Here is a 115,343-nt window from a genome sequence, read left to right on the forward strand (position 1 = left end):
CGGAGGCGCTGCGAGGCCAGGGCCGCGAGGTGGTGGTGACCCGGGAGCCGGGCGCGACCGGACTGGGCACGAAGATCCGCCGGCTGGTGTTGGACAACGACGCCGAGAGTCCGTCGGCGCGGGCCGAGGCGTTGCTCTACGCGGCCGACCGGGCCCACCATGTCGCGACCCTGATCCGTCCGGCGCTGGCCCGGGGCGCGGTCGTGGTCAGCGACCGCTACATCGACTCGTCGTTGGCCTACCAGGGAGCGGGCCGGACCCTGCCGGTCGAGGAGATCTCCTGGCTGTCGGCCTGGGCGACCGGCGGGCTCAAGCCTGATCTCGTGGTCCTGCTCGACGTCGAACCGCAGGTCGGGTTGCGGCGGGCTCAGGGCCGAGGCGGTACGGCGGACCGGCTGGAGAGCGAATCGGTCGCTTTCCACGAGCGGGTCCGCTACGCCTTTCTCGACCTGGCGGCCGCCGACCCCAAGCGTTACCTGGTCCTGGACGCGACCCGACCGGTCGACGAGTTGCGGGCCGCCGTACTCACCCGGGTCGAGGGCCTGACCCGCAAACTGGATTCCCCCACCGCCGCGCCGGATTCCGCTCCAGAAGATCCGGATTCCGCTCCAGAAGCCGACTCCGCGCGGGATGACTCCGCGCGGGATGACTCCGCGCGGGATGACTCCGCGCGGGACGACTCCGCGCGGGACGGCGAGCGTCCGGCGGCGGACGGCATCGAGCTGGGACGGCGCTAGTGGGCACCGCGCTAGTGGGCGCCGCGCTCGGCCAGGACGTCTTCACCGAACTGGTGGGTCAGGACGAGGCGGCCGAGACGCTCCGACGGGCCGTAGCGGCCGCCGCCGCACTGCTCGCTGACGGCGGGCCTGCCCCTGCGGGCGGTGGCGGGTCTCCTGCTGACGGCGAGATCGTCGCCGACACCGGTACGGCTGCCGACGACGGCCCGCCAGCCGCGACCGGGGCGATGACCCACGCCTGGATCTTCACCGGCCCGCCGGGTTCCGGCCGCTCGGTCGCGGCCCGCGCGTTCGCCGCGGCACTGCAGTGCCATCATGGGTTCGGCTGCGGCCAGTGCCCCGGCTGCCACACCACCCGGGCCGGCACCCACGCCGACGTCCGGTTCGTCGTACCGGACGGGCTCTCCATCGGGGTGGGCGAAATGCGGGCCCTGGTGCTGCGCGCGGCCAGCACCCCGTCCGCCGGCCGCTGGCAGGTGCTGGTCATCGAAGACGCCGATCGGCTCACCGAAGCAGCCGGCAACGCACTGCTCAAGGCGATCGAGGAACCACCACCCAGGACTGTCTTCCTGCTCTGCACCCCGTCCACCCATCCGGACGACATCTCGGTCACCATCCGGTCCCGATGCCGGCTCGTCAGCCTGCGGCAACCTCCGGCGGAGGCGGTCGCCCGGGTGCTGACCCAACGGGACGGCGTACCGGAGAAGACCGCCACCTGGGCGGCGGCCGCAGCCCAAGGGCATGTCGGCCGGGCCCGCCGCCTTGCCCAGGACTCCGACGCCCGCAAACGCCGGGACGCGGTACTCGCGGTGCCCCGCCAGCTGACCGGCGTCGGTGCCTGCTTCGACGCGGCGTCCGCCCTGATCGCGGCGGCGGAGGCGGAAGCCGAGGCGGCGGTCGCCGACATCGACGCCGCCGAGCGGGCCGCCTTGCAGACCGCCCTCGGCGCCGGCGGGACCGGCCGGGGCGCGGCCGGTGCCGCTCGTGGCTCGGCCGGCCAGCTGAAGGAACTGGAACGACGGCAGAAGTCCCGGGCGACGCGGGCGCAGCGCGACGCCCTGGACCGGGCGCTGGTCGACCTGGCCGGCTTCTACCGTGACGTGCTGGTCTCGGCGTTGCGGGCCCCGGTGGCGCCGGTGCACACCGACGTCGCGGCGCTCGCCGAGGCCGCCGCCCAGAAGTGGTCGGCGGAGGCGACGCTGCGCCGGCTGGAAGCCGTGCTGACCTGCCGGGAAGCGATCGACAACAACGTCAAGCCCCGGATCGCCGTCGAAGCGATGATGCTCACTCTCTGGCGCGGCTAGCGCCCGCTGGCTTGTGGACCGTTCGTACCCTGGCGGCGTTGCGCAGACGACGGTGGCGCTGTCCAGACGACGGTGAGGAGCCCGGTGGTACGCGAGATCGACGAAGCGTGGATCGAGGAAGCGGTCGAGCGATACCGCCAGATCGAATCCCGTCAGGCCGAGTTCGACAGAGCGGTACAGGCCGTCGAGGTGACCGTCCGGTCCCCGGACGGCGTCGTGGAGATCGTGGTCAACGCCGCCGGCACCGTCACCGACGTCCGGATCCTCGGGGCACCGTACGCCCGCTCCAACGCCGATCTCGCCCGGTCGGTGCGGGCCGCCGTGACCGCTGCGGCCGACGCCGCGCGGTGGGCGCGAGAGAAGCTGTGGTCGGAGACGTTCGGTGCCCGCCAACCTTTCGCGGGGGTCTGAGTGAACGGCATGCGTGCGCAGGCCGACGAACTGGCCCGCTCGGCGGAGCGGTTGACCGGTACGGCGCGGGAACTGGCCGAGCTGCCGTCGTCCGACCTGCTGCCAGCCGAGCAGACCCCGGGTCGGCTCGGGGCGCTCGGTGCCGCGTTGCGCCGCCAGTGGCAGATCGCCGTCGTCGACCGGGCGACCGAAGCAGCCGACGCCGGTGCGCGTCTCGCCGACCTGGCCACCGGGTTGCGGGCGGCGAGTGGTGCGTATCAGGACACCGACGACGCGGTCCGTGATCACCACCCGGACGGTGTCTGATGGACGCCCTCGATCGGGTCGCCGGACCCGCCCTCGACCTGTTGACCAAAGTGGACGATGCGCTGGCCCACTGGGGTGCTCCGCCCCACCACCGGGTCTGGCCGCTGATGCGCCAGGTACGGGCCCTGCCGGGCGAGGCGGTGGCCGCGTTCGTCGAGACGCGGCCCGACCCGACCGGTGCCGCCGCGTCCGCGCTGCGGGCGCGGCTTCCCGGGTACGCCGACGCGGCCGAGGCGCTGACGGCCCGGCCCGACTGGACCGGTGCCGCCGCTGCGGCCTACGACGCGAAGCGGCTCGCGCTCGGCGCCGACCTGGTCGGCACCGACCGGTCCGCTGCCGGTGGTGCGGCCGTCGGCTGGTCGGGGTCTGGCGTCGGCTGGTCGGGGTCTGGCGTCGGCTGGTCGGGGTCTGGCGTCGGCTGGACGGCTGACGGTGGTGTGGGCGGCGGCGCCGATCCGCACAGCATCGCGGGCCGGCTTGCCGCCACCGCCGACTTCGGTGCGCAGATCGCCCGGTGGGTCGAGCTGAGCCGGGCCGCCCTGGCGACCACCCTCGCCGACGCGCTGGCCTCGCCGGAGGCTGTCACGTTGGTCACCGCGACCTCGTCGGCCGGTCCGACCAGTGTCGAGGTGCCCGGCGTCGACGGTGCCGGGTCGGGACCGACGTCGACCTCGGCCGGATCGACCTCGGCCGGACCGACCCCGGTCGCGGCCGCGACGATCGCGGCGTCGGTGCTCACCGTACTGCTGGAGATCGTCGAGCACGGCGAGGACCTGCTGTCGAGCTGGCAGCAGCGGCAGACGTCGCCGCCACGGCACGTCGTCGACCCGGACCCGGTCCGATTCGACGGAGTGACCCGACTGCGGTACTGAGACATGCCAACGGCGCCGCGCACGTGAGCCAGGCTTTTCGCCTATTGCTCCGGCCGCGACGCCGTGGCTTCCTGCACCCCCCGCAGGCTCTGGATACCGCTCTCAACGCGAACTGCGGTCACCCGTCGCGGCCCCGACGTCATCTTTCGTCCGTTCGGTCGACCTCGGCTGGCGTACCGGCTGCTGCCGGGTACCTACTCGGCGGGCGACGGGCGACGTAGGGTAGGTGCCATGGGCATGCTCTGCGCGGTCAGCTTCAACCGGTACGGGCGCCTGTTCTACCTCGACCCCGGTGATCTGCGACCGGCCGTCGGCGACAAGGTGCTGGTGCCGACTGACGACGGCACCGAGGTCGCCGAGTGCGTCTGGGCCGCTCAGTGGGTCGACGAGGACACCGACGGCTTTCCCCGGCTGGCCGGCCTCGCCACCGAGGACGACCTGCGACGCGACGACGTGCAGCGCAAACGCAAAGCCGAGGCCAAGGTCGCCGCCAAGCGGCTGATCCGCGAGCACGGCCTGCCGATGAAGGTCGTCGCCGTCGATCATGTGCTGGAACCCGGTACCCTCACCAGCTCCCGCGCCACCATCTACTTCACCGCCCCGCACCGGGTCGACTTCCGCTCGCTGGTCCGTGACCTGGGTGCCACCCTGCACTGTCGGGTGGAGCTGCGGCAGCTTTCCGCCCGAGATTCCGCGCGGGTCCAGGGCGGCATCGGGTCCTGCGGGCGGGACCTGTGCTGCGCCACCTTCCTCACCGACTTCGAGCCGGTCACCATCCGGATGGCCAAGGACCAGGACCTGCCGCTCAACCCGTTGCGGATCTCCGGTGCCTGTGGGCGGCTGATGTGCTGCCTGAAGTACGAACACCCGCTCTACCAGCAGTTCCAGGCGTCGGCACCGCCGGTCGGCAGCCGGGTCACCACCCCGCAGGGAGACGGCCGAGTGGTGGGGCACAGCGTCCCGCGCGACTCGGTCGTGGTCCGACTCGACGCCGACGGGTCGCGGTGCAGCTGCAGCCGGGCCTCGGTCTGCGGACCCCGCAAGGCACACGACGAGGCGTACGGCTAGGCAACTGCGGTTTCACCGGACGGTGATCGGCTCCTCGGCCAGTCTGGCGGTCAACGGCTGCTCCGGGACGATCCACGAACTGTCCGGCCGGCCGGCCGGATCCGTCCGCCAGCGCCGGCAGATCCGGTCGACCGCGATCGGGTGGATGGTCAGGGCGCCGTCGGCGTCGATCCGCATCCGCAGGAAACCCTTGGCGTCCTCGATGCCCTGCCCGGCGAAGAGCTCGTTGAGGTTGACGTCGAACGCGCCGGCCAGAACCAGGTAGCCGGCGGTGAGTTGGGTGGCCACCAGGCCGGCCAGCGGGCCGTAGACCACGGCGGCGGCGACCACCGGCAGCGGCCACGGCCAGTCGACGAACGGCAACTGCAGCCAGACCAGCGCGCCGACCCAGGCCAGCCCGATGTGCGCGACGCCGTGCCCGAGCCCGAGCAACCAGTGCCGGGAATGTCGGACACCACTGGCGCTCGGTGGCTTGGCGAAGACCACCGACGCGGCCAGGGTGAGCACCACCATGGCGACCAGCGGAATGCTGAACAGCCGCTGTCCGTCGGTGTCCGACCACGAGACGATCACCCCGGCGACGGCGAGCATGAGCAGCGTCTGCAGTGTGCCGAGCAGGGCGGCGAAGCCGGGGTTGCGGCGCGGCAGCCGGTGGAAGATGCCCCAGCTGTAGCGACGGGAACGGTCGGCCTGCGGGTAGCGTCCGGCCAGCACGTACTCGCGGCTCGGGCTGGCCTTGCGGGCGATCGTGTCGGCCGGCGGTACGGTGATCCGCTCCGGCAGCTTGTGGGTGGCCGACAGGTATGCGCCGCCCCCGCCGCAGGTGATCAACTGCCGGTCCGGGTGCGCGTAACGGGCATAGTGGTGCAGGTCGCCGGAGATCATCACCGGCACCCGGGCACCGGTCGGCTTGATCACCGTACGCAGGAAGTAATCCACCGCGTCGTAGGCCTGATGGTCGACCTCGGCCTTGACCCAGGTCGGCTCCGGCACCGCCAGGATCACCCGGTCGGCGGGTCCGAGCTGCGCGGCGGCCTGCTCGAAGTACATCAACTGCGGGTCGTCGAGGTAGGCGCCGAACTGCTCGTCGATGGCGAACAGCCACCAGTTGTGGGGCAGTCGGACGGCGAAGTACGAGCGTTTCTGCTCGGTGCGCCAGCCGCCGATGGAGGCGTCCCGGCGGCGGGCGAACAGCCGCAGGAACGCGGTCAGCCCGTCGTACCAGTCGTGGTTGCCGGGGATGGCGTAAAGCGTCGGCTGCGGCCGTCCGGTCGGCGCCTTCGGCGACGCCGCCTGGTACGGACCCTTGCACCGGTCCTCGTACGCCTCGCCGCTGGCGCTCGGATACACCTGGTCGCCGCCCATCACCAGCAGGTCGCCGCGCGGCAGCCGGACGGCGCCGTCGATAGCGAGGTCCGGCTGCGCCAGCAGGTACGCCAACGAGTAGGTGGCCGGGAACCCGTCACCGAGGTCGGCGACGTAGTCGATCCACAGCTCGCCGTCGACGGAGTCGTGGGAGTGCACGTCGTCCGGCAGCGCGCTCTGCAGCTCCCGTTTGTCGAGGTACGCACCGAACAGCGCGGCCAGCAGGGTCCGCAGCCCGGTGCTGAGCAGCAGCAGCGGGGCCAGCCAGGGCACCGGCGGACGAGGAGTGAAACCGAGTTCCTTGGGATCCAGGGACCGGGGCCGTGGCCGGGCCGGCCGGGTGTCGTCGTCGGAGCTGGCGGGCCGGCGGTCGGGAGGGTCGCCCGCGCTGGCCGACGCCGAGGGATCGCGGGCGGAAGGGCGCTCGGTCTGGTCGTCCGTCACACGTTCGGAGCCTACTGTCGGTCATCGACGGCTGTCACGTCTGCCGCCGGGGTCCGCCTACACCCACGTCACGTCGAGACGAGGCCGCCGTCGGAGCCGCCGTCGGAGCCGGGCGGCAGGCGGCGCTGTCCTCAGGTGCCGTACACTGGCTCATCGTTGCCGCCTTAGCTCAGTCGGCAGAGCGACGCACTCGTAATGCGTAGGTCGACGGTTCGATTCCGTCAGGCGGCTCAGTGAGCGGCCCTGACCAGCAGATCTGCTGGTCAGGGCCTTATGTTCATCGATGTGGTTTTGAACCGCCCCCCGATAACACGTGCGGACGATTCGGTTCGACATGTCGCAAGTCGTGGGCGCTCGCCGCCGGCGGCGCCGCCAGGGTGGCCCGATCCTTCATGATCGTTTGCGTTTCGGGCTACTCGAATCGGGCCTGGCACCACGCTGTCTGGTCCGTCGCAACTCTCCGGGCAGGGCTCTGGCGGCAGGGTGGGCGGCGGCGACCACGCCAGCTAGCAGCTAGTGCGTTGTCCATGAACGTTCACCGGGTCTGATCGGTCAGGCGGCCTTGGTCCGGGACGGCCCCAGCGTTGCTGGCGTTCGCTGCGGACACGAGCGCGTTCGCGGCGTTGCGTGGCCAGGACGTCGGGATGGCGGGCGTTGGCGTTGCGCCAACGCAGGTATTTCTGCAGCTTGCGGGCCAGGACGGTGTGGTTGGGATGGTTCGAGTTGGCCATGGTGAACATCCGCAGCGGCCCGAACTGCGCCTCGATCGGGTTGGCCCAGGACGCGTTGGTCGGCGTGAGGCACAGCTCGACCCCGTTGCGGGCAGCCCAGGCCCGGATCGCCGGGGTCTTGTTCGCCGACAGGTTGTCCAGGACCACGTAGATCGGTGCGCCGTCCGGCCGCGCCCTGCGGATCGACTTCAGCGCGGACAGGGTGTGATCCGCGCCCTTGCGGCGGCGGTTGACGCCCCAGAGCTGGTCGTCGCCGAGGCTGTAGCAGCCGTGGAAGTACCGGACGCCGTGCGTGCGACGGTAGGTCGCCGGCAGCCGGCCGGGATGCGACCGCGGGGCCCAGCCGCGCCCGTGGTGCGGACGGATCGACAGCGGCCCGAACTGGTCGAACGCGAAACACCGGTTCGGGAACCTGCTCGTCACCTCCTCGATCCGGTCGAGTTTGGCGTCGAAGTCCGGGTCGTTGGATTCCTTCCAGGTGCGGGTCCGCTGCCAGCTGACCTCGTTGCGGCGCAGGATCTGCCGCAGCCGTTCCCGGCCCACGTCCACCGTCCGGGCGGCGTCGGTGGCCAGGTAGTCGGCGAGTTTGCGCAGGCTCCAGCAGGTGAAAGGCCGCCCGAGCGTGCTCGGGCGGGCCTTGGCCGTCGCGACGATCAACGCCTCGTCGTCGTCACTGATCCGGCGGGGACGGCCTCCCGCCCACTGAGGGTCCAGCGCGCGGAGACCGATCTCGTTGAACGCGTGGATCACGTCGCAGGCGGTGTCCTCGTGACCCGCGGTCAGCCGGGCGATCGCCGGTGCCGGTGTCCCGGACGCCGACGCCATGATGATCAGCGCCCGCCGTACCCGGACCGAATCGTGCTTGCCTCTACGGACGAGTTGTTGCAGCTTCCGGCCTTCTTCTTGCGTCAACCGCCGTGCCCGTACCGGCTCGGCCACCCCACCACCCACCTCTCGACAGCCAATGTCACCGCCGTCGAGAGTGAGCGGTGACCAGCGACGACCAGCGGACGCCCCCCGGCGTGTCGCCGACCCCGTGAACGTTCATGGACAACGCACTAGGCCACGCCTGAGGCGCCGGCCGAATCCAGTAGATTGAAGCGCAGTGGAGCGTTGCGGTGCAGGTGCTCCAGGGCAGGGCGCCATGTCCGTGGGCTCACCATGGCAATGGCTGGTGCTCGTGGAAGAGGCCGCCAGTGGGCCCGTCATCGGGCAGCGTGGCCAGCCACACGGGGGTGTCGGCGGCAGCGTCCGCACGGGGTCAGAACGGCCCGCTTCGCGCCTGGTTGGCTCCGACGAGCACGGCCTGGTTCCAGCCCGTGCGGACGCAGCGGTCGATCATGTCCGCACAGGGTGTGCTGGTGGCAGTCGGGTCGATGCCATAACCGGATTGCCAGGCATCGACCGTGGCGGCAAGCGTTGCTGGGTTGGTCACCGCGGCGCTACGTCGCTCCGGTAGAGCCGCCGCCTGTGTCGCGATCAACGCCGGTGCCGCTTGCCCGCTGTGCTGGCTCATCGCGATGCCGATCGCTTCCCGCTGCCGTGCGTCCTCGACGAGCCAGCTGCCGGTGACAACGACACGGCCTGCTCCGGGAACGACCGAGCCTCCCCGGAACCGGGCCCCCACACGCTTGCCTACTTCGGCGAGTGGGCCTCGCTCGTGCAGCAGGATCTTGGCGGCGAGCTGTGCTGCCTCGGCTTTTCCCGGGGTGCCCGGGTGGAGTGGGATGCCGACGTATACGCGAGTGTCAGAGCCGGACAAGTCCGATCGAGGGGTGGTGGGTTCATCTGCGGGTGCGGTCGTAGTCGGATCGGGTGCGAAGCTGGGTGCCCTGAGGGCGTCCGCCACGGGCAGCCACTCTTCCGCCGGACGGGAACCGACGATCACCAGCCGCTCGGGGTAGGTCGCTTCGCGCCGGGCTGCGTGCGCTCGCAGATCCTTCGCTGTTATGGCGGAGCTACCGCCGATGCGGCACTCGTCGAACCGGGCCAGTTGGTGTCGCTGGGTTGCTAGTGCGGCGAGCTTGTGCCCGGTGACGAGCAGCGGGTTACCGAACCACTCGGACAGTTCGACATCGATTGCTCGGCACTCGCGTAGCCGGACGTCGTCATCGATTCTTCCTGCGGCGAGCAGCTGGGAGGCGGTAGTCAGCGCCGTGACCAGATCTGAGCTGGCCTCTGTCAGTACGGTGGCCGAGACCTTCATCGTGTCCGCATGGGTTTGGGCGTGCGCCACGATGGGCGCGGTCATGACCGAGCGCAGGGTCGCCAGGTACAGGTGTTCGTGCAGGTGGGCCACTCCTGGCGTGTCTGCGGGGTCGTGGCCGAAGCCGCGCGCGTAGGTGGCGACTAGGGAGGTAGTCGAGGATTCCGGTCGATGCGCCACGATCACCGCACCGGCCGGCCCTGGCAGCTGGAGGATCTCACCATCCATGAACGGCCTCGCGTAGCTGCGTCAGGGTGGATTCAGGCAGGTGGCCTACCACGGCGACGGCTGGAACGCCGCGGTCGGCGAGCACGACGGAATCGCCGGGCAGCGGCGGGAGCGGATCGGGTGAGGAATGGATCGCTGCGTGCAGCGCGACACTCTGCCGCAGGTAGGGCAACTGTGCCTCGGGGATCCCCGCATCATGGATGCCACGTATCACGTGTCGTACGGTGTCGACGAGCGCCACCACGTTTGCGGCCACCGTGCTGAGGCCGATGCTGAGACAGGCGACGCCGTGCTCCTGAAGAGGCATCGCCGCAGCGGCGTAGTACGGAATCTGACGCCCTGCGAGCGTCTGGACCAGAACGCCAGGCGTGCCGACTCTACCCAGATACGCGGCGGCGAGCGGGGCGGAGTCTGCGCCGTCTCGTCCGTCGGGCCAGGGGATTTGTACCCCTATGGCGAGTCGATGCTGGTTGCGGGCGCCGTAGTACAGCCCTCCGCGCCAGGGCAGCGGATCCGGGTGGCTGTTTTGACCTGCGTCGGTGCGGAGGAAGCCCATGACGTCGCGGGCGCAGTCGATGATCTGCTGGTCGGTGATCGCGGTCGCCGCGGCGGCGGTCGGAAGCGCAGCCACGCAGGCTTCGCCCCAGGCCGCTAGGTGAAGTGCCCGTTGGAGCAGTCGGCCGCGGTCACTCATCTGTTGGGCCCGCTGCGTGACGAGCGCCCGCCGGAGAGTGTCGAGGCGAGCGCTGCTCAGCCGCTGGTCGAGCAGGCGGGGGGTGGTGCCTGTCGGCAGGCTGACCGCAGTGCTGCGATGGCCGACCCGGTATGCGTCCCTCCCGAAGAGGGCGGCGCAGGTCAGGGCGGTCAGGCCGGGCGCGTCCGGCGGCTCGGTGGCTGTCCCCCACGGGATCCGCCGCACCGTACGGGGGGAGGGTGGCACGCCAGCCACTCGGCCCAGGGATACGAAGCTAGTCATCGCTGCCGTTCGGGGCTGGGGCTGTGCCGGGGCAGCAACAGTAACGTGGTGATCACCAGGTTCGCGGCTCCGGCGACGAGCAGGATCAGAGCAGGGCGGGCGGTTAGGTCTCCGACGAAGGGGATGGCCACGTATGACACGGTCATCAGGAGGTTCAGCACCGCGCGGCGGAACGCGAAGACACGGCCGATGACGTCGTTGGACGTCAATGACTGGTAGACCACGGTCGCTGCGCCGGCGATCATCACGTTGCCGGCGCCGCCGAGAAGGCCCACCACGACAACCGCGGCCCAGCTCCAGGATTGGCCGCTGAGGACGAGTGCGGCGGCTGCCACGGCGGACACCGCCGCCCCCGCCCACAGTACGAGTGGTTGGCGTGTGGATCGACGCACGATCAACGAGGAGGCGGCGATCCAGCCGATGCCGGCCAACGTCTGGTACACGGCGGCCGCCGCGATGCCGACCGATTGCTCGAACACCGCCAGGGCGATGACTACCTCCGAGCCGAGGAATAGGAAGTACGCCGCCTCGGCGAGCGCGACCCGGCGTAGTTTCGGGTCGATAGCCCTCCATCGCACGGGCTCCAGCCGTGTCGCCGGCCGGTCACCCGTGGGCGCCGCCGTGCGACGCGCGGTCTCGGTCGGTGACGGACGCAGCAAGGTCGCCAGGAGTCCCGCCACGACGAACGAGGCGAGGTTGACCCACAACGCTGCTCCGATGCCGACCCCGGCGGAGAGCGCGGCGCCGATCAGCGGGCCGAGGCTCATGGTCGCGCCGAAGACGACCTCGAACAAGGCGATCACCGGTCGGACGTCGTCGCCGGCCAACCGCTCCTTGAGCATTGCTTGCACGGCGGGAATGGATGCGCTGCCCACCGCCTTGAGGAGCGCCACGACGATGTAGACGACGGTGAGGTTCTCGGCGCGTACCGCCCAGATGAGGACCAATACCAGAAGCGCGCAGAGCAACTCGCAGGTGATGAAGACCAGCCGCCGGTTGAACCGGTCGACGATCCGGCCGGCGAGGGGCGCACAGACGACCACCGGCAGGGTGCCGACGGCGAAGGTGATGCCGGCTGCTGTGTATGACCCGGTCACTGCCAGCACCCACAGCGGAAGGGCGAGGTTTTGGACGTAGTTGCCGATCAGGGAGCATGCGTTCGCGAGCAGCAGGAGGCGCCATGCCTGCCATGGTCCGGGCGTGTGCGCGGGGGCTTCGGTAGTGACTGGGGGGCTGTCAGTTGTCACGTGACCCGCTCCATCCGAGGCTGGCAGCGGCGAGCTGCGGCTTCGTCGTCTGCGCGGGCGGACGACCGAAGTGAGCAGAGAACTTGTCGGCCACGCCGTCCAGCACGTCCAGGTCGATGCGGCTCGCCTGGTTCACCTCGACTTCCACGACCGCGAAGGTGTTCACGAGCTTTGATGTGGCGTCCCGCAGTTCGACGGCATCGCAGCTGAGGGCGAGCGTCGTCAGCTGATCGGTGAGCAGAGCGGCCTTGGTGCGCCGCTGGGCTAGGTATCCGAACACTCGGATGTCACTGAGGGTGTGGACCCTTCGCGACAGGTGCTGCCCCGGCCGTCCGGCGAGCACGTCGGCGCTGGACAGGGTCCTCATGTCCGCTACGTACTCGGTCATCTCCAGCACGTCGCGGCGACCGTCGACCCATTGGATGGTTTCCTTCGCCACCAGCCAGGAGGGGCCTTGGCCCCGGTTCACCAGCGCGGTGAGGGAGCAGTTGGCTGCCGACAGCGACCACTGCGCGTCGTCGAGGCACAGGGTGTGCTGCAGGATCGTTGTCTGGTCCGCCAGCCGCAGCCCGGAGAACTGGATCAGTCGGTGACGCAGTTCGTCGCGCGAGGCGGCGTCGGCCAGCGACGTCGCGGGCATCACCCACCGGTATTCGTGCTCTACACCGACCCGCGGGATTTGCAGGATGCGCTCCGGTGCCGTCATGAGCTCACTCCTGCGAGTCGATGAGTCGAGCCGGCGTATTCCTGGTCGGAGAGTCCACCTACGGTGAAGACGTCGACCCGGTCAGTCGTGATCGCGAACAATTGGGCACATGTCTCCCGCACTACGGCGCCCGTCGACGGTGGTGGCCGGAAGTGGCCGGACTTGGTGTTCGCCACCACCGCATGCACCCGTGGACCTCCGATCAGCACGATCTCGCCGGCTGTGCGAACGCGCAGCCGGTCGGGCACCAGCATGGGGTGGGCCACGGGAACACCCTCGACCTGCGACTTCGCTCGACCGAAGATGAGTTCACGGAAGCTGAACTTGCGTCGCCAGATGAGCAGCTCTCCTCGGTCGTCGATCACGAACATGTGCGGTGCGCCGCTGGCGAAGCCGTCCGGAACCTCGGCGGAGCGGACTCGCCAGGTCTGCTCGACTGCGGTGCGGGCTGCGACGGCATAGCGGTCTTCGAACACGGCGCGGTCGAACTCGATGACCCGTGGCTCTCGGTTCACCACCCGGGTGGGATGGTCATGGCGAACGGTCAGTTCCCGCGCGTAGGCGGCGCGGATGTCTTCCGCAGCCCGGGCCAGGCGGTCGCACAGTGGGGGAGTGGGGCCGGTGTGCGCGTGCGCGTGCCACAGCCGGATTAGTTCCTCGTACTTGAGGAAGACGACCGCCTGCGACGAGGGACCATATTTGACTGCAGCCTGTTCGGCCGCTGCGCGTAGCTTGGCGGCCTCGGCGAGGTAGTGGTCAGCGACCATTGTTTGAGCGCTCCCTTGACGGCAGAGGGGCGCCCGGCCCTGTGAAGGGCCGGGCGCCAAGGTAGGAACCTGATCGGTTACCGATCAGGCCCAGGTCTCGCCCGCCTGCACGGACGCCAGGGCGTCCAGCCCGTCCTCGGTCTCCTCGAGGGTCTCGATGACCTCGATGATCTCCGCAACCTGCTCCATTGTGGGTTCCTCCTTCCCGTTATCGTCGTGGCGTGCGCGTTCCCGGGTCTGACCGGTCAGACCCAGGTCTCTCCGGCCTGCACGGACGCCAGGGCGTCCAAGCCCTCGTCGGTCTCTTCGAGGGTCTCGATGACCTCGATGATCTCCGCGACCTGCTCCATGCTGGCTCTCCCTTCAGTTGCGCCGGTGATGAGCGGATCACGACCCCCGTACCCTGCGTACTGATCCCTTCGCTCCGGCTGCGATCAGCTTCCACGGAGCTTGCATCGCACCGTCATCCAACTTTCATCCACCGCCGTTGAGCTGGGGAAACAACGTTTATCCAGGAGGCAGCAACTGCGTCGGAGTCGCCCAGGTGCGAGATTCACGCCGTCTGAGGGCTGTCGGCCAGGTCGCCGATCAGTCGCGCCATGTCTGCCTCGCCTGTGGCGTCGTTGTTCTGGCGGTAGACCTTCTGCGCCTGCCGGAACCACGCGACAGCGTCGGTGCGGTTGCCGGAGCCCAGGACCGCATGACCAATACGGACTAGGGTGTCCGCCTCGGCGGTACGGAAGCCGGATCGCCGCATCAGGGCGAGTCCCTCATGCAGGTACTCCAACGCTTCGGCATAGGCGCGCTTGCGAACGAACAGCGCGCCGATGCTGCTCAGAATCGCGGCCTCGTGGTGCCGCAGGCCGCCTTGCCCAGCAAGCTCGCGCCCGGTCTTCAATCGCTCGAGCCCGGCGTCGATGTCGTCTAGGGCGACCAGCGCGTCGGCGGAGTTGTTGAGGGAGTGCACGACGAGAGTCGTGTTCTGCGCAGCCTGGGCAAGTTGCAGTGCCCGCTCGTACTCGGTCAGCGCGTCGCGGTATCGACCTTGTGTCTCGTAGACGAAGCCGAGGCCGAGCAGGGAGCCGGCCGCGCCGCCCGGGTGTCCTTCCCGCTCGTAGAACTCGGTGGCCAGACGCAGGTGCCCGGCCGCGGCGTCGAGGTCATGAGTGACGGCGAGCGCGCCGCCAAGGGCATGGTAGAGGTGGGCGCGCACGAGCGGCCGGTCGATTCGGTGGGCGTCGGCCCCACACCGCATCCAAGCGTCCACGTCGGCGGTTGAGAAGCCTGACCGCACGAAGTAGCTGTGCAGGTGGTAGATCAGCTCTACCGCCCGGTCGATGTCGTGGCGGACCGCGACAGTGGTGATCGGCGCCAGGTTCTCGCTCTCCTCCTCGAGGAAGCTGATGGCGTCGACGTCCTCGGCGAACGGCTCGATGAACGTCTCCACCCGCGCGGTCGAGTCGGCGAAGGCGTCACGGTCTGGCCGCAGCGTGCCGTTGGCCATAGCAGCCACGGACAGGTACCAGCCCAAGAGACGATCTACAGCCTGGTCCGGCCGGTCATCGCCGGCGCGCGCCTCGAGACACTCCGCGGCGAAGGACCGGACCAGGTCATGCATAGTCAGGTAACGATTGCCGGTCTCGGTGACCAGGTGCAGCGCGATCATGTTGTCGAGGCTTCGCTGCACGACAGACAGCGGGAGCGCCGCGAGCGCCGCTACCAGCTCCGGCCGCATCCGCCGGCCGGGGTGGACCGCGAGCAGGCGAAAGAGCCGGGCGTCGTCGGCTGACAGGGTCGCGTAGGCGTTCGCCAGCACTGAGCGGACACTGCGCGCGTCGCCGTCGATCGCGAACCCGTCGAGCGACGCACCTCCCCGGGAGAGATCGGCAGCCAGGCCCTCGACCGTCAGGGACGTCTCCGCCACCAACCGCGCGGCGAGGATCCGCAAGGCCAGCGGCATCCCACCGCACAGATCGAGCAGGCGTTCCAATGCCCGAACGGCGGCCGCCGACGCCGGCTCGGTGGCGCCGAGGAGAACCGACCGGCTCTCTTCGCGGCTCAGTCCTTCCAACGCGAGGCCCTTGACGGCCAAATGGGTGTGCAGTGCCGCCATGTTGTTACGGCTGGTCACGACCAGTTGCGAGCCGCCGCCGGGCGGGACGGCCGGCAACACCTGATCGATGGTGCCAGCGTTGTCGAGGACGATGAGTGCCTTCTTGTCGGCGATGGCCGAGCGGTACAGGGCGATCCGTCTCTCCAGCGTGGCGGGTATCTTCTGCGGCGGCAGGTTCAGGCTCTCCAGGATGTGCGCGAGCACGCCGCCCGGCGATCGGCTGGCATCCGTGCTGTGCCCGCGGAGGTCGAGGAATATGTGACCGTCCGGGAAGCGCTCCTGGGCCTGGTGGGCCCACCGCGCGACGAGTGAAGTCTTGCCCATGCCCGCCGCGCCGGCCACCACGAGCACCTGCGCCTGCCCGCAGTGCTGCTCGAGCAGTGTCAGCGCGTCGTGCCGGCCTGTGAAGGAGCCGTCTGGTGGAGGAATCTGCCTCGGTACCGGCGGCATGGCGGCGGAGAGGACCGGCGGCGGAACGGCCGCCACCGTCTCGTACGCCGCGGGGCCCAACAAGGCCGGGTCGTTCTGCAGAATGCGTCTGTGTAGTTCCTGCAGCTCTGGGCCAGGGTCGATGCCCAGCTCGTCATTCAGCAGGGTGCGCACTTTCTGGTAGGCATGCAGCGCGTCCGTCTGCCGGCCTGTGCGGTACAGCGCTGCCATGAACAGCCCGGTGAGCTGCTCGCGGAACGGGAACTCGGCGACGAGCGCGGCAAGCTCCGTCACCACCCGACCGTGTAGGCCGGCCTGCAGCTCCAAGCGCATGCAGTGTTCCCAGGCTGCGGGCCGCTCCTCGTTGATGAGCAGCGCGTTCCCCTGGATGACCCGGCTGTCGATGCCGGCGAAGGCAGGAGCACGCCACAGTCCCAGCGCTTGCCGTAATCTCGCGACGGCCGTTTGCAGATCACTGGCCTCGGCGAGCGCGCTGGCTTGGGCGACCATGTCGCGGAAGAGGTACAGGTCGATCTGGTCCAGGTCCACGTCGAGGGAGTAGCCGGCCCGGGCGGTACGAAGGACCTCTTTAGCCGCGGCCACCCCGGCGCCCAGCCACGCCTGCCGCAACTGTGACGCTGTGTTCTGCACCTGTCGTTCTGCGGAGGCGGGCGGTTCGCCGTCCCAGAGTGCCTCGGTAAGCGCACCGATCGACACGAGGGTGTTCGGGCTCAGCAGTAAGCGCGCAAGGAAACGCTCCTGCCGGGGCGGGAGCGCGGGGAGCCGGCGCGCGGACGCCCATACCTCCAGGTTGCCGAGCACTTTGAAGTTCATCTACCACGCCCCCGACAGATACAGTCCTACGCCCGCCGCGCGGAGGATCTGTCGAACGGTCCCCGTTCGTTCCCTTGCCGGCTACCCCCGCGTCGCCTCCGCCTTTGAAGCTCTCCAGCGTCTACCAGCCGCGCGACCGCCATTCGGGGAGCGACGGCCGCTCAGCGCCGAGCGTGGTGTCTGCACCGTGTCCCGGATAAACCCAGGTGTCGTCCGGCAACTTGTCGAAGATCTTGCCCTCGACGTCCTGGAACAGGGTGGTGAAGGCGTCGGGATCACCGAAGGTGTTTCCCACCCCGCCGGGGAACAGCGAGTCACCGGTGAACAGATGGGGATGGCCGTCCGGGTCGTCAAACAGCAATGCGACGCCGCCAGGAGTGTGACCGGTCAGCCGGATCACCCGCAACTCGAACGCGCCGCAGGTGATGACGTCGCCGTCATGCAGCAGAACGTCTGTGGGGACAGCGATAGCCGGTGCGTCGGGCTCTCCGGTGTAGGTCGTAGCGCCAGTGGCATCGACCACTGCGGCAAGCGCGTGCTCCCAGTGATCCCAATGTTGGTGCGTGGTTACGACTGCGTCGAGGCGACGGTCGCAGAAGTCGAGCAGAACTTCCGGCTCGTTGGCCGCGTCGATCATGAGCTGCTTGCCGGTCGATCGACAGCGCAGCAGGTAGCAGTTGTTGTCACCAGGCCCCACGGAGATCTTGCTGATGGTCAATGCGGAAAGCTCGCGAAACCCTGGAGCCGCACCGGAGTATCCCGTCATGTCCTAAGAGTACCGATGCCGATCTAGGTGAGCGCCCGTGGTCAACGATCTGCATCGATGACAGTGTGCCCTGGTTCGGCACCCGCAGTCAGACCCTCGCCTGCCGAAAGGCCCGCCCTGCTCTGGACGCGAGTACCTGCGGTGGTCATGATCCAGTTTTGTCGGATGTCTTTACGTGCGGCGGCGCGTCACCGCCCTGGGGAGGTAGGCGGACCATTGCCTGCGTACAGGTGCAGCAGGCCTGCTAACGGCGCAAAACGGCTACAGTCTCCGGATGACCGCTGGAATTATCGTCCCAGGACGCGGTTACGGCCCGCAGGCGCCGTTGCTCCACCTCGCAGGCGAAGCGCTCACCGATCTCGGCGCCACCATCGAGACCATCACGTGGACCGTGCCAGACGGGCTGCTGGACATCGGGCCTGAGCCTTTCGTCAGAGTGCACGTCTCGGCGGCACTGCACCGGCTCGCCGATGCGGAGCCCGGCATGCGACCTGTGATCATCGGCAAGTCGCTCGGAACATACGCCGCCGGTTTGGCGGCTGAGCGGCAACTGCCGGCGATCTGGCTGACGCCACTTCTGTACGACGATGCAGTGACCAAGGCGATCGCCCGTAACCCGGCGCCAGCCTTGCTCGTCGGAGGTACCCGAGATCGGACCTGGGTTTCTGACGCTGCGGCGCGGACGGGCAAGACGGTCCTGTCCATCGAAGGCGCCGACCATGACTTGCGGCCGCTTGGACCGCTGCGGGCTTACACCGAGGCCCTGGGCGCTGTCGGCACGGAAATGGAAAAGTTCCTGTCCCAACTGACCTGACCGCGCGGGCCAGGTCGCGGATGACGGCCAGATCAGGGCAGAGACCGCACAGACGCTCGAGTTCTGCTTGGTGTTCGTCGGTGAGCTTGTCCATCGGCGCATGATCCAGGCCGGTGATGTCCCGGGTCGACGGCGGCGCCGGTGGCACGGGCGCGCTGGCGTGTCGCGACCCCGGACGCTGATCAGCCAGCGGCGCAGTGTCCGCTCTGCACCCTTGTAGCCGCGATCCCGGATCTCGGCCAAGAGTTGGTTCGTGCCGACCGCACCTTCGGCGATGCGTTGGTGCAGGTAGGGCTTGAACGGGTCGAGGATGCTGTCCCGGGCGGTGCCGTTCGGACCGAGCAGGTCCTCGGGGCGGCGTCGGCGTAGCGGCGCACGGTCTTGGGGTCCAGGCCGAGCCTGCGGGCGATCGTGTAGACACCGACGCCCTGCTCGCGCAGGGCGTGGACGTCGGCGTGCCGGGTCCGGGTGCGTTGCTGGCTAGCCATTCCGGCGCCGGCTGGGTCGCCGGTGTCGGGTCGGCCGGGGCTGGCGGTTCGAGCGGCGGCTGCAGGCAGCGGCGGTGATGGCCGACCGCCTTGTTCACCGCATCGGACAGGTTGTGCAACAAGTGCCACCTGTCTGCGACCTGGACGGCGGCGGGTGCGCTGCGGGCGGCGCCTTCGGCGTAGCAGCCAGCCCGGTCCCGACAGATCACCCTCCACACCGGGATGCGCGTCGAGCCAGGCGGCCAGGATGCCGGCGGACCGGTCATCGAGCACCTTGATCACCCGGCGGCTGACCATGTCGACCAGCGCGGTCCCGTAGGTGTGGCCGCGCCGCCAGGCGAAGTCATCCACGCCCAACACTGTTAGCGCGGGAACAGGTGGCTCGGGCAGGGCGCGGACAAGCCGCAGCAACGTCATCCGGCCCACGTAGGGCCCGAGCCGGTCGGTCAGTCGGGCGCCGGCCTGCCCGCCCAATGCCAAAGCGACCGCCTCCATCCCTTGCCGCGCCAACGGGCTGAACCGGCCATGGCGCACGGTCACCCCGTCGATCTGCTCGGCGAAGATCCGGCGTGCGCAGTCGACCAGGGTGCAGAAGAACCGCCGCACCCGCAGGTGCAGTGCGGTCTCACGCCCGGCGACCGGAGCTCGAGCAGCCGTCGCTCGTACCGGCTGTGCACCCGCCGTGACACCGTCGAACAGTCCGGGCACCTCGCCGCGACGCGGCTGGCCCCGGCGTGCACCCGCACCGTCGGTCCTTTGGCCCGCAGCCCGGACAGGTGCGGGAACAGGACGCCGAGAAGCTCCACTATGGCACAAAGCATGGTCTACCATCGACCGCCCACGATCATCGAGACCGTGCCAGAGCCAGTATTCACTGGCCGCCGACACGTCGGTCGACGGTTCGATTCCGTCAGGCGGCTCAGTGAGCGGCCCTGACCAGCAGGTCTGCTGGTCAGGGCCTGATATTTGTCGATGTAGTTTGAATCCCCCGAAAAGCCGCACAAACGTGTGCCGGCTGCGCGCACCTTCGCGAGCCGCCCGGTGCGTACCCGTCGGACCTTGCGGGGGTGACTGCGGCCCACCCACGCTTGACATGGCGTCGACGCACCGGTTTTCTAGACGAGATCGATAGAAATCGATAACTGGTTGGTGTCAGTGGAGGGACAGCCGTGCGTACCCCATCTCACTGGCGCGGCGCCGCCGCGCTGACCAGCACCGCACTCATCGCCGTCACCGCGCTCGGCGCGTCCCCCGTCGCCGCACGGTACGGCGGACCGACTGGCCCAATGACCCCGACCGCGCTCTGGGCCAGCACCAACGGCACCGCGATCAGCCTGACCTGGCAGCAACCGCCCACCGGGCCACGGGTCCACTCCTTCCGGGTGTACGAGGGCGGAGACGTGGTCGCCCGCACCAGCACCACGTCGACGATGATGAACGTGCCCTTCGGCTCGTCGCACGCGTACACCGTCACCGCCGTCGACCGGCACGGGCGGGAGTCGGCGCCGACCGACCCGGTGACCGGCCGCTCCTGGCTCTCCGGGGTCAACCCGGAGTGCCTGCCGACCACGACCCTGCCGATCACCGTCACCGCCGTCACCGCGTCGGCGGTCTCGCTCTCCTGGCCCCGGCACCCGCTCGGCGGCGAACTGGAACTGCGGGTCGACGGCGTCAGTCTGGGCTGGACGTCCCTGACCAGCGCCCGGGTCGGCGGTCTGGCGCCCGCAACCGATCACCAGATCGGGCTCCACCGGTTCAACCAATGCGGTCCCGGATCTACCGAACCGGTCGGCTCGACCATCGCCACGACCGCCGCCGGCGATTCCGCGCGGCCCGCCCCGCCTGCCGGCCTCACTGTCACCGGCCGCACCGACACCACGATCAGTCTGGCCTGGACCGCGCCGGCCGGACCGCCGCCGGACCGGTACGCGGTTTACGACGGCGGCACCCGGGTCGCCGTCAGCGTCGGCACCACGGCCACCGTCCAGCGGCTCTTCCACGCCACCTGGCACCGCTTCACCATCGCCGCGCTCGATTCCGCCGGCAACGAGTCGACGCACAGCCCGGCGGTGTCGGCGGGGACCGAGACCTGCCTGAGCAGCCCGCCCCAGCCGGTCGGGCTGACGGCGACCGTGCTCTCCCCGTCGTCGGTGCGGCTCGGCTGGACCTTCGACGCCACCGCCACCTCGTACACCGTCTGGGACGGTGAGACGGCTGTCGCCACCTCGCGCTACCCGGATACGGTCGTCTCCGGGCTGCGGTCCGCGTCCCGGCATGTCTACCGGGTCAGCGCGACCCTCCCCCAGTCCTGCGGCGAGACCCCACGCTCCGCCCCGGTGCCGGTCACCACCGCACCCGGTCCCACCGCCCGGCCGGCGGCACCGGCGTCGCTCGAGGTGACCGGTAACGCCCCCGGCAACTGGCCCACCGACGCTCGGCTCACCCTGACGTGGTCCGCCTCCACCGGAGGCGAGCCTGCCATCGGCTACCGGGTGTACGAGGGCGCGACCGTTGTCGGCGCGACCGACGGGACCCAGCTGACGCTGGGGGTGGGCGGGGCGACCTGGCACACGTACACGGTGGTCGCTGTCGACGCCGCCGGCAACGAGTCGGCGGCCAGTCCGCCAGTGACCGCCCAAGGCATGTTCTTCCCACCGCCGTAGGGCATTGCCGACGTTCAAGGGGTTCCGGCCGCGCCGTCGTCAGCGCCGAGCCGGCACGACCGTAACGCTGACATCGTCGGCTGGTTGAGGAGATCCAGTCGCTGATGCCGGCCATGCGGTTTCTCGGCCGGATCGGCCGCGTTTGCCGAGGTGGTCTGCGGGTACGCGGCGGGATGCTGCCCAAGTGACCGGGTGGGTCGACCGTCCCGCCCGGCGCGGACCGTACGGGAGGTGCCCCGATGAGCCAACCTCGCGACCAGATGCAGGACCGTGGCTGGGATCCGATCGGTAACCTGCAGTCGCTGTGGTCGGAGCTGAGCCGGACCTTCGGCGGTGACGGAGGCCAGACCGACGTCGAGGTGGAGGACACCGACGACGGCTGGCGGGTGATCGCCCGGCTGCCCGGCGTGGCCCCCGAGGAGGTCGCGGTCGAGGTCGACGGGGCGGACCTGTGCATCCGGGCCCGATCCGAGCAGGAAGTCAACACCGATCACGGGATGCCGGATTCCGGATCGACCGAGCGGGGCTTCGAATACCGGTTGCGGCTGCCCAGCGGGGTGGACGTCCAGCGGATGGACGCGGTCATGGACCATGGGCTGCTCACCGTCGACATGCCGCGAGCCGAACCGGGTGGCCGCCGGTCGATCACCGTCGGCCGGCCGCAGTACCACCAGCCGGCGGCGGGTTCCGCCGCCGCTCGCCCGGACAGCGCCCGGCGTGCCCAGGTCACGACCGACGGGGCCGGGATCGGCGCCGAGGAGATCGACCCGGCGGTCGACCGGGAGCTGCACCATCCGTACGTCACCGAGGCCGACATACAGCGGCAGCAGGCCAGTACGGCGCGATGAGCCCGTACCGGCTCGACACCCAGGACGGCACCGAGAACGGCACCGGCAAGGCGGGTGAAGACCGGGTGCCCGACGTACGGCGGATCGCGGTGTTGCGTGCCAACGCCCTCGGCGACTTCATTTTCGCCCTGCCCGCCCTGACCGCGTTGCGGGCCGCGTACCCGCAGGCGGAGCTGGTGCTGCTCGGCGCGCCCTGGCATGCCCGCTGGCTGGCCGGACGGGCGGTCGCCGACCGACCGGGTTTGGTGGACCGGGTCTTGGTGGTGCCGGCCGCCGACGGGATCCGGGCCCCGGAAGCCGACGAGGCCGACGAGGCCGACGAAGCTGGCGCAGCCGATGATCGGAACGACGGTGGTTCGGCGATGACCAGCTTCCTGGCGGCGGCCCGGCGCGAGGAGTTCGACCTGGCGCTGCAACTGCACGGCGGTGGCCGCAACAGCAATCCGCTGGTCGCGGCGCTCGGTGCCCGGGTGACCGCCGGCCTGCGAGCGGTCGACGCGCCACCGCTGGACCGCTGGATCCGGTACGTCTTCTACCAGCCCGAAGTGTTCCGCTACCTGGAGGTCGCGGCGCTGGTCGGTGCCGATCCGGTGACGGTGATGCCGTCGGTGCCGGTCACCAACGCCGACCGTGCCGAAGCCGACCGGGTGCTCGGACCCGCCGACCGGCCCCGGGTGGTGCTGCATCCGGGAGCCAGCGATCCCCGGCGACGCTGGCCGGCCGACCGGTTCGCGGCCGTCGCCGACGTGTTGACCAGTCAGGGATTCGAGGTGCTGGTCACCGGGATCGGCGCGGAACGGGACGTGGTCGAACAGGTCAGCCGGGCGGCGGCGGGACCGGTGCGTACGGTGGTCGATCAGCTCAGCCTCGGCGGCCTGGCCGGACTGCTCGCCGGCTGCGCCGCCGTGGTGTCGAACGACACCGGCCCGCTGCACCTGGCGGCGGCGGTCGGGACCCCGACGGTCGGCATCTACTGGATCGGCAACCTGCTCAACGGTGCCCCGCCGCTACGTGGCCGGCACCGGCCGCTGGCCGCGTTCACCGTGTACTGCCCGGTGTGTGGGCTGGACTGCAGTCGGGTCGGGTTCCCGGCTCGCGGCGGCGGCACCGGTTGCGGGCACCGGGAGTCGTTCGTCACCGACGTACCGGTGGCCGAGGTGCTGGAGGCGGTCGCGGAGCTAACCGGTTCCGACGGCGCGCAACCGGACCGGCTGCGGAAACAGTTCGCGTACGTCGTCGCCGAGCGGTAGCTGCACCCGGTAGAGCACCCCGGCCGGGACGAGTCCGGTGATCCGCTCCAGGGTGGCGACGACATCGCGGCGCACCGTCTCGGCGTCCAACTCGTGCAGGCCGGTCCGCCGACGTACCTCGTGGATCAGCCGGGTCGCGCCGAGCGTCGACGATGTCGAGGTATCCGTCGTGGCGTCGGGGTCCGGGTTGATGGTCCGGTCGCGGGTCGCGTCCGGATCCGGTCGTACGGCCATGGTCAGCAGTGGCGGCAGTGCGTCGACCAGCAGCGCGGCCTCACCGGCCGGCAGGTGCTCCACCACCGTACGCAGCACCGCGACGTCGAGTTGCCAGGTGGTCGCTTGCCGTTGCAGCCATACCGTCGTCACGGTCTCATCTCCTTCTGCGGCAGCCGCAGTGGTAGCCGCCAGTCAAGGTGGCTGTCGTCCGCTGCGCAACCGGTCGCTCCGGCGTCGGTCGCTTCTTCGTCCGCTCCGGCGTCGGTCGCTGCTGCGGCGTCCTGCTCGTCGAGGAGCAGCTGCCAGCATTCGACCCGCCGGTGGGTGACGGTGGTCGGTGACTCCAGGTGGTAGGCGCCGCTGGGCACGATGCCGGCGCCGCCGTAGCGGCGGATCACCGCCAGCTGGGCGGCGACATCCTCGCCCTGATGGTCCGGCGGCATCCGCGGCCAGAAGTCGAATCCGCCGGCGGCGCTCAGCTTGGCCCGGTCGAACAGCACGCAGCCACCGATCCAGGAGATGCGGTACGCCCGCCATTCGCCGGCCGCGAGGCCGAGTCGGTCGGTGACGTGCAGCAGGTTGGCGGCGGAATGGACTCGGGCCCGCTGCCACTGTGTGGTGCCCGGCCGGATCTCCTCCGGTACCGGTCGGCCGGTCCACTCGACGTAGGCGGCCTGGTCGTCCGGCCGTACGTCGTCTAGATAGGACAACCCGTGTACGGCGTTGCCGACGAACCCGCAGCGCAACTCGTCGAGGGCGGTAACCAGCCGCTGGATCGTTCCCGGCTCCAGCCAGACGTCGTCGTCGAGCAGCAGCACCAGCCGCGCGGTGGAGAGGCTGAGCAGGTACGACCGGTGTTCGGCCAGACCGCGCCGGGGCAGCCGTCGGGTGAGCAGCACCGGGTGACCATGGTGGCGCAGCGCCCGGACCATGGTGGCGGCGGCCGGTTCGGCCCAGGCCGGTCCGGCGTCGGACTGGTCGCTGACGACGACGCCGAACCCGGCGGGTCCCGGCTGCGCGGCCAGCCCGGACAGGGTGGTGGCCAGCTCGGCCGGGCGGTTGCGGGTGGGGATGAGGACGTCGAGCAGACGGTGTTGGCGGAACTCGTCCGGGTCACCCGGCGACAAGGGTCGGCTCATCAAATGCCTTCCGTGGATCCTCAACCCGTGAGGGTCGAATTTCGCTGCTTCAGCAGGGGAGATGTCAAATGCTCCGCCGGGCGTAACGCGGGGTGGTTCGCACCGGCTGGGCCACCCCCGCCGGCTGGGCCACCTCCGCCGGATGGGCCACCTCCGCCGGCTCGGCAATCGGACCGGCCAGTTCGGAGCGGATCCGGTCGATGATCGCCGAGGTGGACCGGTCCGCCACGTACCCGAGGGTGCGGACTTCGCCACCGAGCCGGCGTACCAGCGGCGCCTCGGGCACCATGTCCGGCGGGTAGTCGCCGCCTTTGACGTACACGTCCGGGCGGATCCGCTCGATCAGCCGCGCCGGCGAGTTCTCCTCGAAGACCACGACGTGGTCGACGCAGGAGAGCGCGGCGAGTACGGCGACCCGGTCCTCGACCGGGTTGACCGGCCGGTCCGGGCCCTTCAGCCGCCGTACGCTGTCGTCGGAGTTGACCGCGACGATCAGCAGGTCGCCGAGGGCGGCGGCCTCCGCGAGATAGCCGACGTGGCCCCGGTGCAGCACGTCGAAGCAGCCGTTGGTGAACACGACCCGGGCTCCGGCGGCCCGCCGCCGACGGACCTGCTCGACCAGGTCGGTCTGGTCGATGCCGCCGGTCTGGTCGATGCCGCCGGTCTGGTCGATGCCGCCGGTCTGGTCGATACCGCCGGTCTGGCCGATACCGTCGGACGGGTCGGGGAGCGCGCTGAGCAGCGTTTCCCGGTGGCACACGCAGGTGCCGGTGCCGGTGACGGTCAGCGCGGCGGCGAGTTGCGCGGTGTCGGCGGCGACCGCGAGGTCGCCGCCGGCGACCACGGCCAGGGTGAGCGCGGCCAGGTAGGCGTCGCCGGCACCGACCGCGTGGCTGGCCGGGACCGGCTCGGTACGGCTGTGGTGGATGGTTCCGCTGTCGTCGCCGAGCAGGCTGCCGTCCACGTCGAGGGTCACCGCCACGAGCCGGGCATCGATGGCGGCACGGAGTAGGGGCATGATCCGCCGGGCGCTGGCGGTCCGCGCTCCGCCGCTGTCCGCCGCGCCGGACTGTTCTTCGTCGCTCGGATCACCCTGGCCTGGATCAGTACGGACCGGACCAGGATCGAGCTCACCGACGGCGTCGAGCGCCTCGGCGATGCTCGGTGTGATCAGCGTGGGCCGGAGTCCGATCCATCTGCGCAGGTCATGAGCGTCCAGCGCGACCGTGCCGTAGCGGTCGCGATGCACGATCAACCAGTCGCGGACCGGGTCCGGCAGCCCGCCCAGGCCGTAGTCGCAGATGACCAGCATCGGACGGCGATCCGGTGCTCGAACACCGCCGGCCTGTTCGATCTCGTCGGTGGCGGTGACGATCGCGGCCACGAGCCGCCGCGCCTGTTCCGGGTCGACCGGCCCGGTCGGTCCGCCTTCGTCTTCGCGTACCAGGATCTGCTGGGCCGCCAGTAGACGGCGCTTGACCGGGGTGCGGCCGCCGGGCTGGGCGACCATCCGGTCCTGTACGCCGGCGCGGTGCAGGCACCGGGCCATCTGGTCGCCGGTCGGATCGGTGCCGATCGGCGCGACCAGCAGCGGGCGGGCCCCCAGCGCGGCCAGGTTGACGGCGGTGTTGGCGGCGCCTCCGGCGGCGAGTTGCCGCCGGTCGAGGGCCAGCACCGGGGCGGGTGCCTCTCGGCAGAGCCGGGCCGAGGTGGCGAACCGCCACTCGTCGAGTATGGCGTCGCCGACGACGAGGGCGGGTTGTCCCGTCCACCGGTTGATGAGTCCGGCGACGTGCCGTTTGTCGATGACCGACTGCCGCATGTGCTGCGGGGTGCCCCGGCGGGCGCGGGTCAAACGTTGAGACTGCCTCGCTTTGGGTACTGGCCCGGTGACTACTCGCCCGGTCGGGCATGGTTCGCATCACACGTAATCCCGACCGGATCCCCGTCCGACCTGTTTAGAATGCTTGTAGCAAGCAAACAAATCGGTGGTACGAGTGGGAGTGACGGTGCAGCCAGCCCGGGAGCCGGACGCCGACGACGCCGAACTGATCGCGGTCGGCAAACAGTTCGGCACGTTCTACCGCTCGCTGCACCTGTTCTACCAGCGGATCCGCTTCGATCCTCCGCTGGAGCGGGCGGCGTACACCCTGCTCGTGCGGATCGCCGGCGACCGACCCGCCCGACTCAGCGTGCTCGCCGAGGACCTCGCGCTCGACATCTCCACGGTCAGCCGCCAAGTGGCCGCCCTGGAAGCCGCCGGCCTCGCCACCCGGACCCCGGATCCGACCGACCGGCGGGCCAGCGTCATCGCGCCCACCGAACTCGGTCAGCAGGTGTTCGCCCGCAACCGGGCCATCTGGTTGGCCGAGATCCGGGTGCTGATGGCCGGCTGGACGGCCGCCGAGCGGGCCGAACTCACTCGGCTCCTGACCCAGCTCAACGACTCGATCACCACCCGGTACGGGGGGACGGACCCAGCGGACCGCTGTCTGCGGGTGGAAGGGGAGACACGACAATGACGGTGACCGAGGAACGGGCCGCGCCGGCACTGAGCCGACGGCAGATCATGCTGCTGATGGCGAGCCTGATGACCGGCATGCTGCTCGCCGCGCTCGACCAGACGATCGTCGGGGTGGCGCTGCCCACGATCGTCGGCGAACTCGGCGGGATCAACCACTACTCCTGGGTGGTCACCGCGTACCTGCTGGCGTCCACCGCCTCCACCCCGCTGTACGGCAAGACCGCCGACCTGATCGGCCGCCGACCGGTGTTCCTCTTCGCCATCGGGGCGTTTCTGCTCGGCTCGCTGCTCGCCGGCATGTCGCAGAACATGACCCAGCTGATCGTCACCCGAGGTATCCAGGGCATCGGCGCCGGTGGCCTGATGACGCTGGCGTTCACCATCATCTCGGACGTCGTGTCGCCTCGCGAACGAGGCCGCTACCAGGGACTGTTCGGCGCGGTCTTCGGCTTGTCGTCGGTAACCGGGCCACTTGTCGGCGGCTACTTCGCCGAAACCAACTGGCGCTGGATCTTCTACATCAACGTCCCGCTGGCGATCGTCGCGATGGTCATCTGCTGGTACGTGATGCGGCTGATCCCGTTCCAGCGGCGCGAGCACGCCATCGACTGGCTGGGCGCGGCCCTGCTGGTGTCCGGGGTCAGCGCCATCCTGCTGGCGCTGAGCTGGGGCGGCGTCGAATACGCCTGGAGCTCGCCGGTGATCATCGGCCTCTTCGCCGGTGGTGCCGTGTTGGCCGCGCTCTTCCTGTGGCAGGAGTCGCGGGTCGCCGAGCCGATCCTGCCGTTGACGCTGTTCCGGCTGCCGACCTTCGCGCTGGCCAACGCCGCCGGGTTCGTGCTCGGCCTGGTCATGTTCGGCTCGATCATTTTTATCCCGCTCTATCTGCAGATCGTCAAGGGTGCCTCGCCGACCAGCAGTGGTCTGCTGATGTTGCCGATGATGGTCGGCATCATCGTCACCTCGGTGGTCGCCGGCCGGGCGATGACCCGCTACGGCCGCTACAAGTGGTTCCCGGTCGCCGGGGCGGTGTCCCTGGTCGTTGGCAGTCTTCTGTTCACCCAGCTGGAGGTGCGCAGTTCGCTGTGGATGGCCTTCGTCTGCATGCTGGTGATCGGCGTCGGACTCGGTCTGTCGATGCAGTCGCTGGTGCTGGCCGTACAGAACGCGGTCTCCATGCGGGACCTCGGAGCGGGCACCTCGGCGGTGACCTTCTTCCGTTCGCTCGGTGGGTCGTTCGGGGTGGCGATCCTCGGTGCCGTGCTCAACTCCCGGCTGACCGGCGAGCTGGCCGAGCGGATGCCGTCGGCGATCAGTGAACTGCCGCCGGATCAGGCCGCGCAGGTGGCGTCGGCCGGCGGGGCCGAGATCTCGATCAACGAGCCGTCGGCCATCCTCGCCCTGCCGGAGCCGGTCCGGGCGGCGATCCAGTACGCCTTCGTCGACTCGCTGCACACCGTCTTCCTGGTGTCCGGGATCGTCGCGATCGTCGCGGTCGTGATCACCCTGGTGCTTCCGGACGACGAACTGCGCGGCAATTTCGAACCGGCCGACGGCGGCCCGAAGTTGTCCGAGGAGTCCAAGGACCAGGCCGCCGCGCAGATGGAAGCCCGCTCACAGACGATGATCTGATGGTTCGGCGGGCGCCGACCAGGTAGCCGACCAGGTAGCAGGCCACCACCGGGTGGCCTGCTACGGAGGGGTCAGTCGAGCACGAGCTGGCCGCCTACTTGAGCACGAGTTGGCCGGAGTGTTCGAAGGCGGCAAGGTCGGCGAGCGTCTCCGACACCGTCGGCGCCAACGGCCGGGGCAACGCCTGCGGCGGGAAGAAACCGGCGTCGGTGGTCTCGTCGGTCACCCGCAGCAGGTCGCCGCTGAAGCCGTCGACCAGGAAGCAGGTGACGAACAGCTGGTAGGTGTCGGCGTACATGTTGGTGAAGGTGTAGTCCGGGTTGGTGTGCAGGGCGAACGGCGTGACGCCGGCCGCCCGTAGCCCGGTTTCCTCGAAGACCTCGCGGGCGGCGCAGTCGGCGATCGACTCGCCGAGTTCCATCGCGCCGGCCGGCAGCGCCCAGTGCCCGTTGTCGGAGCGCTGGATCAGCAGCACCTGGTCGGTCGCGTCGCGCAGCACGCAGCGGGCACCGACGAACATCAAGGTCCGGCTGCCGGCAAGGGACCGCAGCTGACCGAGGTAGGAATCCGCCCACGAGATGCTGGCCATGGGTCCACCTTAGGCGAACCGTATCCGGGACGGCCGCCGTCAGCGTGCCTGTGGATAAAGCTGTGGAAAACCCGTGGGCTGTGGAAAACCTGTGGAAGCTGGCGGACAACGGTTGCTTAGTTCTGCTAGTCTTTCACGTGTAAGAATAATCTGACACATGAAAGACAAGTCCTGAAGGAGAGCGATGGACCCGGCTGCGCCCTCCGGTGACGAGCTGGTCGACAAGCTGGCGGCGCTGGCCAACCCGTTGCGACTGCGGATCGTCGCCAGGCTCGCCGCCGGCCGGGACTACGTCAGTCACCTGTCCCGCGAGATCGGCATCAGCCGCCCACTGCTGCACATGCACCTGCAGCGACTGGAGGCCGCCGGCCTGATCACCGGCAGCCTGGAGCTGTCCGCCGACGGCAAGGCCATGAAGTACTACGAGGTCGTCGACTTCGACCTCCAGTTGAACCCGGCCGCGATCGCGCAGGCGACGGCCACCCTCACCGAACCGGATCCGGCCAACCCGGGTCCCGCCCGCAAGGAGAAGTCCTGATGTACGTCTTCGCCGCCGAGAGCGGCACCACCTGGCCGGACGTCGTGTTCGTCCTCGGCGTACTGGCCCTCGGCGTCTTTCTGATCGTGGTGGTCCTGGCCACCCTGCACGAGTTCCGTAAGACCAAGGTGCTGGCCAGTCAGGAGGAGGCGATGCGCCAACTCGTCCGCCGCTACGAGCAGCTCGCCGAGAACTCCCTCGATGCCCAGCAGCGGGTCGCCGCCGATCTGTCCGAGCTGCGGTCGCGGACCAACTCGATCGAGCAGATCCTGCGGACCGTCGAATGAGCGCCGATCCGATCACCCCGATCGCCCCGACCACCGGCCGGGGCGCCGCTGCCGGCACCATGCTCGCGGCGGTCCAGGACCGCTACGGCTCCGCCGACGTGCTGACCGTCCGGCCGGTGCCGCGTCCATCCATCAAGGACAAAGACCTGCTGGTACGGGTACGAGCCGCCTCGGTCAACTATGCCGACATGGTGCTGATGACCGGTCAGCCGTACGCCGCCCGACTCGCCTTCGGCCTGTCCCGCCCCAAGACCACGATCCGGGGCCGGGACGTCGCCGGCGACGTCGTCGCGGTCGGCGCGGCGGTGTCCGGGTTCGCCCCCGGTGACGAGGTCTACGCCGAGATCGAGACCGGCAGCTTCGCCGAGTACGCCGCCGTACCGGCCGCCCGCGCCTGGCACAAGCCGACCACCGTCAGCTTCACCCAGGCGGCGACCGTGCCGGTGGCCGGGGTCACCGCCTGGCAGGGGCTGCGCGACCACGGTCGGGTCCAGCCCGGCCAGCGGGTATTGATCAACGGCGCGTCCGGTGGGGTCGGCACCTTCGCGGTGCAGATCGCCAAGGCGCTCGGCGCGCAGGTGACGGCGGTCTGCAGTACCCGCAACGTCGAGTTAGTCCGCTCGCTCGGCGCCGACGACGTGATCGACTACACCCGCGCCGACTTCACCCGTACCGGCCGGCGGTGGAAACTGATCTTCGACGTGGCGGGCCGGCACCGGCTGGCCGACTGTCGGCGAGCGCTCGCCCCGCGCGGCACGCTGATGCTGTGCGGCGGCAAGGGCGGGCCGTGGCTCGGCCCGATGGGCCGGATCGCCGGGGCGACGCTCTGGTCGCCGTTCATCGGTCACCGGCTGGGTGGGTACCTGGCGAAGCCAGACCAGCGGTCGCTGCGTGAACTGACCGAGTTGATCGAGGCCGCCGTGGTCGTGCCGCAGGTCGAGCGGACCTTTCCGCTGGTCCGGGCGGCGGAGGCGATGCGGGTCTTCGTCGACGAGCATCCCCGGTCGAAGTTCGTCGTCGAGATGTGAAGCGCTATCCGGGTACTGGTGATCGACACGCGGTGACTCGGGCCGGGGCGCGGGGCAGGGCCGGCGATGGGTCAGACTTGTCGACGTGGCCGGGTCCGGCCAGGGGCGGCGGCGGCGGAGGTGGCGGCGTGCGGTGGAGTCGGGTGGCCTGGCTGCTGACGGCTGTCGCCGTGGTGGCCAGCGGTTGCGGGTCGACGCCGGAGCCGCCGGCTGAGCCGGCTGCCGCGCCGGCTGCCGAGCCGGCGCGGTCGACCGGGTCGGCGCCGTCGGTGGGTCCCGAGCGGGCTGACGTCGGCTCGGCCCAGCGGCTGCGGGTCGAGGTGCTGGACCGCTATCCGCACGACACCGGTGCCTTCACCCAGGGGCTGGAGATCGACGACGACGTGGTCTACGAGGGCACCGGCCAGTACGGCGAGTCCGAGCTGCGGATCGTGGACCTCGACACCGGGGCGGTACGCCAGCGGGTGAGCCTGCCGGACACCGTGTTCGGTGAGGGCATCACCGTGCTCGACGACCGGGTCTGGCAGATCAGCTGGCGGGACGGGATCGCCTACGAGCGGGATCCGGAGACCCTCGCTGAGCGTCGTCAGGTGCGCTACGAGGGTGAGGGATGGGGCATCTGCCACGACGACGCCGCCGACCGGCTGATCATGAGTGACGGCACCGACCAGCTCACCTTCCGGGATCCGGAGACGTTCGTGGCCACCGGTACGGTGTCGGTGACCCTCGATGGCGGGCCGCTACGTGACATCAACGAGTTGGAATGTGTCGGCGGCGCGGTCTGGGCCAACGTCTGGCGTACGGACCGGATCGTCCGGATCGATCCGTCGTCCGGGCAGGTGGCCGCGCAGGTCGACGCCGCTGGTCTGCTGACCGGTGCCGAGCGGGCCGGTACGGATGTGCTGAACGGGATCGCGGCGGTGTCCGGCACCGACGAGTTCCTGCTCACCGGCAAGTACTGGCCGACGCTGTTCCGGGTCCGTTTCGTCCCCGCTTCCTGAGGTTCCCGCCGGTCGTCGACTCGTCCTCGTGGCGCCGCTGGGTCGCCGTGGTCGCCCGGCGACAGGTCAGTGTGGTGGCCCGGCGACGGTCAGCGTGGTGGCCCGGCGACGGCGCGCAGCGCGATGTCGACGGAGGCCTGCAGTTGCTCGCGGCTGGCACCGGCCGCCGCTTGGACGGCGTGGCCCTCGCTGAGCGCCATCACGAACCGGGCCAGGGCCCGGGCGTCCACGTCCTCGGGCAGGTCGCCGTGCTCGGCCGCGCGGGACAGCCGTTCGGCGACGGCGGCTTCGGTGGCGGCCCGGCCGGCGGCCAGCATCTCGGAGATCCGGGTGTTCTCCGGCGAGCAGCTCAGGCCGCCCTGGATGGAGAAGCAGCCGGCGGGGTGGCTGTCGGCGGTGAGGCCGTCGGCGCTGGCGCGCAGGAACGCCTCTATCGCGGCGTAGGCGGTGGGCTGGTCGAGCGCGGTGTGCACGGCGGCCAGCTGGGTGTCCTGGTAGCGGGCGAGGGCGCGCTGGAACAACTGCTCCTTGCTGCCGAACGCGGCGTACAGGCTGGGTCGGTTGATGCCCATCGCGGTGGTGAGCGTGCTCAACGAGGCGCCTTCGTAGCCGTACCGCCAGAAGACCTCCGTGGCCCGGTCGAGGACGGCCTCCTCGTCGAAGGCGCGCGGTCGGCCGGCGGGGTGCGTCCCAGTGCCCATGGCTTCACTCTACCGCTCGGTACAGATCGTGACCGGGCTCACCAACCGATCGGTACAGAATATGCTACGGTTTCTCCGACCGATCGGTACAAAAGGTGGGCCGACCGGATCCGCCACCGCTGGGAGGAGACACGCATGTCAGTCGTACTGGTCACCGGTGCCAACAAGGGTCTGGGCTTCGAGACCGCCCGGCAGCTTCTCGCGTTGGGCCACACCGTCTACCTGGGTGCCCGCGACATCGAGCGCGGCGAGCGGGCCGCCGCGACGCTGGGCGCGCGGTTCGTGCGACTCGACGTCACCGACGACGCATCGGTACGCGAAGCCCTGACGGTGGTCGCCTCGGCCGAGGGCTGCCTCGACATCCTGGTGAACAACGCGGGCGTCCTCGGACTCGACGCCGCCGACGGGCCGGCGGCCCTGCGGGTGTTCGACACCAACGTGGTCGGAATCTACCGTGTCACCGAGGCGGCGTTGCCGCTGCTGCGCAAGTCCGCGAACGCCACGGTGGTCACGGTGTCGAGCAGCATGGGTTCCTTCTGGGCGGTGACCAATCCGCAGCGCCCGGAGTTCGGTATACCGGCGGCGCTGTACGCGGCGTCCAAGGCGGCGGCCACCATGCTCACCGTCCAGTACGCCAAGTCCGAGCCGGGCATCAGATTCAACGCGGTGGAACCCGGCTTCACCGCCACCGACATGACGGCCGCCATGGCCGGTGGACGGCCAGCGGCGGAGAGCGCCCGGATCATCGTTCGCTGGGCCACCCTCGACGCCGACGGTCCCACCGGGACCTTCCACGACGAGTCCGGTCCGTTGAGCTGGTAACGAGCAGGAGAGGGCTGGCGACGGGACAGGGGAGGACCGTGACTGACCGGCCGAAGGCACAGACGGCGAAGACGACTATCGGGATGCCTGGCTCCGGCACGCACATCAGAATCGTGACGAGTTGATCGTCAACCTAAGGAAAGGCATGCCGTGTGATCCAGCTCTGACCCCCGTACCCCCGCTTTGACCTGCGGATTGGTCATGCTAGCTTGCCGACATGAAAACCGTTACCGTTTCGGCTTGCCTCTCCCTGGTGCTGGCGGCCACCCTGGCCGGCTGTGCCAGCGACAGCCCCGGTGACGGGGACACCAGCAACGACGCGGCGTCACCCGGCACCGGCACCCAGATCACGAACTGCGGTGCCACCCTGACCATCACCGAGCCCCCGCAGCGCGCGCTCGCCATGGAACAGAACGCCACCGAGATCCTGCTCAGCCTCGGTCTGGCCGACCGCATGATCGGCACCAGCTATCAGACCGACCCGGTGCTGCCGGAACTCGCCGACGACTACGCTGACGTGCCGGTGCTCGCAGACCTCTACCCCAACCGTGAAGCGGTCCTCGACGCCGCACCCGACTTCGTCTACTCCACCTTCACCTCCGCGTACGGCCCGGACGCCGCCGGCGCGCGCGCCGACCTCGCCGCCCTCGACATCCCGGCCTACCTGTCCCGGTTCGCCTGCGAAGACCCGGCGACCGGCGAAGCGGAAGTCGACTTCGACGGCATCTTCGCCGAGATCACCGAAATCGCCACCATCTTCGGCGTCGCCGAACGAGGCGAGCAGCTCGTCGCCGAGCAGCGGGCCCGCCTCGACGCGGCCACCTCCTCGGCCGCCGGCCAGTCGTCGGCCGACACCGACCTGCTCTGGTACTACTCCGGCACCGCCACCCCGTACGTCGCCGGCTCCGGCGGCCTGCCCGCCGCGATCAGCGCCCGACTCGGCGTGACCAACGCCTACGGCGACGCCGACCAGACCTGGCCGGCCGGGAGCTGGGAAGATATCGCCGCCCGCAACCCCGACGTGATCGTCCTGGCCGACCTGACCAGGGGCGGTGACGGTGACAGCGCCCAATCGAAGATCGACTTCCTGCGCGGAAACCCGACCACGGCGCAACTCGACGCGGTCAAGGCGGGCCGGTTCATCACCGTCTCCGGATCGTCGATGGACCCGTCCGTTCGTAGCGTGACCGCCGTCGAGGCGGTCGCCGCCGGCCTGAAGGAGCTGACCGACTGATGACCGACCTGAAAACCGACCCCGCCGACCTCGCCGGCCTCGCCACGGACCCGGCCGACCTCGGTACGGACACGTTCACCACAGCCGACGCCCGTCGGCTGCTCGACCTGTGGGACACCCAGCAGAACGCGTACGTCGCCTACCGGGAGAACCGCTTCCAGGTGATGCTCGACGTGCTGCGGCTGCACTTCGGCGACGGCCCGATCACCGTACTCGACCTGGCCTGCGGACCCGGTGCCATCTCCGACCGGGTGCTCACCGCGCTCCCCGACGCCCGCTGCGTCGCGGTCGACTACGACCCGATCCTGCTGCGGATCGCCACCGCGGCCCTGGCCACCCACGGCGACCGGGCAGGCGTCCACGACCTCGACCTGGTCAGCGACGACTGGGCCAGCCGGCTCGGCGTCGACCACGTCGACGCGGTGCTCAGCTCCACCGCCCTGCACTGGTTCTCCCCGGCGCAACTGCTCGCCGTCTACACCGCCGCCGCCGGGCTGCTACGGCCCGGTGGCATCCTGCTCAACGCCGACCACCTGCGGTTCGGCCCGGACGCCCCGACCCGTCAGGCCGTCGCGCGGCGCCACGACGAACGGACCCAGCGGGACGGGTTCGCCGCCGGGGCGTTGCGCTACGACGCCTGGTACGCCGAAGCCGCCCGTACCTCGGCGCTCGCCGACCTCGTCGCCGAACGGCAGCGCCGCTTCGCCGACCGGCCGCAGCAGCCGGACTCCCCGCTGGAATACCACCTCGCGGCCCTGCGCACCGCCGGGTTCGCCGAGGTCGGCACCGTCTGGCAGTACCTCGACGACTACGTGGTCTTCGCCCGGCGATGACCGTCGCACCGTCGCGGCGACCAACGACACCGTTCCGGAACGGGACACGGGTGCGGGTGGCACGGGGCACCCGTACCCGGGGATCGATGTTGATCCTCGCCGTCGCGGCGCTGGCCCTCAGCGTCGCCGGCGCGACCACCATCGGCACCGCCGACCTGACCGTCGCCGACGTGTTCCGCACCCACGGCGTCCACCTCGGGCTGCCGCTGGAACCGCTGCCGCCACTGCCGGACAGCATCGTCTGGAACCTGCGTACCCCCCGGGTGTTGCTCGCCGGCCTGGTCGGCGGCGGCCTCGCGGTGTGCGGCGCGGTCCTGCAGGCGCTGACCCGAAACCCGCTCGCCGACCCCTACCTGCTGGGCATCTCCGCCGGGGCGTCGACCGGCGCGGTGTCGGTGCTGATCTTCGGCCTCGGCGCCGGTGCCGCCGCGCTGACCGGCGGGGCGTTCGTCGGCGCGGTCGCCGCGTTCGCCGCCGCGCTGGCCCTGGCCGGCCGACGCTGGACCGAACCGTCGCGGATCCTGCTCGCCGGAGTCGCCGTCGGCCAACTCTTCGCCGCGATCACCAGCCTGATCGTGGTCTCCGCCGCGTCGCCGCAGCAGACCCGGGGCGTCACCTTCTGGCTGCTGGGCTCGCTGACCATGGCGAGCTGGCCGTCGGTCGCGTTGGCCGCCGCCGTCGCCGCCGTGGCGGTGCTGATCTGCTGGGCGGCCACGCCCGCGTTGGACGCGTTCGCCTTCGGCACCGACGTCGCGCAGTCGCTCGGCTTCTCCCCGGTGCGGGTACGCGCGCTGCTGTTCACGGTGACCGCGCTGCTGGCCGCCGTGCTGGTCGCGGCGAGCGGGGCGATCGGCTTCGTCGGGCTGACCGTGCCGCACGCCGCCCGGCTGCTGGTCGGTTCCCGGCACCGGATCCTGCTGCCCGCCTGCGCGGTCATCGGCGCCACCTTCCTGATCTGGGCGGACACCGCCGCCCGGACCGTGTTCGCGCCGCAGGAAGTGCCGGTCGGGGTGGTGACCGCACTGCTCGGCGTGCCGGTGTTCGCGCTGCTCATCCGCCGTCGGCAGACGCCGGGATGAGACTGCGGGCCGACAAGATCAGCTGGGCGGTACGCGGGAAGCCGCTGCTCGCCGACGTCACCCTCGACGCGGCCCCCGGCAGCCTGGTCGGGCTGCTCGGGCCGAACGGATCCGGCAAGTCCAGCCTGCTGCGGGTGCTCGCCGGGCTGCAGCGGCCCGACTCGGGTCGGGTGCTGCTCGACGGGGTCGACGCCGTCACGATCTCGCGCCGTACGCTGGCCCGGACGTTGGCCCTGGTCACCCAGCAGTCGGCGACCGATGTGGACATGTCGGTACGGGACGTGCTGCTGCTGGCCCGGATCCCGCACCGGCCGTTGCTCGCCGGCACGTCCGCCGACGACCTGGCCCGCGCCGAGCAGGCCCTGGAGGCGGCCGGGCTGCCCGGATTCGCCGACCGCCAATGGTCGTCGCTGTCCGGCGGGGAACGGCAACGGGTCGACATCGCCCGCGCGCTGGCGCAGGAACCACGGCTGCTGCTGCTCGACGAGCCGACCAACCACCTGGACATCCGCCACCAGCTCGACCTGCTGGACCAGCTGTCCCGGTCGCCGGTCACGGTGGTGACGGCGCTGCACGACCTCAACCTGGCCGCCCGGTTCTGCACCGCGATCGTGCTGCTGCACGCCGGCCGGGTGGTGGCGGCCGGCCCCCCGGCGCAGGTGTTGACCCCGGACCGGATCGCCGAGGTCTATCAGGTGGCCGCCGAGGTCACCGCCGACCCGGACGGTTGCCCGTACGTCCATCTGCGACGCGCGGACAGCCGGCCCCAACTGGACGAACACCCGCGACCTGTGAAATAGGCAATCGCCCATATTGATTGACAGTAAAGTGTCCGCCCCGTAGCGTCACGATTCACTTGGCTCTGAGGTCTGGCACGGGGGAGGACCGGATGGCAGTGGGTCGCTGGCGTGCGCCCATTTTCACACCACGACGGACGGCGATGCTGTCCGCTACGGCGGTGCTGCTGGCTGTCGCAGCCGTCGTCACCGTCGACGATCCGCGTCGGTTCGACGCGACACTCGCCGCACCAACCACAGTAGAAGGCCGCGCGTTGCTGGCGGCCCAGGACAGCGGACGACCGGTGCGCGTCGACACCCTGACCTCCGGAACGACCGAGGTCTGGGCCCGGCCCGACGGCCAACTGGAGGCGCGAATCTCCGCCGACGTGGTCCGGGTACGCCGAGGTGCCGGCTGGGTGCCGGTCGACCTGCGACTGCAGCGGGCCGCCGACGGCTCGGTCAGCCCCGCCGCGCACCCGAACGACCTGCGGATCTCCGGTGCCCGGCCGGCCGGCACCCACGAACTGGCCGCCGTCGGGCACGGTGCCGCCCGGGTCGCGATGAGCTGGACCGGCGTGCTGCCCGAGCCGCAGCTGGACGGGCCGGTCGCCACCTACCCCGACGTGCTGCCCGATGTGGACCTGGTGGTACGGGCCACCCGGACCGGGTTCGAACAGCTGCTCACGGTGCGCAACCGGGCGGCGGCCGACCGGGTACGCGAGGTCGCCCTCGCCCTGACCGGGCCGGGTATCGCCGGCCACCGTCACGACAAGCAGGCCGGCGTCACCCTCACCGGCCCGGACGGCACCACCCTGGCCACCGTGCCCGCGCCGGCCATGTGGGACGCCCGGACCACCCCGGCCGGTTCGCCGGCCCGCACCGCCCCGATCGACACCACCGTCACCGCCCGCCCCGACGGGGTCGACCTGGTGCTGCGACCCGACGCCGGCTGGCTCGACTCACCCGACACGGTCTACCCGGTGACCCTCGACCCGACGGTCAACCCGCTGTCCACCACCTTCGACGCGTACGTGCGGGAGAGCGTCACCACCAACCAGAGCGGCACCAACGATCTGCAGATCGGCCTGCTCGCCACCACCCCGCCGACGATCGCCCGATCGTTCGTCACCTGGAACGCGGCGGTGCTGGCGGGCAAGCAGATCAACTCCGCGACGGTCTACTTCTGGAACTGGTGGTCACACACCTGCAGCCCGAAGGCGTGGGAGATCTGGAGCACCGGTGCGGCCAGCACCGCCACCCGGTGGACCAGCCAGCCGCAGTGGCTGCACCAGGAGGCGACCTCCACCATGACCAAGGGGTTCGACGCCAGCTGCGACGACGGCTGGTCCACGATCAGCGGCACCAGCTTCTTCCAGCGGGCGGCGACCGCCGGAAGCAGCCAGGCTCACATGGGGATCCGGGCCACCGACGAGACCGACACCGCCACGTTCAAGCAGTTCCGCTCCCGGGACCACACCACCACGGCCCACGTGCCGTACGCGGTGGTCACCTACAACTCGTGGCCGACGGTCACGGCCCGGTCCACCGTCCCGGCCACCGCCTGCGTCACCGGTCCCGGCCGGCCGCTGGTCGACACCCTCACCCCGCAGCTGCGAGCGAGTGTCGCCGACGGCGACGGTACCGCGATGTCGGTGGAGTTCGAGTGGTGGATGGTCGGTGCCTCGGCCCGCCTCGGCGGCCAGACCATCAGCAACGTCGCCTCCGGTACGACCGCGAGCGTCACCGTCCCCGCCGGCGCGTTCCTCGACGGCGGTCGCTACCAGTGGCGGGTACGCGCCAGCGACGGAGTCGCCGGCAGCGCCGTCTGGTCCGGCTTCTGCGAGATGACGACCTACGTGACCGCGCCGCCGGTGGAGGGCTGCGTCGGCGGGGTCGACAACGACTACGACGGCGACGGCGTACCCGACGTCGCCATCGCCGATCCGGAAGCCACCGTCGCCGGGCAGCCCAAGGCCGGCCAGGTGCACGTGCGCTCCGGCGGCACCGGCACCGTCGACACGCTGCACGAGAACAACGCGCAGGTGGCCGGCGCGGCCGAAGGCGGTGACCGGTTCGGCTTCGCGCTGGCCAGCTACGACGTCAACCACGACGGCTGCACCGACCTGGCGGTCGGCGTGCCGTACGAGGATCTCGACGGCAAGGCCGACGTCGGCGCCGTGTACGTGTTGCTCGGCTCGCCGGACGGACTGGCCCAGGGCCCGGCGTCGTTGGTCTACCACCAGGGCCAGGCGGCGTTCCCGGAGACGGCCGAAGCCGGCGACTGGTTCGGGTTCTCGCTCGCCGCCGGACACACTGCCACCGGTGAGGCGTTCCTGCTCATCGGCGCACCCGGCGAGGACATCGGCACCGCCGTCGACACCGGCGTCGCGCACTACCTGCGCGGCACCGCCAACATCCTGCTCAGCCAGGGCGGCGGCGGGATCGTCGGGGATCTGGAGAACGACGACCTGACCGGCTATGCGCTGGCCGCGTCGAGTCACCACCTCGCGATCGGCGCACCCGGCGAGGCGATCGGCAGCGAGGTCTTCGCCGGTGGCGTCAACGTCTTCAGCCACCAGTACACCTCCGGCCGCCCGACGCTGGTCGCCGTCCTCGACCAGAACCGGGCCGACGTGTGGGGCACCTCCACCGCCAACGACACGTTCGGCAAGTCACTGTCCGTGGTCGACTACCGGGCGGCTGGCGCGCCGGCCGGCGGCACCGATTCGTTCCTGGCCGTCGGCGTACCCGGCAAGGAGTACGGCACAGCCGGCATCGCCGACACCGGCGTCGTGCAGCGGTTCCACATCACCGACAGCGGCTTCACCGAGCTGCCGGTGATCGCCCAGCACATCGTCGGCATCGGCGGCGGCGACGAGGAAGGCGACTACTTCGGCGAGCGGGTGCACCTGGTGAACCTCGCCCCCGGCTCGGCGGCGACAGCGGGCAACCTGCTGCTCGCCGTCGCCGCGCCCGGTGAGGACACCGGGTCGGCCGCCGACGCCGGGGTGGTCCGGGTGTTCGGTGCGGCGGCGAGTCCGATCAGCGGGTACGCCACGGTCGAGCGCGACGCGGCGGGCCTGCCGGGCACCCCGGTCGCCCAGGAACTCGTCGGTGTCTCCATCGGCGGCAACCAGACCCACCTGCACGTCGCCAGCCCGTACCAGGACCGGGCGGTCTACGCCCTGCCGTGGTCGGCGCTGGCTGCCGGCTCGGCCACCCCGCAGCACGTGTGGCGGGCCGGCGAGGACGGCTTCCCGGCCGCGGTCGCCTTCGGCGCGGCGGTCAGCTGATGGCCAGCAACGGCAAGTGGAACGGCACCACGGGGGAGGGCAGTGACGTGATCGGCGGCAGGCGGAAGAAGACTCACTGGCAGCGCGGGCTGGGACTCAGTCTCGGGCTGGCCGGGCTGCTCGCGGCGTACGCGGTCGTGGACCGCCCGGCGATGGGCGAACCGGCGACGGACGACCCGGCTGCGGCGGCTCCTGCGGCGGCCCCGGCGCTGCTGCCGGCCGCTGGCGACGGCCCGATCCGGCAGACCGAAGCCGAGGCGGTCGCCCACGCGGTCGACATCGGTGAACGGGTGGAGATCGGCGCGTTCCGGGGCGAGACCCGCGAAACCTATGCGAACCCGGACGGCACGTTGACGTCGGTGGAGCACGCCCAACCGGTACGGGTGGTACGCGACGGCCGCTGGGTGCCGGTCGACGCGACCCTGGTCACCGCCGCCGACGGCAGCATCGGCCCCCGGGCCGCCGTGCTCGGGCTGCGGCTCTCCGGCGGCGGCGACACCCCACTCGTACGGGTGGAACGCGCCGGTCGCAGCCTGACTCTCGACTGGCCGGGCACCCTGCCCGCACCGACGATCGACGGCGACCAGGTCACCTACCCGGAGGTGCTCCCCGGAGTCGACCTGGTGGTCAACGTCGCGGTGACCGGCTTCTCCCACGTCCTCGTGGTCAAGACGCCCGAGGCGGCGCAGCAGCCGGAGCTGGCCGAGTTGGAGTTCGGCCTGGACACGGCCGGTCTGGCGGTGCAGGACAGCCCGGACGGTGGGCTGGCCGCAGTCGACGAGGCGACCGGCGCGCCGGTGCTGGAGGCCGCCGCCCCGACGATGTGGGACTCGGGCGACGAGGGCTCGGCACCGCCGGGCCGGGCCGCCACCGACGACGTCACGGACTCTGACGCCACGGGTGCCGACGCCATGGATGCCGACCCGGCCGAGTCCGCGCCGCAGGGGGCCAGCGTCGCCCCGGTCAGTTGGCGGATCGACGGCGACGCCCTCACCCTGCTGCCGGACCAGGCGATGCTCGCCGACCCGGAGACCCGGTGGCCGGTCTACATCGACCCGATCTGGCAGGACACCCGCAACAGCGCCTGGGCGATGGTCGCCAGCGGATATCCCAACCAGGAGTACTGGAAGTTCTCCGGCACCGAGGGCGTCGGCGACTGCCCGGTGAGCTCCGGGCAGTGCAACAACGTCGGGGTCAAGCGGATCTACTACGCGTTGCCGACGCCGTACTCGGGGCGGACGATCCTGAGCGCCGAGTTCCGGGTCACGATGACCCACACGTACAACTCGACCGCCAAGAACGTCTCGCTGTACCGTGCCGGGTCCGGGATCAGCTCCGGCACGAACTGGAACAACAAGCCGGCGCTGAGCGTGTTGCAGCAGACGAAGGCACCGACCGCGAAGCAGAGTTCGTGCACGTCAACGAACCAGAACGTCGGGTTCACCGCCACGGCGGCGGTGCGGGAAGCCGTGACGAGGGGCTGGTCGACGACCACGTTCGGACTCGCCGCCACCAACGAGAGCGACCAGACGGCGTTCAAACGGTTCTGCGGCAACGCCATCCTGTCGGTCAACTACAACCGGACCCCGACCCAGCCGAAACGGGCGGACCTGACGATGTCGCCGGGCGGGGTGTGCGTCACCGGCACCAACCGCCCGTACGTGGACACGCCGCCGACCCTGTTCATGGTGCTGCGCGATCCGGACCACAGCTCGGCCCACACCGAGCAGGTCCGTGGCGAGATCCTCTACTACTGGTACGACTCGGCCGGCACCCGGGTGAACCGCTACGTGACCACCGGCTGGAAGGCCAGCGGGTCCCGATTCCAGTACACCCTGCCGTCGAACATCCCGCAGAACACCCCGATCACCTGGGAGGTGCGAGCCGGCGACTCGCACGCCTGGAGCAAATGGAGCTGGGAGGCCGACGCCAACGCGAACTGCCAGTTCGTCTACGACGCGACCGCCCCGGCCGCACCGGACATCGACTCACCGGAATACCTGCCGCTTGACGCCGGGGAGAACACCAGTGCCTGCGTCGAGGACGACCAGCACCGGGGCGGGGTCGGCATCTACGGCAGCTTCACCTTCGACTCGGCCTCCACCGACGCGGTCCGTTACCTGTACGGGTTCAACACCAACCCGTCGACGAGCAACGAGTTGGTCCCCACCAGCGGCGGCGGCCCGGTGTCGCTGCGCTGGATGCCGGTCGACGACGGCCCGAACTTCGTCACGGTGCAGGCGGTCGACCAGTCCGGCCTGCGGTCGGCGATCGCCACCTGCGTCTTCTCCGTGCCGACCCGGCTGGCGGCCGGCGAATGGGGGCTCGGCGAAACAGCCGGTGCGGCGTCGGCTGAGGACGCCCGCGGCAACCATCCGGCGACCGCCGGTGCGTCGGTGACGTTCGGGGTGGCCGGGCCGGGCTGCGGTGACTCCGGCCCTCAGTGCCAGTTCGACCGGGCCATCCGGTTCACCGGCTCCGCCGCCGACAGCTACCTGGCCACCACCAGCTCGGCGCTGGTCGACACGTCGACCGGGTTCGGGGCCAGCGCCTGGGTGCGGCTCACCGACGACTCCACCGACCGGGTCGCGATCAGCCAGGACGGCAGCGGCGAGCCCGGCTTCACCCTCGGCTTCGACGCCGCCACCGGCAAGTGGGAGTTCGCGATCCCGTCGACGGACGTGCTGTCGCTGAGCGGCTGGTCGGTGACCAGCACCGCGCCGGCCGTACGCGACGAGTGGACCCACCTGGCGGCGGCGTACGACCCGGAATTGAAGACGATGACGCTGTACGTCAACGGGGACGTCCAGCCCACAGTGCAGCGCCGGTCGGCCTGGAAGTCGCGCGGCGCGGTGCAGATCGGTCGGGCGTACGCCCGCAGCGGCCACACCGCCGGCTGGGCCGGTGAGCTGGCCGACATCGCCGTCTTCGACCGGGTGCTGGTGCCCCGGGAGGTGAGCGAGCTGTCCACCCTGCGGCCGGTACGGCTGGGCTACTGGCCGCTGGACGATGTGTCCGACGACCGCAGCCCCGCCTACGACGAGAACGGGCAGGAGGTGCTGCTGGAAGGTGGCGCCCACCTGTACGCACCGGACGTCGACGCGGATCCGTTCGCTGAGCCGGCGATGGTCGGTGGCGGCCATCTGGTGCTCGACGGGGTCGACGACCGGGCCCGCACCGAAGCGCCGGTGGCGGTGACCGACGGCAGCTTCACCGTCGCTGCCCGGGTCCGGCTGCCCAGCCCGACCTGCGGCGACCGGGACCAGGCGGTGCTGTCCCAGGCCGGTGTCACGGCGAGCGGATTCGTGATCCGCTGTGGCAGTGCCGACCGGTGGGAGCTGGTGCTGCCGCACAGCGACACCAACAATCCGCAGACCACCGTGGTATTCGATGGTGAGCAGCTGCCCCGCGCCGATCAGTCCGGCCAGCACCTGGCAGTGGTCTACGACGCGTTCCGCAACGAGGTGCGGCTCTATGTCGACGGGGTGGCCACCGCCACCGGTACCGCCTCGTATTCTGCCGGCTGGCGGGCGGACGGGCCGCTGCAGATCGGTCGGGCCCTGCACGACGGCAGCTTCGGCCAGTACCTCGGCGGCGTCGTCGACGAGGTACGGGTCTACACCGGGGTCGCCGACGACCAAACGATCCAGCGGCTGGTCCTCCCTCAGCCGAACCCAAACCTGTGATGCGCCGATTTCCCGCCTGCTTCGCCTCTTTCCCTCTGGAGTGGTGATGAGTTCCCGGATTCTGGTTGCGACCCCGACCCGCCGCCGCCGGCTGACCGCCGGCGTCACCTGGGCGACGGCGGTCGTTGTCGCCGCCGGCCTGCTGCAGGGGGTGGAGAGCCCGGCCCGAGCCGAGCCTGCGTCCAAAGCGCCGGCCGTGCAGCAGCAGGACGAGCCGGCCCCGGACCGCCCGGCGGCGCCGGTGCCGCCCCGCGAGCCCAACCCGGTGGTGCAGGCGGCGCTGCGTACCGCACCGGAGGTGGCCTGGCCGGCGGCCGGGACGGTGGAGGTGCCGGTGACGCCGGTGGCCCGCCCGGCTGGTGAGGCCGGCACGGCGGGCCGAGCGGCCGGCACCGCACCGCCGAGCAAGGTGCGGGTGCAGACCCTCGACCGCGCGGTGTCGACGAAAGCGAAGGTCGACGGGCCGGTCACCCGGATCGGCCGGGCCGCTGGCGAGACCGGCACCGGCACCGTACGGCTGTCGTTGAGCTACGCCGGGATCGCCGACGCGTACGGTGGGGACTTCGGGGCCCGGCTGCGGCTGGTCCGGTTGCCGGAATGCGCGTTGACCACGCCGGACGCGTCGGCGTGTGCGCCGCGGCCGGTGCCGGCGGTCAACAACGCCGGCACCGACACCCTGACCGCGACGATCGACGTCGGTGCCGGCACCGCGTTGTTCGCCATGGTCGCTTCGGAAAGCTCCGCGCAGGGCAGCTTCGGCGCGACCGAGTTCGCGCCGTCGTCGAAGTGGAACGTGTCGCCGTCGTCGGGTGCGTTCAACTGGTCGTACCCGATGCGGGTGCCGCCGGTGCCGGGCGGGCTGGCCCCGTCGGTGGTGCTCGGCTACAACTCGCAGGCCACCGACGGACGGACCGCGACCACCAACAACCAGGGCTCCTGGCTGGGTGAGGGCTTCAGCTACGAGCCCGGGTACGTCGAGCGTCGCTACAACACCTGCCTCGACGACGGCCGCGACGGCATGGGCGACCTGTGCTGGGCGCACGACAACGCCGTCCTGATGCTCAACGGCCGGTCCAGCACCCTCGTTCGCACCGGAGACACCTGGCGGTTCGCCAACGACGACGGGTCGAAGATCGAGCGGTACAGCGGAACGGTCGACGGCGCGGTCAACGGCGACAACGACCGCGAGTTCTGGAAGGTCACCACAGTCGACGGCACCGAGCACTACTTCGGGCTCAACCGGCTGCCCGGCTGGGCGTCCGGCAACGCCGAAACCAATTCGGTGTGGACGGTGCCGGTCTTCGGCGACGACAGCGGCGAACCCTGCTACAACGCCACCCTGGCGAACGCCTGGTGCCAGCAGGCGTGGCGATGGAACCTCGACTACGTCAAGGACCGGCACGGCAACGTCACCTCGTACTTCTACGAGCGGGAAACCAACCACTACGCGCTACGGGCGCAGACCTCCGTCAACGGCACCGCGTACCACCGGGGCGGTTGGCTCAAGCGGATCGACTACGGCCAGCGGCACAACGCCGTCTACTCCACCCCGGCGGCGGCCCGGGTGGTCTTCACCGACGCGGAACGGTGCATCCCGAGCGGCAGCATCACCTGCGCACCGGGCCAGCTCAACAACGGCACCGCCAACTCCTGGCCGGACGTGCCGTGGGACCGCAACTGCGCCGCCGGCACACACTGCACGGTGAGCCAGTCGTCGCCCAGCTTCTGGACCCGCAAGCGGGTCAGCCAGATCACCACCGAGATCCGCTCCGGCAGCGGCTGGACCCCGGTCGACTCGTGGAACCTGACCCACCTGTTCACCAACAACGCCGACGGCAGCCGGTCGCTGTGGCTGCACAAGATCGACCACCAGGGCCGGTACGGCGGCGGCGACCCGCTGACCGTACCGTCGGTCGAGCTGGGCGCACTCCAACTGCCCAACCGGATCGACATCCCCGGCGACAACATCGCCCCGCTGATCCGGCCCCGGTTGACCACCGTCTACACCGACTCCGGCGGCCAGGTCGACGTCACCTACAAGGCGCCCGACTGCGCGGCCAACACGCTGCCAACCGCCGGCAACAGCACCCGCCGCTGCTATCCGGTCAAGTGGTCGCCCGGCGGCGAGCCGAACCCGATCACCGACTGGTTCCACAAGTACGTCGTCGAGTCGGTCACCGAATCGGACCGGACGAACGTCGAGCCCGGCACCGCCCTGGCCCCGGACATGGTGACCAGCTACGAATACCTCGGCGACGCCGCTTGGCGGCACGCCGACCCGGACGGCATCGGGGACACCAAGTACCTGACCTGGAACCAGTGGCGCGGCTACGAGAAGGTGCGGGTCCGGCGCGGCAGCGCCGAGACGAAGACCACCCGGACCGAGCACACCTACCTGCGGGGCATGCACGGCGACAAGCACCCGGCCGGCGGCACCCGCACGGTCACCCGTACCGATTCGGTCGGCACCTCCTACACCGACCACGACGAACTCGCCGGCTTCGAGATCGAGACCGTCGTCTACAACGGCCCAGACGTCAGCAGCAAGTCGTTGACCAGCCCGTGGCGCTACGAGACGGCCAGTTACAGCCGGCCGTGGGGCACCGAGCGGGCGTTCTTCGTCAAGCCACAGATCAGCCGGGGCTTCACCGCGTTGGCCGCCGGCGGCTGGCGGGAAACCAAGTCGATCACGACGTACGACCCGGCGACCAGCGGCTACACCGATCCGGTCGGCCGGGTGACCCAGGTCGAGGACCTCGGTGACGTCAGCACGGCCGCCGACGACCGGTGCACCCGTACGACCTACGCCGACAACCACGGCCTGCGGCTGCGCACCTTGGTCACCCGGGAGGAAACCGTCTCGGTCGCCTGCTCGGTCGCCAACCCCAACCGGGCCACGCAGCTGCTGATCGACAACCGGACCTCGTACGACGGCCAGGCGTTCGGCGCGACACCGACCAAGGGCAACGCCACCCGGATCGAGAAGCTCGGCACGCACAACGGCGTCAGCGCCAGCTACGTCACCGTCGGCGAAGCCACCTTCGACCCGTACGGCCGGCCGTTGACGGCGCAGGACGGCTCCGGCGCGGTCACCGACATCGCCTACACCGAGACCAACGGGTTGACCACCCGCAAGATGGAGACCGGGCCGCAGATCCGGGTCGGCACCGCGGACACCCGGTTCATCGCGACCACCGACTACCACCCGGCCTGGGGTGTCCCGGTCACCCAGATCGACTGGAACGGCAAGCGGACCGATGTCGAGTACGACAAGCTGGGCCGCGCTACCCGGGTCTGGCTTCCGCACCGACCGAAGCCAACCTACGCGGATCGGCCGAGTCTCCAGTACACCTACCGGAATCAGGACAACGCTCCGGTCTCGGTGAAGACCGAGCGGCGTGACAACGCCGGCGAATGGGTCACTCCTGAGTACACGATCTACGACGGCTTTCTACGCCCCCGGCAGATCCAGGTGCCCGGCCCGGACGGCGGACGACTCGTCTCGGAGACGTTCTACACCCCTACCGGGCAGGTGGCGAAGTTCAACGACAAGTTCTATGCATCGGGCGCACCGTCGGGCACGCTGTTGAAGACGGTCAACGGCGACGTCGACCTGCAGACGGTGTACGAGTACGACGGCCTCGACCGGGTCAAGCAAACCATCACCCAGGTGGCTGGCCAGGAGAAGTGGCGCACGGTCACCACGTACGGCGGCGACCGGGTCAACATCGACCCGCCGACCGGCGGCACCCCGACCACCACCGTCACCGATGCCCGTGGTCAGGTCGTCGAGTTGAAGCAGTACCACGGTGCCGGGCCGAGCGGCGGTCACGACAGCACCACCTACACGTACACCCCGGCCGGTCAGCAGGCCAGCGTCACCGACCCGGCCGGCAACGTGTGGACCTACGAGTACGACCAGCGGGGCCGCAGGATCGAGGCGGTCGACCCGGACAGCGGGACCAGCACCTTCACCTACAACGACTACGACCAGCTGACCTCGACCACGGACGGCCGTGGCGTCATGCTGAGCCACACCTACGATGTGCTCGGCCGCATGACCGGCACCTACCAGGGCTCGGTCGCGACCGGGACCAAGCTGGCCGAGTGGGGCTACGACACCATCGCCAAGGGGCAGCTCTACTTCGCCACCCGCATCGTCGACGGCGGCCACAAGTATCACACCATCTACCAGTACCGGGACGATTTCTACCGGGCGACGCGAGTCAGCTATTCGATTCCCGCTGCCGACACCCATGCCGAGCTCGGCGGGACGTACCAGTTCAACACGCAGTACAACCGGGACGGCACGGTGCAGAGCACGAGCTTCCCGGCGAGCGGCGGGCTCCCGGGCGAGGGCATCGTGTACACGTACGACGACCTGCAGCGGGTTACGAAGATCGGCAGCTCGTCGTCCACATACCTCAGTCGGGCCGAGTATGCGCAGACCGGCGAGCTGCTGCAGGCAGAGTCGAGCGCGGGCAGCCGCAAGGTCTATGGCACCTACTTCTACGAGGAGGGCACCAAGCGGCTGACCCGGTCGATGCTGAGCCGGCAGGCGTTCGCGGGCGAGAACCCGATGGTGCCGACCAGCGACGTCGATCAACATTACGAGTACGACGCCGCCGGTAACGTGCTGTCGATCGCTGATCGGCCGGGCTCCGGCGTACGGGACATCCAGTGCTTCCAGTACGACTACCTGCGGCGGATGACGCGGGCGTGGAGCACGGCGACCACCGCGAGTGACCCGTGTGCGGGTGGTCCGGGCACCAGCGGGGTGGGCGGTCCGGCGCCGTACCACCACTCCTACAGCTACGACCTGGCCGGCAACCGGCAGACCGAGACGATCCACGCCGCCGGTGGGGCCGACGAGGTGGAGCGGACGTATTCGTATCCGCAGCCGGGTCAGGCGCAGCCGCACACGTTGTCGCAGGTGGTGGAGGAGACGTCGGCGGGGGACAGGTTGTACTCGTACGAGTACGACGCCGCCGGTAACACGACGAAGCGGGTCCGGGTCGGCGAGGAACAGGACCTGGTCTGGAACGCCGAGGGCCGGCTTGAGTCGGTCACCGAGGGCGGGCAGGTCACCAGCTTCGTCTACGACGCCGATGGTGGTCGGCTGGTCCGGAAGGATCCGGATTCGATCACGGTGTATCTGCCGAACATGGAGTTGAGGCTGGACCGTTCTGACTCGGTGGTGGACGGGACGCGGTACTACCCGGTCGGTGGTCAGTTGACGGTGGTGCGGACGGTCGCTGGTGTGCAGGTGCAGGCGGCGGATCATCACGGGTCCGGGCAGGCCGCGGTGGATGGGACGACCGGGCAGATCACGCATCGACGGATGGCGCCGTTCGGGACTGAGCGGGGTGGCCAGCCGGGGGTTGGGCAGTGGCTGGGTGAGAAGGGTTTCGTCGGGGGTACGCGGGACGCGTCGACGGGGTTGACGCATTTGGGTGCGCGGGAGTACGACCCGCGGACGGGTCGGTTCATCTCGGTGGATCCGATCATCGACGTGGGTGATCCACAGCAGATGCACGGGTATGCGTATGCGAACAATTCGCCGGTGTCGTTTACGGATCCGGATGGGTTGAAGCCGCTGGCGACGGGTGGTGGCGCGGAGGAGGACGCGTACTGGAAGTCGCGTGGTGAGAAGTTGGTGCAGGATCCGTCGAGTGGCCGGTGGTCGGTGGTGCCGGATCCGCCGAGGAAGCCTCGGTTGGCGGAGCCGCCGGAGGTGACGCAGGCGCGTCGGGATGTGGAGCGGGCGAAGCAGATCGTTGTGGCGGTGGCGAAGGAGCTCGGCCAGATCCTGATGGACGAGCTGGGGATCACCGACGCGGTGGACTGCTTCATCAACGGCGACATGGGCGCTTGCGCGGCGACGGCGTTGAACGTGGTGCTGACGGCGGTGGGTGGCGCTGCCGGCAAGCTGATTGCCCGCTACGGGTTGAAGCCGTGGAAGCTGAAGGAGCTCGGAGACCGGTTGTGGAACCTGGGCGGCAAGCTCAAGGACGCTGTCGGTACCTTCTTCAGCAGCCGTAAGCGGCTCGACGATCTGGGTAGTTGTCCGGTGCCGAACAGCTTCGTGCCGGGCACGCTGGTGCTGCTCGCTGACGGTTCGACGAAGCCGATCGAGCAGCTTGACGTCGGTGACCTGGTGCTCGCCACTGATCCGGAAACGGGTGAGACCGCTGTCAAGATGGTCGTCGCTACTATCACCGGTGACGGTACCAAAGACCTTGTCGAGATCACGGTCGACACCGACGGCAACCAAGGCAACGCCGAGGGGGTGCTAGTCGCGACCGACGGCCATCCGTTCTGGGTGCCGGAGTTGGGCGAGTGGCGCGACGCGGACGAGCTGGTGGCCGGGCAGTGGCTGCAGACCTCCGCCGGCACCTGGGTCCAGATCACCGCTGTCCGTCAGTGGACCGAGACTCGTACCGTCCACAACCTCACCATCGACGACATCCACACTTACCACGTACTCGCCAGCGACACGCCCGTCCTCGTCCACAACTGCGGAATCGGTCGCGAACTACTCGGTGACGAGGCATCGGATCACATCCTTGACGGACACAGGTTTCCTGGGAAGCAGGGCAAGGACTATTTTCCGGAGGGCTGGTCGGATGACCAGATTCTGGATGCTGTTGCTGATGTGGTGACGAGTCCAGCCAGTCAAGGGAGCTGGTACAAGGGGTCTGCTGTGCATGCTGAGAGGACAGGGAGAACCAGGAAGGGAGAACCCGCAGTCCAGAATGTGGTCGGAACAGTGAGAGGGGTGAAAATCCTAGTGCGTTACGAGCCTCTTACTGGTAAAGTGCTCACGGCGTTCCCGCAGTGAAGGATGAAATCAGTCTATCTGAGTTATTGCAAATTGTGATGGGAAAATCGTGGAGAGAAGCAAGATCATAGAATTTCTGCGCCGGCTAGACGACCCTGAATGGCCGGAGTCTCCGGCTGGCTATAGGGAAACTGAGGCAGAGGCTTCTTTCGCCTCTCTAGTGGCACGGATTAGCTCTCGCTTCTCGGCACGTCTTGACGTCGACCGGGCAATCCAAGACTCAGCCCAGTATGGACGGATTGAGGTACCGAGAGGGGCTGCTGCCTGCGGGACGAGGATTGTTGTTCTGGTAAGTAAATTCAAGCCTTTGGCTATGGTGGCGGCCGACAACCCTGGTGCATTTTTGGGTACGAATGAAGCCATTGAGGAGGGAGAACTTGATGCGAGTGATCTTGAGAAGCTAGAGCAGTCGCTTGTTGAGTCGGGATACGTTCCGATTCCGGAAGAAGTTCTGTCTAATCGCTACGACGGAGCCACTCGCCTCCTTTTCCATGGTTCCGGCGAACCTAGTTGGTGGGATCGGTATTTCGGTACCTTCTGAGTCGAAGCCGGCCGAGTGTTGCTAGGGGGTTATAGCCTAAAGGTCAGCTATCCTTCGCCACGCGTGATCGGCCAGTTGAAGGACGCTGTCGGGAGCCCGTGATCAGAAGCTTGCTCGGACAAGCTCAGTGGTTGGGTGAGAAGGGTTTCGTCGGGGGTACGCGGGACGCGTCGACGGGGTTGACGCATTTGGGTGCGCGGGAGTACGACCCGCGGACGGGTCGGTTCATCTCGGTGGATCCGATCATCGACGTGGGTGATCCACAGCAGATGCACGGGTATGCGTATGCGAACAATTCGCCGGTGTCGTTTACGGATCCGGATGGGTTGAAGCCGCTGGCGACGGGTGGTGGCGCGGAGGAGGACGCGTACTGGAAGTCGCGTGGTGAGAAGTTGGTGCAGGATCCGTCGAGTGGCCGGTGGTCGGTGGTGCCGGATCCGCCGAGGAAGCCTCGGTTGGCGGAGCCGCCGGAGGTGACGCAGGCGCGTCGGGATGTGGAGCGGGCGAAGCAGATCGTTGTGGCGGTGGCGAAGGAGCTCGGCCAGATCCTGATGGACGAGCTGGGGATCACCGACGCGGTGGACTGCTTCATCAACGGCGACATGGGCGCTTGCGCGGCGACGGCGTTGAACGTGGTGCTGACGGCGGTGGGTGGCGCTGCCGGCAAGCTGATTGCCCGCTACGGGTTGAAGCCGTGGAAGCTGAAGGAGCTCGGAGACCGGTTGTGGAACCTCGGCGGCAAGCTCAAGGACGCTGTCGGCACCTTCTTCAGCAGCCGCAGGAAGCTCGACGATCTGGGTAGTTGTCCGGTGCCGAACAGCTTCGTGCCAGGCACGCTGGTACTGCTCGCTGACGGTTCGACGAAGCCGATCGAGCAGCTTGACGTCGGTGACCTGGTGCTCGCGACCGATCCGGAAACGGGTGAGACCGCTGTCAAGATGGTCGTCGCTACTATCACCGGTGACGGTACCAAAGGCCTTGTCGAGATCACGGTCGACACCGACCGCGACCGTGGTGACGCCGAGGGCGTTGTGGTCGCGACCGACGGACACCCGTTCTGGGTGCCGGAGTCAGGCGAGTGGCGCGACGCCGCCGAGCTTGAGGCCGGTCAGTGGTTGCAAACCTCCGCCGGTACGTGGGTCCAGATCACCGCTGTCCGCCAGTGGACCCAGACCCAACGGGTCCACAACCTCACCATCGACGACATCCACACCTACTACGTCGTAGCCAGCGGTCAGCCAGTCCTCGTCCACAACTGTAGGGTCCTTGGTGACGTTGGCAGGATCGGTGGTTGGATACCTGACACTGTGCCCTCCGAGACTCAGGCTGTAATTCGGGATCTTGATGAGTACGGACTTGAAGCGCAGGGTGCTGGACCGCAGTTCGCCGGTCCAGATGGTTGGGAACCATTTGAGAATTCGGGACGAAACGGCGCATTCCGCCTTCCTTCGACAGACGGGAGCGGAAGAAAAATCGAATACCAAGAACATGGAACCGTTCAGTCGGCAGCCAATCCACGACCGGGTGGTGAGCGGATAGTGAGGGGGTCGGACGGGTCGATGTACTATTCGCCGACCCACTACCAAACGTACATCGTTGTGAGAGCAGGGAGATAGTATGAAGCAGGTCTGGACACAAGATCCTCCATGGATACATCCAGTCGGCCCAAAAATTGCTGATGGCGTGTCGGTGACTTTTCCTCCGACTGGATTGACTGCGGTTGTACGTATTGATGGAGCAGCGACTAGTGACGAATATCGGTTGTTGGAAGCCGTCTCCGAGGGATTTCGTTTTCCCGCATACTTTGGCTGGAATTTTGACGCCCTAATCGATTGTTTACGCGACTTATCGTGGTATGAAGCAGATCGCTACTTAGTGGTTATCGAAAGATCCGACTCGCTTCTTGGAGGCGATACTGCTAGTCTAACTCTTCTCGCGAGTGCCTTCGTGCGCTCCGGTGCTCACTGGGCGAGTCCGAGCATGAGTGGGCGAACTGTCCCAGTAGCTTTCAATGTCGTGCTTTTTGATTGCGTTTCTAGTCTAGAATTTTGGCGAGAGAAGGCAAATCTTAGAAGTCGATAATCGCGATAAGATCGAGATGATCGGTGGTCGACGTGTGGTCAGTTGACGGTGGTGCGGACGGTCGCTGGTGTGCAGGTGCAGGCGGCGGATCATCACGGGTCCGGGCAGGCCGCGGTGGACGGGTCGTCGGGGCAGATCACCCATCGACGGATGGCGCCGTTCGGGACTGAGCGGGGTAGCCAGCCTGGGGTCGGGCAGTGGCTGGGTGAGAAGGGCTTCGTCGGGGGCACGCGGGACGCGTCGACGGGGTTGACGCATCTGGGTGCGCGGGAGTATTACCCGCAGACGGGTCGGTTCATCTCGGTGGATCCGATCATCGATGTGGGTGATCCGCAGCAGATGCACGGGTACGCGTATGCGAACAATTCGCCGGTGTCGTTTACGGATCCGGATGGGTTGAAGCCGCTGGCGACGGGTGGTGGTGCGGAGGAGGACGCGTACTGGAAGTCGCGTGGTGAGAAGTTGGTGCAGGATCCGTCGAGTGGTCGGTGGTCGGTGGCGCGACGCCGCCGAGCTCGCGGCCGGGCAGTGGCTGCAGACCTCCGCCGGTACGTGGGTCCAGATCACCGCCGTCCGTCAGTGGACCCAAACCCAGTGGGTCCACAACCTCAGTTTAACAAGGAAAATTCAGCCCGATTTGTCGTTGCTATTCAGGACTTCGTCAAAGGGCCGAGGCAATCACGATTCGTGGAACTTTTAGGGGTCAAAAGGCGAATCATTAGGTTAACCCCCGCACGGGTGTGCATGCTTCGTTCGCCATAGATGGCCCGGATGGTGGAAAGTATATCGGAGGCTGGAAATCTGACCCCATCGCCGACAGGGATCAGTATGAATATTTGATAAGAGACGGTGTGTTGTAGATGTTGAGAGGGTGTCGATGTGAGCGAAGAGTCTAGCGTTGAGATTAGGCTTACCCCAGACGAGGCTCTCGTGCTGTCTGACTGGATCTATCGCCTTGAGGAACAGGATGATGCATTGAATGACGAGGCGGTTTGGGTGCCGCTGCGCAGGATTGCTGGCGTGCTTGATAAGGCATTGGTTGCAGTATTTGCTCCGGATTACAGGAAGCGAATTGAGGCTGCGCGAATGCGGCTACTTGCCGAACGTGGGCTAGACGAAAATAGCGAATAACTTGAAAGGCGCCTGGCGGTGGTCTACGACTCGGTACGCTAGGAGGTACGGCTCTACGTCGATGGTCAGCTCTCGTCCACCGGTACTGCCCGTACACGGCTGGCTGGCGCCCGGACGGCGGCCTGCAGGTCGGCCGGGCGCTGCACAACGGAAGCTTCGGCCAGAACCTCACCGGCGTCGTTGACGAGGTACAGGTGGCGCCGGAGCTGCCGACGCGACGATGATTGCCGAGATGGCTGGAATGGCGGGTGGGCCGATCGGGTGACCGTTCGCTGCGCGCGGCCCGTGTCACCGTCAGGCGGCGCGGGCCGCGCTCAGCGGAGGCAGGAGTCGTCGGGGTCGATGGTGGTGGTGATGCGTCGGCCGATGTCGCGCAGCTGGCGGCACTGGGCCTTGGTCATCGGGTCGAAGACGAGCCGGCGTACCTCTTCGACGTGTCCGGGCGCCGTCTCGACCAGCTTGTCCCACCCGGTGTCGGTGAGAGTGGCGAGGGTGTAGCGCCCGTCGGTCGGGTCGGGTGCCCGGCGGACCCAGCCGCGTTTTTCCAGCCGGGTGACCACCTGTGACAGACGCGACAGCGAGCCGTCGGCGATCAGGGCGAGCCGGCTCATCCGCATGGTCCGCTCGGGGGTCTCGGACAGCGCGGCCATCACCTGGTATTCGAAGTGGCTGATCCCGGCGTCGCGCTGCAACTGCCGGTCGAGCGCCGCCGGCAGCCTGGTCAGCACGCTGACGAGGGCGAACCAGGTCTCCAGTTCGTCCTCGTCGAGCCAGCGCGGCTCCTCGGCGGGGGTGGCCATGTGAGCAAGTCTAGCTTCAAGCGTCAAGTGATCACGAGAGCTGCGTCACTTGACGCTTGAAGTAATACAGGGCTAGCCTTCGCTTCAACCTTAAAGAGAAACCTGGGCTGGAGACAGATATGAACGTCGTTCTGTGGGTGCTCGCCGGCGTGCTCGCCGCAGCGTTCCTCGGTGCGGGGCTGATGAAGGTCAGCCAGCCGAGGGAGAAGCTCGTCGAGCGGGGGATGGGCTTCGCCGCCGACTTCCCCATGGGCCTGGTACGGACCATCGGCGCGCTGGAGATCCTCGCCGCGATCGGCCTGATCCTGCCGGCCGTCACCGGCATCGCCCCGATCTTCGTGCCGCTGGCCGCCCTCGGCCTGGTCGTCATGATGATCGGCGCCGCGATCGTGCACGCCCGGCGCAAGGAATACCCGGGCATCGTGCCCAACATCGTGCTGCTGGCGATGGCCGCCGTCGTCGCCTGGGGCCGGTTCGGCCCGTACGCCTTCTGATTTGGCCGTACGCCCGCCCACCCGTACGCCCGCTGACCACCCGTACCAAAAGTTCGACCCCGACCGGGGTCACGACCGGAAGAGACCCGAGATGCCTGAGCTGTTCGAGCCCGTGACCATCGGCAAGTGGAACCTGCCCAACCGGATCGTCATGGCGCCGATGACCCGTACCCGGGCGCAGGTGGGCGGGGTGCCGAGTGAGCACGCCGCCACCTACTACCGACAGCGGGCCAGCGCCGGCCTGATCATCAGCGAAGGGGTGCAGCCCAGCGCAGTCGGGCAGGGCTACCCCAACACGCCCGGCCTGCACACGCCGGAGCAGGTCGCCGGCTGGCGGCAGGTCGCCGACGCCGTCCACGAGGCGGGCGGGCGGATCGTCGCCCAGCTGATGCACGCCGGGCGGATCGCACACCCGGACAACAAGAACGGGCTGGAGACGGTCGCGCCGAGCGCCGTCGCTGCCGAGGGCACGATGGGTACCGCCAGCGGTCAGCAGCCGTACCCGGTCCCGCGTGCGTTGACCACCGACGAGCTGCCGGCGGTGATCGACGAGTTCCGGCGGGCGGCGCAGGGGGCGGTCGACGCCGGCCTCGACGGGGTCGAGCTGCACGGCGCCAACGGCTACCTGCTGCACCAGTTCCTGGCCCCGCCGACCAACCAGCGCACCGACGGCTACGGCGGTTCGCCGGCCGCGCGCGCCCGGTTCGTCGCCGAGGCGGTCGCCGCGGTCGCGCAGGAGATCGGCCCGGAGCGGGTCGGTCTGCGGATCTCCCCGGCGAACGGCGCGAACGGGCTGGTCGAGGACGACCCGGCCGAGACCGCCGCGACCTATCGTACGCTGGTCGACGCGATCGCCCCGCTCGGCCTGGCGTACCTGCACATTTTGATCGACCCGGCGGCCCCGTTGCTGGCCGACTTGTCGGCCCGGTTCGGCGGGCCGGTCATCGTCAACACCGGGTCCGCGCAGGTCACCGACCGGGAAACCGCGCAAACCCTGGTACGCGGCGGTCAGGCGACGGCGGTCGCGGTCGGTCGGCCGTTCATCGCCAACCCCGATCTGGTACGCCGTTGGCGCGAGTCGGCACCACTGAACACGGTGGACCCGTCGACGATCTACGGCGGCGGCGCACGCGGCTACACCGACTACCCGACCCTGGACGACACCGCGCAGCGAGGCTGAGCCCAGCGCCTTCGAGCCTGAGCCTCGCGCCCTCCCCGATGCTGGCCCGGCCCGGTCGTCACGACCCGGCCGGGCCAGCATCATGGGCAGGCATCGCCAGGTCAGGCCGCCGGGACGACGGTGACTTGGGCGGTCGCCGGCATACACGAGCTGTTGTCTGGTCGTGCGGTGACCTGGGCGACGGCTCCGGCGCTGCCGGGTGCGGCGGTGATGGTGATCGGGTGTTCCCGGCTGCCGGGGCGGGTGACGGTCGGCGTGACGGTGACGCCGGGCTCACCGGTGACGGTCAGGTGCAGCGCCGGGGTGGCGGCGCAGGCCGTCACGACGAACGTCACGGTGGCCGTACCGCCTTCGGGCACGTTGACCCGCGACGGGCAGGCGACCACCATCAGGGCGGGTGGCATCGGGGCGGGGGTGAACCCGACCGGGGCCGAGTCGGCGGTGGCGGCCGGGGAGACGGTGACGACCCGGGCGAAGGCGGTGTGGCGCGGGATGGTGGTGTTGCCGTCGCGCAGCGCCGGGTGGTCCTGCGGGACACTGATGCCGTACGGGGCGGTGGTGTCGCTGCCGACCAGGTGGTTGTTGATGTAGAACTCGACGCGGGCGATCGTCCCGGTGGTGGTGCTGGCCTCGGCGGTCATCTGGATCGCGCAGACCGCCGGGACATAGCTGCCGTCGAGTGGGCTGGTCAGCGTCACCTCGGGGGCTGGACCTGGGCCGGGGTCCGTCCCGTCGCACGGTTGACCGTTGATCGTGCAGTCCGGCTCCTGGTAGCTGCCGGTCCAGGTGGCGACGTACCCGATAGAAATCGAGCGCCCGGCACCGATGGTCTTGTTCCAGGTGCCCGGCGTGGCGGTGGCGGTGTTGCCGTCGAGCGTCCAGGTGGCGTTCCAACCTTGCTGGAAGGTGTGGCCGGCCGGCAGGGTGAGGGCCAGGGTCCAGCCGGTGACCGCCGTGTCGCAGGTGTTGGTCAGGACGATGTTGTTGGCGACGCCGCCGCTGTCGGGTCCGGTGTTCCAGGTGGTGGGCTGGAACTCGATGGTCAGGCAGTTGTCCTGGCTGGCGACGCCGGTGGTCGGATTGGCCTGGGCGGGTGCGCCGGTCACGGTGGCGGCGGCGCTGGCGGCCAGGGCCAGGGCGGCTGCCGCGCTGGCCGCCGTCCGCCACCAGCGGTGGTGGTGGGCCGGTCTGCGACGATCATCGGTACGGTGTGCCGATCGGATTGACAGAAGCGACATTGGTGATGTTCTCCTTCGATCCCGTGGTGCCCGCCGGCCCGCGCACACTACGTCCCCTGTTCCCACATCATTACATTTATGTAAACCAATGTGTAGTGGGTCGCTGACGAGGAGTCGCCGGTCGGCGACCCGGTCTCGGACATGCCGGCAACCCGACCCGCATGCTGGCCGGACATGCCGTACGTCGTGTCGAGCCGTGGTCGCCGTGGTGATCTATGGCGCGCGTGTCATGCTGTGGCCGCCGGTCGCGGTGGCGACGGCTGTGTTGGGCCTGGTGAGGTGATCATGAAAAGCCGTGTCGCGCCCTGCGAGCCCCTGAACTGCGAAAACGCGCGAAAGGGCGATCGGCGCCCCTCCGCCTACGGTGGAGCTGCGAAGGAGGTAGGTCAGAAGCCACGTCGCCCAAGGGCGCATTGAGACGCGTTCGTGACGTCCATTTGGATGTAGTCCTTATCCTGCCCAAGTCGGCGATACTCTGGAGGGCTTGGGAGAATGATCGGATGCGCGCTATCTGACGGGCGCTCGGCGTGTCGAGTCGATCCGGCGCAGTGGATCATGGGGCTAGACTGGGCGTGACGGGCTGCGCGATCCGCGTCACGGGGCAGCTCGTGTTCACCAGCTGCGTGAGCGGGTGGTGCTGCCTTCTGGTGAGGTGAAGGCTACCGGTTGCGATCAACAGCGCTGCTACCTGCCCCGGCCACAGTGGAGGTGCGGACAAGCGGACCGGCCGCCGTGGTGGTTGCTGATCACCGGCGGCCGATCCGCCCGTTCAGGCGTGCGTCAGTTGAACATCCACAGGTGGTAGTAGCCCTGCTGGTCTTCGATGTCCCACTCGTAGCGGCAGCTGTAGTAACGCCAGGTGCCGGCGGCGGTGAGGCTCTCGCCGAAGTACCGGCAGGCGTCTAGGGTGTAGTAGGTGCCGAAGTGGTAGTTGTTGGGGGTGTTGTACGCCGTCGTCTGAGCGGCGGACTGCGCGGTGCTCGGCGCGGCCTGGGTCGGGGCGGCGAAGGCGGCCAGCAGTGCCCCGCTGGCGCAGGCGATCGCGAGGGCAGTACGGACGGTACGCATGGATTTCGTCCGTGGTGGGGAGCACTTCTCCTTCAAAATAGGTGATCTTCGATCAGCCTAGGGCGGGTTCCAACGAGGTTTCCGGCATCCGCGTAACCCCTCCAACCCGTCGATCGCGCGCCAACTCGCCGTGATTGACACGGATCACTGCGTGTTGGTATCCGCGAGCATCTTCGGGTCGACGCCTGATCCGAGAAGGACGCCAGCGCTATTTCCATGATCGTCCGCGCCGAGGTGAGGCTCATCCACGCTACGAGTCGCTTGAGACGTAGATGAGCCTCACCTCGGTGAGCGTGGCAAGGTCCCAGCCGGCGATCGCCGTCAGGTGAGGTGTGTGGTGGTGGTCAGTCGGACGATCGGTCGGCGACGTAGGTGCCCCGGCCTGGCTGGCCGATGATCAAATCGCGCTCGTGGAGCAGTGACAACGCGCGGTACGCGGTGGCCAGAGCGCCATGAACGGATGCGCCTGAGCTGACACCCGCTCGGCGCGTCGAGTCGATCAGCCGCAGTGGATCATGAAACCCCGCCGAGCCCTACGGCTTGCGCATCCACGTCGCCGGATCGGTGACGTAGACGCCTTTGCCCTGGTGGCGGTCGATCACCTCAAGTGCTTCGAGTCGTACGAAGACGAGGCGGATCGTCGACGGGCTGACGTCGTGCTGCTTGCACAACTCCGCAATCGACGGAAGCTTGTCGCCCGGCTTGAGCTTGCCGCGCTTCACGTCCTCTTGGATCTTATTCGAAATCTTGAAATAGTCGGGCAAAACCGGCATAGCGCTCCCTCGCGTGGCACCTGCGATTTGATCACGCCTCCTATGTGTGAAGCAAGATGTAGGCAACGATCACGCGAAAGTTGACAACCGCACCTTCTGTACCTAAGTTCGAAGCACGATCGCTTCCTCGCGTGGCAACGATGGAGCGCTCGTGCCCTGGTCGGGGCGGGCTTGACCTGCGGCTTCCCGCCCCGACCTCGAAATCGACCTTTGTCCAGGCAGCACCTGACGAGAACCCCGCAGACGACCAGCAAAACCCGCGACAAGCTGCGAAACCAGGAGCACCGACCACCCCACCAGGGCGGCTCCGTGGCCGTACTCGCCGAATGAGGCTGCGGTTGCGGGGCAGGGGCGGCCCGTCCGCGACGAGTGAGCTCCCGCTCAGCAGTCCTTCCCGGGCGGGCGGGCCGCCCCATCCAGCAACGCCCCATCCAGCAGACCCCGCTCGGCGTACCCCCGAACTTGGAAGAGGTGAACCCCCACGATGCGCAACCTTCTCCACCGGATCTTCAACCGACCCAGCCGGCGACTCGCCCGGATCAGTCCACCGCACGTGAGCACCGAGGCGCGCCGGATCCGCAACGTCGGCGCGTTCCGCCGGCCGCCGCTGCGGCCCCGGATCACCGCCGGCCAGGTCCGGGACCGGCAGTTCAACCAGGTACGGCGTGGGCTGGATCCGACCGAGGTGTACGCCTTCCTGCACCGGGTCGCCGAAGACGTCGCCGACCTGCGCGACGAGGTGCAACGTACCCGCGACGAGAACATGCGGATCAAGCATGCGCTGCGCGACTGGCAGACCCGGCACACCGTGCAGCCGTACGCCTCATGACCGTCGTCGACTGCACCACCTGCGCCGGCCGGCGGTTCGTCGAGAACGACCGTACCGCCGAGCTTGACACCTGCCCCAAGTGTGGCCAGGCCGGACAGCTGCGTACCCAGGTGGTGTTGACCGTCGCCAACCTGGACACCGGCGTCGTCGCCTCGGCCGACGTCACGCCCGGCATGATCGGACCCGAGCCGGCCCCTGGCGGCGGCTGGCGGATCCCGCTCGCGCCGCTCGTCGCCGACCTCGCCACCCAGGCCGGGGTCGCCCCGGCGACGCTGCGCGGCCTCGAACTCGCCGACCGTCGACCCGGCTCCGACTCCGGCTCCGACTCCGGCTCCGGCTCCGACCGCGCCCTGGCGTTGTCGCTGCCGCCCGACTGGCACCCGGACCTGCCGCAACCGGAGCGGGCCGCCGGGGAAGCGCAGGCGTCCGCCGCCACCTGGTTCCATGCTTGGCGGGTGTTCCTCGGCCGGACCGAGGCACCCGCCCCGACCAGCCACGACGAACTGTTGCGCCGGCTGCGCGTCACCGCCGACCAGCTCTGTCTCGACCTGGTGGTGGAAGCCCGCTGGCACGCCGACGCGCCGATCCTCAACTGGGACATCCGCTTCGAGACGCCGGGTGCCGGGGTGCCGCACCGCCAACGCGGGTACGCCGACGACCTGCCCACCGCCGTCGACCGTACCTCCATCATGGATGCGCTCGGCGGCCTGGCCGACCGGTCGCTGACCGCCCCGGCGCACTACCTGCAGCCCGACCGCCGCTCCCCGCTGCCGCCCGACGACATTGATGTCGACCAGCTCGAACGGCGCATCCTGGCAGACTGCGGCGACGGGCCGACAGCGACCGACTCGGGTCGGGGCGACAGCGGCGACGATGAGGCGGCGCCGGCCGGCGCGCAGGCGATTTGGCGCGACGGTCGCTGGCGGCACACCACGCTGCGGCGCATCCCCGACCCGTGGGCGGCCAGCCTGAAGCGTGCGCCGACGTTGTGCCGAACCTGGCAGCCGCCGATGCCACCCTGGATCGGCGAACCGATCCCGGGTGTGCCCTGCCACGACTGCTCGGCCACCGGCTGGCGGCATCCGGTGCTCACCTGCCGGCGCTGCGGCGGCCACGGCCGGCTCTACCGGGGGGCGGTCGTCACCGTCACCGACCTGCGCGGCCGGGTCGTCCACGCCGACTGGCGACCGACCGACGACAGCGATGACGACGACACCGCCGTCACGATCGACAAGACGGCGGTACGGCTACCCGAGCGGTTCCGGCTCGCCGCACTGGCCGGCGGATTCGGCGTACGGCCGGTGGACCTGCTCGACCTCACCGAGGAACAGGTGGTGTCGCGGTATCTGCGCGACGGCGTCGTGCCGATCGTCGCCGGCGGCGAGTCGGCGTCCGTCCCGGCGTCCGTCCCAGCGTCCGTCCCGGCTACGGCCACGGACCCGATTCGGCGGTACGTGACAGCAGCCGCCGCCGGTCGGCCCGGTGCCCGACTGTTGGTGCACGCCACCGACTGGTCCGACGTGCCCGACTTTGACGCCTTCGCCAAGCTGGTGCTCGGGCTCGGGCTGGCGGTCCGGGTCACCGCGCGGGACCTGCGGCACCATGCCGACGATCCGACGATGACCGACGATGTCTGCTGGGAGATCGGCGCGGTGCCGCCGGTGCACCGTGGCGTGCCGCACGCGATCGCCGCCTGCCTGCGCTACCTGGAGTTGGCGGTGACCGACGCGTTGCCGGTCGAGGCGCACCACCCGGTGCCGGTGCCGCAGCAGCCGGTGCCGCCCGAGCTGCCCGACCTGGTCGGCCGGCTCGGCGAGCTGGCCGCCACGTACCCGGGGGAGGTGGTCGCCGCCCACCTCGACCACGCCGGCTGCCAACTCTGGGTCGACCCCGTCCGCCGCTGACCATGTCCCCGACTGGGACGCAGGCTGGCGGCGAACGGCGGTGGATCTAGAAGGATCTGGCCGGTATACCGACCAGAATCCTTCTAGATCACGATGTCTGAGTGCCCGGACCGGATGGACGTCTCCGGCCCAGGACGCATCGCCCTGGGCCGGAGTGGTACGGGTGTGTCCGTGCTGACTGATCAGACTTCCATCAGGCGTCGATCGAACGTCGATCAGACGAAGTTCACGTCACTGCACCACATGTACGCCTGGTCGAGGTGCGAGGCCTGCCAGATGACGAAAAGGACGTGGTGTCCCCGGTAGTTGCCGGAGGTCGAGACGTTGAAACTGATGTTCTGCGACGGTGCGTACCGCCCGGTCGTCGCGACAAGATCGAGGTTTCCCCATCCAAGGGTCTGGGTAGCAGGGTTGAACCCGTTCTTGCTCACATAGACCCGGAAGTAGTCCGCACCGTGGCTGGCCTGGTCGTACAGGTGGACGGTGAAGTTGCGGTTGACGTTGGTCGTCTTCCACGCGCCCGGCCGGTTCAGGCTGTTGTTGCGGGATAGCCCGTTGCTGCAGAGCTGTCCGTCGGGCGTACGGGCCTGGAACTGTCCACCGAGACCGTCCCGAAGGGCGCTCATCCAGTTCCACATGGTGTCCGGGTTGGCCTGGAAGGCCTGGTAGCACATGGGGTCCTGCTGCTGCATGGCCGGGTTCATGTGCTGGTGACCCCAGGCCTGCCAGCACTGGTAGGCGCGGCTGGCCGGGTTGATGATCGTCCCGTGGGCCTGGGCCGCGCCGGTGAACGGCAGCATGCCGGCGACCAGGGCGAACAGCAGGACGAGTGCCCGCAGGGATTGCCGACGGGCCGCTGGCCGGGATCGCCGGCCAGTCTGATCGAGCGTGGGTGATGGCACTGTGCGTCTCCGTTCTTCGGCACAAGATCGGTACGGGAGCGCTCCCATTCGAGCATCGCACATATCCGTCAATCCATCAACAGTCGTCAATTGATATCGCGTGCGGTGAGTTGATCAATGAGTCAGGTTTGAGCGCTTCTCATGATCAGTCGTAGGTAGACGTCGTGCGAATGCGCCACTCAGTGATCACGTTCACGATGCCGTACCTGCGGCAGGTGCGACCGCTACCGCGTTGGGCACCCAACAGTGCGGGCCGGGGTCGACCCACGCCCACAAGGGCCTGGCGCGCTGCTCGCCCCGCGTTGCTGGCCGAGCCTGCCGTCACTCTCCGTGGTTGAAATCTGGGTAGCCAATTTGAAGTCTTCGCCCGCGAACTTCAACTGTCGGCGACCTGAGGTGGGCTAGGCTTGCGATCGACCCGGAACTTTTGAAGTATCGAGCGATCGGCATGAAAACGGTGGACCCTGCGGTGTTCGCATCGTCGCCGGTCGGGCGGTTGGTCCCGATCAGCGGCCACGACACGCGGTATGGCGAGCCGTACCAACACGTCGCGTTCCTGCCGGATCCCCTGCCGACCCGACTGGAGTTGACCCAGGAGACCGTGTGGGACGTGACCGCGGCGACCGCGGCCGTCGCCCGGCTCGATCAAGCTGCGATCGGGCTGCCCAACCCGATGCTCCTGGCTCGACCGGCGATTCGCCGCGAGGCGGTCAGCACGTCGGCGATCGAAGGCACCTACGCCACCCTCGACGAAGTCCTCGAAGCCGACCTGGTCGACACGCGGGAGATCTCACCGGCGGTCGCGGAGGTGACCAACTACGTCCGGGCGGCCGAGCTGGCGTACGAGTGGATCAAGGACCGGCCGATCACCATCGGTATGCTCCGCCACCTGCAGAAGGTGCTCGTCACAGGGACCCCAGGTGAGACGGCCGATGCCGGAGACGTACGCACCATCCAGGTCTTTATCGGTCTGCGCGGCGGTCGGGTGCAGGACGCCCGCTTCGTGCCGCCGCCGCCCGGCGATCAACTCACCGCAGGCTTCGAAGCCTGGCAGTCTTGGATCAACACCACCGGCGACTTTCCACTCGTCGTCAAGATGGCACTCGGCCACTACCAGTTCGAGACGCTCCATCCGTTCAACGACGGCAACGGGCGGCTCGGTCGACTGGTCTGTGTCCTTCAACTCGCCAGGCAAGGTGAACTGCGCGTACCGGTCCTGAACCTCTCGCCGTGGCTGGAAGCACGCCGACGGGAATACCAGGATCATCTGCTCCGGGTCAGCATGACCGGCGACTTCGATCCCTGGATCCGCTTCTTCGCCGAGGCGGTACGCGCGCAGGCCGTCGCGGCCAACGAGCGCATCGACGCGCTGCTCCACTGGCGAGACTCGGCGCTGCGGCGGCTCGACGACGCCAACGTACGCGGCGTCGCCGTCCAGATCGTCGAGAACCTGATCGGCTACCCGATGATCACGCCGACCGCCGCCGCCCGGATGTACGGCCTGTCGTACCAGGCGGTCAACGCCGCCATCCGACGCCTCGCCGTGTTGGACATCCTGCAGGAGTGGACCGGTCGCCGGTACGCCCGGCTGTTCGCCGCCCGCGACGTCCTCCGCATCCTCGCCACCTGACCGCCGCCAGCGGCCCGCGCACCTCGGGATAGAGCCGGCGGCGTCCCGCCGCTACCGACGTTCGAGCGCCCGCCGGAACTCGGTCCGATCCACCTGGGGCAGTGCGCCGAACCGACCATGTAGGTAGGCGCTCTCCAGGTTCTGGGACGTGCGGACACGTTCGCCGGCGAACTCGGCGAGCGCGCTGAGTCTGGTCGATCCGTCCGGCCGTTTCTCGGTCAGCCAGACCTCGTCGCGATTGAGGTGGTTGAGGAGGCTGGTGTCATGTGAGGTGAAGATCAATTGAGCGCCGTACGGGTTGATTGTCCGACTACGAAAGACTCGCAGCAGCTCGGCTGACAGTGTCGGGTGCAGCCTGGCGCTCACCTGGTCGAGGACGACGATCGAACCGCTTTGCAGGGCGGTCAGCACCGGCCCGATCAGAGCGGACCAGACCTTGATCTCCGAGCCAAGCATCTGGATGCGCAGGATGTCGCTGACGAAAGTTGTCACCAGTGGCTCGTCGAAACGACGTGCGACAGACAGGGCCAAGGTCCGTGCCGTCAGCAGCTTGCGGATGCCAGACAGCCCACCCAGTCCACGCTGCAGCTTCAGCTCGGATCCTTCTCGCTCGAAGATGCGGCGGCGCTTCTTCTGCGGGTAGTGGAAGAGGCCTTCGTACAACACGCTGCGCCGGTCGAGCTCGACGATGTATTCGAAACGGACGTCGTCGACCGTGGTTTCAATGACGAATTCGCTGGACCCGGACGATCCTGTAGCGAAAGCGAACGGCTCCACCGGGATGTCGTCTTCCCAGAGGCGCACTGAGTCGGCGACGGCATCGCGCAGCCAGGCGAGTGCGCCGACCACGTTGGACTTGCCGGCGGCGTTCGGCCCGTAGACCGCCGCCAGCGTCAACAGCTCCTCGCCGAGATTAGGGGCAGGCCGAGCTGCTTCCCGATCGTGGTCCACCGCCACCATCGACAGCTCGACGCCCTCGGCGATCGAGCGGTGGTTGCTGGCTTCGAACCTGATCAGCACGTGACCACGCTACCGCTGACTTCGTGGCCGAGGTGGGTAGCGTACGGCGTCAGGTTCGCCGGTGGGTCGGGCGTACGGCCGGGGTCAGGCGGTCTTGCGTTCGGTGGTCTTCTTCGCGGCGGTCTTGCGGGCGGTGGTCTTCTTCGCGGCGGTCTTGCGGGCGGTGGTCTTCTTCTGCGCGTCGGTCGACTTCCGCGCCTGCCCGGTCTTCTTGGCCGCCGGTTGCTTGCCGTCGTCGGACGCGGTCTTCTTGGCCGGCGCGTCTTGCTTCGCCGGCGCGGCCTTCTTCGCGGTGGTCTTCTTCTGCGCCGGCTGCCCGGTCTTCTTGGCCGGGGCAGCCTTCTTCTCGGTTGGAGCCGGGGCGGCGGCCTTGGCGGACTTCGCTGACTTGGCCGAGGTGATCGGGGTCGGCTCGGCCGGCTCCCGGTCGGCGTCGGCTGCCCGGTGGTCGCCGTCGCCGTCGGCCGACTCGCCACGCGCCACCCGGGCCCGTTCGACCGAGGCGCGCAGCGCGGCCATCAGGTCGACGGCGGCGGCCGGGGCTTCCTCTTCCTCCTCCGGGGCGACGATTTCCCGGCCTTCGACCTTGGCGTCGATGACCTCCTGCAACGCGGTCCGGTAGTCGTCGGTGTACTCGTCCGGGGCGAACTCGCCGGCCATCGAGTCGATCAGCGAGGCGGCCATCGCCAACTCGGGCGGGCGGACCTGGATGTCGTCGTCCAGGAAGCCGAACGACGCCTGCCGGATCTCGTCCGGCCAGAGCATCGTGTTGAGGACCAGCACGTTGTCGCGTACCCGCAGGGTGGCCAGCTGCTCGCGTTGCCGGATGGCGACCTTGACGATCGCCACCCGGTCCGAGTCGGCCAGGGCGTCGCGCAGCAACACGTACGGCTTGGTGGCCGTGCCTTCCGGCTCCAGGTAGTAGGCCTTGTTGTAGAGCATCGGGTCGACCTGGTCGGCCGGCACGAACTGCAGCACGTCGATCGCGCGGGAGGTGCTCAGCGGCAGGTCCGCGAAGTCCTCGTCGGTCAGGATCACCATCTCGCCGCCGCCGAGGTCGTAGCCCTTGGCGATGTCGTCGTAGCTGACCTCTTCGCCGTCGACCGAGCAGACCCGCTTGTAGCGGATCCGTCCGCCGTCTTCGCGGTGCACCTGGTGGAACCGGATGTCCTTCTCCTCGGTCGCGGAGTACAGGCGTACCCCGATCGAGACGAGGCCGAACGACACCGCGCCTTTCCAGATCGCGCGCATGGCTGATCCCCTTCACCGCCACCGTCGGCCGCTGACCTGCCCCGCCCTTCCCCAAGGCCAAGATCACCAGATCAGCCGGTGTTGATCCAGGATCGCATCCGATGGAACTGAGCGCGACCGGTTCGTTGCGGGTTTTAGAGTGGGCGGTGTGCCGGGTGGACCGCTGCGGCCGATGCTCGCGACGACCGGGGAGCTGCCCACAGGCCCCGGCTGGCGGTACGAGTTCAAATGGGACGGCGTGCGTGCTTTGGCCGATATCTCCGGTGGCGGTCAGCGGCTCTACGCCCGCTCCGGATCCGAGATCACCCTCGCCTACCCGGAGCTGGTCGGGCTGCCCCGGACCCTGGACGACGCGCTGCTCGACGGGGAGATGGTGCTGCTCGACGCAGCCGGCCGGCCGTCGTTCACCGCGCTCGCCGAACGGATGCACGTCCGCGACCCGGTCCGCGCCGCGGCGTTGGCGGCCACCGCCCCCGCCACCTACATGATCTTCGACCTGCTGCGGCTGCGCGGTGCCGACCTGACCGGCTGGCCGTACCGGGACCGGCGGCACGCCCTCGAATCCCTCGGCCTGGCCGGCCCGGCGTGGGCCGTACCGCCGAGTTTCGCCGACGGCCCGGCCACCCGCGACGCCGCCGCCGAACACGGCCTGGAAGGCGTGGTCGCCAAACGGTACGACGCGATCTATCGGCCCGGCGCCCGCAGCCTCGACTGGGTCAAGGTCAAAATCGAGCTGACCAGGGATTTCGTGGTCGGTGGTTGGCGGCCCGGTGCCCGCCGGATCGGTGGCCTGCTGGTCGGGGTGCCGCGCCGCGACCCCGCCACCGGAGCGCCGACCGGCGGCCTGCGATTCACCGGCCGGGTCGGCGGCGGCATCGGGGCCGCCGCCGAACGCGCCCTGCTGTCGGCGCTGGAACCGCTGCGAACCGACACGTCACCGTTTGGCCCGGCGCTGCCACGCGAGGATGCCCGAGGCGCGATCTGGGTACGACCCGAGGTGGTGATCGAGGTCAAGTACGGCCAGCAGACCCCGGACGGTCGACTCCGGTTCCCGCGATTCCTGCGGATCCGTCCCGACGTGCTGGCCACCGACGTCAGCGAGGAGGACGCCGATGCCGGCTGACAGCGGTCGGAGTGCGGGTGGACGCAAGGCTGGCGGTCCCGGCGGTACGGGCGGGCGGATCAAGGTCGAGGTGGCCGGCCGTGCCCTTGAGCTATCCAACCTGGACAAGGTGCTCTATCCGGGCGCGGGGTTCACCAAGGGTGAGGTGATCGACTACTACACCCGGGTCTCCGCCGCCCTGCTGCCGCACCTGGCCGGCCGGGCGCTCACCCGGATCCGCTACCCCAACGGCGTCGACGGGCAGTTCTTCTTCGAGAAGAACGCCCCGGCCAGCACACCGGACTGGGTCCGTACCGAACGGCTGCCCACTCCCGGCTCGTCCCGAGGCCGCGAGGAGATCGACTTCGTGGTCGCCGACGATCTGCCCACCCTGGTCTGGCTGGCCAACCTGGCCGCCCTCGAACTGCACACCCCGCAATGGCGGGTCGGCGCCGACCCGGACCTGCTCGTCGTCGACCTCGACCCGGGCGCACCCGCCGGCATCGACGAATGCTGCGCCGTGGCGATCATGATCCGTGACCGGTTCGCCGACGACGGCATAGCCTGCTACCCCAAGACCTCCGGCCGTAAAGGTATGCAGCTCAGCGCCCCGGTAGCGGCCGAACAATCCGCCGACGAGATCTCCGGGTACGTCAAACGGGTCGCCGAGGAGCTGGAACGCCGCTCGCCGAAGACGATCACCTCGAAGATGGCCAAACGGCTGCGCCCCGGTCGGATCTTCATCGACTGGAGTCAGAACAACGCGGCCAAGACGACGGTCGCGCCGTACTCGCTGCGGGCCGGCCCGGTGCCCGCCGCCTCGACCCCACTGACCTGGACCGAGGTGGAGGCCGCCGCCGCCGGCGAGCCGGGCGTCGTCCGCCAGTTCACCGCCGCCGAGGTCCTGGACCGGCTCGACGAGTACGGCGACCTGCTCGCCGACCTGCTGGCGGCCGGTCCCCGGGTGCCCGCCGCAGACCGCTGACCTGATCAGGGCAGGGCCGGACCGAGGACGTCGTCGGCGTCGACGATCGTGTACGCGTACCCCTGCTCGGCGAGGAACCGCTGCCGGTGCGCGGCGTACTCGGTGTCGATGGTGTCCCGCGACACCACCGTGTAGAAGTGCGCCTGCCGGCCGTCGGCCTTGGGCCGCAGCACCCGACCCAGCCGCTGCGCCTCCTCCTGCCGGGAGCCGAACGTGCCGGACACCTGGATCGCGACCGCCGCCTCCGGCAGGTCGATCGAGAAGTTCCCCACCTTCGAGATGATCAACGTCGGGATCTCGCCCTGCCGGAACGCGTCGAACAGCCGTTCCCGCTCCTTGTTTGTGGTCGACCCCTGCACGATCGGCGCGTCCAGATATTCGCCGAGCTGATGCAACTGGTCGATGTACGCGCCGATCACCAGCGTCTGGTCGCCCCGGTGCCGGTCGACCAGCGCCTTCACCACCGGCAACTTGGTGCGGGCCGTCGCGGCCACCCGGTAGCGCTCGTCCGCCTCGGTCACCGCGTACCCCATCCGCTCCGCGTCGGTGAGGGTGACCCGGACCTCGACGCACTCGGCCGGCGCGATCCAGCCCTGTGCCTCGATGTCCTTCCACGGCGCGTCGTAGCGTTTCGGCCCGATCAGCGAGAAGACATCCCCTTCCCGGCCGTCCTCGCGGACCAGGGTGGCGGTCAACCCGAGCCGGCGGCGGGCCTGCAGATCGGCGGTGAACCGGAAGATCGGCGCCGGCAGCAGATGCACCTCGTCGTAGATGACCAGGCCCCAGTCGCGGGCGCCGAACAGGTCCAGGTGGGTGAAGGCGCCGCCGCGCCGCGAGGTCAGCACCTGGTACGTGGCGATGGTGACCGGCCGGATCTCCTTGCGTTCGCCGGAGTATTCGCCGATCTCGTCCTCGGTCAGCGACGTGCGCGCGACCAGCTCCCGCTTCCACTGCCGGCCGGCGACCGTGTTGGTCACCAGGATCAGCGTGGTCGCCTTGGCCTGCGCCATCGCCGCCGCGCCGACCAGGGTCTTGCCGGCACCGCAGGGCAGCACCACCACGCCGGAGCCGCCGGCCCAGAACTGCTCGACCGCCTCCCGCTGGTAGGACCGCAGCGTCCAGCCGGGTCGGCCGTCGTCGCCGGCGGTGTCCAGCTCGATCGGGTGCGCCTCACCGTCGACGTAGCCGGCCAGGTCCTCGGCCGGCCAACCCAGCTTGAGCAGGCCCTGCTTGAGCCGGCCCCGCTCCGACGGGTGCACCGCCACCGTGTCGGCGTCGATCTTCGCGCCGAACATGCCGGCCAGCTTCTTGCTCTTGGTCACCTCGACGAGTACGGCGCGGTCGCTGGCGCGCAGCACCAACCCGTGCACGGGATCGTTGGCCAGCTGCAGCCGGCCGTACCGGTCCATGGTTTCGGCGACGTCGACCAGCAGCGCGTGCGGCACCGGGTAGCGGGAGAACTTGAGCAGCGCGTCGACGACGCCTTCGGCGTCGTGCCCGGCCGCCCGGGCGTTCCACAGACCGAGCGGGGTCAGTCGGTAGGTGTGGATGTGTTCGGGGGAGCGTTCCAACTCGGCGAACGGCGCGATCGCCATCCGACAGGCGGTGGCGTCCGGATGATCGACCTCCAGGAGCAGAGTCTTGTCCGACTGGACGATCAGCGGTCCATTGCTCACTGTCAGTGTCCCCCTTCAGGTCGACCTACCAGTCTGACACGTTCCACCAGCGGTGCGAGGGGATGTCGTGACCTACGCCACTGTCCGGGTAACGATCCAGAGAATCGCTCGTTTCCCGCAACCGGTCGGGCCGCCCAGGCGTCGTTATCCATGGTGACTGTCTCGGTGGACAGCGCCACGCTGGTCGGCACGACAGTGAACGCGTTCGATCCGCAGTGCCATCCGGTACGGGCAGGAGAGGCAGCCCGTACGGCAGGTGGCGGCGGGCGGAGCAACGGGGGCGAGCGGTTCACGCCAGCCGTGCCGTACCAGGTGGTGGCCGCCGTCCGCCAGCGACTCTCCGGCTGGCGGACGGCGACCACCACGTGATGACCCCGCGCTGTCCGCCATGACCCCGCGCTGTCCGCGCCGTCTGTCGCGTGGTGGGGGTGCGGGCCGCCGTCAGCGGCCGGTGGCGTCCTCGGCGTCGGTCAGCTTCCCGGCGTCGGTCAGCTTCCCGGCGTCGGTCAGCTCCTCGGGGCGGCGATCGACTTGCGGCGGTGCAGCGGCATCGGCACCATGACCGGCTCGGTCGGCTGGCCGTCGAGCAGGATCTCCACCGCGTGGCGGCCCATCTGTTCGTGCGGCAGGGCGGCGGTGAACAGGCCGGGGCGCAGCCAACTGGCGATCGGGTCGTCGTCGAACGACACGATCGAGATGTCGTCGGGGATGGTGTGACCGGCGTCGGCGATCGCCTGGTACGCGCCGAAGGCGAGCCGGTCGTTCATGCAGATCACGGCGGTGGGCCGATCGGGTTCGCCGAGCAGGCTCCGCATGGCGGTGTAGCCGTGCTCGGGCAGCCATTCCCGGCAGAACGGTTCGGCGTACAGGGTCGTGTCGGCGGCGGCCAGCGCGTGCCGGATGCCCCGGAGCCGGGCCTCGGCGGCCAGGGAGACCTCCGGGTCGCGTTCCTTGAGCCGGTTGCGTCCGAGGAGGGCGATCCGTTCCCGGTGACCGTGTCGCAGCAGCGCCTCGGTCACCGCCCGACCGGCCAGCTCGTCGTCGGGCAGTACGCACGGCAGCTCGTCGGGGCTGGTGGCGTTGAGTAGCACGACCGGGCCGCCGAGGATGGTCGGTGGCACGGTCAGCCGTCGGGTGGCCATGGCGGCGTAGATCACTCCATCGACCTGACGGTCCAGCATCGCCTCGATGGCGTACCGCTCGAACGTGGCGTCACCTTGGGTTTCGGTGATCAGCAGCACGTGGTCGCGCTCCCGGGCGGCGTCCAGCGCGCCTCGGATCAGCCCACCCGCAAAACGGGTAGTTGCCACAATGTCGGATACGAAGGCAATCGTGGCGGTTTTCCTGGTACGAAGACTTCGTGCCGCAACATTCGGCCGGTAGCCGAGTTCTTCGGCGGCGGCAAAGACCCGCTGATGCGCCTCGACGGAGAGACGCGTTCCCTCACGCCCGTTGAGCACCATCGACGCTGCGGTCTTGGACAGGCCGGCGCGCCGGGCGACGTCCGCCAACGTTGCCCGGTTCCGTCCCGTTGATCCGCTGGATGGGGGTGCTTTGTCCACAGGATTTGCCTCCGCCGGTCTTGCTCATCCTCCATGATGCGCCAGCGGATGAGGGGTGGCCGGTCGGCGGATCGCTGCCAGGCTGCTCAGTGGCGGTGGCCGGCCGATCGCTCCCACGTGGGCGGTCGGCCGAGGCGTGAACGAGCCGTTTTCGGACTGTTGCCAACTGGTCCTTGACACCGGCGAGCTTCGCGGACCATGCTCTGATAAATCAGTTTAGCTAAGCATCCCGGCGTCAGTTGCTGTCCTCCGCCGTCGCGACCTGCCAGTCTGGATTGAGGGCGGACGCTCGAGACGGGAGGCGGTCATGACGGTCAGCGGCGAGACCGGTCAGTCGCACCGGCCGACCGGTTTGTCGGTCGCACCGGTGGTCTCCCGGGCCACGATGTTCTGGTACACGTTCGCGGCGACCCTGCTCGCCGGCTGGTTCCTGTTCGGGTGGCTCGTGCTGCGGCAGGGCTTCGTCGACTCGGTCGGCGAGGCGCTCGGCACCGCCTCGGCGCTCTTGCTGACCATTTCGGTCGTCGAAGCCGCCCGCCGTCACCGGGCACGCGGCGCCGCGTCCGAACGGTGACGCACTCACGGCGGTGACGATGTCGGTCGTCGTGCGATCGCCGCCAGAGTCCCGGGACGTCTCGACGTCAGTCGTGGACCACGGCGGCGGTCACCCGCTGCAACGCGAACGTATGCAGGGTCTCGGTCCGTTCGTCCTCCGCCCGTAGGTAGCCCCCACCGATCGACACCGGACGGACCAGTCGGGACGCGGCGGCACCATGGGCGTCGACGTACCCCACCCAGACCATCGAACGGTCCCGGATCGCCTGCTGCAGCACCGCCAACGCCTGAGAGTGGGCCTGCACCGGGGTCAACCCGTCGACCGGCCGGCCGTTCGCGGCGCGTACCGGATCAGGGGCCCGGCGCGCCGCCCGCGCCGCCGCCTCCCCGTCGCGCAACTGCTCGACCAGGCCGGCGAGCCGTGGCCTGGTCAACGTCGGCGCGGCCAGCGGATCCGTGGCCCACAACGTCACCGGGTGCCGGTGCGGTGCCCGCCGTACCCGAGGTCGCCGCCGCACCGTCGCCCCCGAGCCGTCCTCCGCCATCGGGGCGTACCCCGCCTCCCGCAACGACTCCAGCAGACGAGCGACCGGCGCCGCCGCGACCAGGACCGTCGGCGCCAGCCGGCGCAACGACAGGGCGGCCAACCGCCGATCGGCCAGCACCTCGGCCACCAGCGCCTCGTCGTCGCTGCGCAGATAGCCGCCGGCCGACCCGATCCGCAAGCCGCCGTGGGTCCGCGCGGCGTCGTCGATCAGATAGGTCAGTGCCTGCGGGATCGGCGTACGGGACCGCCGGGCGAACATCTCATGCAGATCGTCGGCCTGGTAGCCGGCGTCGAGCGCCCGCCGCACGCTGGCCGGCGTGACCCGGTAGACGCTCGCCGCCCCGGTCGACTCCGGCTCGGCCACCGACTCCAGCTCGGTGGTCAGCGCCGGCTCCGGCGGCCCCGGCACCACCACCGTCAGATCGGCCTGCACCAGAACGTGGTCGACCGGTGCCGGCAGCAGGGCGTCCAGCGCCCGCTCGACCGGCGACGCCTCGCCCCGATGTTCGCGTTCGGTCGCCCGTACGCCGAGTGGGTCGTCGTCGGCTGGGCCACCCGCCGCCCGGCTGTCACCGGCGAGCAGCAACCGGCCGTACGTGGTCAAGGCTCCCAACCCGGTCAGACCGAGCTGCGCGGCTTCGGTGAGCACCTCCCGATGCACCTCGTCCCCACGTCCCCGGCTGCGCCGGGGGGACTGCCAGGTCAGCCGGGTCAGCACCTCGTCGGTGTCCGGTGCCGCGCCGGGCTCCAGCCCGGCCAGCACCGCCAGCACGGTCCGGCGTACGGCCGGCACCCCGGCCCGCTCGACCTCGACCGATCGTGGCGTGATCGGCCGGCCCCGGTCGTCACGCTGGCCGATCAGACTCGCCCGCCGGGTCATCGCCAGCCATGCCTCGGCGAGTTGCTCCCACCGTCGGGCCGGCGGTCCGGCCAGCCAGCGGTCGTAGCCTGACGTCGGCAGCACCTGCTGATCGACCGAGGACCGGGCGGCCGTCCCAGGGGCCTCGGCCTCACCGAGCAGACCCGCCGCGTAGCTGATCTCGATCAGCAGGCCGGTGAGGCTCTCGCTGATCCCGCCGGACCGGGCCAGCCGGCGTACGTCCCGGACCCCGATTCCGCCGGTACGCAGCAGCAGAGCCGGCTCGCCGGCCAGCGACTCCAGCAGCCCGGCGGTGTGTCGGACCAGCTCCGTGGCCTGCCCGGCGCCGGTCAGGTCGACGGTCTTCGGATCCCGGCCGGCCGGTTCGATCGGCGGCGGCTCGGGCCGCAGCGGGCCGAGCGGGCCGGTGTCCCGGCGCAGCAGCACCCCCACCTCCCGGGGCAGCTCGACCGCCTGACCACCACCGGCGGTCGCCGGCCCGTCGGTGACCACGGCGAGCAGACCGGCTTCGACCAGCCAACGTACCGGGCTCACCCCGTCCGCCGGTGTGCCGACGCCAGCGGCGGTGCCGGTGCCCGTCGTGGCGCCGGCGCGGGCGCTCGTCGCCGCGTCCGCGCTGACCGTGCCGGCGCTGACTGTGCCGGCGCTGACCGTGCCGGCGCTGACCGTGCCGATCGGCGGACCTGCCGCCAGCCGGTCCAGCACGGCGCGCGCCGACGGCGGCGCGCTGAGCACCGTGCGGCGCAACTGAGCCGGGTCGGCACAGCATCGCGCCACCTGCGGATCCAACTCGGCCGCCGGTCGGCCCAGCCCGGCCAGGTACGGCGAACACGCGTCGTCGACCCCGCCGGCCACCCGCAGCCGCTGCGCCGTTCCGTACACCAGGCAGCGGGCCGACAGCCGGTCCAACGCCGCCCTGACCTGCGCGGCGCTCGCCCCGGCACCCGGTACGGCCGCCAACGCCAGCACCGCGTCGACCGAGGTGAGTCCGTCCGCCGGATCCCGGGTCAGCCGCGCCCCGTCCAGGATTCGCAGGGTGAACTCGTCCAGGTCGTCGAGGGCGCGAGCGGTCGACACCCGGGACTGCGCCCGGGCGGCGAGAGTGGTCAGGTCGGTCGGGACCGGCACGACCAGATCGGGTCGCAGCCGCAGCAGTTCGCCCAGCTCGGCGTCGGAGCGGGCGCGCAGGTGGTCGACGAGTGTGGTGGCCATGGTTCTTCCACGCTAGCCTCCCGAACGGCTCAGCCGGCCTCAGCCGTCACGTCCGGATGGCATCGGCCGTGCGGAACGGGCCGCCATGCGAGGATGGCCGCTCGGTACCGCGCCGAGGGGGAGGAAGACGCGGATGATGCCGTCGGTCGGATTCGACCTGGACATGACGTTGATCGACTCGCGGCCCGGGATCGCCGCGACCTATCGGGAGCTGACCGCCCGCACCGGCGTTCACGTGGACGCCGAGGTGGCCGTCGGGCGGCTCGGGCCGCCGCTGCGCCACGAGATCAGCCAGTGGTTCCCCGCCGACCAGGTGGATGCCGCCGTCGAGCAGTTCCGGGCGCTCTACCCCGCCTACGCGGTCTCGCCGTCCCGGCCGCTGCCCGGCGCGGTCGACGCGATCGACCTGGTCCGGGCCCGGGGCGGCCGGGTCGTCGTGGTCACCTCCAAGCTCGGCCGGCTGGCCCGGCTGCACCTGGACCATCTGAACCTGCCGGTCGACGACCTCGCCGGTGACCTGTTCGCCGAGGGCAAGGCGACGGCACTGCGGGAGTACGGCGTCGGGATCTACGTCGGCGACCACACGGCCGACATGGTGGCCGCCCGGACCGCCGGCATCCCCGGAATCGGTGTCGCCTCCGGGCCCTGCGCGGCGGCTGACCTGCGGATGGCCGGCGCTGACGTCGTCATCGACGACCTGACCCGATTCCCAGCGGCGCTCGATGGCCTGCTGCGGCTAGCCTTGTGACGGTCAATCCTGCACGTGGGGTGACGGTCAATCCGCCAAGTGAAGTCGAGGTCAGTGGTGCCGACGGGTCGAGTGAAGTGGTACGACGCAGGGAAGGGATACGGCTTTGTCACCAGCGACGAAGGTGGCGACGTGTTCCTGCCGAAGGGAGCGCTGCCAGCTGGCGTCACCGACCTGAAATCCGGACAGCGGATCGAGTTCGGGGTGGTGGACAGCCGGCGTGGCGCACAGGCGCTCGGCGTACAGCTGCTGGAGGCGCCACCGTCCGTCGCCGAACTGCGTCGCCGCCCACCGGAGGAGCTCCACGGCCTCGTCGAGGACATGATCAAGGTGCTGGAGGCCAAGGTGCAGCCGGACCTGCGCCGAGGCCGGTTCCCGGACCGCAAGACGGCGCAGACGGTGGCGCAGCTGGTGCACGCCGTCGCGCGTGAGCTGGAGGGCAGCTGAGGCCGAAGCCGAGGCGGATCTCAGTCGACACCGACCGGGTACGGCGGCGCCGGGGTCAACCCCTGTGCCGCCGCCCGGTCGAGTAGCGCCCGTACCGCCGCGAATCCGTCCGGCCCCAGGTCGGCGGTGAACTCGTTGACGTACAGACCGATGTGCCGGTCCACCACGTCTGGTTCCATCTCCTGGGCGTGGCGCAGCACGTAGTCGCGGGAACCCGCCGGGTCGGCCCAGGCACGACGTACCGACTCCCGGATCCAGCCGGCCGCCTCGGTCGGGTCGACGACGCCGCGCCGGGCCAGGACCGCGCCGAGCGGGATCGGCAGGCCGGTGTCCGTCTCCCACCAGGCGCCGAGGTCGACCAGTTCGGTCAGGCCGTACCGGGGGTAGGTGAAGCGGGCCTCGTGGATCACGAGCCCGGCGTCGTATCGGCCGGCGGCTACCCCCGGCATGATCTCGTGAAACGGGACCACCTCGATCCGGGCCGGCGGTCGACCCGCCGACCAGAGCCGGAACAGCAGGTACGCGGTGGTCCGCTCGCCCGGCACCGCCACCGTCGCGCCGGTCAGGTCGCGCCGGGCGTCGCCGTCCTTGGCGAGCAGCAGCGGCCCGCAGCCCCGGCCGAGCGCCCCGCCGCAGGGCAGCAGGTGATAGCTGTCCAGCAGCCACGGCAGCGCCGCGTAGCTCACCTTCACCAGGTCGTACTCGCCTCGCTGCGCGGCGGTGTTGGTGACGTCCACGTCGGCGTAGGTCACGGTGACCGGAGGTGCCGTCGGGACCAGCCCGTGCACCAGGGCGTGGAAGACGAAGGTGTCGTTGGGGCAGGGCGAGAACGCCAGCTTCAGGGCCACCCGACCACGGTAGCCAGCTGATCCGCCGTCCGGTCCAGGGCGGTGCCGGCCGCCGTCAACGCGGCCAGCGCGGCGGGGATCCGCCACCGGGAACGGTCGCGGGGTCCGACCGGGTTGGAGATGGTACGGAGTTCGGCGAACGGTAGGCGGGCCAGCGCCGCCGCGCAGGCCACCCCGTACCCCTCCATCGCTTCGGCCAGTGCGTCCGGATGCCGTACGGCGAGGGCGGTCGCGGTCGCTTCGGTGCCGGTGACGGTGTTCACCGTCAAGACCTGACCGGCTACGGCGTGCGGTAACGCGCCACGGAGCCAGTTGGTCAGCGTGGCGTCGGTGGCCGCCACGGCCGAGCCGAAGCCCAGTTCGTCGATGCCGATGAACCCGGTCGGTGACTCCGCGCCGAGGTCGGCGGCGATGCTGCTGGTCGCCAGGACCGTCGCCGCGACGTCGACTCGGTCCGGGAACCCGCCGCCGATTCCGGCGCTGACCACCGCCTGGTACGGCCGGCCGGCACCCGCCGCGACGGCCAGCTGCCGGGCGGTCGCGGCGGCCGCCACGGCGGAGCCCACTCCGGCCGCGACGACCTCGATTCCGGTGGACCGTGGCCCCAGCCCGGCTCGCAGGGCGGCTGCCTCGGCTTCGACGGCGGTCATGATCAGTATCCGCACCGAGGGTGCCTCTGCCGGCTCAACCGCTCGGCTCGGGTTCGGTACGGGTGTCCGTCGCGTCCCGGCCGCCGACCGCCGACGATGGTCGGTAGATGTGGAATCCGGGCGGTGCCAACTCGTCGTCACCGGTGTCATCCTGCCTGCCGCCGCCGGTGTCGCCGCTGTCGGTCACCGCCGGTTCAGGTCCGGTCCCGGCTGGTCCGGTGCCGGTCGGTCCGGTCTCGGTGGATACGGCTGGTCCGGTAGCCGGCTGCCCGGTTCCGGTCGTCGGGGACCGGCGCGGTCGGGGCCGGGCCGGGAAGATCGACCGGCCGCGGGGCGTCGCGCCGCCCGGCGTCCCGCCGGTGGTCGGCCCAGGGGCGGCCGGGGGGTCGGTCTCGCCGGGTGGTACCGGACGATCCGCCGCCCGGTCGACGTCCGGCGGGGCTTCCGCCGCGGGCTCGTCGGTCTCGGCGGACGGCCGGCCGTTGAGCCGCTCCTTGCGCTGCCGGCCGGACACGACGACCGCTCGGGTCGCCGCCAGGACCGCGAAGCCGGCGGCGGCCGCGACCCCGATCCGACCGTCGAGCGGGATCAGACCGACCGCGCCGCCCGCGACGAAGGCCAGCATCAGGATGGTCTCCGAGTGGGCGAAGGCGCTGGCCCGCAGCCGTTCCCGGATCCGCTCCTGGATGGTCGCGTCCACCGCGAGTTTGGCGATCCCGCTGATGATCGCGGTGACGAAACAGAACAGCACGACCAGCGGCAGCGAGAACCGCACCGTGGCCAGTACCCCGACGCCGGCCACGATCACCAGCCCACTGGACTGCAACGCGAGCGGGCGGTGGATCCGCATCCGGGCACCGATCGCGGTCGCGGTGAAGCTACCCGCCGCCAGGGCCGCCCCGACCAGACCCAACGCCCCTTCGTCGCCGAGGTCCCGGCCGAACACGACAGTGGTCAGATCACCGGCCTTGATCGCGAAGGCGAGGTAGAGCAGCAGGAACCCGTACAGGCAGCGCAGGGTGCAGCTGCCGACCAGGGTGGCGATCACCAGCCGGCCGGAGAGGATCCGCTGCCGGTCCGGGCGGCGACCGAAGCGGAACCACGCGAACGCGCGTGGCACCCGCTCCGGCGGCTCCGAGTCGGCCCGGGGCGGCAGCCGTAGCGCGATCACCATCCCGATCAGGAAGATGACCGAGGCGACGCGCAGCGGCCACTGCGGACCGAACCAGAACGCGGCCAGGCCGAGTGGGGCGACGACCGCGCCGGCGATCGTGCCGTAGACGCTGGCCCGTGCGCCGGCCTGGGACAGGCCCAGCCCGGCCGGCAGCAGCCGGGGTACGGCGGCCGACCGGCCGACCCCGTACGCGCGGGACAGGGCGAGCACGCCGAACGCGGCCGGGTAGAGCCCGAATCCGTTCAGGTGGTCGGCGATCAGCCAGGCCAGGAACGCCCGGCCGAGCATCGTCGTCGCCAGCGCGTACCGCCGGCCGTGCCGGAAATGGTCGAGGACCGGACCGACCACCGGTGCCAGCAGCGCGAACGGCACCATCGTCACGAGCAGGTACAGCGCGACGCTGCTGCGTGCCTCGCCGAGCGGGGCGCTGAAGAAGATCGTGCCGGCCAGGCCGATCGTTATCAGCGTGTCACCGGCGCACGACGCAGCGTGTAGATCGAACAGTCGGGTCATGCCCGGTTCGCCGCCGGCCCCGCGTTGCCGCACCTTCAGCACTGTGCGCCCGGCCCAGCGACCGCTGTACGTGGTGCCGCGCAGCACCGCCCGGGACCCGCGAAGGGCGGCCCCCGTGGTGCGGCCGAGGGTGCGAAGCAGCGGCATGCCCCCATACTCACCCATCCGGTGCGGTCTCGTCTCGAGCTGTCGTGGAAATGCTGTCGGGGAGTGCCTGTCGCCGGCCGGGACCGATAGGCAACAATGGGACGGTGACCAGGAGCACGGCTCGCGCTTTCCGCCTCGACATGGTGTGTGCCAAGGCCGTCGAGGTGGCTCATGCGGCACTTGTCGAGGTGGTGGAACCGGCTGAGGTCGGCGACCACCTGCAGGCCGTCGCCGAAGGCGAGCGGCTGGTCACCCACCTTTTCGACTGCCAGCTCGCGGGCTACCGGGGGTGGCGCTGGGCGGTGACCGTCACCCGGGTCGCGCGCAGCCGGCAGGTCACCGTCTGCGAAACGGTGCTGCTGCCCGGCCCGGACGCGCTGCTCGCTCCGGGGTGGCTGCCCTGGCAGGACCGGCTGCAGCCGGGCGACCTGGGCGTCGGTGACCTGCTGCCCACGTCCTTCGACGACGACCGGCTCGCACCTGGTTACCTGCAGTCCGACGATCCGGCGGTCGAGGAGGTCTCCTGGGAGCTGGGCCTGGGACGTAGCCGGGTGATGTCCCGGGACGGCCGGGCCGAGACCGCGCAGCGGTGGTACGACGGCGAACACGGACCGGAAGCCCCGATTTCGATCGCCGCGCCCACGTCGGCGCGCTGCGGATCCTGCGGCTTCTATCTGTTGCTCGCCGGATCGCTGCGTCAGGTGTTCGGCGTCTGCGGCAACGTCTACGCCCCGGACGACGGCCGGGTGGTGAGCGTGGACCACGGGTGCGGGGCGCATTCCGAGACGTTGATCGGCGCGCCGGACACCCCGGTCGACGAACTCCCGACGATCTACGACGACGGTGAGGTGGAGACCGTCGCGGTCGGGCCGCCCCCGGTTTCACCGGAGAGCTGACCGGCCTGCTCAGCTCCGTTCCGCGCGCCGCCGACGGCGGCGGCGCGCGTCATGGTGGAGCATCACCGCCAGGCCGGGTAGGCCGAGCAGCAGCCCGGCCAGGCAGGTCCACAGCCAGTCGGTCCGGTCGTGGACGGCGAGCCAGTCGCGGGCGAGCAGGCAGACCACGCCAGCGAGCGCCCAGGCGATCATCCCGCCGACGGCGAACGGCACCATCGGGGGATCGAGTGGTGCCGGACGGGGTGCCTTCAAGGGCCGCAGCGAGCCGGCCGAGGTGTCCGGAGCGATGATCGGCGGCGAGTCGGGCACCTGACCAGCGTACGTCCTCGCCGATCGCGGCGGACCGCTGGCTGGCCGCCGCCCGGCCGCTGGTCGGTCGCTGGCTGGTCGGCCGTGCTGCCCCAGCATTGATGTCGTGGGTCGTAACCCTGAAGTACTTTTCTGGTAACAGTTGATCTGAGACGATGGCGCATCCATCCTTGTGATCACCTGTGAGGAACCTTATGGCGACAGTGTCGGCGGAGACGGCGGGTACCGCCCCGGACCGTGGTCCACGGAACGCGTTCGACCGGTTCTTCGAGATCACCGCCCGCGGATCGACTCCGGGCCGCGAGGTACGGGGTGGACTGGCCACCTTCTTCACGATGGCCTACATCGTCGTACTCAACCCGCTGATCCTGGGCAGCGCGGTCGACGGCGACGGAGCCAGCCTGGCAATCCCGGCGATCGCGGCGGCCACCGCCCTGGTCGCCGGGATCATGACCGTGTTGATGGGCGTGGTCGCCCGGTTCCCGCTGGCGCTGGCCGCCGGACTGGGTGTCAACGCGCTCGTCGCCTTCGAGATCGCGCCCCAGATGACCTGGGCCGACGCGATGGGGCTGGTGGTCATCGAAGGTGTGATCATCCTGGTGTTGGTGTTGACCGGCCTGCGTACGGCGGTCTTCCGGGCCGTACCGACGCAGTTGAAGACGGCGATCGGGGTCGGCATCGGGCTGTTCCTGGCTCTGATCGGTTTCGTCAACGCCGGATTCGTCACCGGCGGCACCGCGTCTCCACCGCTCGGTCTCGGCGTCAACGGTCAGATCGCCACCTGGCCGGCCCTGGTTTTCGTGCTCGGCCTGCTGCTGACCCTGGTGCTGGTCGTCCGCAAGGTGCGCGGCGCGATCCTGATCGGCATCCTCGGCTCGACCGTACTGGCGATCGTGGTCGAGGCGATCGGCGGACTCGGCCCGGCCGGAGGACCCGACGGCCAGCCCGGTGGCTGGTCGCTGACCGTGCCGAGCATGCCCGATCGGGTGGTCGGCATGCCGGACCTGTCGCTGCTGGGCAACTTCAGTGTGCTGGGCGCCTGGGATTCGGCGACCTGGCTGATCGCCCTGATGTTCGTCTTCACCCTGCTGCTCACCGACTTCTTCGACACGATGGGCACGATGGTCGCCGTCGGTCAGGAAGGGAACCTGCTCGACGCCGAGGGGATGCCGCCGCGTACCAAGGAGATCTTGATCGTCGATTCGATCGCCGCCGCGGCGGGCGGTGCGGCCAGCACGTCGAGCAACACGTCGTACATCGAAAGCGCCGCCGGTGTCGCGGAGGGTGCCCGGACCGGAGTGGCCAACCTGGTCACCGGCGCGCTGTTCCTGCTCGCCGTCTTTCTGTCTCCGCTGGTCGAGGTGGTGCCGTTCGAGGCGGCGTCGACCGCGCTGGTGGTCGTCGGCTTCCTGATGCTGACCGCCGTCCGGACCATCGACTGGACCGACTACGAGATCGCCATTCCGGCGTTCCTGACGATCGTGTTGATGCCGTTCACCTACTCGATCTCCAACGGGATCGGTGCCGGGGTGATCACCTTCGTGCTGATCAAGCTGGTCAAGGGCAAGGCGGCGCAGGTGCACCCGCTGCTGTACGGCGTGGCCGCGCTCTTCACCCTCTACTTCCTGCGGCATCCGCTGGAGTTGCTGATCGGTTGACCGGCGCGGCGTCCGGCAGTCGCCACCGGCGGTACCCTCGTGGTGCCGCCGGTGACCGTGGTCATATCGGCTGGGCGATCGAGTGGTTCGTTAGTTAGGCTAACGAACGTGACGGAGTGGGCGGTGATGGGCGAGCAGGTCACGGCGGCGCAACTGGCGACGTCCCTGCGCGATGCCATCACCCGGCTCAACCGACGGGTCAGACAGGCTCGCCCGGTCGGCGATCTCACGGTTACCCAGCTCTCCGCGCTCACCAGTCTCGAGCTGGCCGGCGCGATGAGCCCCCGGGAGCTGTCCGACGTCGAGCGGGTGCAGCCACCGACGATGACCAAGATCGTCGCCAAGCTTGAGGAGCGCGGACTGGTGCGGCGTACCCCGCACCCGACCGACGGCCGCCAGGTCATCCTGTCAGCCACCGCATCAGGCCGCGAGGTGATCGCCGGATTCGAGCGGATACGCGATGAATGGCTGGCCACCCGGCTCGGTGAGCTGAGTCCCGACGATCGCGACACGCTACGGCGGGCCGCCGAGATCCTCTCGGAGGTCGCCCGCGGCTGACCGAGACGGTCGTCGCGTCCGGGTCCGCTTCGTCCCACGTGGATGACGCGTACGACCCGAGGAGGCGCACCCCGAGTGCGGGCGACACTGAACACCACCTTCCAGTCCCTACAGGTCCGCAACTACCGGATCTTCGCCACCGGCCAGCTGATCAAGTTGATCGGCGTGTGGATGATGTTCATCGCACAGGACTGGCTGGTCCTGCAGCTTTCGGACGACTCCGCCACCGCCCTCGGCGTGGTGGTCGCCCTGCAGTTCACGCCGGTCCTGCTCTTCACGCTGTTCTTCGGCCGGCTCGCGGACCGCTACGACAAGCGGCTGCTGCTCTTCGTCGCCAACGCGATCTGGTGCGTGCTGGCCCTGGTGATGAGCGGGCTGGTACTGACCGGTGTGGTGCAGCTCTGGCACGTGTTCGTCTTCGCCGGACTACTCGGCGTCGGCAACGCCTTGGAGACACCGGTACGTCAGGCGTTCGTCTCCGAGCTCGTCGGCACCCCGCTGCTACCGAACGCCCTCGCGCTCTCCTCGGCGACCTTCAACACCGCCCGGATCGTCGGTCCGGCCGTCGCCGGCCTGGCGATCGCCGCCTTCGACGTGGGCCCGGTTTTCCTGATCAGCGCCGTCTCGTCGGCCGCGCCACTGGTGGGTCTGGTCCGGATGCGCGCCGGCGAACTGCATCGGGCCGGGCTGCCGCCCCGTGCCGAACGCGACGCCGCACGGGTGGTCGACGGGTTGCGGTACGTCGCCCGCCGTCCCGACCTGCTGCTGCCGATGGGGCTGATGGCCGTACTCGGGCTGCTGCTGTTCAACTTCCAGCTCACCCTCGCCGCGCTGGCCAAGACGGTGTTCAACACCGGCGCGGCCACCTTCGGGCTGTTCACCACGGCACTGGCCGTGGGCGCGCTCGCCGGGGCGCTGGCCGCGAGCGGGCGGCGAGATCGTCCCTCGGTGTACGTGGTGATCGGCAGCGCCCTGGTGTTCGCGGGTCTCGGCACGCTGGTCGGCCTGGCGCCGACGTACTGGCTGGTCGTGGTCCTGCTGGTACCCACCGGCTTCTTCATGGTCTACTTCGCGCAGGCATCCAACCAGCGGGTGCAGCTCGGCGTGGACGCCGCTTTCCGGGGCCGGGTGATGTCGCTGTGGGTGTTGGTCTTCCTGGGTACCAACCCGGTCGGGGCACCGATGATCGGCTGGGTGGCCGAACATCTCGGCGCCGGCACCAGCATCTGGCTGGGCGGCCTGGTCTCCTTCCTCACCGCTGCGGGCGCGCTGATGTGGCAGTTGCGGCGTACCCGTAGCCGGGTCCGGCTGTGCTGGTCTCCGCTGCCCCGGCTCTCCGTCCGTCCGGCCGAGCCGTCGCCGGCCCGCCCCTGAGGCCGAGGGCCTGCGTCAGCTGGACGGGTCTGCGTCAGCTGGACGAGGACCTCTCGGTACGTGCAGCGGCGAGCTCGGCTGTGTGCCGAGCCCGCCGTGTCAGATGTCGCGTTCTTGTTGCCTGTTGGTCAGCGTTGCAGGGTCAGGACTCCCGGCCGGTAGGGCAGGAGGCCGTAGTCACCGCCGGAGTTGGGCGACCGCCCTTGGTAGAGCATCTGCAGGTTGCAGGGGTCGATGGTCATGGTCTGGTCGGCGTTGGTGCGGATCAACTCGCCGTGGCTGATGTCGTTGGTCCAGGTGGCGCCGCTGTTGGCCCGGCCGGCGAAGGGGTTGGATTCGCTGGTGGCGTTCGGGGTCCACGATCCGCCGAGGTTGGTGGCGGTGAAGGAGCGGAAGTAGCGGCCCTGGGAGCCGATCGCCTCGACGATCATCAGGTACCGCTGCTGACCCTGCAGCTTGTAGACCTGGACGCCTTCGAACAGGTTGTTCGTGGTGTCGGTCATGATAGTGGTGTAGTTGGAGCCGAAGCTGCCGGGGAAGTTGCCGATGGGCATGCTGGCCCGGTAGATGCGGCCGTTGTCGCCGGCGAAGAACAGGTACATGTTCTGGTCGTCGCCGATCAACGCCTGGTCGATCGGTCCGGTGCCGGAGTTGGAGATGCTGCCGGTGAACAGGGTCTGGTGTGCCGACCAGCTGTTCACGTTCGTCGGGTTGGTCGACGTCCGGTAGGAGAACGCCGGTCCGCCCCACTGGTAGGCCAGGACCCACACGTTACGCGGCGCGAAGTAGAACAGCGACGGTGCGACGGCGGAGAACGGCATGCGGTTCTGGCTGGCCGAGCCCATCTGGTTCCAGTTGGAGAACAGGCCGAAGTTCATCGATCCCCACGACGTACCGAAGTCGTGGGTGGTGGCGTAGACGAGGTGCTGGCCGTTGTAGGGGGCGTGGGTGAAGTCCTTGAGTGACACCCAGCCGGAGGCCGGCTGCGCGAGGGCGCCGGTCGAGGACCACCGGTACGTCGACGGCAGGTTGCACGTACCACCCGGCGGCGGCGTGGTCGGGTCGGGGTTCGGGTTGCCGCCGCCGTCGACCCGGACGAGTTGCCATTGCTGGTTGGTGCCGTTCCAGTCGTCGTACTGGACGATGTTGCCGCCGTCGGCGGTCGAGGCGCCTTGGACTTCGAGGGCCTTGTTGCTGTGTCGGCTGATCAGTCGGATGTGTCCGCCGTCGGAGTCGGCGAGGCGCCACTGTTGGTTGGTGCCGTTGTGGTCGGCCCATTGGACGATGGCGGCGCCGTTGGCGGTAGACCAGTTGTAGACGTCGAGGACTTTGCCGGAGAGTCGGGACTTGAGTCGGTAGTAGCCGCCGCCGGAGTCGACGAACTGCCACTGCTGCTGGTTGCCGTTGTTGCGGGCCCACTGGGTGATGCGGGCCCCGTCGTTGGTGGCGAGGTTGTAGACGTCCAGGGCTTTGCCGCTGTTGCGGTTGATCAGCACGTACCACGCGGTCGTGTCGACCGTCGCGGCGGCGGCGGGTGTCGACACCGCCGCCGCGCCGACGCCGGCGAGTACCGCCGTCACGCCAGCGGCGACGACCCGCGGCAACCATCCACGGCGCCGGGACGGCGGCGCCACAGATAGAGATCTACCAAAGGCAAACATGAACTTCCTCCAATGGCCGGAGCCAGACGGTCTACCCGGAGAGGAGGCACCACGACGCGTGGCCGGGGCCGGTGTCGTGGTCGCCGGTGGTGAGGAGGCGTCCGCTTGCCCTGGCGCACGCCAATACCAGATCCGACGAAGCGGGCTTGCCCGGTGAACCACTGACGCTCGTCGTCCTTGACCATCGACTGTGAGCGATAACACGCCGTTCGTCAAGTCGTAACAGTGCAGCTTCGTCGGCAACCTGCGTGCCGTGGTGCTGCTGCCTGATACCAGCGCTGACTCTCCGCAAGTGCCGCAGTACCTACCGGGGCGGGCTGCGATGTGGTCCCAGCGAAAGGGTCGATGTTGTCGATAACATCGACTGATGTTTATCATTGTGGGCCTTCGGTTCCACGCACGGTGGTCGAGCGGGCGCGGGCTCGTGGTCAGCTCGGTTTCCCGGCCAGCTCGACCACCGCGTGCGGGACTCGGCCGTCAGCCTTGCGGGACCGCCCCGCCAGCCGGCCCGCTGTCGTCGATTACCAGGCCCAGGCTTCCGGGCCAGGTCCGCCCTGGCCGACCGGCGGGAACAGCTCGTCCAGCCGCTGGAGGGTGGCTTCGTCCAGGGTCACGTCGAGCGCGCCGAGCGCGCCGTCCAGCTGGGCGATCGTCCGTGGGCCGATGATCGGGGCGGTCACCCCGGGACGGGACAACAGCCAGGCCAGCGCCACGTCGGCTGGCTCATGACCCAGCTCGGCACAGAACTTCTCGTACGCCTCGATGGTGCCGCGATGTTCGGCGAGCGCGTCGGCGGACCGACCGCTGGCAGAGCGGGCCTGCTCGCCGGCGGCCTGCTTGCGGATCGCGCCGCTGAGCAACCCGCCGTGCAGCGGAGACCAGGGGATGACGCCGAGGCCGAAGTGCTGCGCCGCCGGGATCACCTCCAGCTCGACATGGCGGGTCAGCAGGTTGTAGATGCACTGCTCGGCGACCAGGCCGAGGAAGTTGCGCTTACCGGCCGCCTCCTGCGCGGCCGCGATGTGCCAGCCCGCGAAGTTGGACGAGCCGACGTAGAGCACCTTGCCGTGCGCGACCAGTGTCTCCATCGCCTGCCAGATCTCCTCCCATGGAGTCTGCCGCGAGACGTGATGCATCTGGTACAGGTCGATCCACTCGGTCTGTAGGCGGCGTAGCGAATCCTCACAGGCGCGAACGATGTGCCGGGCCGACAAACCCTGCTCATTGGGCCATTCGCCCATCTTTCCGTACACTTTAGTAGCCAGGACGACCTTCTCGCGTCGACCGCCGCCCTGCGCGTACCACCGGCCGATGATCTGCTCGGTGATTCCTTCGCCGAGCTGCCAGCCGTAGACGTTGGCGGTGTCGTGGAAGTTGATCCCGTGTTCCAGCGCCCGATCCATGATCGCGAAGCTGTCGGTTTCGGTGGTCTGCGGTCCGAAGTTCATGGTGCCGAGGCAGAGCCGGCTCACGGACAGTCCCGTACGCCCGAGGTTGGTGTACTCCATGGGCACAACCCTGCCACGCGGGTCCGGCATGTGCCGGCAACGGACCGATCAGGAGCTCTCGCGGGCCGCCGGGCCGCTGCCGAAAAGGACGTCGTCCCAGCTGGGCAGCCGCTTGCGGGGCTTGCCGGAACTGTCGGCCGGGGTCTCGCCAGCAGCGGCGGCGGCCCCGGACCGGCGAGGACGGAGCACCGCCAGCGAGGGCACGGCAGGAACCTCTTTCGGCGCGTCGGCGTCGTCGTCGAAGGCGGAACCGCCACCGAGCAACGCGGCGGCGCCTCCGGCGACCGACCGCTGCCGGGCCGGGTCGTTGCCGGCGGATGCCGCCGGGTCCAAGCCACGACCAGCGGCGGAGCCGAGCGGACGATCCAGCGAGGCGAGCAGCGCGTCGCGACCGGCCCGGATCGGATCCCGGCCGGGCCGTGGCGCGTCGCCCGCCGCCGCCGCTGGCAGTGCGTGCCCACCGCGACCGAGCTCACCCCGGGACGGGCCGGGTAGGGCGTGGCCGCCCCGCTCCGGTGCCGGCTCCTGGCCGAGGATCTGGGTGGGACGCTCGGTGCAGAGATATTGCGCCATGTCGTCGTGTGGCGAGATGACCTGGCGGCTCTTGTCAAGCTCCCAGATCGCCTGAGCGGTGGCCTTGCCCGACGGCCAGGTGGCGATGATCCGCCACGTGCCGTCGTCGCGACGGTACGCGTCCCAGGAGATCTTTTCGGCGTCGATGCCGTGCTGAGCCAGCCGTCCGTCGACGACCTCGGCGAGCGGGGCGCCCTTCTCCGAGTTCTTCAGCCGGGTCCGCCGCGCGTGCTGGGCGAGCATCGCCCGTTCCTGCAGCACCGGTCCGGCGTACCGCAGCACCCGGTCGACGGGAACGCCGGCGATCCGGGCGACGTCGTCGGCGGACTCACCGGCCCGGATCCGGGCCTGGATGTCGCGTGGAGACAGCGACGGCTTGCTGTCGCCGGTCGAGGCGGCGACGGTCAACGTGGCTGGGTGGCTCCCGGGATCGGCCTGCACCGCCGTGGAGATCCGGTCGTCGATGGGCAGCGCGAGCAGCCGACCCACCTCATCGGCGAGGACCAGGGCCTGCCCGTCCTCGGAGAGGGCGACGAAGCGTACTGGGCGCATCGCGTTGCCTCCGTCCCGCTGAGCTGCCCGCGCCGCAGGTCGACCTGTCCACGGCGTCCTCCGCAACACGGTACGCCGATAAGTCACCCGATGGGAGTAGGCCACGCCGCATGTGTCAGGTGAGCTGCCTGGATCTGCCCGGTCGGTGGGCTCGACGGGCCGGGACGGCGATCGAGGCCGAGCTATCGGCAGCGGTTACGACAAGTCGGCAATCAACCGACATAATAGCTAAAAGCGGCTGATCCAGCCACAAGGAGTGACTAAATTCGCCGTGTCGCGCGGCTACCGCCGGTGTCGCTTGGCCGGTGTCGGTGTCGCGTTGCCGCCGGGCCCGATCAGAGTCGCTCGGTCAGAGCCGCTCGATCACGAAGTCGACGCAGGCGGTGAGCGCCTCCACGTCGGCCGGGTCGACCGCCGGGAACAGCGCCACCCGCAGCTGGTTGCGGCCGAGCTTGCGGTACGGCTCGGTGTCCACGATGCCGTTGGCGCGCAGCGTCTTGGCGACCGCCGTGGCGTCCACCTCGTCGGCGAAGTCGATCGTCGCCACGACGTTGGACCGCAGCGTCGGGTCGGTGACGAACGGGGTCGCCACCGACGAGCGCTCCGCCCAGCCGTAGATCGCCGCCGCGCTCTCCGCGGTCCGCTTCGCCGCCCAGGAGAGCCCGCCCTGGGCGTTCATCCAGTCGGTCTGTTCGGCGGCGAGGAAGATCGTCGCCAACGCCGGGGTGTTGTAGGTCTGCTCCAGCCGCGAGTTGTCGATCGCGGTGACCAGGTCCAGGAACGCCGGAATGTACCGGCCCGACGCCTTGACCTGCGCGGCCCGATCCAGCGCGGCCGGGGACATCAACGCCAACCAGATCCCGCCGTCGGAGCCGAAGCACTTCTGCGGGGCGAAGTAGTAGACGTCGGTCTCGGCCGGGTCGACCTCGAGCCCGCCGGCACCGGAGGTGGCGTCGATCAGCATCAGAGCGCCGTCGTCGGCGCCGGCCACCCGCCGGATCGGCACCGCGACCCCGGTCGAGGTCTCGTTGTGCGGGGTGGCGTAGACGTCCACCCCCGCCTCGGCGACCAGCGTGGGCGCCGAACCCGGGTCGGCCTTGCGGACCGTCGGTTCACCGAGGAACGGCGCGTCGCGTACCGCCTTGGCGAACTTGGCCCCGAACTCACCGAAACTGGCGAACTGGGCCCGGTCGCGGACCAGACCGAAGGTGGCGACCTCCCAGAACGCGGTGGTGCCGCCGTTGCCGAGGATCACCTCGTACCCGTCGGGCAGGGCGAAGAACTCGGCGATGCCCCGGCGCAGCCGGGCCACCTCGTCGCGGACCGTCTTCTGCCGGTGCGAGGTGCCCAGATAGCTGGTCGCGACCTCGGACAGCGCCGAGACGGCCGCCGGGCGGACCTTGGACGGGCCGCAGCCGAACCTGCCGTCGGCGGGCTTGATCTCGTCTGGGATGCGGATGGTCGCAACGTCAGCCACGGTTACCAGCAGTCCTTCCAGGTGCGCTATGGGTCTCCCATCCTCGCACCCACGGCACCGGGCCCGGGGCGTGGTCCCACGCCTGTGACTGAGGCGTGCCCCACACCCCCGGGCCCGATCTGGTCCAGCGGCGGCGGTGCCCGCCAGCGGACGTCGTGCGGTACGGCCAGCTCAGACGTCGTGCGGTACGGCGTCCCAGCCGGCGACCTGCTGCGGCTTGCGCGGGGCCGGGCCGACGTAGCGCGCCGACGGGCGGACCAGCCGCTTGAGCCGCTTCTGCTCCAGGATGTGCGCGCTCCACCCGCCCATCCGGGCGCAGGTGAACATCGAGGTGAACATGTGCGCCGGCACCTCGGCGAAGTCGAGCACCACGGCCGACCAGAACTCGACGTTGGTGGCCAGCACCCGGTCCGGCTTGCGGTTGTGCAGCTCCTCCAGGGCGGCCTTCTCCAGGGCCTCGGCGACCTCGTAGCGGGGGGCACCCAGTTCCTTGGCGGTACGGCGCAGCACCCGCGCCCGGGGGTCCTCGGCCCGGTACACCCGGTGTCCGAAGCCCATCAGCCGTTCGCCCCGGTCGAGCACGCCCTTGACGTACGACTCGGCGTCACCGCTGCGCTCGACGCCCTCGATCATGTGCAACACCCGGGACGGGGCTCCGCCGTGCAGCGGGCCGGAGAGCGCGCCGATGCCGGAGGAGATGCAGGCGGCGGCGTCGGCGCCGGTGGAGGCGACCACCCGGGCGGTGAAGGTGGAGGCGTTCATGCCGTGCTCGGCGGCGGAGATGAAGTAGGCGTCGACCGCCTTGACGTGCCGGGGGTCGGGCTCGCCGCGCCACCGACGCATGAAGCGTTCGACGATGGTCTGCGCCTTGTCGATCTCCTTCTGCGGCACGGCCGGCAGACCGAGGCCACGGGCGGACTGGGCGACGAAGGAGAGCGCGGTGACCGACACCCGGGCCAGGTCGGCGCGGGCTTGTTCGTTGGAGATGTCGAGCAGCTGTGACAGCCCCCAGTACGGGGCGAGCATGGCGACGGCGGACTGGACGTCCACCCGGATGTCGCCGGAGTGCACCGGCACCGGGAACGGTTCGGCCGGCGGCAGCCCGGGGCCGAAGCGTCCGTCGACCAGTAGGGCCCACACGTTTCCGAAGGAGACCTGCCCGATCAGATCTTCGATATCGACTCCGCGATATCTGAGGGCACCGCCTTCTTTGTCAGGCTCGGCGATCTCGGTCTCGAAGGCGATCACACCTTCGAGCCCCGGCTTGAAGTCGGACATATGGCTCTCCTGGGTGGGGATTTGGTGGTCCTGCCCGAGCGCCCGGTAGAACTGCTTCAGGCGGCCCGCAACGGCATTTGTCGTGCACTTGCCTGGTGGGTAACCAGCGTAGGTTCGACCACAGGGGTAGCCCTAGTCGAGGAGAGCGACGTGACGGGAGACACACCACGACCGGGTCCGATGCGTCGCGACTATCGGGGTGCCCCCGAGCTGCGTCGGGTCGATCTCGCGGTCGACTGGCACGCCCAGTTCGCGCGGTGGTTCGCCGACGCGGTCGCGGCCGGGCTGCCGGAGCCGAACGCGATGGTCCTGGCCACCGCGGACGCCGACGGCCGCCCGAGTGCGCGGACGGTGCTGATGAAGGGGTACGACGAGCTCGGCTTCGTCTTCTTCACCAACTACGAGTCCCGCAAGGGGCGTCAGATGGCGGCCAACCCCAACGCCAGCCTGCTGTTTCCGTGGTTCGCGATGTTCCGGCAGGTGGAGGTGCGCGGGGCGGTGGTCGGCGTGTCCCGCGCCGAGACCGAGGCGTACTTCGCGACCCGGCCCCGGTCCTCGGCGCTCGGTGCCTGGGCCAGCGCCCAGTCGCGGGTGGTGGCGGATCGGGCGGAGGTGGACGCGGGCCTGGCCACCGCCGCTCGGCGTTTTCCGGAACCGACGCCGGTCCCGCCGCCACCGCACTGGGGCGGGCTGCGGGTGGTGCCGGAGACGGTCGAGTTCTGGCAGGGTCGGGCCAGTCGGTTGCACGACAGGTTTCGTTATCGTCGTGCCGACGACGGTGAGTGGCTGATCGAGCGGCTCGCGCCATGATCGGCCACACGCCACACGCCACACGCCGCCCGTACGCGCGTAGAGCGACCTTTAATTTACGCTTAGCTATTGTTGATCACGGCTTCCGGGTGCGGCGGCTCGCGGATCGAACCGTTATCGTCGCGGCATGGACAACGTCGATGCACGTCCCGGCCCACCCTCCGGGGCGCAGTGGACGATCGTGGCGGACGGGCACGAGGCCGTCGTGGTCGAGGTGGGTGGCGGGCTGCGGACCTATCGCGCCGACGGGTTCGACTACATCGACGGGTACGGCGAGAACGAGCTCGCCGTGGGCGGTGCCGGCCAGGTGCTGGCACCCTGGCCCAACCGGATCCGCGACGGCCGTTACACCTTTGGTGGCGCCACCCGGCAACTGCATCTGTCCGAACCGGCCCGGCACAACGCCATCCATGGTCTGACCTGCTGGTTGCCCTGGCAGTTGATCGCCAAGGCGGCCGACGAGGTGGTGGTCGGCGTCACCCTGGCCGCGCATCCCGGATACCCGTGGTCGCTGGTGCTGCGGACCCGGTGGCAGGTCAGCGCGGACGGTCTGCGGGTGACCCACCAGGTGACGAACGCCAGCGCCGAGCCGGCCCCGTTCGGCCTGGGCGTCCACCCGTACCTGCGGTTGCCGGCGACCAGCGTCGACGACATGACGGTGCACCTACCGGCGCGCAGCCGGTTGCTGGTGGACAGCCGGCTGCTGCCGATCGGAGCGGCCAAGGTGGCTGGTGGCGAGTACGACTTCGGTAAACCCCGGCGGCTCGGTCCGATGGTGCTGGACACCGCCTTCGGGGATCTGGACCGGGACTCGGGCGGCGGCTCGGCGGTGACGCTGTCCAACCCCGAGCAGGGGTCGAGCGTCGCGGTGTGGGCCGATTCCGCGTTCGGCTGGTGGCAGATGTTCACCGGTGACGCCCTGCCGGAGGACCGTCGTCGTCGGTCGGTGGCGGTCGAGCCGATGACCTGTCCGCCCGACGCGTTCCGCTCCGGGCGCGACCTGCTCGTGCTGGAGCCGGCCGAGACGTGGCAGGCGAGTTGGGGCATCCGGCCGGGGGTCGCGACGCCGACCCGATCCGGGAACGGGTGATGGAGTTCCGGGAGCTGATTGGTCGGCGGCGGATGGTCCGCAACTACGATCCGGATCGGCCGGTGCCGGCCGAGGTGGTCGACCGCCTGTTGGACAGCGCGATCCGGGCACCGTCGGCGGGTTTCTCCCAGGGGTGGGGCTTTCTGGTACTGGAGCGGCCGGCCGACCGGGACCGGTTCTGGTCGGCGACGACGCCGGTGGCGGCCGATCCGGACACCGAGCGCCGTAGCCGATGGTTGACCGGGATGCGGCGGGCGCCGCTGATCATCGTGCCGCACGCCAACCGGTCGGCCTACCTGGACCGCTACGCCCAGCCGGACAAGGGCTGGACGGATCGGGACGAAGCGCGGTGGCCGGTGCCGTACTGGTACGTCGACACCGGCTTCGCGGCGTTGTTGATGCTGCTGACGGTGGTCGACGAGGGATTGGGCGCCTGCTTCTTCGGCATTCCACCCGAACGCGTCGAGCCCTACCGCGCCGCTTTCGACGTGCCGGACGAGTTCACTCCGATCGGTGCGATCACCGTCGGCTACCGGGCCGCTGATTTTCGCTCGCCGTCGTTGCGGCGGGGCCGGCGGCCGGTCGACGAGGTGGTACACCGCGGCCGGTGGAGTCCTTAGTGCGGTGAAGGCGACAGTCGGGATCGACCCGGTCGGTCGCCGGAACTCGCTAGGCTGGCATGCACTGCCGGTGCACCGCCGCACCGCCGGTGCGTGAGCCGATCGGCAGATTGGTGACATTTCGGTAGGCGACATGGGAGGAGCGCGCCGTCGTGATCTTCAAAGCGGTGCGGGACGGTCGTCCTTACCCTGAGCACGGGTTGACTCTCAAGCAGTGGGCGGAGATCCCGCCCCGGCCGTTGCGGCTCGACCAGCTGATCACGACCAAGCGGGAACTCGCGCTGGACAAGCTGCTCGCCGAGGATTCGACCTTCTACGGTGACCTCTTTCCGCACGTCGTGCAGTGGAACGGGGCGCTCTACCTGGAAGACGGCCTGCATCGGGCGTTGCGGGCCGCGTTGCAGCAGCGCAACCAGATCCACGCCCGGGTCTATCTGCTGGTTCAGGAGCGGGTTCCCAGCTGATCGGCGGGGGTCGCGCCGTCGCGCGCCGTCGCGCGCCGTACGCGTGGGTCAGGTCGCCGGGATGCGGTTGTCGCACCAGGGTCGTACCGTGTGCACAGGCGGGCCCCTTTGGTGGACCGACGTCTGGTGAGGACGGTGATCGAGATGTCCCGCGGCGATGTCAACGAGCCCACCCGGGAGTATCCGGAATATGCAAAAGGTCGGGCCGGGCCGGTCGATCCCGGTAACCGGGACGAGGGGTCCGATGACGCCGACGGCCGGTTCGGCGAGATCGGCCAGCCGCCCGGCACCACCCGCTACGCCGACGTCCCCGGAGCGCAGCTGACGAACGGCGGCTCCGGTGGTTGGCGTCGTGGCCTGTTCTGGCTGGCCGGCCTGATCGGCCTCGTCGTGATCCTGGGGTTGACCACCCAGGCCGCCGGGTTCTGGCCGGCGTGGCGCAACCCGTTCGCCGCGCAGCAGACCGATCGGACCGAGCCGCCCCTGCTGCAGTCGATCCAGGATCTGAGTCGGTTCGTGGCCGCGGAGGGCAACTTCCAGGTCATCGTCGATTTGGAACAGGATCGACAGTACGTTCCGGACTTTTTGCTCAACGAGCGTACGCTTTTCGTCGGAGTGGGATCTGTCGAGGCGTATGTCGATTTTGCTGAAATTACCGACGAATCGATAATTATTTCCGAAGACCGGCAATCTGTGCAAATCAGTCTGCCGGCCCCGCGACTCACCGAGGCCGATCTCGACCTGGAGGCGAGCTACGTCTTCGCCGAACAGCGGGGACTGCTCAACCGCCTCGGCGAGGTCTTCGGTGGCGACCCCAACCGGCAGCGGCAGGTGTACCAGTTGGCCGAGGAGCGGATCACCGCCGCCGCCCGGGACAGCGAGCTCGCCCAGCGGGCCGAAGAGAACACCCGCAAGATGCTCGCGGGACTGCTGCGCTCACTGGGCTACGAGACGGTATTGGTGACGTTCGTGACCCCCTAGCTCCGCCGATACCACCGGGCTGCGACAACGCCCGAGTTGCCGTTGAGAAGAAAACAACGTGAAGTGCTTCGCCGGACCGGAATCACCCTCCGGTCCGGCGTTTCTTTGTCGTGTCCAGTGCCGTTTCCTGCTCGACCGACGTTAGAGTGCACGAAAGGGTCACGCGACATTAAGTGAAGATCGCTCAAATGAGCCATATTCACGAGTCGTGGGTCGGCCCGACCGTATCTCAATTTCCGGGGGTATCGCCGGTGGCGCGGTCCGTGCGCAACGACGAGGTCGAGGTAACTGTGCTCCTGCCCTGCCTGAACGAGGCGGAAACGTTGGAGGTGTGCATCCGCAAGGCCCGTGGTGCCCTCGCCGACCTGGGCGTGGTCGGCGAGGTCCTGGTCAGCGACAACGGGTCGACCGACGGATCGCAGGAGATCGCCGTCCGGGCCGGGGCGCGGGTGTCCCACGCACCGGTACGCGGATACGGCGGGGCGCTCATCAACGGAATCGAACAGGCACGCGGCAAGTTCGTCATCATGGCCGACGCGGACGACTCGTACGATCTGTCGAAGCTGGAATCGTTCATCTACGAACTGCGCCGGGGCCACGACGTCGTGATGGGCAACCGGTTCCAGGGCGGGATCGCTCCCGGTGCCATGCCGTTCCTGCACCGCTACCTCGGAAACCCGGTGCTGTCCTGGCTCGGGCGGCGCCTGTTCGGACTGAAGGTCGGCGACTTCCACTGCGGCATCCGGGGATTCAACCGCGACCGCGTTCGCGAACTGCAGCTCTGCATGCCCGGCATGGAGTTCGCCTCCGAACTGGTGGTCCGGGCCGCCCTCAACGGATACGACATCATCGAGGTCCCCACCACCCTGAGCCCGGACGGGCGTAGCCGGCCACCGCACCTGCGTACCTGGCGGGACGGTTGGCGACACCTGCGATTCCTGCTGGTGCTCGCCCCGCGCAAGCTGCTCATCTGGCCCGGCGCGACCGTGTTCCTGGCCGGCCTGGTCGGCACCGTCGTGCTGGTCGTCGGCCCACTCATCGTCGGTGGGATCGGATTCGACGTGAGCACCCTCGTCTACACCTGCCTGGCGATGCTGGTCGGAGCCCAGTTGCTGCTGTTCGGGGCTTTCGCGGTCATCTACGGCAGGTACGAAGGCATCACCAACCTGCGGCAGGCGGACCGGTGGAGCCGGTTCCTCCGGTTGGAGACCTGCACGGGCGCCGGGGTGGCACTCGTTCTCGTCGGACTGGCGGGCACCGTGCTCGCCGTCGGTGCCTGGGGCGCAGCCGGATTCGGTGCCCAGAACCTCAGCGCGACGTTGCGGGTGGTGCTACCGGCCTCCACCGCGATCGGCCTCGGTGCCACCCTGATCTTCGCCGGGCTCTTCTCCAGCCTGCTCAGCCTGCGCCGCGTTTCCGCAGCGGTGGTCGACCGGGATGTGCCGTCGCCGAGCGCGGTGGCGGCCAGCCCCAGCCACACCGGGTGACACTGGGTCCGGAGTATCCACAGAAGGAAAGCTGATGCCTGTCGAGACCCCCACGGCCCGACTCGACGACGTTCCCAAGCAGGCCGGCCCGGCCGGCGCGGCCGGACCGGGGGCACCGCCCCCGCCCGCCCGCCGGTTCGCCCACCGCCGGTCGTACCCCGGCCGGATCCGGTCCTGGCTCGGTAACCCCGGTCAGCTCGCGGTCACGACCTGGCTGGTCGCCACGGCGATCGCCTACCCGTTGCCCGCACTGGTCGGCCACGACCCGTTCACCATCGGCGGACAGGCCCTGCCGATCGCCGGTGGCCTCCTGCTGGTCTGCCTGGTGCTGCTCGTCGCGGTCACCATCCGACACCGGGCCGGTCGGGCCGAGGCGGACCTGGTGGCCGGTCGGGCCGACGCGGACCTGGCGGCCAGGGTCCAGGCCCAGCGGGCGCTGGCCGGAATCTCCGCCGGGTTGGCCGCCGGCTGGCTGGTGCTGGCCCTGCGGACCGCGCTGCACGGGACCCCGTACGGCTTCGGCGGGCTGCGCGGCGACATGCTCCGGATGTCCGCCGCCGTCACCCGCTACACGACCACCACCGCCAGCGTGGACACGACCGTGCCCGGTCTGCCCTCCGAGTATCCGCCGCTGTACGCCTGGCTGGTCGGCCGAGCCTCGGTGCTGCTCGACCAACCGGCCTGGCGGTTGTTGGCCGACGCCGAAATCCTGGTCGTCTCGGCCTGCGTGGTGGCCGCCTACCTGCTCTGGCGGCGTCAGGTCGGCGAGTGGACCGCCCTGGCGATCGCCTGTATCGGCGTCGTCGCCTGGTCCGATCCGCGCAAGGCGTACGAGGTGCTCGCCCTGGTGATCTTCGTTCCCTGGGTGGTGGAGACCTTCACCCGGCCACCCCGGCCCCGGCTGCACTGGCTGCCCGCCGGGCTGCTCGGCGGCGTACTCGTGCTGCTCTACCAGGCCTGGCTGGTCTACGCGGCGATCGGGCTGGTCGCGATCGTCGTGCTGGCCTGGCGGTCGGCCCCGGACCGACGGGCCTACCTGCGGCGACTGTCGCTGGTCACCGTCGTCGCCGTGGCGGTCTCCTCCTGGTACGTGTGGCCGTACCTGTGGGGGCTGCTCACCACCGGCGGCGGGCAGTTCGTCTCCGATCGCTACGTCTCGCCGTACTATTTGCGGCAGATGCTGCCGATGCTGGACGTCCAGCCCGGCGAGCTGAGCAATCTGCCGCTGCGGGCGATGCAGATCGTCGGCCTGGCCGGTCTGGTCTGGCTGCTGCGTTCCACCTGGTGGGCGCGGCCGCTGTTGCTGATCGCGGCCGGGGCCTTCGGCTACCGGCTGCTGTGCCTGGCGCGGTTCATGGTCACCGGGCACACCGGGTTCGGGCACTACACCTCCCGGCTGTACGGGGTCGTGCTGGCCGTGGCGGGCGTGCTGACCGTGGCACACGCGGTGCCGATCCTGCTGCGCCGACTGCGCCTGGCGCCGCCGGTCGGGCTGGTCGGCGGGCCGCTCGCGGTCCTGCTCGCCTGGTCGGTCGTCTGGTACGCCAACGCCTGGCTACCCGGTACCGGCGGACCGGGTTCCGGCTACACCGTCGCGGCACACGCCGAACCGTTGCCCGGCGGCGGCTATCCCCGATACGCCCCGGCCGACGGTCGGCCGGGCTGGTTCCCGGTCGGTCCGGTCCAACGGGCGGTCGAGCGCACCGCCGGCCCTGACCCCGATCTGGTCACGCTCAGTGTCGACGAACGGCTGTTCGCGTACCTGCCGTGGCCGGGGTATCTGAGCAACGACCGGACCGCCGCCGCCACCCTGTCCCGGTGGGACGACCGGAAGGCGCAGGTACGCGAGCTGACCGAGCTGCGCGACCCGGTCGACTTCGCCGTCGCGTCGGCGTGGACGGCGTACGGTCCGATCGACGTTTTCGTGTTGCGGCGCGACGCGGACGAGCTGGTCTGGGCCGATCTACGGTTCCACCCCGACCAGTTCGACGAGCGGTACTGGGTGGTCCACGACGACCTGCCGGAACAGCTCGCCGTCTACGTCCGTCGCTGACTTCGGGCCCTGGCGGCGCGGCCGGGGTCAGTGTGACGTGGCGAGGTAGCGGTCCTCGTTGGGCATCACGATCCAGAGCGCCAGGTAGACGATCACCTGGGTGCCGGGCAGCAGCAGGGACAGCAGGAAGATCAACCGGACCATGCCGGCGGAGATCCCGAACCGTCGGGCGAGTCCCGCGCAGACTCCGGCGAGCATCCGGCCGTCCCGGGGGCGTACCAGCTTGCGGCTCATGATTCGCTCCTTCACTGTCGTCTCGACATCGTCGCCGGCGGCGGCCGGCGCTTTCCGGGCCGGGCTCCGGTCGACACCTTCCACGGTAGGAACGCCTACCGGTGGCGCCCTCGGTCGCAGGACCGATCCGGACCTGGCGGCCCGTACGGGACATACCCCGAAAGCCTCAAGATCATCGCTAAGGGTCGGTGGTGGCCCGCGACCGGCGACGCCGGGAGTCCCCCGGCAGACGCGTGAGCTATCCCTGTTGTTCACCGACTGCTAACCTTGCCGGCGTTGTCCGCCCGAGCGGTGAGCGCCGACGGGCCGTACGGGCAGCGCCACCTCTCGGAGTGTCCCAGCCGAACCTGTCCGTTGAGCACCGCGCGACGCCGACCCTGTCCGCCGAGCGCGCCGCGCGACGCCTGGCGGGCCGACCGGGCCGGGCGATCGATGGGGGCGACCCGGCGATCGACACCCGAGACGGAAGCGCGCGAACGTGACACTGGCGATCATCATCTCCACCGCCGCGGCGACTGACGCGCCCGTCGTCGGCGTCGCGCCCGACGGTGCCCGGCGTCGCGCCGTCGACCGGATCCGGGCCCAGCTCGCCGAGGCCGGATCGCCGGCGGTGCACGTCGTCGACCTGACCGCCGACGCCGACGTCACCGCCCTGGCCCATGTCGTCGAAGGGGCCGCCGAGCCGGTCCTGCTCTGCGCCGGGGACCTGGTCGCGCACACCGAAGTGTTCCGCCAGCTCGACGCGGGTCCGCCGGCGACCAGCCGGGCGCTGTTGATCCCCGGTGACGCCGCCGACCGTACCGGTGATCCTCCGCCCGCCGTCCGCGAACAGCGCGGCCGGATCGTCGGCGTCACCGCCGGCGTCGGGGGTTCGGCCGTCACCGCCGGCGTCAGGGGTTCGGCCGTCGGCGTCGGGGCGTCCGCCGTCGACCCTGCCGGGCCGCTGTTCGGCGGGGTGCTGCGGGTCGGCGTACCCGACCTCGCCGCGCTGGCCGCCGCCGTCCGCGCCCTGCCCGGCGCGGCCGGGCCGTCGCCGTCACCGGCCGGGCCGTCCACGTCGCCGGCACCGACGCTGGACGGTCTGCTGACGGCACTGGTCGACGCCGACGTCCAGGTCGGCGCGTACCGGATCCGGGGACTGGTCGCGCGCCGGGTCACCGACCAGGCCGCCCGGGCCGAGGCCGAGGCTCAGGTCCGCGCCGTCGACCCCGACCGGGTCCGGCTCAGACTCGCGGTCAAGGAACACGACGACCTCTTCGCCACGTACGCGGTCAGTAGCTGGTCGCCGTGGGTGACCAAGCTGGCCGCCCGGCTCGGCTTCAGCCCGACCGGGGTCACCGTCGTCTCGATCGGGTTCGCCGCCGCCGCCGCGACGTTCTTCGCGATCGGCGGCCGGCCGTCGCTGGTGTTCGGCGCGGTCCTGCTCTACCTCGGGTTCGTGCTCGACTGCGTCGACGGACAACTGGCCCGCTACACCGGGCGGTTCAGTGCCTTCGGCGGCTGGTTGGACACCATCGCCGACCGGGGCAAGGAATACCTCGTCTACGCCGGTCTCGGCATCGGCGTGCAACAGTCGGGACTGGGCAACGGCTGGGCGCTGGCCATCGCCGCCATCGTCCTGCAGACCGTCCGGCACATGACCGACAGCTGGTACGGGGCGCTGCACGACGAAGCGGCCCGCCGGGAACAGGCCACCCCGGCCGCCCCCGTCGACACCGCACGTGGTGTCGGCGACCGGCTCAGCCAGGTGTCGAACCGGGTGCTCGCCGACCCCGGATCAGTGGTCTACTGGGCCAAGCGCACCGTGGTGTTTCCGATCGGTGAGCGCTGGGCGTTGATCGCGATCACCGCCGCGCTGTTCGACCCGCTGGTCAGCTTGGTGGCGGTGCTGATCTGGGGGACCCTCGCCGCCGGCTACACCCTCGCCCTGCGGACCCTGCGGGCGTACGCGATGCGGGTGCCGGTGCTGGCGGCGGTTGACACCGCCCGCTACCGCGACGACGGCTTCGTGGCGCGTCGATGGAGTGCAGTCGATGATCCACAGCGGCTCAGCGACGCGACACACCGAGCGGCGGTTCGGTCAGCCGTTGTGGATCTCGGTGCCGGGCAGTTGCCGATCGCGCTGGTCGGGACGCTGGTCAGTGTCACGCTGCTGCTGGTCGCGGTCGGCCCACTCGCCGCGTCCGGCGGGCTCGGCACCGCCGTCGGCGGTGCCGTGTTCGTCGTCGCCGCCGGGCTGCTGGTGGCCACCGCCGCCGGTGCGGCCCGGCCGGCCGCCGGGGCACTCGACTGGCTGGTGCCGGCCGCACTGCGGGCGGCCGAACTTCTCTTCGTCGTCGCGGCCGGCGCGCTCGCCGCAGTGCCGCCGCCGGTCACCTACGCCCTGCTGCTGGTCCTCGCGCTGCACCACTACGACCTGACCGCGCGGCTGGAGAAGCGACTCGGCGCGCCGCCGCTGCACCGCTGGAGCCTCGGGTGGGACGGTCGGGTGCTGCTGCTCACCGCCGCCGCGATCGTTCCCGCGTCGCTCGCGGCCGCCGTACCGGCGTCGGTCGGGTCGGTGCCGGCCACCGCTGTGACGGCGACGGCGACCGCCGTGCTCGCCGGCTATCTGCTCGTCGTGTTCGTCGCCGACGCGGTGATCGACCGCCGTCGACCGGCGGCGACGACTGCGGCGACTGCGACTGCGGTGACCGCGACGACGGTGACCGCGACGTCTCCGGCGGCGACGACTGCGACTGCGACGGCGATCCCGGTCCCCCGTAGACCCGCCGACCCACCGGCCGACGCATCCGCCGACCCGGCCAGCCGGCCGGCACCCACCCCGCACCCCGCCGGCCACCGGGCCGGCACGATCACAGGTGAATCGTGATGACGCTGATCAGCATCGTTGTACCGGTCTACAAGGTGCAAGGCTACCTGCGGGAATGCCTCGACTCGATCCTCGGACAGTCGTTCACCGACATCGAGGTCGTCGCCGTCGACGACTGCTCACCGGACAGTTCCGGGCAGATCCTCGCCGAGTACGCCGCCCGCGACCCGCGGCTGACCGTACTGTCACTGCCGGCCAACGTCGGTCTCGGCGCGGCCCGCAACGCCGGCCTGGACGCGGCGACCGGCGAGTACGTCTGGTTCCTCGACAGCGACGACTGGCTGACCGACGGCGCGCTGCGGGCGGTCGCCAACCGGCTCCGGGCCAGCACGCCGGACGTACTGATCGTCGACCACGTCCGGGTGTTCTGGGACTACACCCAGGCGACCAGCGCCCTGCGGCAGGCGTTCCCCACCGCACCCGGCGCCGAGGTGTTCGACGTGCGGACCCGGCCGGAGACGCTGCGGGTGCTGCACACCGCCTGGAACAAGGTGACCCGGCGGCAGTTCTTGGTCGACCTCGGGTTGCGCTTCGCCGACGGCTGGTACGAGGACGTCTCGTTCACCTTCCCGCTGCTGGTCGCCGCCCGGCGGGTCACCGTACTCGACCGGGTCTGCGTCAACTACCGGCAGCGACGTACCGGCGCGATCACCCGTACCCGCAGCGCCCGGCACTTCGAGATGTTCGACCACTGGGGACACACCTTCGACTGGCTCGACGCCCACGACGAGCAGGCCGACGAGGTCCGCCCGCAGCTGTTCGCGCTGATGATCGCGCACTACCTGATGGTGCTCGGGCACGGCAGCCGGCTGCCCCGCGAGCTGCACCGCGACTTCTTCACCCGCGCACACGCCGACTACCGGCGGCGCCTGCCGGCCGGCGGGTACGCCGTACCCGGTGGGGTCGAAGGGCTCAAGCGCCGGCTGCTCGCCGCCGGCCGCTGGCGGACCTTCGCCGCGCTGCGGGTGGTGCAGCGGGCTCGCAAGATGGTGCGGGCAGCCGTACTCGCCGCTGGTCGGCCGGTCAAACGGGGGCTGCGTGAGCTGGCCCGGACCAGCCGGCGGGTGCTGCTGCGTGGCTACTACCGGCTGCGGCTGCGGTTGCCGATGGACCCGAACCTGGCGCTCTACGCCGCCTACTGGTATCGCGGCTACAGCTGCAACCCGGCGGCGATCCACGCCAAGGCGGCCGAGATGGCCCCGCAGATCGAAAGCGTGTGGGTGGTGCGCCGGGACCGGGCGGCCACCATGCCGCCCGGCGTGCCGTACGTCGTCGCCGGCACCTGGCGGTACTACCGGGCGCTGGCCCGGGCCACATGGTTGATCAACAACGTGAACTTCCCGGACTACGTGCGCAAGCGTCCCGGCTCGGTGCACGTGCAGACCCACCACGGCACCCCGGTCAAGGTGATGGGGCTGGACCAGCAGCGGCACCCGATCGGCGCGACCTCGATGAACTTCCCCAACCTGCTGCGTCGGGTGGACCGGTGGGACTTCAGCATCAGCGCCAACACCTTCTCCACCCAGATGTGGGAACGGGCGTACCCGGGTGGGTTTGTCTCGATCGACAGCGGCTACCCGCGTAACGACCGGCTGGCCCTGGCCACCGCCGACGACGTCGCGGCGGCCCGGACCTCGCTCGGGATCGCTCCCGGTGAGCGGGTGGTGCTCTACCTGCCGACCCACCGCGAGCACCAGCCGGGCTGGCGGCCGGAGTTCGACGCCGACGAGTTCGCCGAGGTCATCGGCCCGGACGGCTGGCTGCTGGTCCGCAGCCACTACTTCCACGACCGGGACCGCACCGGCCGGGCGCCCGACGCGCCGGCCACCGGACGCGTTCGGGACATGTCGGCCCACCCGGTGGTGGAGGACCTGTACCTGGCCGCCGACGTGCTGATCACGGACTATTCTTCGGCGATGTTCGACTACGCGGTCCTGGACCGGCCGATCGTGATCTACGCGCCGGACGCCGCCGCGTACGCCATGGCCAGAGGCGTCTACTTCGACATCACTGCCGAGGCACCGGGCGCGGTGGCCACCACCTTCGGTCACCTGCTGGATGTGTTCCGGACCGGCGCGGTCGACGACGACGCCGCGATCAAGGCCCGGACCCAGTTCCGGGCCCGGTTCTGCCACCTCGACGACGGACACGCCGCCGAGCGGGTGGTCCGTCGGGCGCTGCTCGGCGAGCGGGACTGAACCATCCGATGGGTGCTCCGCTCAGCGCCGTGGTCCCGATCTACAACGTGGCGCGCTACCTGACCGACTGTCTCGACTCGTTGGCCGGGCAGACCTGTTCCGACGTGGAGTTCATCCTGGTCGACGACGGCTCGACCGACGGCAGCGGGGACATCGCCGCCGCCCGGGCCGCCGCCGACCCCCGGTTCCGGCTGATCCGGCAGCCCAACCGCGGGTTGGGCGCGGCCCGCAACGCCGGCATCCGGGCCGCCGTCGGCGACTACCTCACCTTCGTCGACAGCGACGACATCGTGCCGCCGTACGCGTTCGAGCTGCTGGTCGGCGCGTTGGAGACGACCGGCTCCCAGATCGCCTCCGGCAACGTGATGCTGTTCAACTCACGGGGGTCGTGGCAGTCGCCGCTGCACCGGGGTACCCATCGTCAGACCTGGCTCGGCACCCGGCTGAGTAGCCGTCGCAACCTGATCTACGACCGGCTGGCCTGCAACAAGGTGTTCCGCCGGGACTTCTGGACCGGGCACGACCTGTGGTTCCCCGAAGGGGTGCGCTACGAGGACATCCCGGTGACGATCCCGGCGTACGCGTTGGCCGAGACGATCGATGTGCTGTCCACGCCGGTCTACTACTGGCGGCAGCGGGAAGCCGGCGCCGACGAGTCGATCAGTCAACGGCAGGCCGAGGTCGCCAACCTGGTGGACCGGTTCGCGGCGGTGCGCAACGCCAGCCGGTCGCTGGCGGCGCTCGGCGACCGGACGCTGAAGAACCGGTACGACGAGATCGCCCTCCGCAGCGATCTGCGGATGTTCCTGTATCTGCTTCCGGAGGTGACCGACGAGGCCTATCGGCGGCGGTTCGTCGAGCTGGCCGGCGAGTTCCTGGCCGAGGTCGATCCGGCGGTGCCCGGCCGGCTCGATCCCGGGCTACGGGTGGCCTGGCATCTGGCTCGGACGGGCCGGCTGGCGGAGTTGCTGGTCGTGGTGGCCGCGACCCGGTCGGGTGCCGAACCACCGGCGGTGTCCGGCGTGCCGGCCGCGTGGTATCGCCCGTCGCGACGGCTTCGTGCCACGGCGCGGTCGCTGCGGTGGCACGACGGACGGTTGCGGATCTCCGGGTACGCCTACCGGGCACCAGCGGCGACGGTGCCAGCGTCAGGCGGTCCGGCACCGCGTCCGCTGGTCCGGGGTGCGCTGTCGCTGCGTGGACTGTGGCTGCGTGAGCGCGGTCGGCCGCGACGCGGGTTGCCGCGCGTGGTGCCGCTGCGTCGCCGGCCGGTTTTGGACGTGGCCGACGATGGTGCGCCGACGTGGTCCGGCTTCGACGTGGCGCTACGTCCGTCGGCGTTGCGGACGGACGCCGGCTGGCGTCCCGGCACCTGGTCGGTGATGACCGGCCTGGCCGACACCGAGGGGAAACCGACGAGCGTCCCGCTCAAGGTGGGGGAGATCGCGCCGGCGTTGCCGGCGGCGTGGGTCGAGCCCGGGGTACGGGTGGTGCCGACGCTGCACGACGGGGCGGTGCGGCTGCGGGTGGAGCGGCCGACGGTGTGGGCGACCATGGCCCGGATCGATGGCGACGAGCTGCTGATCAGCGGGGTGTCGGTGGATGCCGGGGCGGTCCCGGACACGCTGACGCTGTCCTGGACGCAGGGCCTGGTGTGGCGACGGTATCCGGTCGGTGGTGACGGCGCGGCCGGCTTCGTCTGCCGGATCCCGCTGGCCGACCTGTGCGCCGGTGCCGGTGACGGGCCGTCGCCGATGGTCGGTGACCCGGTGCGGGGTTGGCTGGTCGGGTACACCGTCGGTGCTGACCGGCGGATCGAGTCCGGTGACCGGGAACTGCCGGTCGGTGCCGACTTCAGCGCCGGTGTCGGCGCGGCCGGAGACACCGTCGTTACCGGGACCGGCCGCAGGGCCCGGTCGCTGCTGGTCGAACCGGGCGACGGCGGCCAGCTGTGGATCCGGATCCTGCCGCCCGGCCCGCTGCTCACCTGGGTGGCCGGTGATCCGGACGGCATCGTGTTGGGCGGTGTTCGCCCGGCCGGTCAGGAGCTGACCCGGATCGTGTTGCGCCATGCCGACGACCTGCGGGATCCGCACGCGCCGGCCGACCGCGAGGTGCCCGTCGACGTCACGGGCGACGGCTGGTTGGTGCGGATCTCCGGGTCCGGACCGGACCTGCCCGAGCCGGGCCGGTGGTGGTTGGGCCATCGGCCGGCCAGCGACGACCGGGCCGACGACCCGGTCCACGACCTGCCGGCCGCGCTTCGGGTACGGGAGGGCCTCGACGTCGAGTGGGCCGCTGGCCGACTGCGATGGGAACCGGATCGGCTGCACCGGGTCGCTCTGGTGGTGCGCTGACCGTCCCGCCCGCTCACTCCCTGCAGGAAGGTAACGTCGTTTCGGGCGTGATCCCGTAGCGGGATCACGATCCCGCTACGGGATCACGCCCGAAAACACATCGCCTCCCCCAGCGGTCACGGCGCGTGATCATCAAGGAGGCGAGAGTAGATCGGCCGATCGTCGCGCGGCCCGTCGCGCGGCCCGTCGCGCGCCCGCCCGTGCCAGGCGCAGCGCGGTGCGGCCGTACCGTACGCCCAGTAGGAACAGCCACTGAGGACTCCGTACGAGGGCTGCGGTGGCCCCGGCGACCAAGACCAACCGGGGTCCGTCCGGGCCGGGGGCGAGCCAGCCGATCCGGCGGCCGAGGCGGACCGGCCGACTGCCGCTGGTGCCGCTGCCGCGTCCCGGTCGGGGCGGGACGACGTACTCCCGGCCCCGGTCCCGGATGATCACCCGCACCTCGTACCGGCCCGAAGCGAGCGTGTCGATCGGCAACCGGCAGCGCCACCGCAGGCGGTTGCCGATCCGGTCCTGCACCCGCAACGGCCCGCGGACCAGCCCGTCGCCGATCTCCACCAGCAGATCGTCGCGGACCTGGCCCGGTACGCCGTCCAGCCCGGCACAGCACAGTTCACCGTCGATCAGGATCGCCGAGCCAGATGCGCCAGATGCGCCAGATGCGCCAGATGCGCCAGATGCGCCGGGTTGCGGATCGGCGCGAGCCACCGCCCGCATGCGCGCCGTCACCTCGTCGATCCGCAGGAGTTGCCGGTAGGTGTCGAAGTCGGCGTGGCCGAGGTAGGGCTGTCCGCCGTACACCCGAAGTGACCGGCTGCTGCGGGGTTCCCGGACCAGGGCGGGGTCGTGCTCGTAGAGGCCGACCGCCCGCAGCCCGGCACCGGCGTTGCCGACGAATTCGCTGACCGTGTCCACCGGAATGTGGGTGAACAGCGCGTGCATGCGGGCGGCGAACTGGACGAGCTGCTCGTCGTCGAGCACGCGTGCCGCCCGCCACGAATAGTGGACCTGCATGTACGCGATCCACCGGTGGACCGTGTCCCGGTCGCCGGCCGGGAGATCGCGGCACTCGTCGGCGAGCCGTTCGACGACGGTGAGATGCTGCATGATCCGGGCGGGTTGGTGTCGGGTGGCCATTAACGACGAACCGTCGCCGCGTTGCCGGTAGAGGTAGGCCAGCCGGGGGGTGAGCACCGTCCGGGGGGAACGCACCAGCAGCGGTACGGTGAACAGCACGTCCTCGTAGGCGATGTTCTCGGTGAACCGGGCGCCGGAGGATTCGACCACGTCCCGGCGGAAGATCTTGTTGCAGGCCGACGGATTGCCGACCAGGTCGGGGGCCTGGGTGATCCGCTCGACGACCCGTTCGCCGCCGAGCAGTTCGCGTCGCCACGGCGGGTTAGGTCTGGGCGGCAAGCCCTGCATGTCGCCGACGGCGATCGCGGCGTGATGTCGTTCGGCGAGGCTCACCAGGTGAGTCAGCGCGCCGTCCGGGTAGACGTCGTCGGAGTCGAGGAAGGCCAGGTAGCGGCCGGTCGCCAGCCGTACTCCGTGGTTGCGGGCGACTCCCAGACCGGCGTTGCGCTGCCGGACGTAGCGCACCCCGGTGGCGGTGGCGGCGTACCGCTGGGCGATCTCGGCCGATCCGTCCGTCGAGCCGTCGTCGATCACGATCACCTCGATCCGCTCGCGGCCGGCCTGGCGTTCGATCGAGTCCAGCGCTTCCGGCAGCCACCTTTCGGTGTCGTAGACCGGGACGACGACGCTGACCGTCGGGCCTGCCACACGCACTCCTCACGTCACGAGTGGATAGTGTGTGCCGGTGACCGTCATGCGCAGCGCACGCCGCGTGCTACGCCCGGCACGGCGGGTCGTCCGCCGCTGGCAGGCGCGGCTCGGGCAACCGGCAGTGCTACTGTACACACCTTCTGTAACCGCCCTGGATCTGCGCGTAATTGCGGATATTGGTCGCAAAAAGGGCGACGGTGAACTGGTGTCCGCCACGCTGCTGCGGATGGTCCAGCTCGGCGTCGCCGCCGAGGCCGAGCAGCGGCAGGTCCGCCGTACCGCCGCCGGGCCACCGGTCGCGGCCGCGCCCGCGACCGCCGCCGGTGCGGCGGCCGACGGCTCGGATGCCACCGGCACGGCGATCGACGGCGGGACCCAGCTCGTCCTCCGTCGATCCGACCCGCACGCCCCTGTACGCGCCAGCGTCGGTGCACCCGGCACCAGCGACGACGGCACGGCCCTGGACTACTGGCGGCCGGCCTGGAACGGCCTGCCGCCACTGCTCGCCGACCAGCTGGCGGCCAGCGTCCTCACCCGACTCGCCGTGATCCACCAGGTCACCGCGATCCACGCCGTCGACCCGGCCAGCGTGGCGTTGGCCATCGCCATCGCCGACGGCATGGCTGCCGACACCCGGTACGGTGAGCAGCCGTGATTATCCCGTGGCGGCGGGGCACCGTCGCCGGACACCTGACCGACGACGCGCTGTCCGCACTCACCGCGGCGAACTGGGCCGATGCCACCCGGCCACCGGTCGCCTGGCTGCACTGGCCGGTCGACCTGGCCAACCCGTACCAGTCGCTGATCTACAGTCGGTTTCCGGCACACAACCTGGTGCCGATCCGGGTACGCCGCCTCGACCAGCTCGACACCCTGCTGCCGGCACTGCCGGACGGCGTCGCCCGGGTGCTGCACGTGCACTGGCTCTACGCCGTCACCGCCGGCAGCCGCACCGCGCGGGCCGCCGAGGCCGCCGTCGACCGCTTCGCCGCCGCCCTCGACGACCTCCGTGACCAGGGCGTACGCCTGGTCTGGACGGTGCACAACGTGTTGCCGCACGAGACCGTGCACCGGGCGGCGGAGACCCGGCTGCGACAGGTGATGCTCGCCGCCGCCGACGTGGTGCACCTGATGCACGACAGCCACCTCGACCGGCTGCGCGAGGCGTTCGGAGCGGCGCCCCGACAGGTGGTGGTCGCCCCGCACCCGACCTTCGTCGGCGCGTACCCGGACTGGGTGGACCGCGTGTCCGCCCGCAGCCACCTCGGCATCCCGCTCGGTGCCCGGGTCCTGGTCACCTTCGGGCAGGTGCGCCCGTACAAGGGGCACGGCGACTTCCTCGACGTCCTCGACGCGGCCGTGCGGCTCGACCCGCGCCTGCGCTGGCTGGTCGCCGGCAAGGTACGCGAGGAGGCCGGCGGTCCGGAGTTCATGCGCCGCGCCGCCGACCATCCGGCGGTGATCTTCCACCCGGGATTCGTGCCCGACTCCGACGTGCAGTACTACCTGCGCGCCGCCGACGCCGCCGTCTACCCGTACCGTTCCTCGCTGAACTCCGGGGCGTTGGCGCTGACCGCCGGGTTCGAGCTGCCGGCGTACGTCTCGACCGGCACCACGGTCGGCGGGCTGATGCCGGACGCCGCGCTGCACCGCTTCGACCTGACCGACCCGGATTCCACGGCCAAGACGATCGCCGACACGATCGGTGGTGGCTGGACCGACGCCCGGCCGGTCCGGGACGCGATCCGGGACCACGTCGGAGCCTTGGCTCCGGCGCGGGTCAGTGACCGGTTCGCCGCCGACCTGCGCCGCCACCTCGATCCGCTGGCCGGAGCCTGATCCGTGCCACCTGCTACCGGGTGACGGGTCGGGGTTCGCGCCACATCGGCCAGATCGGCGGCCCGTCGGGCAGCCGGATCGGACCGTGCGCGCGGTAACCGTGCCGCAGGTAGAGGTCCCGGTTGCGCGGGGTCGTCGCCTCCAGGTAGCCCGGCGTGCCGTGTCCGTCCAGATGGCGGTGGTGATGGTGCAGCAGCGCGGTGCCGATCCCGCTGCCCTGCCGCCAGGGCGTCACCGCCAGATACGCCAGGTGCCAGTGCGGCTGCCAGGGATGGTGCGCGGCCAGCAGCCGGCCCAGCGACGCGAAGCGCGGCTGCCACGGTCCGGCGGCGGTGATCAACCGGATCTGGTGTTCACTGACCGTGTCCGGGTCGGCGGCCGTGCGGCGACCCCGTGGATGCCAGATCGCCACTCCGCTGAAATGGCCGGCGACCGGGCTCACGACCGGGCCGGCGACGTAGACCGTGCCGCCGTTGCGGATCGCTTCGACGAGTTCGATCGTGAACAGGGTGCGGAAGACGCGCGAGCGAGCGGAAAGGTCGGCGATCAGCCACTGGGAGACCGGGGCGATCAGGAACGCCTCGGTGAGCAACGTGGCGGCCTGCGGGATGTCGTCCAGGCCAGCGGTACGGATCATGACGGCCGTCGGTTGGGTCGCGGTCATCGGCGGACTCCCTCCGGTCGGGCGGCCCGCGCGCCTGCCGGTCGGGCGGCGCACGGTGCGGTCTGCTGGACGGCCACGGCGGATGAGCCGGGCGTGTGGTGGACGCGTCGCCACCGCCGCCGGATGACAGGACCAATGGTCAAATTACCGACAGTGGAGATCCCAGGCTCCGCCCGAGAACTAGCGTCCGGGCGCTGTCCCTGGTCCACCTCGATAGGTCAGGATGATTGTCCTGCCGCTTACCCCTGCTGTAACGTCCAAAGGAGACATATATGGACAGCAAGCGCTACCGGTATCTCATCGTCGGTGCCGGCCCCGCCGGTCTGCAGTTGAGCTACTACCTCAAGCGCGCCGGAGCGGACTATCTGACGGTGGAGCGGGAAGCCGCCCCGGGCCAGTTCTTTCACCGGTTCCCCCGGCACCGCCGGTTGATCTCCATCAACAAGGTGCACACGGTGAGTGACGATCCCGAGATCAAGCTGCGGTGGGACTGGCATTCGTTGCTCAACGACCACCCTGATCTGCAATTTCCGCGCTACAGCACGGAATACCTGCCGGCCGCCGACGACCTGGTCCGCTACCTCGACGATTTTCAACGCGTGCATGAGCTCAACGTCCGGTACGGGACGACCGTCGAACGGATCGAACGCGTCGCCGACGGTTTCCTGGTGCACGCCGGTGACCAGGTGTGGCAGGCCGAGTGCCTGATCGTGGCGAGTGGCTGGGGCAAGCCGTACGTGCCGGCTATCCCGGGGATCGAACACGCGGTCGGCTACGAGGACATGGCCGTGGACCCGGAGCAATACCGGGGGCAGCGGGTACTGGTGATCGGCAAGGGAAACTCGGCCTTCGAGACCGCGGCGTCGATCTTCGGACACGCCGCGATGGTGCACCTGGCCAGTCGCTATCCGCTGCGCCTGGCCTGGAACACCAAACATCCCGGTGACGTACGGGGGCAGTACGGCGCGTTCCTGGACAGCTACCAGTTCAAGACGCTGCACTCGGTGCTCGACTGCACCATCGACGAGATCACCCCGGTCGACGGGCGGTTCGACGTCCGCATCACGTACACCCACGCCGACGGCGAGACGGACGTGATCGAGTACGACTCGGTGCTGCGCTGCACCGGTTTCCGGATGGACACGTCGATGTTCGATCCGACCTGCCAGCCGGAGATGGTCCGCGACGGCCGGATCCCGGCGCTGCGGCCGGACTGGCAGTCAACCACCGTCGACGACCTCTACTTCGCCGGCACGATCGCCCAGGCCCGCGACGTCCGGCACGCGTCGTCGCCGTTCATCGACGGATTCCGGTACAACCTGCGGACCTTCACCGCGCTACTGCGGGAACGCTACGACGGTGTCCCGCTGCCGTACGACATGGTGTCGGCCGACCCGGCCGCCCTGACGTCGTTGATCCTCGACCGGCTTAACTGGAGCTCGGCGTTGTGGACCCAGTTCGAATACCTCTGCGACGTGCTGGTGTTCGACGAGGCCACCGGGCGGTTCCACCACTACGTCGACCTGCCGGAGGACTACGCGGTGACCCGCTTCCGGGACGAGGCGCACTACTACACCGTCGGACTGCGCTGGGGGCGGGACGACTACCGGGACGTGTTCGCCGTCGAACGGCACCCGAGCCCTGACCGGGCCGCCGAAAGCGCGTTCATCCATCCCGTCATCCGCCGCTACCAGGGTGACCGGTTGATCGCCGAGCAGCATCTGTTGGAGGATCTGCTGGCCGAGTGGCGTCGCCCGGACCGGCACGTCGAACCCCTGCTCGCGTTCCTGGAAAAGGACCTGAGCGGCTGACCCGGATCACCGCCGGACCATCACCTCGTCCAGCGGTTTACGGGTCAGCCTCGGCACCCGCGCACCGGGTGCCGGGTAGCCGACCGGCATCACCACGCAGGCGCGCTCCTCCGGCGGCCGTTGGCACACCTCGTTGAGGAAACGCATCGGGCTCGGCGTGTGGGTCAGGGTGGCGAGCCCGGCCTGGTGCAGCGTCGCGATCAGCAGGCCGATCGCGATCCCCACCGACTCCTTCACGTAGTACGGCTTCGGCGTGCTCGGACCCTGATGCACCTCGAACACGACGATCACCACCGGAGCCGTCTCCAGGAAGGGCTTCCGCCAGTCGGTGCCGAGTGGCGCGAGCGCGTCCAGCCACTCGCCGGATGCCCGGCGTTGGTAGAACTCGCGCTCCTCGGCTTCGGCGGCCAGCCGCAGCCGGCGCTTGCGCTCCGGGTCGCGGATCGTGACGAACCGCCAGGGCTGCAGGTTGGCGCCGCTGGGGGCGCTGGCCGCCGCCCGTACCGCCGCCTCGATCACCGCCTCGGGGACCGGGTCGGCGGAGAAA

The 115,343-nt window shown here is 69.9% G+C and carries 95 protein-coding genes, 1 tRNA gene and 1 pseudogene (2 of these 97 running past the window's edge); 58 read left to right on the forward strand and 39 right to left on the reverse strand.

Annotated elements, in window-relative coordinates; translation table 11 throughout:
• The 6 genes from tmk to ricT form a co-directional block, all read left to right on the forward strand.
• Positions 1-737, forward strand: partial view of a dTMP kinase gene (gene tmk, locus O7632_RS04660; RefSeq protein ID WP_278119829.1) — the final stretch only. It extends 1,402 nt beyond the left edge of the window; only the last 737 of its 2,139 coding nucleotides appear in the window; its start codon lies off the left edge, out of view; the stop codon is at positions 735-737.
• Positions 737-2,041: a DNA polymerase III subunit delta' gene (locus tag O7632_RS04665; RefSeq protein ID WP_278111720.1), complete on the forward strand. Its 1,305-nt coding sequence runs from the start codon at positions 737-739 to the stop codon at positions 2,039-2,041. Before tmk ends, O7632_RS04665 begins: the two co-directional genes overlap by 1 nt.
• An 84-nt stretch (positions 2,042-2,125) precedes the next feature.
• Positions 2,126-2,452 (forward strand): YbaB/EbfC family nucleoid-associated protein, encoded by a 327-nt coding sequence (locus O7632_RS04670; RefSeq protein WP_278111722.1) that lies wholly within the window; start codon positions 2,126-2,128, stop codon positions 2,450-2,452.
• A gap of 9 nt (positions 2,453-2,461) precedes the next feature.
• Positions 2,462-2,758 (forward strand): type VII secretion target, encoded by a 297-nt coding sequence (locus O7632_RS04675; RefSeq protein ID WP_278111724.1) that lies wholly within the window; start codon positions 2,462-2,464, stop codon positions 2,756-2,758.
• A complete protein-coding gene (locus O7632_RS04680) occupies positions 2,758-3,630 on the forward strand; it encodes a hypothetical protein (protein ID WP_278111727.1) in 873 nt (290 codons plus the stop codon). The genes O7632_RS04675 and O7632_RS04680 overlap by 1 nt, the downstream gene beginning before the upstream one ends.
• Before the next feature lie 231 nt (positions 3,631-3,861).
• Positions 3,862-4,698, forward strand: coding sequence for a regulatory iron-sulfur-containing complex subunit RicT (ricT, locus tag O7632_RS04685; RefSeq protein WP_278111728.1), 837 nt, complete (start codon positions 3,862-3,864; stop codon positions 4,696-4,698).
• 12 nt (positions 4,699-4,710) lie between these two features.
• Here ricT and O7632_RS04690 read toward each other — a convergent pair whose 3' ends face one another.
• A complete protein-coding gene (locus O7632_RS04690) occupies positions 4,711-6,507 on the reverse strand; it encodes a metallophosphoesterase (protein ID WP_278111729.1) in 1,797 nt (598 codons plus the stop codon).
• Positions 6,508-6,665: 158 nt separating this feature from the next.
• Between O7632_RS04690 and O7632_RS04695 the strand changes: the two genes are divergently transcribed.
• Positions 6,666-6,738 (forward strand) — tRNA-Thr (locus tag O7632_RS04695).
• 275 nt (positions 6,739-7,013) lie between these two features.
• On the opposite strand, the gene O7632_RS04700 is transcribed toward O7632_RS04695, so the two are convergent.
• The 9 genes and pseudogenes from O7632_RS04700 to O7632_RS04740 form a co-directional block, all read right to left on the reverse strand.
• Positions 7,014-8,177, reverse strand: coding sequence for an IS630 family transposase (locus O7632_RS04700; RefSeq protein WP_278111731.1), 1,164 nt, complete (start codon positions 8,175-8,177; stop codon positions 7,014-7,016).
• A gap of 217 nt (positions 8,178-8,394) precedes the next feature.
• Positions 8,395-8,481, reverse strand: a pseudogene (locus tag O7632_RS04705) (short-chain dehydrogenase); the annotation flags it as partial.
• 18 nt (positions 8,482-8,499) lie between these two features.
• On the reverse strand, positions 8,500-9,672 hold the full coding sequence (locus O7632_RS04710) for an insulinase family protein (RefSeq protein ID WP_278111733.1): 1,173 nt from the start codon (positions 9,670-9,672) through the stop codon (positions 8,500-8,502).
• Complete coding sequence (locus tag O7632_RS04715) at positions 9,662-10,591, reverse strand: hypothetical protein (RefSeq protein WP_278111735.1); 930 nt, start codon at positions 10,589-10,591, stop codon at positions 9,662-9,664. The genes O7632_RS04710 and O7632_RS04715 overlap by 11 nt, the downstream gene beginning before the upstream one ends.
• 53 nt (positions 10,592-10,644) lie before the next feature.
• Entirely contained in the window at positions 10,645-11,895 is a 1,251-nt protein-coding gene (locus tag O7632_RS04720; RefSeq protein WP_278111737.1) for an MFS transporter, read from the reverse strand.
• Positions 11,885-12,601, reverse strand: coding sequence for a hypothetical protein (locus O7632_RS04725; protein ID WP_278111739.1), 717 nt, complete (start codon positions 12,599-12,601; stop codon positions 11,885-11,887). The genes O7632_RS04720 and O7632_RS04725 overlap by 11 nt, the downstream gene beginning before the upstream one ends.
• Positions 12,598-13,368: a hypothetical protein gene (locus O7632_RS04730; RefSeq protein WP_278111741.1), complete on the reverse strand. Its 771-nt coding sequence runs from the start codon at positions 13,366-13,368 to the stop codon at positions 12,598-12,600. The genes O7632_RS04725 and O7632_RS04730 overlap by 4 nt, the downstream gene beginning before the upstream one ends.
• 553 nt (positions 13,369-13,921) lie before the next feature.
• Positions 13,922-16,744 carry a BTAD domain-containing putative transcriptional regulator gene (locus O7632_RS04735; protein ID WP_278111742.1) on the reverse strand — a complete coding sequence of 941 codons (2,823 nt, stop codon included), beginning with the start codon at positions 16,742-16,744 and terminating at the stop codon, positions 13,922-13,924.
• A gap of 121 nt (positions 16,745-16,865) precedes the next feature.
• Positions 16,866-17,510 (reverse strand): MBL fold metallo-hydrolase, encoded by a 645-nt coding sequence (locus O7632_RS04740; RefSeq protein WP_278111744.1) that lies wholly within the window; start codon positions 17,508-17,510, stop codon positions 16,866-16,868.
• Positions 17,511-17,784: 274 nt separating this feature from the next.
• Between O7632_RS04740 and O7632_RS04745 the strand changes: the two genes are divergently transcribed.
• Positions 17,785-18,324: an alpha/beta hydrolase gene (locus tag O7632_RS04745; protein WP_278111745.1), complete on the forward strand. Its 540-nt coding sequence runs from the start codon at positions 17,785-17,787 to the stop codon at positions 18,322-18,324.
• A 182-nt stretch (positions 18,325-18,506) separates the two neighbouring features.
• On the opposite strand, the gene O7632_RS04750 is transcribed toward O7632_RS04745, so the two are convergent.
• On the reverse strand, positions 18,507-19,520 hold the full coding sequence (locus O7632_RS04750; RefSeq protein WP_278111747.1) for a hypothetical protein: 1,014 nt from the start codon (positions 19,518-19,520) through the stop codon (positions 18,507-18,509).
• Between the two features lie 461 nt (positions 19,521-19,981).
• Here O7632_RS04750 and O7632_RS04755 point away from each other — a divergent pair, with 461 nt between their 5' ends.
• The 3 genes from O7632_RS04755 to O7632_RS04765 all read left to right on the forward strand — a co-directional run bounded on the left by O7632_RS04755 (position 19,982) and on the right by O7632_RS04765 (position 23,573).
• Positions 19,982-21,475, forward strand: a complete 1,494-nt coding sequence (locus O7632_RS04755; protein WP_278111748.1) for a fibronectin type III domain-containing protein — start codon at positions 19,982-19,984, stop codon at positions 21,473-21,475.
• A 239-nt stretch (positions 21,476-21,714) separates the two neighbouring features.
• Positions 21,715-22,323, forward strand: coding sequence for an Hsp20/alpha crystallin family protein (locus tag O7632_RS04760; RefSeq protein ID WP_278111750.1), 609 nt, complete (start codon positions 21,715-21,717; stop codon positions 22,321-22,323).
• Positions 22,320-23,573 (forward strand): glycosyltransferase family 9 protein, encoded by a 1,254-nt coding sequence (locus O7632_RS04765; protein ID WP_278111752.1) that lies wholly within the window; start codon positions 22,320-22,322, stop codon positions 23,571-23,573. The genes O7632_RS04760 and O7632_RS04765 overlap by 4 nt, the downstream gene beginning before the upstream one ends.
• On the opposite strand, the gene O7632_RS04770 is transcribed toward O7632_RS04765, so the two are convergent.
• The 3 genes from O7632_RS04770 to rfaE2 all read right to left on the reverse strand — a co-directional run bounded on the left by O7632_RS04770 (position 23,502) and on the right by rfaE2 (position 26,750).
• A complete protein-coding gene (locus O7632_RS04770) occupies positions 23,502-23,939 on the reverse strand; it encodes a DUF2267 domain-containing protein (protein WP_278111754.1) in 438 nt (145 codons plus the stop codon). The genes O7632_RS04765 and O7632_RS04770 overlap by 72 nt on opposite strands.
• Complete coding sequence (locus O7632_RS04775; RefSeq protein ID WP_347403557.1) at positions 23,936-24,928, reverse strand: glycosyltransferase family A protein; 993 nt, start codon at positions 24,926-24,928, stop codon at positions 23,936-23,938. The genes O7632_RS04770 and O7632_RS04775 overlap by 4 nt, the downstream gene beginning before the upstream one ends.
• Before the next feature lie 64 nt (positions 24,929-24,992).
• Positions 24,993-26,750, reverse strand: a complete 1,758-nt coding sequence (rfaE2, locus tag O7632_RS04780) for a D-glycero-beta-D-manno-heptose 1-phosphate adenylyltransferase (RefSeq protein WP_278119831.1) — start codon at positions 26,748-26,750, stop codon at positions 24,993-24,995.
• 181 nt (positions 26,751-26,931) lie between these two features.
• Here rfaE2 and O7632_RS04785 point away from each other — a divergent pair, with 181 nt between their 5' ends.
• Both O7632_RS04785 and O7632_RS04790 read left to right on the forward strand, forming a co-directional pair.
• Positions 26,932-27,450, forward strand: a complete 519-nt coding sequence (locus O7632_RS04785; RefSeq protein ID WP_278111756.1) for a MarR family winged helix-turn-helix transcriptional regulator — start codon at positions 26,932-26,934, stop codon at positions 27,448-27,450.
• Positions 27,447-29,084 carry an MDR family MFS transporter gene (locus O7632_RS04790; protein WP_278111758.1) on the forward strand — a complete coding sequence of 546 codons (1,638 nt, stop codon included), beginning with the start codon at positions 27,447-27,449 and terminating at the stop codon, positions 29,082-29,084. Before O7632_RS04785 ends, O7632_RS04790 begins: the two co-directional genes overlap by 4 nt.
• Before the next feature lie 94 nt (positions 29,085-29,178).
• Here O7632_RS04790 and O7632_RS04795 read toward each other — a convergent pair whose 3' ends face one another.
• The gene (locus O7632_RS04795; protein WP_278111759.1) at positions 29,179-29,673 is read right to left on the reverse strand and encodes an NUDIX domain-containing protein; all 495 of its coding nucleotides are present in this window, start codon (positions 29,671-29,673) and stop codon (positions 29,179-29,181) included.
• A 184-nt stretch (positions 29,674-29,857) separates the two neighbouring features.
• Between O7632_RS04795 and O7632_RS04800 the strand changes: the two genes are divergently transcribed.
• The 4 genes from O7632_RS04800 (at position 29,858) to O7632_RS04815 (ending at position 32,527) form a co-directional block, all read left to right on the forward strand.
• Positions 29,858-30,211, forward strand: a complete 354-nt coding sequence (locus O7632_RS04800; RefSeq protein ID WP_278111760.1) for a winged helix-turn-helix domain-containing protein — start codon at positions 29,858-29,860, stop codon at positions 30,209-30,211.
• Positions 30,211-30,498: a hypothetical protein gene (locus O7632_RS04805; RefSeq protein WP_278111761.1), complete on the forward strand. Its 288-nt coding sequence runs from the start codon at positions 30,211-30,213 to the stop codon at positions 30,496-30,498. The genes O7632_RS04800 and O7632_RS04805 overlap by 1 nt, the downstream gene beginning before the upstream one ends.
• Positions 30,495-31,526 (forward strand): NAD(P)-dependent alcohol dehydrogenase, encoded by a 1,032-nt coding sequence (locus O7632_RS04810; RefSeq protein WP_278111763.1) that lies wholly within the window; start codon positions 30,495-30,497, stop codon positions 31,524-31,526. The genes O7632_RS04805 and O7632_RS04810 overlap by 4 nt, the downstream gene beginning before the upstream one ends.
• 128 nt (positions 31,527-31,654) lie before the next feature.
• Complete coding sequence (locus O7632_RS04815; protein WP_278111764.1) at positions 31,655-32,527, forward strand: glutaminyl-peptide cyclotransferase; 873 nt, start codon at positions 31,655-31,657, stop codon at positions 32,525-32,527.
• A gap of 89 nt (positions 32,528-32,616) precedes the next feature.
• Here O7632_RS04815 and O7632_RS04820 read toward each other — a convergent pair whose 3' ends face one another.
• A complete protein-coding gene (locus O7632_RS04820; RefSeq protein ID WP_278111766.1) occupies positions 32,617-33,228 on the reverse strand; it encodes a TetR/AcrR family transcriptional regulator in 612 nt (203 codons plus the stop codon).
• Between the two features lie 135 nt (positions 33,229-33,363).
• Here O7632_RS04820 and O7632_RS04825 point away from each other — a divergent pair, with 135 nt between their 5' ends.
• The 13 genes from O7632_RS04825 (at position 33,364) to O7632_RS04885 (ending at position 55,549) form a co-directional block, all read left to right on the forward strand.
• Positions 33,364-34,050: an SDR family NAD(P)-dependent oxidoreductase gene (locus O7632_RS04825; protein ID WP_278111768.1), complete on the forward strand. Its 687-nt coding sequence runs from the start codon at positions 33,364-33,366 to the stop codon at positions 34,048-34,050.
• A 217-nt stretch (positions 34,051-34,267) separates the two neighbouring features.
• Positions 34,268-35,284, forward strand: coding sequence for an ABC transporter substrate-binding protein (locus O7632_RS04830; protein WP_278111769.1), 1,017 nt, complete (start codon positions 34,268-34,270; stop codon positions 35,282-35,284).
• On the forward strand, positions 35,284-36,117 hold the full coding sequence (locus O7632_RS04835; RefSeq protein ID WP_278111770.1) for a class I SAM-dependent methyltransferase: 834 nt from the start codon (positions 35,284-35,286) through the stop codon (positions 36,115-36,117). Before O7632_RS04830 ends, O7632_RS04835 begins: the two co-directional genes overlap by 1 nt.
• Before the next feature lie 50 nt (positions 36,118-36,167).
• Positions 36,168-37,196, forward strand: a complete 1,029-nt coding sequence (locus O7632_RS04840; RefSeq protein ID WP_278111772.1) for an iron chelate uptake ABC transporter family permease subunit — start codon at positions 36,168-36,170, stop codon at positions 37,194-37,196.
• The gene (locus tag O7632_RS04845) at positions 37,193-37,996 is read left to right on the forward strand and encodes an ABC transporter ATP-binding protein (RefSeq protein ID WP_278111773.1); all 804 of its coding nucleotides are present in this window, start codon (positions 37,193-37,195) and stop codon (positions 37,994-37,996) included. The genes O7632_RS04840 and O7632_RS04845 overlap by 4 nt, the downstream gene beginning before the upstream one ends.
• A 140-nt stretch (positions 37,997-38,136) precedes the next feature.
• Positions 38,137-41,268, forward strand: coding sequence for a hypothetical protein (locus O7632_RS04850; protein ID WP_278111775.1), 3,132 nt, complete (start codon positions 38,137-38,139; stop codon positions 41,266-41,268).
• Positions 41,268-44,954: a LamG-like jellyroll fold domain-containing protein gene (locus O7632_RS04855; protein ID WP_278111777.1), complete on the forward strand. Its 3,687-nt coding sequence runs from the start codon at positions 41,268-41,270 to the stop codon at positions 44,952-44,954. The genes O7632_RS04850 and O7632_RS04855 overlap by 1 nt, the downstream gene beginning before the upstream one ends.
• Positions 44,955-45,000: 46 nt before the next feature.
• Positions 45,001-51,795 (forward strand): polymorphic toxin-type HINT domain-containing protein, encoded by a 6,795-nt coding sequence (locus O7632_RS04860; protein ID WP_278111779.1) that lies wholly within the window; start codon positions 45,001-45,003, stop codon positions 51,793-51,795.
• A 49-nt stretch (positions 51,796-51,844) separates the two neighbouring features.
• Entirely contained in the window at positions 51,845-52,336 is a 492-nt protein-coding gene (locus O7632_RS04865) for a hypothetical protein (RefSeq protein ID WP_278111781.1), read from the forward strand.
• Positions 52,337-52,434: 98 nt separating this feature from the next.
• On the forward strand, positions 52,435-53,952 hold the full coding sequence (locus O7632_RS04870) for a polymorphic toxin-type HINT domain-containing protein (protein ID WP_278111783.1): 1,518 nt from the start codon (positions 52,435-52,437) through the stop codon (positions 53,950-53,952).
• Between the two features lies 1 nt (position 53,953).
• The gene (locus O7632_RS04875; protein ID WP_278111784.1) at positions 53,954-54,418 is read left to right on the forward strand and encodes a barstar family protein; all 465 of its coding nucleotides are present in this window, start codon (positions 53,954-53,956) and stop codon (positions 54,416-54,418) included.
• 150 nt (positions 54,419-54,568) lie between these two features.
• Positions 54,569-55,180 carry an RHS repeat-associated core domain-containing protein gene (locus O7632_RS04880; protein WP_278119832.1) on the forward strand — a complete coding sequence of 204 codons (612 nt, stop codon included), beginning with the start codon at positions 54,569-54,571 and terminating at the stop codon, positions 55,178-55,180.
• Positions 55,181-55,297: 117 nt separating this feature from the next.
• Entirely contained in the window at positions 55,298-55,549 is a 252-nt protein-coding gene (locus O7632_RS04885; protein ID WP_278111785.1) for a hypothetical protein, read from the forward strand.
• Positions 55,550-55,863: 314 nt separating this feature from the next.
• On the opposite strand, the gene O7632_RS04890 is transcribed toward O7632_RS04885, so the two are convergent.
• Positions 55,864-56,349, reverse strand: coding sequence for a MarR family winged helix-turn-helix transcriptional regulator (locus O7632_RS04890; protein WP_278111786.1), 486 nt, complete (start codon positions 56,347-56,349; stop codon positions 55,864-55,866).
• A 119-nt stretch (positions 56,350-56,468) separates the two neighbouring features.
• Between O7632_RS04890 and O7632_RS04895 the strand changes: the two genes are divergently transcribed.
• Positions 56,469-56,843 (forward strand): DoxX family protein, encoded by a 375-nt coding sequence (locus O7632_RS04895; protein ID WP_278111787.1) that lies wholly within the window; start codon positions 56,469-56,471, stop codon positions 56,841-56,843.
• A gap of 91 nt (positions 56,844-56,934) precedes the next feature.
• Positions 56,935-58,023 (forward strand): alkene reductase, encoded by a 1,089-nt coding sequence (locus O7632_RS04900; RefSeq protein WP_278111788.1) that lies wholly within the window; start codon positions 56,935-56,937, stop codon positions 58,021-58,023.
• A gap of 101 nt (positions 58,024-58,124) precedes the next feature.
• On the opposite strand, the gene O7632_RS04905 is transcribed toward O7632_RS04900, so the two are convergent.
• From O7632_RS04905 to O7632_RS04915, 3 genes are all read right to left on the reverse strand, one after another.
• Positions 58,125-59,261 (reverse strand): cellulose binding domain-containing protein, encoded by a 1,137-nt coding sequence (locus O7632_RS04905; RefSeq protein ID WP_278111789.1) that lies wholly within the window; start codon positions 59,259-59,261, stop codon positions 58,125-58,127.
• A gap of 780 nt (positions 59,262-60,041) precedes the next feature.
• The gene (locus tag O7632_RS04910; protein ID WP_278111790.1) at positions 60,042-60,329 is read right to left on the reverse strand and encodes a hypothetical protein; all 288 of its coding nucleotides are present in this window, start codon (positions 60,327-60,329) and stop codon (positions 60,042-60,044) included.
• A 533-nt stretch (positions 60,330-60,862) separates the two neighbouring features.
• Positions 60,863-61,102, reverse strand: coding sequence for a winged helix-turn-helix domain-containing protein (locus tag O7632_RS04915; RefSeq protein WP_278111791.1), 240 nt, complete (start codon positions 61,100-61,102; stop codon positions 60,863-60,865).
• Between the two features lie 484 nt (positions 61,103-61,586).
• Here O7632_RS04915 and O7632_RS04920 point away from each other — a divergent pair, with 484 nt between their 5' ends.
• Together O7632_RS04920 and O7632_RS04925 are read left to right on the forward strand one after the other, a co-directional pair.
• Entirely contained in the window at positions 61,587-61,931 is a 345-nt protein-coding gene (locus O7632_RS04920) for a DivIVA domain-containing protein (RefSeq protein ID WP_278111792.1), read from the forward strand.
• Complete coding sequence (locus tag O7632_RS04925; RefSeq protein WP_278111793.1) at positions 61,928-63,835, forward strand: hypothetical protein; 1,908 nt, start codon at positions 61,928-61,930, stop codon at positions 63,833-63,835. Before O7632_RS04920 ends, O7632_RS04925 begins: the two co-directional genes overlap by 4 nt.
• 215 nt (positions 63,836-64,050) lie before the next feature.
• Here O7632_RS04925 and O7632_RS04930 read toward each other — a convergent pair whose 3' ends face one another.
• Complete coding sequence (locus tag O7632_RS04930) at positions 64,051-64,737, reverse strand: lytic polysaccharide monooxygenase (RefSeq protein ID WP_278111794.1); 687 nt, start codon at positions 64,735-64,737, stop codon at positions 64,051-64,053.
• 469 nt (positions 64,738-65,206) lie between these two features.
• Between O7632_RS04930 and O7632_RS04935 the strand changes: the two genes are divergently transcribed.
• Entirely contained in the window at positions 65,207-66,367 is a 1,161-nt protein-coding gene (locus O7632_RS04935) for a Fic/DOC family N-terminal domain-containing protein (protein ID WP_278111795.1), read from the forward strand.
• A gap of 51 nt (positions 66,368-66,418) precedes the next feature.
• Here O7632_RS04935 and O7632_RS04940 read toward each other — a convergent pair whose 3' ends face one another.
• Together O7632_RS04940 and O7632_RS04945 are read right to left on the reverse strand one after the other, a co-directional pair.
• Positions 66,419-67,327 carry an ATP-binding protein gene (locus tag O7632_RS04940; RefSeq protein ID WP_278111796.1) on the reverse strand — a complete coding sequence of 303 codons (909 nt, stop codon included), beginning with the start codon at positions 67,325-67,327 and terminating at the stop codon, positions 66,419-66,421.
• Between the two features lie 144 nt (positions 67,328-67,471).
• Positions 67,472-68,638 (reverse strand): Ku protein, encoded by a 1,167-nt coding sequence (locus O7632_RS04945; protein ID WP_278111797.1) that lies wholly within the window; start codon positions 68,636-68,638, stop codon positions 67,472-67,474.
• 148 nt (positions 68,639-68,786) lie between these two features.
• Here O7632_RS04945 and ligD (O7632_RS04950) point away from each other — a divergent pair, with 148 nt between their 5' ends.
• Both ligD (O7632_RS04950) and ligD (O7632_RS04955) read left to right on the forward strand, forming a co-directional pair.
• Positions 68,787-69,761, forward strand: coding sequence for a non-homologous end-joining DNA ligase (gene ligD / locus O7632_RS04950; RefSeq protein WP_278111798.1), 975 nt, complete (start codon positions 68,787-68,789; stop codon positions 69,759-69,761).
• Positions 69,751-70,725, forward strand: coding sequence for a non-homologous end-joining DNA ligase (gene ligD / locus O7632_RS04955; RefSeq protein ID WP_278111799.1), 975 nt, complete (start codon positions 69,751-69,753; stop codon positions 70,723-70,725). Before ligD (O7632_RS04950) ends, ligD (O7632_RS04955) begins: the two co-directional genes overlap by 11 nt.
• Before the next feature lie 5 nt (positions 70,726-70,730).
• Here ligD (O7632_RS04955) and O7632_RS04960 read toward each other — a convergent pair whose 3' ends face one another.
• A complete protein-coding gene (locus O7632_RS04960; protein ID WP_278111800.1) occupies positions 70,731-72,401 on the reverse strand; it encodes a DNA repair helicase XPB in 1,671 nt (556 codons plus the stop codon).
• 165 nt (positions 72,402-72,566) lie between these two features.
• On the opposite strand from O7632_RS04960, the gene O7632_RS04965 reads away from it, so the two are divergent.
• On the forward strand, positions 72,567-72,770 hold the full coding sequence (locus O7632_RS04965) for a hypothetical protein (protein WP_278111801.1): 204 nt from the start codon (positions 72,567-72,569) through the stop codon (positions 72,768-72,770).
• Between the two features lie 137 nt (positions 72,771-72,907).
• On the opposite strand, the gene O7632_RS04970 is transcribed toward O7632_RS04965, so the two are convergent.
• Entirely contained in the window at positions 72,908-73,912 is a 1,005-nt protein-coding gene (locus O7632_RS04970; protein ID WP_278111802.1) for a LacI family DNA-binding transcriptional regulator, read from the reverse strand.
• 436 nt (positions 73,913-74,348) lie between these two features.
• Between O7632_RS04970 and O7632_RS04975 the strand changes: the two genes are divergently transcribed.
• Complete coding sequence (locus O7632_RS04975) at positions 74,349-74,537, forward strand: hypothetical protein (RefSeq protein WP_278119834.1); 189 nt, start codon at positions 74,349-74,351, stop codon at positions 74,535-74,537.
• 67 nt (positions 74,538-74,604) lie between these two features.
• Here O7632_RS04975 and O7632_RS04980 read toward each other — a convergent pair whose 3' ends face one another.
• Positions 74,605-77,157 (reverse strand): helicase-associated domain-containing protein, encoded by a 2,553-nt coding sequence (locus tag O7632_RS04980; RefSeq protein ID WP_278111803.1) that lies wholly within the window; start codon positions 77,155-77,157, stop codon positions 74,605-74,607.
• Positions 77,158-77,293: 136 nt separating this feature from the next.
• On the opposite strand from O7632_RS04980, the gene O7632_RS04985 reads away from it, so the two are divergent.
• Positions 77,294-77,905, forward strand: coding sequence for an HAD family hydrolase (locus tag O7632_RS04985; protein ID WP_278119836.1), 612 nt, complete (start codon positions 77,294-77,296; stop codon positions 77,903-77,905).
• A gap of 57 nt (positions 77,906-77,962) precedes the next feature.
• Positions 77,963-78,352 carry a cold shock domain-containing protein gene (locus O7632_RS04990; RefSeq protein WP_278119838.1) on the forward strand — a complete coding sequence of 130 codons (390 nt, stop codon included), beginning with the start codon at positions 77,963-77,965 and terminating at the stop codon, positions 78,350-78,352.
• A 20-nt stretch (positions 78,353-78,372) separates the two neighbouring features.
• Here the strand turns inward: O7632_RS04990 and O7632_RS04995 are convergent, their stop codons facing one another.
• Genes O7632_RS04995 through O7632_RS05005 form a run of 3 tightly spaced genes read right to left on the reverse strand, consistent with a single transcriptional unit; the run spans position 78,373 to position 81,684 of the window.
• On the reverse strand, positions 78,373-79,200 hold the full coding sequence (locus tag O7632_RS04995; protein WP_278111804.1) for a 1,4-dihydroxy-6-naphthoate synthase: 828 nt from the start codon (positions 79,198-79,200) through the stop codon (positions 78,373-78,375).
• The gene (locus O7632_RS05000) at positions 79,191-79,850 is read right to left on the reverse strand and encodes a futalosine hydrolase (RefSeq protein ID WP_278111805.1); all 660 of its coding nucleotides are present in this window, start codon (positions 79,848-79,850) and stop codon (positions 79,191-79,193) included. The genes O7632_RS04995 and O7632_RS05000 overlap by 10 nt, the downstream gene beginning before the upstream one ends.
• A 34-nt stretch (positions 79,851-79,884) precedes the next feature.
• A complete protein-coding gene (locus tag O7632_RS05005; protein WP_278111806.1) occupies positions 79,885-81,684 on the reverse strand; it encodes an MFS transporter in 1,800 nt (599 codons plus the stop codon).
• Positions 81,685-81,770: 86 nt separating this feature from the next.
• Here O7632_RS05005 and O7632_RS05010 point away from each other — a divergent pair, with 86 nt between their 5' ends.
• Complete coding sequence (locus tag O7632_RS05010; RefSeq protein WP_278119839.1) at positions 81,771-82,580, forward strand: DUF3027 domain-containing protein; 810 nt, start codon at positions 81,771-81,773, stop codon at positions 82,578-82,580.
• A 9-nt stretch (positions 82,581-82,589) separates the two neighbouring features.
• Here O7632_RS05010 and O7632_RS05015 read toward each other — a convergent pair whose 3' ends face one another.
• Positions 82,590-82,796, reverse strand: coding sequence for a DUF2530 domain-containing protein (locus O7632_RS05015; protein WP_278119841.1), 207 nt, complete (start codon positions 82,794-82,796; stop codon positions 82,590-82,592).
• A gap of 287 nt (positions 82,797-83,083) precedes the next feature.
• Here O7632_RS05015 and O7632_RS05020 point away from each other — a divergent pair, with 287 nt between their 5' ends.
• From O7632_RS05020 to O7632_RS05030, 3 genes are all read left to right on the forward strand, one after another.
• The gene (locus O7632_RS05020) at positions 83,084-84,547 is read left to right on the forward strand and encodes an NCS2 family permease (protein WP_278111807.1); all 1,464 of its coding nucleotides are present in this window, start codon (positions 83,084-83,086) and stop codon (positions 84,545-84,547) included.
• A gap of 126 nt (positions 84,548-84,673) precedes the next feature.
• Positions 84,674-85,105 carry a MarR family transcriptional regulator gene (locus tag O7632_RS05025; RefSeq protein ID WP_278119843.1) on the forward strand — a complete coding sequence of 144 codons (432 nt, stop codon included), beginning with the start codon at positions 84,674-84,676 and terminating at the stop codon, positions 85,103-85,105.
• 75 nt (positions 85,106-85,180) lie between these two features.
• Positions 85,181-86,479 (forward strand): MFS transporter, encoded by a 1,299-nt coding sequence (locus O7632_RS05030; RefSeq protein ID WP_278111808.1) that lies wholly within the window; start codon positions 85,181-85,183, stop codon positions 86,477-86,479.
• A 128-nt stretch (positions 86,480-86,607) separates the two neighbouring features.
• Here O7632_RS05030 and O7632_RS05035 read toward each other — a convergent pair whose 3' ends face one another.
• The 5 genes from O7632_RS05035 to O7632_RS05055 form a co-directional block, all read right to left on the reverse strand.
• On the reverse strand, positions 86,608-88,140 hold the full coding sequence (locus tag O7632_RS05035; protein WP_278111809.1) for a non-reducing end alpha-L-arabinofuranosidase family hydrolase: 1,533 nt from the start codon (positions 88,138-88,140) through the stop codon (positions 86,608-86,610).
• Positions 88,141-88,661: 521 nt separating this feature from the next.
• Positions 88,662-89,678 carry an aldo/keto reductase gene (locus O7632_RS05040; protein WP_278111810.1) on the reverse strand — a complete coding sequence of 339 codons (1,017 nt, stop codon included), beginning with the start codon at positions 89,676-89,678 and terminating at the stop codon, positions 88,662-88,664.
• A gap of 18 nt (positions 89,679-89,696) precedes the next feature.
• The gene (gene sepH, locus O7632_RS05045; protein ID WP_278111812.1) at positions 89,697-90,773 is read right to left on the reverse strand and encodes a septation protein SepH; all 1,077 of its coding nucleotides are present in this window, start codon (positions 90,771-90,773) and stop codon (positions 89,697-89,699) included.
• A gap of 349 nt (positions 90,774-91,122) precedes the next feature.
• Positions 91,123-92,250 carry a phosphoserine transaminase gene (gene serC, locus O7632_RS05050; protein WP_278111814.1) on the reverse strand — a complete coding sequence of 376 codons (1,128 nt, stop codon included), beginning with the start codon at positions 92,248-92,250 and terminating at the stop codon, positions 91,123-91,125.
• 171 nt (positions 92,251-92,421) lie between these two features.
• Positions 92,422-93,528 carry a citrate synthase 2 gene (locus O7632_RS05055; RefSeq protein ID WP_278111816.1) on the reverse strand — a complete coding sequence of 369 codons (1,107 nt, stop codon included), beginning with the start codon at positions 93,526-93,528 and terminating at the stop codon, positions 92,422-92,424.
• A gap of 150 nt (positions 93,529-93,678) precedes the next feature.
• On the opposite strand from O7632_RS05055, the gene pdxH reads away from it, so the two are divergent.
• The 7 genes from pdxH (at position 93,679) to O7632_RS05090 (ending at position 101,033) form a co-directional block, all read left to right on the forward strand.
• Positions 93,679-94,338 carry a pyridoxamine 5'-phosphate oxidase gene (gene pdxH, locus O7632_RS05060; RefSeq protein WP_278111818.1) on the forward strand — a complete coding sequence of 220 codons (660 nt, stop codon included), beginning with the start codon at positions 93,679-93,681 and terminating at the stop codon, positions 94,336-94,338.
• Positions 94,339-94,465: 127 nt separating this feature from the next.
• On the forward strand, positions 94,466-95,428 hold the full coding sequence (locus tag O7632_RS05065) for an aldose 1-epimerase family protein (protein ID WP_278111820.1): 963 nt from the start codon (positions 94,466-94,468) through the stop codon (positions 95,426-95,428).
• Entirely contained in the window at positions 95,428-96,048 is a 621-nt protein-coding gene (locus O7632_RS05070) for a nitroreductase family protein (protein WP_278119845.1), read from the forward strand. The genes O7632_RS05065 and O7632_RS05070 overlap by 1 nt, the downstream gene beginning before the upstream one ends.
• A gap of 152 nt (positions 96,049-96,200) precedes the next feature.
• Positions 96,201-96,512 (forward strand): type II toxin-antitoxin system VapB family antitoxin, encoded by a 312-nt coding sequence (locus tag O7632_RS05075; protein WP_278111821.1) that lies wholly within the window; start codon positions 96,201-96,203, stop codon positions 96,510-96,512.
• A 144-nt stretch (positions 96,513-96,656) separates the two neighbouring features.
• Positions 96,657-97,493, forward strand: a complete 837-nt coding sequence (locus tag O7632_RS05080; RefSeq protein ID WP_278111822.1) for a DUF4230 domain-containing protein — start codon at positions 96,657-96,659, stop codon at positions 97,491-97,493.
• Positions 97,494-97,744: 251 nt separating this feature from the next.
• The gene (locus O7632_RS05085; protein WP_278111824.1) at positions 97,745-98,980 is read left to right on the forward strand and encodes a glycosyltransferase family 2 protein; all 1,236 of its coding nucleotides are present in this window, start codon (positions 97,745-97,747) and stop codon (positions 98,978-98,980) included.
• 34 nt (positions 98,981-99,014) lie between these two features.
• Complete coding sequence (locus tag O7632_RS05090; RefSeq protein ID WP_278111826.1) at positions 99,015-101,033, forward strand: arabinofuranosyltransferase; 2,019 nt, start codon at positions 99,015-99,017, stop codon at positions 101,031-101,033.
• A 27-nt stretch (positions 101,034-101,060) separates the two neighbouring features.
• Here the strand turns inward: O7632_RS05090 and O7632_RS05095 are convergent, their stop codons facing one another.
• Entirely contained in the window at positions 101,061-101,267 is a 207-nt protein-coding gene (locus O7632_RS05095; protein ID WP_278111828.1) for a PspC domain-containing protein, read from the reverse strand.
• Positions 101,268-101,745: 478 nt separating this feature from the next.
• Between O7632_RS05095 and O7632_RS05100 the strand changes: the two genes are divergently transcribed.
• Genes O7632_RS05100 through O7632_RS05110 form a run of 3 tightly spaced genes read left to right on the forward strand, consistent with a single transcriptional unit; the run spans position 101,746 to position 108,694 of the window.
• Positions 101,746-104,139, forward strand: coding sequence for a CDP-alcohol phosphatidyltransferase family protein (locus O7632_RS05100; RefSeq protein WP_278111830.1), 2,394 nt, complete (start codon positions 101,746-101,748; stop codon positions 104,137-104,139).
• Positions 104,139-106,337, forward strand: coding sequence for a bifunctional glycosyltransferase family 2 protein/CDP-glycerol:glycerophosphate glycerophosphotransferase (locus tag O7632_RS05105; protein ID WP_278111832.1), 2,199 nt, complete (start codon positions 104,139-104,141; stop codon positions 106,335-106,337). The genes O7632_RS05100 and O7632_RS05105 overlap by 1 nt, the downstream gene beginning before the upstream one ends.
• 8 nt (positions 106,338-106,345) lie before the next feature.
• A complete protein-coding gene (locus O7632_RS05110; RefSeq protein ID WP_278111833.1) occupies positions 106,346-108,694 on the forward strand; it encodes a glycosyltransferase in 2,349 nt (782 codons plus the stop codon).
• 132 nt (positions 108,695-108,826) lie between these two features.
• Here the strand turns inward: O7632_RS05110 and O7632_RS05115 are convergent, their stop codons facing one another.
• Positions 108,827-110,479, reverse strand: coding sequence for a glycosyltransferase family 2 protein (locus O7632_RS05115; RefSeq protein ID WP_278111835.1), 1,653 nt, complete (start codon positions 110,477-110,479; stop codon positions 108,827-108,829).
• A gap of 208 nt (positions 110,480-110,687) precedes the next feature.
• Here O7632_RS05115 and O7632_RS05120 point away from each other — a divergent pair, with 208 nt between their 5' ends.
• Together O7632_RS05120 and O7632_RS05125 are read left to right on the forward strand one after the other, a co-directional pair.
• Complete coding sequence (locus O7632_RS05120; RefSeq protein WP_278111837.1) at positions 110,688-111,137, forward strand: hypothetical protein; 450 nt, start codon at positions 110,688-110,690, stop codon at positions 111,135-111,137.
• Positions 111,134-112,321, forward strand: a complete 1,188-nt coding sequence (locus tag O7632_RS05125) for a glycosyltransferase (protein ID WP_278111839.1) — start codon at positions 111,134-111,136, stop codon at positions 112,319-112,321. Before O7632_RS05120 ends, O7632_RS05125 begins: the two co-directional genes overlap by 4 nt.
• A gap of 13 nt (positions 112,322-112,334) precedes the next feature.
• Here O7632_RS05125 and O7632_RS05130 read toward each other — a convergent pair whose 3' ends face one another.
• Positions 112,335-112,985 (reverse strand): GNAT family N-acetyltransferase, encoded by a 651-nt coding sequence (locus O7632_RS05130; protein WP_278111841.1) that lies wholly within the window; start codon positions 112,983-112,985, stop codon positions 112,335-112,337.
• A 272-nt stretch (positions 112,986-113,257) separates the two neighbouring features.
• Between O7632_RS05130 and O7632_RS05135 the strand changes: the two genes are divergently transcribed.
• Positions 113,258-114,796: an NAD(P)-binding domain-containing protein gene (locus O7632_RS05135; RefSeq protein WP_278111843.1), complete on the forward strand. Its 1,539-nt coding sequence runs from the start codon at positions 113,258-113,260 to the stop codon at positions 114,794-114,796.
• 6 nt (positions 114,797-114,802) lie between these two features.
• Here O7632_RS05135 and O7632_RS05140 read toward each other — a convergent pair whose 3' ends face one another.
• Positions 114,803-115,343 carry the 3' portion of a nitroreductase family protein gene (locus O7632_RS05140; protein ID WP_278119847.1) on the reverse strand. 74 nt of this gene lie beyond the right edge of the window, so only the last 541 of its 615 coding nucleotides appear in the window; its start codon lies beyond the right edge, outside the window; the stop codon is at positions 114,803-114,805.

The sequence above is a fragment of the Solwaraspora sp. WMMD406 genome (assembly GCF_029626025.1).
GTDB lineage: Bacteria > Actinomycetota > Actinomycetes > Mycobacteriales > Micromonosporaceae > Micromonospora_E.

Bases quoted from the DNA above. Each gene is read 5' to 3' on its own strand.
- O7632_RS04675 (WP_278111724.1), top strand. From the start codon at position 2,462: ATGCGTGCGCAGGCCGACGAACTGGCCCGCTCGGCGGAGCGGTTGACC.
- O7632_RS04680 (WP_278111727.1), top strand. From the start codon at position 2,758: ATGGACGCCCTCGATCGGGTCGCCGGACCCGCCCTCGACCTGTTGACC.
- ricT (WP_278111728.1), top strand. From the start codon at position 3,862: ATGGGCATGCTCTGCGCGGTCAGCTTCAACCGGTACGGGCGCCTGTTC.
- O7632_RS04710 (WP_278111733.1), bottom strand. From the start codon at position 9,672: ATGGATGGTGAGATCCTCCAGCTGCCAGGGCCGGCCGGTGCGGTGATC.
- O7632_RS04725 (WP_278111739.1), bottom strand. From the start codon at position 12,601: ATGACGGCACCGGAGCGCATCCTGCAAATCCCGCGGGTCGGTGTAGAG.
- O7632_RS04730 (WP_278111741.1), bottom strand. From the start codon at position 13,368: ATGGTCGCTGACCACTACCTCGCCGAGGCCGCCAAGCTACGCGCAGCG.
- O7632_RS04735 (WP_278111742.1), bottom strand. From the start codon at position 16,744: ATGAACTTCAAAGTGCTCGGCAACCTGGAGGTATGGGCGTCCGCGCGC.
- O7632_RS04740 (WP_278111744.1), bottom strand. From the start codon at position 17,510: ATGACGGGATACTCCGGTGCGGCTCCAGGGTTTCGCGAGCTTTCCGCA.
- O7632_RS04745 (WP_278111745.1), top strand. From the start codon at position 17,785: ATGACCGCTGGAATTATCGTCCCAGGACGCGGTTACGGCCCGCAGGCG.
- O7632_RS04760 (WP_278111750.1), top strand. From the start codon at position 21,715: ATGAGCCAACCTCGCGACCAGATGCAGGACCGTGGCTGGGATCCGATC.
- O7632_RS04765 (WP_278111752.1), top strand. From the start codon at position 22,320: ATGAGCCCGTACCGGCTCGACACCCAGGACGGCACCGAGAACGGCACC.
- O7632_RS04775 (WP_347403557.1), bottom strand. From the start codon at position 24,928: ATGAGCCGACCCTTGTCGCCGGGTGACCCGGACGAGTTCCGCCAACAC.
- rfaE2 (WP_278119831.1), bottom strand. From the start codon at position 26,750: ATGCGGCAGTCGGTCATCGACAAACGGCACGTCGCCGGACTCATCAAC.
- O7632_RS04790 (WP_278111758.1), top strand. From the start codon at position 27,447: ATGACGGTGACCGAGGAACGGGCCGCGCCGGCACTGAGCCGACGGCAG.
- O7632_RS04795 (WP_278111759.1), bottom strand. From the start codon at position 29,673: ATGGCCAGCATCTCGTGGGCGGATTCCTACCTCGGTCAGCTGCGGTCC.
- O7632_RS04800 (WP_278111760.1), top strand. From the start codon at position 29,858: ATGGACCCGGCTGCGCCCTCCGGTGACGAGCTGGTCGACAAGCTGGCG.
- O7632_RS04805 (WP_278111761.1), top strand. From the start codon at position 30,211: ATGTACGTCTTCGCCGCCGAGAGCGGCACCACCTGGCCGGACGTCGTG.
- O7632_RS04810 (WP_278111763.1), top strand. From the start codon at position 30,495: ATGAGCGCCGATCCGATCACCCCGATCGCCCCGACCACCGGCCGGGGC.
- O7632_RS04820 (WP_278111766.1), bottom strand. From the start codon at position 33,228: ATGGGCACTGGGACGCACCCCGCCGGCCGACCGCGCGCCTTCGACGAG.
- O7632_RS04825 (WP_278111768.1), top strand. From the start codon at position 33,364: ATGTCAGTCGTACTGGTCACCGGTGCCAACAAGGGTCTGGGCTTCGAG.
- O7632_RS04830 (WP_278111769.1), top strand. From the start codon at position 34,268: ATGAAAACCGTTACCGTTTCGGCTTGCCTCTCCCTGGTGCTGGCGGCC.
- O7632_RS04835 (WP_278111770.1), top strand. From the start codon at position 35,284: ATGACCGACCTGAAAACCGACCCCGCCGACCTCGCCGGCCTCGCCACG.
- O7632_RS04845 (WP_278111773.1), top strand. From the start codon at position 37,193: ATGAGACTGCGGGCCGACAAGATCAGCTGGGCGGTACGCGGGAAGCCG.
- O7632_RS04850 (WP_278111775.1), top strand. From the start codon at position 38,137: ATGCTGTCCGCTACGGCGGTGCTGCTGGCTGTCGCAGCCGTCGTCACC.
- O7632_RS04855 (WP_278111777.1), top strand. From the start codon at position 41,268: ATGGCCAGCAACGGCAAGTGGAACGGCACCACGGGGGAGGGCAGTGAC.
- O7632_RS04860 (WP_278111779.1), top strand. From the start codon at position 45,001: ATGAGTTCCCGGATTCTGGTTGCGACCCCGACCCGCCGCCGCCGGCTG.
- O7632_RS04875 (WP_278111784.1), top strand. From the start codon at position 53,954: ATGAAGCAGGTCTGGACACAAGATCCTCCATGGATACATCCAGTCGGC.
- O7632_RS04880 (WP_278119832.1), top strand. From the start codon at position 54,569: ATGGCGCCGTTCGGGACTGAGCGGGGTAGCCAGCCTGGGGTCGGGCAG.
- O7632_RS04890 (WP_278111786.1), bottom strand. From the start codon at position 56,349: ATGGCCACCCCCGCCGAGGAGCCGCGCTGGCTCGACGAGGACGAACTG.
- O7632_RS04895 (WP_278111787.1), top strand. From the start codon at position 56,469: ATGAACGTCGTTCTGTGGGTGCTCGCCGGCGTGCTCGCCGCAGCGTTC.
- O7632_RS04900 (WP_278111788.1), top strand. From the start codon at position 56,935: ATGCCTGAGCTGTTCGAGCCCGTGACCATCGGCAAGTGGAACCTGCCC.
- O7632_RS04905 (WP_278111789.1), bottom strand. From the start codon at position 59,261: ATGTCGCTTCTGTCAATCCGATCGGCACACCGTACCGATGATCGTCGC.
- O7632_RS04910 (WP_278111790.1), bottom strand. From the start codon at position 60,329: ATGCGTACCGTCCGTACTGCCCTCGCGATCGCCTGCGCCAGCGGGGCA.
- O7632_RS04915 (WP_278111791.1), bottom strand. From the start codon at position 61,102: ATGCCGGTTTTGCCCGACTATTTCAAGATTTCGAATAAGATCCAAGAG.
- O7632_RS04920 (WP_278111792.1), top strand. From the start codon at position 61,587: ATGCGCAACCTTCTCCACCGGATCTTCAACCGACCCAGCCGGCGACTC.
- O7632_RS04925 (WP_278111793.1), top strand. From the start codon at position 61,928: ATGACCGTCGTCGACTGCACCACCTGCGCCGGCCGGCGGTTCGTCGAG.
- O7632_RS04940 (WP_278111796.1), bottom strand. From the start codon at position 67,327: ATGGTGGCGGTGGACCACGATCGGGAAGCAGCTCGGCCTGCCCCTAAT.
- O7632_RS04945 (WP_278111797.1), bottom strand. From the start codon at position 68,638: ATGCGCGCGATCTGGAAAGGCGCGGTGTCGTTCGGCCTCGTCTCGATC.
- ligD (WP_278111799.1), top strand. From the start codon at position 69,751: ATGCCGGCTGACAGCGGTCGGAGTGCGGGTGGACGCAAGGCTGGCGGT.
- O7632_RS04975 (WP_278119834.1), top strand. From the start codon at position 74,349: ATGTTCTGGTACACGTTCGCGGCGACCCTGCTCGCCGGCTGGTTCCTG.
- O7632_RS04980 (WP_278111803.1), bottom strand. From the start codon at position 77,157: ATGGCCACCACACTCGTCGACCACCTGCGCGCCCGCTCCGACGCCGAG.
- O7632_RS04985 (WP_278119836.1), top strand. From the start codon at position 77,294: ATGCCGTCGGTCGGATTCGACCTGGACATGACGTTGATCGACTCGCGG.
- O7632_RS05000 (WP_278111805.1), bottom strand. From the start codon at position 79,850: ATGACCGCCGTCGAAGCCGAGGCAGCCGCCCTGCGAGCCGGGCTGGGG.
- O7632_RS05005 (WP_278111806.1), bottom strand. From the start codon at position 81,684: ATGCCGCTGCTTCGCACCCTCGGCCGCACCACGGGGGCCGCCCTTCGC.
- O7632_RS05015 (WP_278119841.1), bottom strand. From the start codon at position 82,796: ATGGTGCCGTTCGCCGTCGGCGGGATGATCGCCTGGGCGCTCGCTGGC.
- O7632_RS05020 (WP_278111807.1), top strand. From the start codon at position 83,084: ATGGCGACAGTGTCGGCGGAGACGGCGGGTACCGCCCCGGACCGTGGT.
- O7632_RS05025 (WP_278119843.1), top strand. From the start codon at position 84,674: ATGGGCGAGCAGGTCACGGCGGCGCAACTGGCGACGTCCCTGCGCGAT.
- O7632_RS05035 (WP_278111809.1), bottom strand. From the start codon at position 88,140: ATGTTTGCCTTTGGTAGATCTCTATCTGTGGCGCCGCCGTCCCGGCGC.
- O7632_RS05040 (WP_278111810.1), bottom strand. From the start codon at position 89,678: ATGCCGGACCCGCGTGGCAGGGTTGTGCCCATGGAGTACACCAACCTC.
- sepH (WP_278111812.1), bottom strand. From the start codon at position 90,773: ATGCGCCCAGTACGCTTCGTCGCCCTCTCCGAGGACGGGCAGGCCCTG.
- O7632_RS05055 (WP_278111816.1), bottom strand. From the start codon at position 93,528: ATGTCCGACTTCAAGCCGGGGCTCGAAGGTGTGATCGCCTTCGAGACC.
- O7632_RS05065 (WP_278111820.1), top strand. From the start codon at position 94,466: ATGGACAACGTCGATGCACGTCCCGGCCCACCCTCCGGGGCGCAGTGG.
- O7632_RS05070 (WP_278119845.1), top strand. From the start codon at position 95,428: ATGGAGTTCCGGGAGCTGATTGGTCGGCGGCGGATGGTCCGCAACTAC.
- O7632_RS05080 (WP_278111822.1), top strand. From the start codon at position 96,657: ATGTCCCGCGGCGATGTCAACGAGCCCACCCGGGAGTATCCGGAATAT.
- O7632_RS05090 (WP_278111826.1), top strand. From the start codon at position 99,015: ATGCCTGTCGAGACCCCCACGGCCCGACTCGACGACGTTCCCAAGCAG.
- O7632_RS05095 (WP_278111828.1), bottom strand. From the start codon at position 101,267: ATGAGCCGCAAGCTGGTACGCCCCCGGGACGGCCGGATGCTCGCCGGA.
- O7632_RS05105 (WP_278111832.1), top strand. From the start codon at position 104,139: ATGACGCTGATCAGCATCGTTGTACCGGTCTACAAGGTGCAAGGCTAC.
- O7632_RS05110 (WP_278111833.1), top strand. From the start codon at position 106,346: ATGGGTGCTCCGCTCAGCGCCGTGGTCCCGATCTACAACGTGGCGCGC.
- O7632_RS05130 (WP_278111841.1), bottom strand. From the start codon at position 112,985: ATGACCGCGACCCAACCGACGGCCGTCATGATCCGTACCGCTGGCCTG.
- O7632_RS05135 (WP_278111843.1), top strand. From the start codon at position 113,258: ATGGACAGCAAGCGCTACCGGTATCTCATCGTCGGTGCCGGCCCCGCC.